The following is an 88,243-nucleotide window of genomic DNA, read 5'->3' as shown; positions in this document are numbered from 1 at the left end:
GGTGTCATCACCCGGCCGGCCGGTCCGGGCCCCCGCGGACCCGGACGGCACGTCGCGACGCGCTCAGTTCACGTTGAGCGTGAACGTGCTCGTCGTGTTGCGGATATCGGTCGCGTTGTCGCTCAGCCGCAGATCGCCGAACGTGGCCGAGCCGACCGCCGGGCCCTGTCCCGGCTCGGGCAGCTCGTTGACCCAGATGCCGAAGCCCGACTTGGCGTCGAAGGCGTCCCCGCTGCGGTGCGCCCCCGAGATCGACACGTTCGTGAACACGGTGTCGGTGACCGGGTTCAGCGGCGTGCTCGGGCCGGAGTAGCCGGTCTGGAACATGATCCCGCTGTAGGTCGGGTCCACGATGTCCACGTCGGTGACCCGGATCGCGGTGAACTTCTTGGAGGCGGAGAAGATCCACATCGCCGGGAACGTCTGCTGCCCCCAGAAGTGCCCGCCGGAGCGGACGAGCGAGATGTTCTCGAATCTCGTCTGGCCCGGCCCGAAGTCCCGCATCGGGATGCCGAAGTCCAGCGAGCTGATCGTGATGCCCGAGTAGACCAGGGTGTCGGCGATGTAGGCGTTGCGCACGACGTTGTTCTGGCCGCCGTACACCGCGACGCCCGCGGCCCGCCAGGTCAGCAGCGAGGTGATGTTCTCGAAGACGTTGCCCGACTGGTCGGCGTTGACGTTGTCGATCGCCGCGAACAGCGCGAAGCTGTCGTCGCCGGTGGCCCGGGTCTCGACGTTGGTGATCAGGTTGTTCGTGCTGCCGTTGGTGAAGTTCGCGCCGTCGGCGAAGGTGTTCCTGATGCGCGAGTTCCTGATCGTGACGTGGTCGACGTTCGTGCCCCAGAACATGCAGATCTGGTGCTCGACCCAGATGTCGTCGATCGTCATGTTCGAGACCTTCGACAGGTCGAAGATCTTGCCGGGGCCGTCGATGCGCGAGGTGTAGTTGCCGAAGTGGGCGAACCCGGCGAACGTCGAGCCGTTCGACGACGCCTCGGTGCGCCAGCCGACGTCGGTGCCGTCCTGGCCCGAGGGCGAGACGAACCTGGTGTACCAGGGGCCCGCGCCGACCACCTTGACGGCCTTGCCGTACACCTGGAACTTGCCCGTCGTCTGGTACGTGCCCGCGGGCAGGTAGACGCCGGTCAGGTTGGTGTCCTGGCGCGCCTTGTCCAGGGCGTTCTGCACGTCCTGCTGGGAGAACCCGGCCGGTACGGCGTAGTGCGCGGGGTCGGGGTTGCCGGCCGGCGAGACCTGCTCCAGGCTGACGAAGTCGATGGCGTAGGTCGTGCTGTTGGCCGGGTCCTTCTGCAGCCTGATCCTGCTGCCCTTGGGGACCGTGGCGTTCAGCATGACGTTGGCCTCGTCGTAGATGTGGCGGGCCGGGCCGGCGCCGGGCGAGTTGCCGGGGCTCGCCTCCGCGCCGTACAGCCAGGCGTACTTCGAGGTCAGGTCGATGGCCTTGTGGAAGGCGCCGTTGACGTAGATGTTCAGGGTCGAGCTCGTCCCGCCGCCGCCCGGGGCGTCCGGGATGGAGAAGCGGGTGACCAGGGTGTTGGTGTCGGCCTTGGTGGTCCACTCGACGTAGGAGCCGTTCTGGTTCAGCGTCACCGCGCGGCGGCCCGACGCCTCGCCGGCCACCGTGCCGACGTCCCTGCTCGGGCCGACGATCTGCGCGCCGCCGCCGGTCACGCCGTCCTCGGCCTCGTAGGTGTCGTACGGCATGTTCGCGCCGCGGCCGACGAAGAGCTGCTGGACGCTGGTGTTGTTGGCCTGCTTGACCGGCAGCTCGTTGGCGTCGTTCGCGATGACGGTCTTCACGGTGTACCTGCCGTTGGTGGCCGTCCAGGTGCCCAGGGAGACGGGGGCGGTGGTGGCGCCGGCGGCGATCGCGCCGCTGTGGGCGCCGGTCAGGGTTCTGACGACCGTGCCCGCCTCGTTCGCGACGGTCAGCGTGACGCCGTGCGCGCCGGCGGCGGAGGCCACCGTGCCCTGGTTCCTGATCGCGACCGAGAAGGCGACCGTGCTGCCGGTGGCCGGGTTGCCCGGCGTCCAGGAGACCGGCGCGGCGACGAGGTCGGAGGTGTCCACCGGCTTGACGACCAGCGGGGACGGGCCGGTGAGGGAGTTGTTGGACTCGTTCTGCTCGATGACGGCCCCGGCGTCGTCGGCCTTGGCGGTGACCGGGTAGCTGCCGGCGTCCCGGGCGCCGATGTTCGCGGTCACGGTCGCCGAGGCGCCGGCGGCCAGCGCGCCCACGTTCGCGGTGGCGACCTTGCCGGCGCCGAGGGAGAAGGCGACGTCGGTCGCGGCCGACGCCGCGTTGCCGGCGTTCCTGACGACGGCCGACAGCGTGACCGCGTCGGTCTCCACCGGCGCCTGCGGCGACCAGGACAGCGAGGTCACGGTCAGGTCGGGGTTCGGCGCGGGCACGCCCATGACCTGCAGCTCGGCCACCTGCCCCGCCGGGGCCCCGGTGTTGGCCGTGAACGAGAGCCGCACGTCGGCCACCCGCGCGCCGACCGGGATCGTCACCGTGTTGCCCGAGGCCGGGTCGAACGTGTACGCCGCCGAGGAGACCAGGTTCGTGAACCCCGAGGCGCCCTGCTCCCTGCCGAGCACCTGGAACGTCTGGGTGCGGGTGCTCCACACGGCGGCCGGGTCCAGCCTGACCACGACCGAGGAGACGTCGGCGTTCGCGCCGAGCTGCACGGTCAGCGTGTTCGGATAGCTGCCGCCCGCGCCCTCCCAGTACGTCGTCACGCTGTTGTCATCGGCGTTGGCGGCGACGTAGGTGTGCACGTAGGAGGAGGCGGTGATCGGCTTGCCGGCGGCCAGGTTGGAACCGCCGCCGCCGCTGCCGGTGCGGGTGACGGTGTTGCTCGCCGGTGACTGGTTGCCCGCCGCGTCCCTGGCCTTGACCTGGTAGGAGACCGTCAGCGTGCCGGGCTGGGTGTCGGTGTAGGTCAGCACGTTCCCGGCGACGCTGCCGCGCAGCGCGTTGTTGGCGTAGACGTCGTAGCCCGTCACGCCCACGTTGTCGGTGGCGGCGGTCCAGGTCAGCCTGATCTGCCCGGCGACCGGCTCGGTGTAGGCCAGGCCGCCGGGCGCGGACGGGGCCTGGGTGTCGCCGGAGCCGGGGCCGCGCACCTCGAACTCCGAGACCTGGGCGGCGGGCCAGCCGGTGTTGGCGGTGACGGTCACCCGGACGTACCGGACGGTCGCCGCGGTGAAGGTGATCGTCGCCGCCGGGGCGAACGTGCGCACTGCCGAGGCCGACAGCGTCGTGAGCGGCGAGCCTTCGGTGCCGCCCTGGACCGTCAGCGTCTGCGTCCTGGACTCCCACGTGGAGGGCAGCTTCAGGACCACCTCGTGCACGCTGACGGCCGAGCCGAGGTCCACCTGGATCCACTGGGGGAAGGCGTTGTTGGCGCTCTCCCAGTAGGTGGCCTGGTTGCCGTCGGTGGCGTTGCCGCCGCCGTAGACGTCGGTGGTGCTGCTCACCGTGACCGGTTTCCCGGCCGCCAGGTTAGGGCCCGCGGCCGCGGCCGGCGGGGCCGTCCAGCCGATCAGGGCCAGGGCGACGGCCACGGCCGCCGCGAGCGGTCGTAAGAGGGAGGGCTTGCGTCTCATGGGGGGTGTCACCTCTCGTCAGGCTGGGAGGGTTGCCCGCACCTTAAGTTGACCCATAGAAATCCGCAATGTTTCTACTTCATTTCGCAAATAATTGACTACAGCGTGATTTTCGGGCTCCGACGAAGGAAGCAGGTCGCGACCCCTGCGGGAGCGGTGGAATCCGCGCACATCGCCTGCAAGGTCCGGCGCAAGCTGTTGCAAGTCTTTGCGGGATTGGTCGTATAGTTTGCGCATGACCCGACGACTCGGAGACGTGGCCAAGAAGGTCGGCATGAGCGAGGCGACCGTGAGCCGGGTGCTCAACGGCAAGCCCGGCGTGTCGGAGGCCACCAGGGAGGCCGTGCTCACGGCCCTCGACGTGCTCGGGTACGAGCGCCCGACCCGGCTCCGCGGCGACCGCGCCCGGCTGGTCGGCCTGGTGCTGCCCGAGCTGCAGAACCCGATCTTCCCGGCGTTCGCCGAGGTCGTCGGCGGCGCCCTGGCCCAGCAGGGTTTCACCTCCGTGCTCTGCACCCGCACGGTCGGCGGCGTGAGCGAGGCCGACTACGTCAGCCTCCTGCTCTCCCAGCAGGTCAGCGGCGTCGTCTTCGCCGGCGGCCACTACGCCCAGGCCGACGCCTCCCACGACCACTACGAGCTGCTCTACGAGCGCAAACTGCCGACCGTCCTGGTCAACGCCGCCGTCGAGCACCTGGGGTTCCCGCAGGTGTCGGCCGACGACGTCGTGGCCGCCGAGATCGCGCTCGGCCACCTGCGCAGCCTCGGCCACGAGCGGGTGGGCCTGGTGCTCGGGCCGCGCGACCACGTGCCGTCCCGGCGCAAGCTCGCCGCCGTGGCGGGGCAGGTCGATCCCGCGCTGGTCGAGCACAGCATGTACTCGCTGGAGGGCGGGCACGCGGCGGCCGCCAGGCTGGTCGCCAGGGGCGTGACCGGCATCGTGTGCGCCAGCGACATGCTCGCGCTCGGCGCGGTGCGGGCCGTGCGCCGGGCCGGACTGTCGGTGCCGGACGACGTCTCGGTCGTCGGGTTCGACGACTCGGCCCTGATGAACTGCACCGACCCGCCGCTGACCACCGTGCGCCAGCCGATCGACGCCATGGGCCGGGCCGCCGTCGACCTGCTCATCGCGCAGATCGACAAGCACGTGGTGCCCGCCGACGAGCTGCTCTTCGATCCGGAGCTGGTGGTCAGGGCCTCGACGGGACGGGTTCGCGGCTCGTCCTGAGAGCGTCTTCCGGTGACCTAGTCGTTATCTTGCAACCCTATGTCGAAACATTGCGGACATCTGTGGGATCTGCCATTGTGAGCGCACAGCGGGGCGCCTCACCGTCCCCCGGCTTCGTCAAGCTTCGGAAGGGTCAGATCGATGAAGAGATCGGACTATCGCAGGACTGTGGGGCTGCTCGTGGCGGCCGGCCTGAGCATGAGCGCGGCGGCCTGCGGCAGTGGCGACGACACCGAGCCCGAGGCGCGGGGCAGCGCCTCGGGCGCCGCGCAGGTGAGCATCACCGTCGCCTGCCAGCCCGCGAAGTCCGCCCCCAAGGAGCGGCAGGCCTGGGACGACGACGTGGCCGCGTTCATGAAGGCCAACCCCGGCGTGACGGTCAAGAGCACCGACCAGCAGCCCTGCTTCGACCCCAAGACCTTCGGCCCGAAGCTGGCCGGCGGCCAGATGGAGACCGTGTTCGTGGTGCCGGTCACCAACTACGGCGACGTGATCGCCAAGGGACAGGGCCTGGACATCACGCCCTATACCGGTGAGATCAAGAACTGGAACGACCTGCGCCAGGACGTCCGCGACCTGGTCACCAAGGACGGCAAGGTCTACGGCGTCCCCAACGTCCACTACAGCGTCGGCCTGGTCTACAACCGGGCGCTGTTCACCAAGGCCGGGCTCGACCCCAACACCCCGCCCAAGACCTGGGCCGAGGTCCGCGAGGCGGCCAAGAAGATCGCCGCGCTCGGCGGCGGCGTCATCGGCTACGGCGAGTACTCCGGCGGCAACACCGGCGGCTGGCACTTCAACCAGGCCCTGTACGGCCGCGGCGGCGACATGGTCTCGGCCGACGGCAGGACCGCCGCGTTCAACTCGCCCGAGGGCAAGGCCGTGCTCCAGTTCCTCAAGGACCTGCGCTGGGTGGACAAGAGCACCGGCGCCAGGCTGTTCAACGCCTGGGAGCCCCTCATGCAGGCCATGGGCTCGGGCAAGGTCGGCATGATGCTCGGCGCCCCCGACGTCGTCACCGACGTGGTCAACAAGTTCAAGGGCGCCGCCACCGACTACGGCATCACCGGCTTCCCCGAGGCCAAGGCGTCGCTGAGCGGCGGCGAGGCGTTCTTCGTCAACCCCAAGGCCACGCCCGAGCAGGCCAAGGCCGGCCTGGCCTGGGTGAACTTCCGCTTCAACACCGTCGACAAGGGCCGCTTCGACTTCGCCCGCGGCAAGTCGCTCGGCAACCCGGTCGGCGTGCCCGACAACGACGTCTACGGCGCCTCGCCCACCGGCAAGGCCCTCCAGGACGCCCGCAAGGCCAACGCCACCCTGCCGGTGGAGAACTACCAGCCGTACGTGGACGCCTCGGCCACCATCCCGCCCAAGATGGAGCCGCCGCACGCCCAGGAGCTCTACGCCATCCTCGACGTCGCCATGTCGGCCGTGCTGAGCCGCGAGGACGCCAGTGTCGACCAGCTCCTCGCGGACGCCGAGACCAAGGCGAACGCCATGCTCGGCAAGGGCTGAGCGGAACGTGAGACCGGGGCGCCGCACCCGCCGGCGCCCCGGTACGTCGAGTCGGTGATCGGAGACACCCCATGAGCATTGCGACCGCCGGAGCCGCGCGACGGCCGAGGCCGCCCTCGCCGTTGCGCCGGGCGTTGCGGAGGAACCTGACGGCCTACGGGTTCATGGTCGGGGCGCTGTTCTGCTTCGTCCTGTTCTCCTGGTATCCCATCGTCCAGGAGTTCATCCTCAGCTTCCAGAAGACCGACCTGGTCAACGAGCCGGAGTGGGTCGGGCTGGACAACTTCAGGGCCGCCTTAGCCGACCCCGCCTTCGGGCCCGCCTGGCTGAACACGCTCATGTTCACCGTCCTCGCGTTGGTGCTCGGCTACGGGCTGCCGTTCGCGGTGGCGATCCTGCTCAACGAGCTCCGCCACTGCCGGGCCTACCTGCGGTTCGTGGTGTACCTGCCGGTCATGCTGCCCCCGGCCGTCGCGGTGCTGCTCTTCCGCTGGTTCTACGACCCCGACGTCGGCCTGTTCAACCAGATCCTCGGCTTCTTCTCGCTGCCCGGACTCAACTGGATCTACTCGACCGACACCGCGCTGCTCTGCCTGGTGCTCGTCTCGACCTGGATGAACATGGGCTCGGCGACCCTGATCTACCTCGCCGCGCTGCAGAACATCCCGCCCGACCTCTACGAGGCCGCCGAGCTCGACGGCGCCGGCGTGTGGAAGCGGATCAGGCACATCACGATCCCGCAGACCCGGCTGATCCTGCTGCTCATGCTGATGTTGCAGATCGTCGCGACGATGCAGGTCTTCATCGAGCCGTACCTGCTCACCGGCGGCGGCCCCGAGAACGCCACCGCCACCGTCGTCTTCCTGATGTTCCAGCAGGCGTTCACCTACAGCGACTACGGCGCGGGCGGCGCGCTGGGGATGATGCTCATGGTCGTCCTGCTCGCCTTCGCCGCCGTGCAGCTCCGGCTGACCCGCGAGGAGAAGGGCTGACCATGTCGAACGCCACCCTGCGGCGCCCCGCCGCGCCGCCCTCGCCAGGACGCCGGGCGAGGAGACGGCCGCCCAGGCGCATCGAGGTGCAGTTCCGCACGATCATCTCCCCGCACCAGCTCAACAGCCGGTGGGGACGGCGGGTCTACTGGACGGTCCTGGTCGCGACCGTCGTCACGTTCACGGTCGTGTTCCTCCTGCCGATGTACTGGATGATCACCGGCGCGCTGAAGTCGGCCGAGGAGTTCGCCCAGGTGCCGCCCACGCTCTTCCCGAAGGAGCTGAACTTCGGGAAGTTCCTGGAGTCGTGGGAGCTGTTCGACATCGGCACCCTGCTGAAGAACACCGTCCTGTACGCCGCCGGCGGCTGGCTGATCACCATGTCGATCGACGTCGCCGCCGCGTACGCGCTGTCCAAGCTGCGCCCGGCGTTCGGCAACGTGATCCTCGGCGCCATGCTGGCCACGCTGATGATCCCGCCGATGGTCGTGCTCATCCCCACCTATCTCGCCATCCACGACGTGCCGATCCTCGGCTGGGACCTGCTGAACGACCCGTGGGGCCTGTGGCTGCCCGCCGCGGCCAACGGCTTCAACATCTTCCTGCTCAAGAGGTTCTTCGACTCCATCCCCCGCGAGCTGCTCGAAGCCGCCCAGATCGACGGCGGCGGCCCGTTCCGCATCCTGTGGTCGGTGGTGCTGCCGGTCTCCCGCCCGATCCTCGGCGTGACGTCGATCTTCACGATCGTCACCTCGTTCAAGGACTTCATCTGGCCGCTGCTCGTCATGAGCGACAGCGAGAAGATGACGCTCAGCGTGGGCCTGGCCCAGACCGCCGGGGCCGTGTCGCAGGACCAGGTCATGGGCGGCCTGGTGATCGCCAGCATCCCGACCGTCATCGTCTTCTTCATCTTCCAGCGGCACATCATGGCGGGACTCACCGCCGGCAGCCTCAAGGGCTGAGTGCCTTCACCCATGGCAAGGAGTTGTCTTCAGCATGTCCGAAACGTGGTGGCGGGGAGCCGCGATCTATCAGGTCTACCTGCGCAGCTTCGCCGACGGCAACGGTGACGGCGTGGGCGACCTGGCGGGGCTGCGGGCACGTTTGCCGTACCTGTCGGCGCTCGGGGTGAACGCGATCTGGCTCAACCCCTGGTACCCCTCGCCGCTGGCCGACGGCGGGTACGACGTGGCCGACTACCGGGACATCGATCCCGTGTTCGGCACCCTGGCCGAGGCGGAGGAGTTCATCGCCGAGGCGCACGGGCTGAACATCAGGATCATCATCGACGTGGTGCCGAACCACAGCTCGACCGCGAGCGCGTGGTTCCAGGAGGCGTTGCGCGATCCGTCCGTGCGCGACCGGTTCTGGTTCCGGGACGAGCCCGGCGAGTGGCAGTCGATCTTCGGCGGCCCCGCCTGGACCCAGCTGCCCGACGGCCAGTGGTACCTGCACCTGTTCGACCCCGGCCAGCCCGACCTCAACTGGACCAACCCGGACGTCCACCGCGAGTTCCACGACGTGCTGCGCTTCTGGTACGACCGCGGCGTGGACGGCATCCGCATCGACTCGGCCGCCCTGCTCGCCAAGCCCGGCGGCCTGACCGGCTCGTACGAGGACCTGGACGAGGTCCACGACGTCTACCGCAGCTGGCGCCTGATCAACGACGAGTACGCCGACCGCGTCCTGGTCGGCGAGGTCTGGCTGCCCGACCAGGAGCGCCTGGCCCGCTACCTGCGCTCCGACGAGCTGCACACCGTCTTCAACTTCCCGTTCCTGGCCTGCCCCTGGGAGCCCGCCGGGCTGCGCCAGGTGATCGAGCAGACCCTCGCCACCCACGCCCCGCTCGGCGCCCCGCCCACCTGGGTGCTGTCCAACCACGACGTCGCCCGCGTCGTCACCCGGTACGGCCGCGCCGACACCTCCTGGGACCACGGCGACCGCAGGGACGGCGCCCCCTCCGACCTGGAGCTCGGCTACCGCCGGGCGCGCGCGGCGGCGCTGCTGGCCATGGCGCTGCCCGGCGGCATCTACGTCTACCAGGGCGAGGAGCTGGGCCTGCCGGAGGTGGACGACATCCCCGACGAGCTGCGCCAGGACCCGATGTGGCGGCGCTCGAACCACACGGTGAAGGGCCGCGACGGGTGCCGGGTGCCGCTGCCGTGGTCGGGCGACGAGCCGCCGTTCGGCTTCGGCACGGCCACGCCGTGGCTGCCGCAGCCGGACGGCTGGAACAAGCTCACCGTCGAGGCCCAGACCGCCGACCTGGGGTCGATGCTCAACCTCTACCGGGACGGGCTGCGCATCCGTGCCGAGCGGCTCGGCGACGGCACGCTCACCTGGCTCGACCTCGGGCCCGACGTGCTCGCCTTCACCCGGGAGTCCGGCCTGACCTGCGTGGTCAACCTGGGCGCCGACCCGGTGCCGCTGCCCGCCCACGGCACGGTCCTGCTGGCCAGCGGCACCCTGGACGGCGACCGCCTGCCCACCGACACGGCGGCCTGGCTCGCCTGACCGCGTCAGCCCTGGACGCGGAGGTCGGCGAAGAGGGCGCGGTGGTCGGAGCCGGGCAGGTCGAGGATCCGCACGTCCACCGCCCGCGCCCGCCCGTCCGTGAGCACGTGGTCGATCGCCACCAGCGGCGGGAACCGGCGCATCGGCCACGTGGGGACCAGCCCCTTGCCGGTGGCCGCCGCCGCGTCGGTGTAGCCGGTGCCCAGCAGCCGCCGGAACACGGCGTGGTCCAGCGTGGCGTTGAAGTCCCCGGCCAGGACGCGCGGCGCGCCCGTGGACGGCGCGGGTGGCAGCGTCCCGACCCCCGCCGCCCACTCCGGCACCGTCGAGGGCACCGGCGCCACCGGATGCACGACCACCACCTCCACCGCGCCGCCGGGCAGCGCCGCCTCCACGACCGGCATGTGGTGCCCGACCGGCTGAAACACGCCCGTACGCTCGCGCAGCGGGTGGCGCGCGTACACGCCGCTGCCCACCGGCCCCCACGTCTCCGGCTTGGTGACCTGGTACGGCAGCAGCGTCTCCAGCCCGGCCGCCGCCAGCCGGTCGCGTTCGGACCAGGTCAGCTCCTGGAGGCTGAGCACGTCCACGTTCAGGGTGCGGACCAGGTCGACGATCGTGCGGGCGTCGCCGCGGCCGCCGTTGAGGTTGGCGGTCAGCACGCGCAACGGGCGGCCGGTCGCGGCGTCCGTACCGCCGGCCAGGACGCGCGGGAGCACCAGCCAGGCCAGGCACACGCACACCGCCAGCATGACCGCGACCGCCGCCCTGCTGCGGACCAGCGCCGCCACCCCCAGCATCAGCAGCGCCGCCACCCCGAAGTACGGCGTGAAGGACACCAGCGGGACCAGCAGGACGCCCGACTCCAGGCCGCCGAGCCGGACCGCCGTCCCCGCCGCGAACAGCACCGCGACCGCCGTCGCCAGCCGCCGCCGCCAGACCCGGCGCGGACGCGTCCGCACGGGCTCCTTCACCACTTCGTCCATGAGCACAGCCCGAACCATAGGCCGCGATTCTTAAACCTGGATGAGCGTCAGGCGGGACCGAGGCTCCACGCGCTCAGCAGAGCGTCGCCGCCGGTGCCCACGACCACGGGACGGCCCGCCAGCTCGGCCAGCGCCAGGGCCCGGACCTCGGCGCCCGGCCCCGGGCCCAGCTCCCCGACGACCTTGCCGTCGGTCAGGCTCCAGACGCGGACGACCGTCTCGCCGCCGCCCGGCGTGTGCGCGACGACCGCGACGGGCCTGCCGCCGAGCGCGCCCACGACCAGCGCGGACGCCCCCCGGTCGTCGGGGCTGCGGCGGCTGAACGTCCACTTCTTCCGGCGCCTGCCGGTCGCCAGGTCGTAGACGCGCAGGGTGGCGTCGAGGTGGGTGGAGACCAGGACGGGACGGCCGTCCAGCTCGCCGCAGGCGAGCAGCTCGATGCCGCCGATCTCGCCGGTCTTGTACGAGTGTGTCACCTTTCCGTCTGACAGGCGGCGGACCCGGACGCGGTTGTCGCCGTCGCCGGTGACCAGCACGTCGTCGTCGCCGAGGCGGCCGAAGGCCAGGCCGTTGATGCCCTGGAAGTGATCGGTGACGGCCGGGCCGATCTGGCGGCCGGTGGCGATGTCCCACAGGCGGACGACGCTGTGCAGGTCCTTCAGGCTGTCGTACTTCTGGGTGACGGCGACCGCGCGTCCGGCGGTGGTGACGGCGATGACCGGGTCGGCCGCCTTCTTCCTGCCGAGGGCGCCGCCCGCGGGGTTCCACAGCCGCATCGTGCCGTCGCCGTGCCCGGCGGCGGCCCTGCCGTCGCCGTAGGCCACGGCGGTCACGGCGGCGCCGCCGTCGCCCAGCCTGCGCACGGCCGCGGACGCCGGGCCGAGGTCCCAGACGAGCACCGTGCCCCTGGACGTGCCGCAGACGACGGTGGAGCCGGCGGCGGCCAGGGCGGCCGGCGTGCCGCTGCCCGCCGGCAGCGCCACGGGCTCCCTGACGGGCGCGCCGAACGGCTCGGCCGCGGGGGACGGGGTGGTGGACGCCGTGGGCGATCCTGTGGGGGACGTGCTGGGCGCGGGGCTCGTCGCGGCCGTCGTCGGCGTGGTCGGCGTGGTCGGCGCCGTCGGCGTGCCTGTCGCCGGGGGGCCGGTCGGGTCGCCGGTGGGGCGGGGGGACGGGTCGTCGGCGAGGCCGTTCGCGGGGCGCAGGAGCAGGAAGGCGGACGCCGCCGCGGCCGCAGCGGCCGCCGCACCGCCGACCATCACGGCCCGCCGGCTCACCCGCGGGCCCGAGCCCGGCCTGGTCGCCTCACCATGAAACGCCGGCCCCGTCGCCCCGCCCGGAGGAACCGTCGCCCCGGCCCCCGCCCCGACCGACGGGGTCGTCGCTCCAGGCCCGCGTGGGGGGACCGTCGCCTCAGCTCCGGACGGAGGGATTGTCGCTCCAGGCCCGCGTGGGGGGACCGTCGCTCCGGGGGCGGGCGGGGGGATCGTCGCACCGGCTCCGGGTCCGGCTCCGGCTCCGGGCGGAGGGGGCGTCGCCGGGCTTCCCCCGTGCCCGTCCGGCCCCCCACCGGCCCCCGGATGCGCCGGGTGCTGGGGCGCGGGCCCCTCGGAACGGAGGTGTGCCGAGCCCGGGACGCCCGGCGGGTACGTCCCGGCCGAGCCCGCGGCGGCGGGTGGGTACGGCGTCGGCGAGCCCGACGCGGAGTTCGGCGCTGACGGCGAGTTCGGCGCTGACGCCGAGTGCGGGGCGCTCGGGAAGGAGGTCGGGTGGGCGGAGCCGGGGGCGCTGATGAGGTGGCGGAGGAGGCCGGCGGGGGTGGGACGGGCGGCGGGGTCCTTGGCGAGGCAGGACCGGATCGGGTCCACCAGGCGGGCCGGCACGTCCGTGAGGTCGGGCACCCCGCTCATGACCTTGTGCAGGATGGCGGCGACCGTCTCACCGGCGTACGGCGGATGGCCGGTGGCCGCGAACACCATCGTCCCCGCCCAGCTGAACACGTCGGACGCCGGCCCGACCCGTTCGCCCCCGAACTGCTCGGGCGACATGTACGCCGGCGTCCCCATCGGCGCCGAGGCCTGCGTCGTCGCCCCCAAGGTCTTGGCGATGCCGAAGTCGATGACGATCGGCCCCTCGGGCCCCATCAGCACGTTGCCCGGCTTGAAGTCGCGGTGCACGATCCCGGCCTCGTGGATGGCGGCCAGCGCGGTCAGCGTGGAGATCGCCAGCCGGTCCAGCGCGCCCCCCGTACGCGGTCCCGACTCCCGGACGAGCCTCTGCAGGGTGTCGCCCGCGACGTACTCGCTCACGATGTACGCCCGCCCGTCGGCCACCCCCACGTCCAGCACGGCGGCGGTGCAGAACGCGGCCACCCGGCGCGCCGCCTCGGCCTCGCGCAGCAGGCCCCGGGTGACGTCGTCGTCCTGGGTCAGGTGGCTGTGCAGCAGCTTGATCGCGACCACGCGGCCCGTGCCGTCGACGCCCTTGTAGACGATCCCCTGCCCGCCCGAGCCGAGCACGCCGAGCAGCCGGTGGTCGCCGATCCTCTCGGGATCGCCCGGCCGGAGCGGACGGACTTCCGGCATTCCGCTCCTCCCCTCGGGCACGTACCGGCATATGTCGGCGAACCACACCATAGGGCCGCCTGGGCGAGCCCCGGAAGCCGGGGCCGCGCCGGATGGCAGGATCGAAGCCGGCACCGCGCAGGAAAGGCGTCCCGCATGGCTCCCAGGATCGCGACCGCCCGCCGCCATCAGGAGCGCGCCCCCAGCAGCGCGCCATCAGGAGCGCGCCATCAGCAGCGCGTCGCCGGGAGCTCGTCGCCAGGGGCCCGGCGCCTCAGCGGGCCAGCACCTCGCGCAGCACGTCGGCGAACTCCTTCGGCCGGTCGACGAAGCCGCCGTGCTCGCCGGGGAACACCACCGGCGGCGCGCCGAGCAGGTCGGCCAGCGCCTGCGACGTGCGGTACGTGAGCAGGCCGCCCGAATCGGCCCCGACGCCCACGACGACGCGGGCCGGCCCGGCCTTCAGCGCCGCGACGTCGGGCACGTAGCGGGTGGTGCCGCGCAGCTCGTGCAGGAAGAAGTGGGCGGCGTCGGCCAGGTCCTGCTCGGGCGACTCGCTCGGCGGCGGGGGCGGGGCGTCCTCGCCGGTCTCGAAGCCCGCGGCGGCCATGAACTTCCCGAACGCCGCCCCCGGGCCCTCCCGGCGGAACGTCTCGATCATGTCGTCCACCTCGGCGCGGCGCCGGGCCACGTCGGGCAGCAGCTCCAGCACGGGCGGCTCGTGCGCGACCAGGGTGCGCACGCGGGTGGGGTGGCGGGTGACCAGGGCGAGGCCGGTCACCGCGCCGCCGCTGCTGCCGAGCACGTCGGCCGACCCGGCGCCGAGCGCGTCGATGATCGCGACCGCGTCCTCGGCCCGCAGGTCGGGGGTGGAGTCCTGGTCGGGGTCGTCGAGCGTGCTGCCGGCCACGCCGCGCGGGTCGTGGGTGACGACGGTGTGCTCGCCGGCCAGCTCCTCGGCCAGCGGGGCGAAGGGGGCGGCGTCCATCGGCGCGCCCACGAGCAGCAGCAGCGGGCCGCTGCCGCGGACGTGGTAGCGCAGGCGGCCGCCCGGGATGTCGAGAGTGTGCGTGGTGCTCATCGGCGTGGGTCCTTCCGCGGAGTCGGGGTGACACCAGGTTGGACTCCCGAGGGCACGCGAACTCATCGGTCGACGGGCTCCCTGTGGCAATGTGCCGGTCAGGGCTCCTTGACCTCGTCGAACAGGTCCTCGACGGCCGCGACGATCCGCCGGGTGGCCAGGGAGGCGGCGTCCGGGCCGTCGAACGGGTGCGCCACGCCCTCGGCGACGCCCTCGACGGTGGCGAGGTGGGCCCCTGGATGGCAGACGACGTCCGGCTCGGGCAGGTTGGCCAGCAGGAACTCGCCCTGGCTCGCCCGCGCCTGCGACGGGTGCGCCCCCCGCCGCACCCACCGCAGGTTCCCCGACCGGTCCAGACGGTAGACGCCGGGGCCGTGGGCGGCCGACACGCGTACGGGGGTGTCGCGGGCCAGGCGCACCCTGACGTGGAACGGCCCGCCCGGCCGGGCCGAGCGCAGCAGCGTGCGCTGGTTGAACTCCTGCGCGTCCCCCAGCCAGGTCACCGGCCCGCCGAGCATCACCGACAGGTGGGCCAGCACGAACGGGGGCAGCCCGGCGGCCTGCTGGTTGACCGACGACACCTCGGTGCCCTCCTGGTGCCGCCACTTGATCGCCGTCAGGTAGACGCGTTCGCCCGGGGTGAGGATGGCCTCCACGCTGAACAGGCCGGCCGCGCCGTACCTGCGCCAGGCCCAGAACGCGATGCGCTCGGCGCACTCGATGAGCAGCGCGGCGGCGGGCGTCGGCCAGGGGCGCGACCAGTCGTCGCCGGTGCTGCGCATCGGCCCGGCGCCCAGCTCGGCGATCCCGGCCGAGGTGTGGGCGGGGCGGTCGGCGTACACCCGGACGGCGCCGTCGCGGTCCGGCACGCTGAGCACCGCGATCGTGCACGGCCAGCCCGGCACGTACGCCGCCACCCGGTACGGCCCGAGCAGCCGGGCCGCGCGCGGCATGTCGCCCTCGCCCGCGACGACCACGGTGCCGTGCCGGTCCGCCCGCCGGCCCGCCTGCACCACGACCCGCTCGGTGCCGACCGCGCGCCGCAGCTCGGCCAGTCCGGGCAGCCGCTCGACGTGCACGCAGGGGACGCGGGCCACCGCCGGCACGCCGGCCGCCCGCAGCAGGTCGTCCAGCAGGTGCTTGGCCTCGATCGCGGCCCGCACGTCGGCGTCGATGGCCGCGACGACCCCGCCGGGCCCGGCCAGCTCGCGCAGGCGGGCGTTGTCGTACCAGGTGAAGACGACCGGCGGGCGGTCCAGCTTGAGCAGGTGCCGGGCGGCCTCGTGCCGGACGCGGGGCAGCCAGGCGTGCCGCTCGGCGACCGACCGGGTCCTGGTGCGCTCCTCGGCGGCGACGACCATGCCGGGCAGCGCCGGGTCCCACGCCGTGTAGCAGCCGATGCTCAGCGCCGGGCGCAGCACCTCGACCGGGGCCGGGCCGGTGTAGCCGGTGCGCAGCGCGGTGCTGAACCGTTCGACGCAGACCAGCGGGCGGCCCGCCAGCGCGGCCGTCAGCTCCTCCTGCGCCGCCTCCTCCAGGCCGGTCTCGCGCCGGCCCGCGCCGTGCAGCCCCTCCATCAGCCCCTCCCTCGCCGTCCTCCGCTCGGCGCCGTCCCCGAGGGGACACGGCCCGCACTCTTGACGGTGCGCCACGTCCGGCGGACCGTCGAGGCCACAGTGATGTGAAGCGATGTGAAGATGAGATGCCGCCCCGGCGTACCCACCCAGTCGTCAACCGGGCGCTGGCGGCGTTGATCGAGCAGGCGGGCTGGACGCACGCGGCCACCGCGCGGCACGTCAACGCCGTCGCCGCCGAGAGTGGCGAGCGCGTGCACTACGACCGCTCGGCGGTCGGCCACTGGCTGACCGGCACGATCCCGCGCCCCGAGGCGGTGCGCGCGGCGGTCGAGGCGTTCCGCCGCCGCCTGGGCAGGCCCGGCCTGCGCCCGGCGCATCTGGGCTGGCCGGAGCCGGGCGGGTCGCCGTCCGCCGACGATCCCTGGCGCGGCGACCCGGTCGCCCGGCTCGCCGTGCTGGGCGAGGACGACCTGCTCAACCGGCGCACGTTCACCCTGGCCGCGTTATCCGGCTTGTCCGGCTTATCGGTCCTGTCCGCGCGGCGGGCGGGCGGCCGCGCGGCGGGCCGCCGGGCCGGCGCGGGCGACGTCGAACGGATCCGCGCCACCACCCGCGCCTTCGCCGACCTGGACGACCGCTACGGCGGCGGCCACGCCCGCGCCGCGGTCGCCGCCTACCTGTCCCGCGAGGTCACGCCCCTGCTGCACGGCACGACCGGCCGCCGCAGGCCCGACCTGTTCGCCGCCGCCGCCGAGCTGAGCTACCTGGCCGCCTACATGGCCATGGACGCCGGCGCCCACGCCCTGGCCCAGCGCTACTACATCAGCAGCGTCCGGCTCGCCGACGAGGCCGCCGACCTGCTGCTGCGCGCCACCGCCCTGCGCAGCATGGCCGTCCAGGCGGCCGAGCTGGGCCACGACGGCGAGGCGTTGGCCCTGGCCGAGGCGGCCGCGTCCGCGCTGGCCGGGCACGGCCCCGCCCGCACCCAGGCGTGGATCACCGGCATGCGCGCCGAGACCCACGCCGCCGCCGGCACCCGCTGGGACGCGCTCAGGCTGCTCAGCCGTACCGAGACCCAGCTCGAACGCGCCGACTCCGTCCCCGAGTCGGAGTGGACGGGCAACTACCGGCGCGAGTCCCTGGAACACCAGATCGGCCTGACCCTCACCCAGCTCGGCGACCACGCCACCGCCGCCCGCCACTTCGCCGCGTCGATGCGGGCCAGACGGCCGGTCGAGCTGCGTACCCGTGCCCTGATCGGGCTGCGGGCCGCCCACTCCCTCCTCCGCGCGGGGGAGGTGGACCAGGCGGCGGCCACCGTCCTCGACCTGAGCGACGACATCCGGCTGATCTCCTCGGCCCGGGTCCGGGAGGAGCTGCGCGGCCTGCGCGCCGCCTGGCAACCCCACCGCGGCAACCCCCTGGTCAGCCGCGCGGACCGCTCGGTCGCGGGCTGACCCCGCACCAGCGCCGTCCAGGCGGGCCGGGCGCGGGGCGGGGCGGGGGGCCGTGTGTACGTCGGGCCCGGCTCTAGGATCGCGGCGTGATCAGGAACGCGTACTGCTCCTTCTGCGGCGCCGCCTTCGCCCCCGGCCAGCCCTGGCCGCGCACCTGCGCGGCCTGCGGGAACACCAGCTACCTCAACCCGCTGCCGGTCGCGGTGACGCTGCTGCCCGTCGACGACGGCCTGCTCGTCGTCCGCCGGGACGTCGAGCCGCGCCGCGGCGAGCTCGCGCTGCCCGGCGGGTTCATCGACCTGGGGGAGTCCTGGCAGCAGGCGGCCGTGCGCGAGCTGCGCGAGGAGACGGGGGTGGTGGCCGAGGCCGCCGACGTCACGCTCTTCGACGTGGTCAGCGCCCCGGACGGAACCGTGCTGATCTTCGGACTCGGCCCGCGTGTCACCGCCTCCGCGCTGCCGCCGATGGAGGCCACGGACGAGACGAGCGAGTGGGTGGTCATCGACGGGCCCGCCGAGCTGGCCTTCCCCGCCCACACCCGGATGGCGTCCGCCTACTTCACGGGACGGGACCGTCGCGGGCCGGAGTGAGCGGGTTGGGCGGCCGGCGGGTCAGCTCAGGTCGAGGCCCGGGTAGAGCGGGTGGGCGGCCAGCAGCTCGGCCGCCGCGGCGCGGGTCTTCTCGGCGGTGCTCTGCGACAGGTCGTACCTGGCCTTGGAGGTGGCCGACGGCGTGGTGTCGGCCAGCACGCCGACGATCAGCTCGGCGACCCGGTCGAACTCCTGCGTCCCGAACCCGCGCGAGGTGAGCGCCGGGGTGCCGATCCGGATGCCCGAGGTGTACCAGGCGCCGTTGGGGTCGCGCGGGATCGCGTTGCGGTTGGTGACGATCCCGGCGTCGAGCAGCGCCGACTCCGCCTGCCGGCCGGTCAGCCCGTACGTGGACACGTCGAGCAGCACCAGGTGGTTGTCGGTGCCGCCGGTGACCAGCCGTACGCCGCGGCGCGCCAGGCCCTCGGCCAGGGCGACCGCGTTGGCGGCCACCGCCCGCGCGTAGTCGGCGAACGCGGACTGCCGGGCCTCGGCCAGGGCGACGGCCTTGGCCGCCATCACGTTGCCGAGCGGGCCGCCCAGCACCATCGGGCAGCCCCGGTCGATGGAGTCGGCGTACTCCCGCCGGCACAGCACCAGGCCGCCGCGCGGCCCGCGCAGCGACTTGTGCGTGGTGGTCGTCGTGACGTGCGCGTACGGCACCGGGTCGTGCACGCCGGTGAACACCTTGCCCGCGACCAGCCCGGCGAAGTGCGCCATGTCCACCATCAGGACCGCGCCCACCTCGTCGGCGATCTCCCGCATGCGGGCGAAGTCGATGCGCCGCGGGTAGGCCGAGTACCCGGCGATCAGGATCAGCGGGCGGAACTCGCGGGCGGTCGCGCGCAGCGCGTCGTAGTCGAGCAGGCCGCTCTCCGGGTCGGTGCCGTAGGAGCGCTGGTGGAACATCTTGCCCGAGATGTTGGGACGGAAGCCGTGGGTCAGGTGACCGCCCGCGTCCAGCGACATGCCGAGGGCCCGCTGGTCGCCCAGGGCCTTGCGCAGGGTCTCCCAGTCGTCCTCCGACAGGTCGTTGACGTGCCGCGCGCCGGCGGCGGCCAGGGCCGGGGCCTCGACCCGGTGGGCCAGGATGCCCCAGAACGCCACCAGGTTGGCGTCGATGCCCGAGTGGGGCTGGACGTAGGCGTGCTCGGCGCCGAACAGGGCCTTGGCGTGGTCGGCCGCCAGCTGCTCGACGGTGTCGATGTTCTGGCAGCCGGCGTAGAAGCGGTGGCCGATCGTGCCTTCCGCGTACTTGTCGGACAGCCACGTGCCCATCGTCAGCAGGACGGCCGGGGAGGCGTAGTTCTCGCTCGCGATGAGCTTCAGCGAGGCGCGCTGGTCGGCCAGCTCGGCGCGGATCGCGCCGGCCACGCCGGGCTCCACGGCGGCGATCACGTCGAGCGCGTTGCGGTAGGCGGCCGACACGGTGGCCGCGTCGTGGGCGCCGTAGGAATGGGGGTGCTCTTCAGCCATGACTTCTCCCGAGCCGTCGAAGTGAGGGCACCCAGGCGCGCGGCGACGTCCAGGACCGCTCCCCGGTGGTCAGTCCCACCTTACGATCACGCCAGTCACGATCCGAGGCTGACACTACGGTCATCGGCCGGAGCCGTGCAACGAGGGAGGCGCTTGAGCCTCCACCAAGGGGAGACGCCAAGGTGGAGCCATGGACGGCGGCACCCTCTACACGATCGGCGACCTGGCGCGGCGGACCGGGCTCCCGGTCAAGACCATCAGGTTCTACTCCGACCGCGGGATCGTGCCGCCGGTGGAACGCAGCCCGGCCGGCTACCGCCTCTACGACGCCGCCGCCGCGGCCCGTCTCGACCTCGTGCGCACGCTGCGCGACCTGGGTGTGGACCTGGTCACGGTCCGCAAGGTCGTGGACCGCGAGCTGACGCTCGCGCAGGTCGCGGCGGCGCACGCCGAGGCGCTGGCGGTGCGCATCCGTACGCTGCGGATGCGGCGCGCGGTGCTGACGGCGGTGGCCCGGCGCGGCTCGGGGCCCGAGGAGATGGAGCTCATGCACAGACTCGCAGGACTGTCGGAGGACGAACGCCGCAGCCTGGTCGGCGACTTCCTGGACGCCGCCGTCCCGGACGCCGGGCCGGGGCTCGCGGGGGTCAGGGTCTCGCTGACCCCCGAACTGCCGGACGACGCCGAGCCGGAGCAGGTGGAGGCGTGGCTGGAACTGGCCGAACTGATGGCGGACCCGTCCTTCCGCGCGAGGCTGCACGACCTGACCACCGACCACGCCACCGACCACGCCACCGACCATGCCGCGGGCCATGGGGAAGGGGTGCTGCGGGACGCCGTGTCGCTGGGCGTGTGGGCGGCGGGGAAAGCGCTGGCGGCGGGCGTGGATCCCGCCGCGCCCGAGTCCGCGCCGGTCGTGGCGACGGTCGCCGGCGGGTACGCACGCCTCCTGGGCCGTCCCGACGACGCCGGCCTCCGGCGGCGGCTGCTGGCCAGGCTGACAGCGGCGAACGACCCCCGCAAGGAGCGCTACCTCCGCCTGCTCGCCGTGATCAACTCCTGGCTGCCCCCGGCCCCGTCGGCCCCGGCCCTCGACTGGCTCGTCACCGCCCTGCGCGCCCACCCGGCCCCCTGAACCCAGGCCCCGAAGACACCACCGGACGGGGCTCAGCCGCGGGCGGGGGCCTCGGCGGTGGCGGGGCCGGTCTCGGGGAGGCCCCGGGTCAGCAGGCGGGCGCCGATGCCGAGCAGCGCGCTGACGACCAGCGTGACGCCCATCGGCAGCCCGGTGTCCTCGCCGCCCAGGCCGACCAGCGGCGAGACCAGCGCCCCGAGCGCGAACTGCAACGCGCCCATCACGGCCGCCGCCGTGCCGGTCGCGTACGGCGCCCGCCCCACCGTCAGCGCCGCCGCGTTCCCCATGATCAGCGTGACCGAGCTGACCAGCACGAACAACACCGGCAGCACCGCCACCGCGGCCACCCCCGCCCCCAGCAGCACCAGCAGGACGGCCGACAACCCCAGCACGGCCCCCTGCCCGGTCCGCAGCAGCCCCTCAGGGCTGAACCGGCGCACCAGGCGCGCCGCGACCAGGCCGGTCAGCGTCATGCCCAGCGCGTTGGCCGCGAACGTCACGGTGTAGGCGGGGGTCGACAGGCCCAGGACGTTCTGCACCACGAAGGGCGAGGCCGAGATGTACCCCATCAGCCCCGCGAAGCCGAACGCGAAGGAGAAGGCGTAACCGAGATAGCCCCGGTCGGCGAACAGCCGCCGCACGGTCCGCCCGGTGGCGGCCAGGCCGCCCGCGTGCCGGCGTCCGGGCGGCAGCGTCTCGGGCACGACGAGCGCCGAACCGAGCAGCATCACGGCCGAGATCCCGGCCATCACCCAGAACTCCGCGCGCCACCCGGCGGGCGACAGCGCGCCGCCGATCAGCGGGGCCACGACGGGCGCGACGCCGACCACCGAGGCCAGCAGCGAGAAGATCCGCGCCGCCGCCCGGCCGGAGGTCAGGTCGGCCGCCACCGCGCGGCCGATGACGATGCCCGCCGACCCGGCGAACCCGTGCACGAAACGCAGGGCGACGAGCGTCCGGATGTCCGGCGCCAGCGCGCACAGGACGCAGGCGGCCAGGGCCGCGGCGGTGGCCAGCAGGATCGGCCGGCGGCGGCCGAACCGGTCCGACAGCGGCCCGATGACGAGCTGCCCCAGCGCCAGCCCGGTGAGGAACGCGGTCAGCGTGAGCTGCACGCCGGCCGCGCCCGTCCCCAGGTCGGCCGCCAGGTCGGTGAACACGGGCAGGTACATGTCGGTGGCCAGCGGCGCCACCGCCGACAGCAGGCCGAGCACGACCAGCAGCGGCCCGGACACCCCGGTCCTGGTCACGAGGCCCGCCCCGGCGGGCAGTGGCGCTGATGGCAGTGGTGGGGAGTGGCGAACTCCATGGTGTCTCCAAGACGGCCGCGCGGCTAGAGACCTAGGATGTTCCGTGATCCGGCCACGGCTAACCGCGCCACCGGCAGCCGAGGGCGAGACGTTACCGCAGGTCCACCCGCCACCGGAGCCCGGGTGGGTCGCGTCGCCGCCGAGACAGGAGCATCGCATGACCGCCCGGCTGCCCGCCCTTCCCCCGGAGGACCTGGACGACGCCCAGGCCGAGGTCTACCGCGCCGTCACGGGCGGCCCCCGGGCGGCGGGTCCCCAGGTCTTCCCCCTCGCCGACGAGCGGGGACGGTTGCGCGGCCCGTTCAACGCCATGCTGCTGAGCCCGCCGGTCGGCGGCGCGCTCCAGGCGCTGGGCGCGGCGGTGCGCTACGGCTCGGTGCTGCCCGACCGGGCCAGGGAGCTGGCGATCCTCGTGGTCGCCGCCCACTGGGGCAGCGACTTCGAACGCGACGCGCACGAGGCGGTGGGCCGGTCCTGCGGCCTGACCGAGGCCGAGCTGACCGCGGTGCGCGAGGGACGTCCGCCCGACCTGGCCGACCCGGCCGAACGCGCCGCCGTGCGCGCCGCCCGCGAGCTGACCCGGGCCGGGACGCTGGACGGGGAGGACTACCGGGCGGTCACGGCGGCGCTCGGCGAGCGCGGCCTGTTCGAGCTGACCACCCTGGTCGGCTACTACGCCACGCTGGCCCTCCAGCTACGCGTCTTCGCGGGCGAGCTCCCCCCGGAGCGCCGCGAGGGCTGACCGGCGGCGGTTCACTCGTCTCACGTCGTGCGGTGTCCGGTGGGTCTGGTGGCCAGGGCGATCAGGGCCGTTCTCGGGACCTCCGCCACGTACTGGCCGTCGCGCCGGTAGACGACCGGGCGGGACGGTGCGGCCGGCTCCGGCGGGCGGCGCGTCCCGTGGTCGAAGTGCCGTTCCAGGACCCGCCAGGCCGCCTCGGCGTCCTCCAGGGCGGCGAAGTACCCGCCCAGGCCGTACATGTCGGCGACGTAGCGGCACATCCGCTCCTTGGCGGCCCGCTCGCTCCCGGCCCGGACGATCAGCGGGTCGTACAGGTCGAGCACCCGTACGGGCAGGCCCGCGTCGGCGAACAGGGCGGACAGGCCGGGCCGGGTGAAGTGCCGGTAGGCGTGCCCGCCCGCCGCGTGCGGATGCACGACCTGCGCGAAGAAGCCCGCCATGGGGCCGGAGTCGTCGAAGTCGTGCAGCACGATCCGGCCGCCCGGCCGCGCCACCCGCGCGGCCTCGGCCACCGCGCCCGGCCGGTCCGCCGGGGGGATGTGATGGGTCCCGTACGCCAGCAGCACCCCGCCGACCGACCCCTCCCGCAGGAACAGGAACTGGGCGGCCTGGCGCACCGCGGGCAGCCCCTGGGCGAGGGCCCGGTCGACCATCTGGCCGGACAGGTCGCCGGTGATGATCGCCGGTTTGGCGTCCAGGCTGCCGAGCCGCCCGGCGGCCGCCCGCGCGACCGTCCCGTCCCCGCCGAGGACGTCCAGCAGCAGCGGCGGCCCGGCCGCCGGATCGGGGGCGAGCAGCCCGAGCAGCGCCCGGATGCCGGTCCAGCGCACCAGCGCGTCCTGCTGCGCCCGGCGGTAGGAGTCCCCCCGCCCGTCGCGGTCGGAGTCGAACTCGCTGCTGGTCGCGGCGAGCACGCCGAGTGCGCGCGCCGCGCCCGGCCGGTCGAAGTCCAGCACGGCGTGCAACTGCGGATGGACGGTCGCGACCAGGCGCAGGTACTCGTCCAGGGTCAGCGAAGGGAGATAGGAGGCGCGCACCGGCCCTCGTCCTTTCCTGGTCACGTGCTGGATGGCGGGGACGGGAGCTGCGGCGGGTCGAGGCGGTGGCCCAGCCCGCCGACGAGCCGGGTGACCAGCTCGCTGCGGGCGGCGAACAACCGGCTGCGCGGCTCCAGCCGCACCCCGAACTGCTTCTTCGTCTCGTACGCCGCGCCGCCGAGCCGCAGCCTGCGCGCGCCCGAGCCGACGGCGGCCCGTACGCACGCCGTGAGCAGCGCGTGGTAGACGGCGGTGCCCCCGGTGAGGGCGTAGTCGCGCCCGATCCACCGGGCGACCAGCTCGTCGCCGTCGCGCAGCAGGGCGACGCAGCCGGCCGGCACGCCGTGCCGGCGGGCGGCCAGGACGGTCAGGTCCGCGCCCAGGGCGCCGGCCGCCTCGGTGAACAGGCGCGGCCGGTAGAAGACGTGCGGCCCGTGGCGGAGGTCCACCGCGGCCACCATCGGGCCCAGCCGGTCCAGCAGCCGGTCCGGCTCCCCGCCGGGCCCGCCCGTCAGCGGCCGGACCTCGACGCCCTCCCGCGCGGCCCGGCGCTGCGTGCGCCGGATCTCGGCCCGCCTCTTGCGCGGCAGGTGGTCCAGGTACGCCTCGTACGACGGCCACGTCAGGTCCAGCAGCGTCTCCGGCAACCAGCCCAGGCGGCTGTACCCCGGCTGCCCGGCGGTGTACGGCAGGTGGTCGACGACGCAGAACAGCAGCCGCTCGCGCCTGACCAGCGACCGCACCGCCCGCAGCAGGACCCGCCGCTGCGGCCCCTCACCGCCCAGCAGCCCGGACGTCGCCGTCATCGGCGCCTGGACCTGGAGGAACGGCCACCTCCTGGTCAGCCGCCCGAACCGGGACTCCAGCACCGGGTTGTGCAGCCGGTGCTCCAGCGCGCACACCGCCGCGGCCACGAGCCCGCCGTCCTTGCGGACCAGCAGGTAGCGCGGCCGGTGCCCGGACAGGACGCGTTCGGCCAGGGCCAGCCAGTGATGCCGCACGAAGGGCACGCCGTCGGCGAGCGCGTCCCACTCCCCGGCCCCGACCTCGCCGATCGAGGCCGCCACCTCAACGCTGTACATCGCCCACCTCGCCGGCCGGGCGGGCCACGTCAGCGCCGTCCATCGCCGCGCACCTCGAAGCGCAGCGCCCGGGTCACGGCGGCGGCGGCCGCGTCCAGCTCCGCCGGGCCGGACGCGTGCACCACGAACCAGCCGAGCCGGTCGGAGACGTCGCGGTAGGGCCGCACCCGCTGGCCGGGGCGGGCCAGCAGGACCAGCTCGGCCACCTCCGGCAGCGCCCTGGCCGCCTCCACGCCGGACACCGACACCAGCTCGCCCGCCCGCCCGGCGGTCAGCACCCGCCACAGGACCGGCCGGGGCGGGTGCGGGCGCAGCTCGATCGGCAGGCCGACCGCGGCCTGCACGGCGGTCCGCACCGGATCGACGCCGTAGCAGGACCGCACCATGTCGTCGGTGCCGTTGCCGCCCGTGCGCAGCCCGAGCTCGATGACGTACGGCCGGCCGTCCGGGGTGACGATCAGGTCGAGGTTGAGCGGGCCGCGCCGGTAGTCCAGGCGCTCGCAGACCTTGTCCATGATCGAGCGCGTGGTGTCCAGGACGCCGCCGGGCAGCCCGGCCGGCATCCGGCGGCTCATGGTCAGCACCAGCGGCGGCGGGCTCACCGTCTGCAGGCTGGTCGCGACGAACGCCACGCGCCCGTCGTCCACGACGCACTCGCAGTTGCACAGGATCCCGCGGATCTCCTCCTCGACCATCACCAGCCCGCCGTACGAGCTGCGCCTGGCCTCCTCGGCGGCGGCCAGCACGTCGCCGGGGGAGGCGCACCTGCTCACCCCGCGCCCGCTCTGGGCGTCGGCGGGCTTGACGACCACGGGGAAGCGCAGCCCGCGCGCCCGGACCGCCAGGTCGGCCGGGTCGTCGCCGATGATCCACGGGTAGGAGGACACGCCCAGGTCGTCGAGGATGCCGCGCAGCACCCATTTGTCCACCGAGGCCCGCGCCGCCGTCTCCGACAGCCGGGCCGGCAGCCCGTACGCGTCGGCCACCGCGCGCAGCGCGGGCACCGCGACGTCGCTGGAGGGGGCCACCACGCCCGCCAGGTCGGCACGTCCGGCGAGCGCGGCCGTGACGGCGGCCGGGTCGTGCGTGCTGACCGGCAGGTACTCGTCGGCGAGGGCGACGCCGGGCGCGTCGGCCGAACGGTCGACGGCGATCGTCCGCAGGCCCATGCCGGCCGCCGCCCGGTAGGTGGACAGCGAGCCGTCGGCGGCCCCGAGCACCACCAGGGACCTCGCGCCGCTCACCGGCCCGCCTCCTGGCCGCCCCGGTCGTCCGTCCGCCGCTTGCGGGCCCAGAACGGGCCGAGGGCCAGGGCGTCCGCGCCCGTCCTGAGGTAGCAGGCGACGGCGTCCTCGGGGGTGCACACGATCGGCTCGTCGTCGTCGCGGAAGGAGGCGCCGGCCAGCATCGGCACGCCGGTCAGCGCCTCGAAGCGGGTGATCAGGGAGTGGAAGAGCGGGTTGGCGGCGCGGCTCACCGTCTGCACGCGGGCGCTGCCGTCCACGTGCGTGATCGCGGGCACCTCGCCGCGGCGGTGGTCCAGCACGTCGAAGCCGAGCAGCATGACCGGCGAGGGATGTGCGCCGGTGAAGTAGTCCCGCGACCGCTCGGCCAGGCACGACGGCGCCAGCGGCAGGAACGGCTCCCGGCGCCTGACCCGTTCGTTCATGCGCGCGGCGGACGTGGGGTCGCGCGGGTCGGCCAGCAGCGAGCGGTTGCCCAGGCCGCGCGGCCCGCACTCCGTCCGGCCCTGGAACCAGCCCACGATCAGGCCGTCGGCGATGCGGGCGGCGGCGTGCCCGGCGATGTCGTCCGGACGCAGGTAGTCCACGCCCGCGTCGCGCAGCGCCTTCTCCATGCGTTCCGCGGTGAAGCCGGGCCCGGCGAAGACGTGACCGCCCGCCGGGCGGGGCCGGCCGTACAGGCCGACGCTCACCTCCAGCGCCGCGCCGAGCGAGGCGGCGGCGGGCTGGGCGAACAGCTCCTCGAAGCCGGACTCGGCCAGCAGGCGGCCGTTCAGCATCGGGTTCATCGCCGTCTCGCCGGCCACCGCGAGCCGGGTCGTCCCGGTCGTCTCGCGCAGCCATCGGGCCAGGTGCAGCCCGGCCCGCTCAAGGGTGGCCTGGAGGGCGAAGGCGATGTCCACGGCGTGCTGGGTGAGGGCCTCACCGGCGGGTGGGCCCGGCGGCCCGAAGGCGTCGAGGAACTTCGCCGAGACCGTGTGCCGCCCGCCGCCCGGGTGCGGCTCGAACCAGCTCAGGTCCAGCTCGTGGCCGCCGTACGGGGTCAGGCGCAGCAGGTCGGCGAAGGGCTGGACGTAGGTGTCGCCGCCGTACGCCGCCAGCGCCATCACCTTGTCCTCGTCCAGGCCGGGACGGAAGCCGAGGTAGCCGGTGACCGCCGCGTACAGGGCGCCCAGCGCGTGGCGGTGCCCGACGTGCCGCAGGTGCCTGATCCGGTCCCCGTCGGCCACGGCCAGGCCGGTGCCGGTGCCGTCCATCGTGAGCACGGCGGCGGAGTCGAACGGGCTCACATGGAAGGCGCCGGCCGCGTACGCGCGGTGGTGTTCCACCAGATGCACCCCGAACCCGGCCGGCCCGGTGTGCCCGGCGGCCTCCTTGACCTCCCAGCCGGGCGGGGAGCCCGTCCGCTGCCCGTGGAAGGCCACGTGGTCCACCTCGTCCAGCCCGATCCCCGCCTGTTCCAGGCAGTACGCGACCGCCCGGCGGGGGAACCGGCCGTCGTGCCGGACGCGGGTGAGCCGCTCCTCCTCGGCGAACGCCACGATCTCGCCGTCGCGCACCAGCGCCGCCGCAGAGTCGTGCGCCAGGGAGATGCCCAGTACGTACATGTCGTCACTCCGAGTCTCGCGAGATCAGCATCCGGCGCATCACATGGGCCTTCACGGGCACCCCGAGGGCGAGCGCCACCAGGCCCCCGGCCGCCCCCGACCACGGCACGACGACGACCGCCAGCGAGGCGGTGGCCACCAGCCCGGCGAACGCGCCCGCCGACGTCACGGCGAGCACGTCGTTGTTCGTGTTCTCCACCAGGTAGGCCGCGTACATCACGGTCAGGAAGAGCGCCAGGACGACGACGACCAGCCCCGCCAGCACCGGTGGCGACGTCGCGAGCCCCCACCGGAGCAGGACGGCGCAGGCGACGGCGACGGCGGCCCCCGCCCACCCGGCCCGGCCCAGCAGCCGTGCCGCACGAGCCCGCCCGGCCCGCCCGGCGAGCCCGCGCAGCCGTCGCGAGGTCGCGGGCTGCGCGACCCGCAGCAGGTAGATCACGAGCTGGCAGACCGCGACCGCCGGAAGCAGCGCGAGATACAGCACGCCGCTCTGCCCCGCCCGCCCCGAGGCGCCCAGCACCAGGTACACGACCGCGAAACAGAGCGCGTCACACAGGTCGGCCGCCCCCAGCAACCAGGTGGCCCGCGACAGGGGACGCAGCAGCGACCGCCGCCCACGGCCGGGAGGAGGGCGCAGCCAGTCGCGGGGCAGCGCCGCGAGCGCCACGCAGGTCACCGCGACCGTCCCGGCCAGGACCAGCAGCAGGTGCGTCTGCGGCGGCCAGCCGATCCACAGGGTGGCGGCGGTGACGGCGAGCACCACGCCGCCGCTCGCCGCGAACGCCGCCGTGTCCAGCACGGGCCGGCCCCGTACGCGGTGCAGCCCGGAGACCGTCATCAGCAGGCCCGTGCAGGCCGACCACGCCCCGGCCGCGAGACAGAGGGCCGCCATCGACGACGGCGCGGTCACCGCCACGGGAACGAGCACCGCCAGCAGCACCGCGACCGGCGCGGCGGACATGGCCACCGTCAGCCTGGCCACCGCCGGGCCGGTCCGCCTGACCCGCGCCAGCGTCTTCAGCGCGGCCTTCTCCGGCGCGTCCGCGACCAGGAGCAGCCATCCGCACAGCCCGAGCGCGGTGGCGTAGTGGCCGAACGCGGACCCGTCCCACACGGCCGCCGGCGCCGCCGCGGCGACCTGCGTACCGGCCCTGAACGCGCCCCGCCCCGCCAGCAGCCGCAGCACCGCCACCGGCCGGAGGCGGGACGCGGCGTGCGCGTCGGGATGGGTCTGGGTCAACGTGGTCCCCCGTCGGTCGCCTGACGGCGTGGTGGCGTTCGTGCGCCGGGTCAGAGCGTCCGCCGTGCGGCCGGAATACCGGCCGGGGGGCCCAAAACAGATCAGTCGGCGGACGCCGGCGGTGGTCAGGCGGCGCCGGAGCGTTGTGCGGCCTGGTAGACGGCCATGGCCTCGTTCCCGAAGAAGGGGCCGAACATGAAGTCGGGGGCGAAGTCGTACTTGAAGCTGTTGACGGAGTTCAGCCAGCCGAGGCCGCTGGAGGTGTCGAACCCCTCGAACCACGGCCCGCCGCTCGACCCGCCGGTCATCGCGCAGCGCAGCCCCTGGTCGCGGGTCCTGACCGGGTCCTTGAACACCCGCCCGCTGCAGAACACCAGGTCGGAGCCGTCGAAGGGGGCGGCGGCCGGGTAGCCGAAGGAGAACATCTGCCGTCCGGTGGGCTGGTTGAAGGCCACCCCCTGGCCGCCGACGACGTCGGTGAGCGTGCGCCCCTGTAAGGGCGCGACCACGGCGGCGGCGACGTCGAAGTTGATGTCCTCGTTGGCGTTCCACTGCTGGGTGGTCAGCAGCCGGGTGGCCACCCACGTGCCGAACGGGCGGCGGCCGTCGTCGAAGCCCGGGACGAACACCCAGTTGCGGTGGGCGGTGCCGTTCATCTTGACGCAGTGGCCCGCGGTCATCACGACGCTCTCGTTGGCACTGGTCACCGCGGTGCCCGAGCAGGAGGCCGTCCGCCCCTCGGCGGTGGTGAAGAAGACCCGGCCGACCGTGCGGGCGACGCCGCCCCCGTCGGCCCAGGCCTGGCCAGGACTGTCCTGCGCGGGCGCCGCCCGGCGGGCCGCCGCCGTGCTTCCGGCGAGCGAGGAGGCCGCCGCGCCGGTCCAGGAGGAGGTCGTGATCCGGCGGCCGCCCGTGACGCCGCGGGTCGCCCAGGGCGTGCCCTGCGTCGGCCCGTCGGAGGACGTCCCGCGGCGCGGCGCGGGCGCGGAGAGCGGCCTGGCCGCCCGCATGCGCTCCGGCGTCCAGTAGTCCATGACGGTCCTGCGCTGGGACGACGAACCGGCCCCCGACCAGCCCACGGGGCCGCGGTCCAGGGTGGTCCCGGCCTGCGCGGGGACCGGCGCGCCCGCAACGGCGAGCGCGACGACGGCGAGCAGGGCGACTCTGCGGTGCATGACGTACCTCCGAAACCGGGACCGGGATCTGCCGTCAGGAGGTACGCGCGCGGCCCCCGCGCAGGCTCAAGCCATGCGCAATCGGGTATGGGCGCGGCCGGATTACACACCCGGCTACACACTCTGGACCATGCCGCCCGGCCGTCCCCCTTCCTAGCCTGGGGGCCATGACTGGTTGGACGGAGACGGTCCTGCTGCGGGCGGCCGCTCTCGGCCCGCGCGTGGCGGTCGCCGAGGCCGCGAGCGGCGCCACGCTCACGTACGGCACGCTCGCCGTCCGCGCCCGCCAGGCCGCCCAGGGCCTGCGGCGGCGCGGCCTGCGCCCCGGCGACCCGGTGGTCGTGCTGCTGCGCGGCGGCTGCCACCTCCCCGTCGCCGGGTACGCCGTGCTCGCCGCGGGCGGCGTGGTCGTGTCCATCCCCGGCGGACCGGCCGCCGCCGGCGCCCGCATCATGATCACCGACCGGGACGACGCCGACGCCATCGCCCAGGAGGCCGACATCCGGCAGGTCTACTCCTTCACCGGCATCCCCGGCACCGCCGGCTTCGACAGCCTGCTCGGCGCCGACGGCCCGATCGAGCCCACCGCCCGGCTCACCACCGCCCGCAAGGTGGGCGCCGCCGACGTCGTCCTGGTCGCCGGGGCCGACCTGCGGGCGTACGACATGGTGCTCGGCGCGGGCGCGCGGCTGGTCGCGGCGCACGAGCCCGACCCCGCCGAGTGCCGCAGGATCATCACCGAGCACGACGTCACCCTGCTGATCGACGCGCGGCTGCGGATCGTCCCGGTCCGCGCCCCCGATCCCGCGCTTGGGGCAAACCTCTGACAGCTCGTGAGGGCGGTGTCACACTGGGTGCCAATCCTGGGGTCCAGACACATGAGGATCATGGTGACGTTGCTCAGACACAACCTTCCCGCCGAGCCCGACAGGTTCATCGGCCGGGAACGGGATCTGGAGGAGCTGTGCGGGCTGGTCGGTGAGGTCAGGCTGCTGACGCTCAGCGGCGTCGGAGGCACCGGCAAGACCCGATGCGCGCTGCAGATCGCCTCCCGGCTGGTGCCGTCCTTCCCCGACGGGGTCTGGCTGGCCGAGCTGTCCAGGCTGACCCGGGCCGACCTGCTGGTCCACGAGATCACCAAGATGCTGGGCGTGCACGAGGAGGGCGTGCGGCCGCTGCTCGACACGCTGGTCGACTTCCTGCGCGGCAAGAAGCCGCTGCTCGTCCTGGACAACTGCGAGCACCTGGTCGAGGCCTGCGCCGAGCTGGCCGAGCGGCTGCTGACCTCGTGCGAGGACCTGCGGCTGCTGGTGACCAGCCGGGAGCCGCTGAAGATCCCCGGCGAGCTGGTGTGGCGGGTGCCGCCGCTGGCGCTGCCCGGCCCGGCGGAGGCGGCCGAGGAGGTCGAGCGGGTCGAGTCCGTGCAGCTCTTCCTCGACCGGGCGCGCTCGGCCGGGTCGGGGCTCGCGGTCACCGGCGCCAACGCCGGCGACATCGCCCGGCTCTGCCACGCCCTCGACGGCCTGCCGCTGGCCCTGGAGCTGGCCGCGGCCAGGACCGCCGCGATGTCGCCCGGCCAGATCTCGGCCCGGGTCAACGACCGGTTCCGGCTGCTGACGGCGAGCGGCCGTACCGCGCCGGCCCGGCAGCGCACCCTGCTGGCCACCCTCGAATGGAGCCACGACCTGCTCTCGCCGCGGGAACAGGTGCTCTTCCGGCGGCTCGCGGTGTTCAGCGGGCCGTTCACCCTCGACCTGGCCGAGTCCGTCTGCGCGGGGCCGAGCCTGGCCGCCGCCCAGGTCCTCGACGTGCTCAGCGGCCTGGTCGACAAGTCGCTCGTGCTGTTCGACCAGAGCAGCTCGTGCTACCGGCTGCTGGAGTCGGCCCGCCAGTTCGCCGCCGGGAAGCTGGAGTCGGCCGGCGAGGCCCGGCACCTGCGCGACCGGCTGCTCCACGGCCTGGCCGACCTCGCCCACCACCACGGCCGCGACGTGTGGGCCACGCCCGGCCTGACCTGGCCCGAGCGCTACGCCCGGCTGCTCGCGCTCCAGGACCTGCTGGGCAACGCCCGCGAGGCCCTGTCCTGGGCCGTCGAGTCCGGCCTGGCCGAGCCCGGCCTGCGGCTCGCGTGCGGCTACATGCCGCTGTGGGCCGGGTTCGGCGAGCTGACCGAGGGCCGCCGCTGGTACGAGAGCCTGCTCGCGCTGCCCGCCGCCCGCGCCCTCGGCGACCTGTCCGCCGAGGCCCTGCTCCACCACGCCAACCTGGCCTACGAGCAGCAGGACGCCGCCGCCTGCGGCGAGTCGGCCGCCCGCGCCCTTGAGCTGCGCCGCGCGACCGGTGACGACTTCATGCTGGCCTTCACCCTCGTGATCGCCGGCATGTACGAAGGCACCAAAGGCGACATCGCGCTGGCCGCCGAGCGCGGCGAGGAGGCCCTGGAACTGGCCCTGCGCGTCGGCAACGGCCTGATCGAGGCGTCGGCGCGGCTGCTGCTGTCCGGGGTGGCCGCCTTCCACGGCCTCCGGCGCGAGTCGCTGATCAGGGGCGAGGAGGCCATCGAGGTCTACTCCCGCTTCGGCCACCTGTGGGGGGTCACCAGGGCCCACCTGGAGCTGGGCCGCTTCGCCGACTTCCTCGGCGACCTCGACAGCGCCCGCCGCCACCTGGAGGAGTGCGCCGAGCTGGCCGAGGAGATGGCGGCCAAGCCGGTCCTCGCGACCAGTCTCGGCCTGCTCGGCGCGGTCCTGGCCCGCCAGGGCGAGGCGGAGCGGGCCAGGGCGCGGCTGGCCCGGTGCGTGACGCTGAGCCGGTCCATGGGGCAGCACCTGCCGATCATCTCCGCGCTGGTCGCGCTGGCCGTCCTGGCCGAGAAGCAGCACGACCTGGAGACCGCCGTACGCCTCTGGGCCGCGGCCAAGGCCATGGAGGAGCGGCTCGGGCTGCCCGTCTGGACGTCCGCCACGCCCGAGCCGCTGCTCGCCCGCGCCCGCGCGGAGGCCGGTGAGGGGCAGGTCCAGCTCTGGTGGACGATGGGCGGCGGCATGACGGAGGAGGAGGCCCTGCGCTACGGCCTCCAGGGCGAGCGCCCGGCCCAGGGCGCGCCGCGGCCGCCGGCGGGACCGGCGTCGGTGCTCACGCCGCGCGAGCGGGAGATCGTCGTGCTGATCAGCCGGGGGCTGTCCAACCGGGCCATCGGCGAGGAGCTGTTCATCAGCCCCGCCACCGCCGCCCGGCACGTCGCCAACATCCTGCTCAAGCTCAACTTCGGCTCGCGCACGCAGGTCGCCGCCTGGGCCGCGGAGCACGGCGTCCTCCACTGATCCCGCCGGGTCCTCGGCGGGGCCGGTCATCGGCCCGCGGCCAGCTCGGCGGGCCGGGCCGATGGCGGGTCGAGGACCGCCGTGAACAGGTTGCCGGCCCGTTCCCGGAAACGTTCGGCGGCCGGCTCGTCGCCGGTGCGGCGGTGGGCCCGTCCCAGCGTCACCAGGGCCCGCGCCTCGCCCAGCTTGTAGCCGCTGCCGGCGTGCACGCGGGCCGCGCGGGCGGCGTAGGAGATGGCCAGGCCCGGATCGCCGGCCGCCAGCGCCGCCTCCGCGCCCGCCGCCAGCGCCGCGCCCTGCACCAGCACCGCGCCCGCCTTCCTGGCCAGCGCCAGCCCCGCCAGCGTGTCGCGCATGGCGGTCACGTGCTCGTCCAGGCGGGTACGCGCCACGGCCAGCCCCACGAGCGCGTCCGCCTGGCCCACGGCGGCGCCGATGCCGCGGGCCCGCTCCAGCGCGGCGCTCAGATGCCCGACGGCGGCGCCGGGGTCGGTCTGGCAGCCGATCCGGCCGAGCCCGAGCAGGGCGTCCAGCTCCAGCTTGGGATCGCCGACCGCCAGCGCCCGCCGCAGCGCCTCCTCGGCGTAGCCGAGCGCGTCGGCCCGCCGGCCCGCGTCCAGGTGCACGTCGGCCAGCTCCCTGCACAGGTCGGCCTGGTACCGTTCGCCGATCGCGGCGCCGAGCCCGCGCGCCGCCGTCAGGCACCGGACGGCCTCGCCCAGCCGGCCGGTCAGCCGGAGCACGTTGCCGAGGCTGGCCAGCGCGGCGGCCTCGGTCGCCGGCAGTCCGCGGTCGCGGCAGAGCGACACCGCCTCGCTCAGGCGTTCCTCGGCGGCGTCGAGCCGGCCCATCTGGGTCAGCGCCAGCCCGAGGTCGACGAGCGGCGCGGCCCCCACCCGCGAGGAGCGCCGCGAGCCGTCCACGGCCAGGGTCAGCAGCCGCCGGGCCGCGCCGAGCCTGCCCTGCTGGAGGTGGACCACGCCGAGCGCGGCCAGCGCCGCGAGCTTCCCCTCCGGCCAGCCCGCCAGCTCGGCGGCCGTGAACGCCCCCCGCAGCTCCACGACCGCCTCGGTCAGCTCGGCCGCCCGCCACCGGGTGGCGGCCAGGCAGTGCCCGACGGCCGCCTGGCCCAGGTGGTCGCCGGCCGCGCGGGCGGCCCGCCGCGCGTCCCGCAGCACGTCCGTCCAGCCGGGCTGGCCGCCGGTCAGGTCGAGGTAGCCGTTCATGGCGTCGATGAGCCGCCAGGCGTACGGGTGGTCCGGGGCGTTCCGGACGGCGGCGACGAGGTTGGCGCGTTCGGCGTCCAGCCAGGCCAGCGCGGCGGCGGCGCCGGTGAAGGCGGGCGGGCGGCCGGAGCCGTCGGCGGGGGCGCGCAGCAGGTGGGGGTAGGCGACGTCGCCGGCCTCCCGGACCATCCGCAGGTACCAGGCCATCAGCGCGTCCAGGGCGCGGGCCCGTCCCGGCGCTGCCTCCTCGGCCAGCACGCGTTCGCGGGCGTACTCCCGCATCAGGTCGTGGAAGGTGTAGCGGCCCGGCTCCGGCTCCTCGACCAGGTGCGCGGCGGCGAGCCCGGACAGCAGCCGGTCGGCCTCGGCGGGCGCGGCCCCGGCCAGCGCGCCGGCCGCCCCCGCGGTGAACGTGGGCCCGGGGACGAGCGCGAGCAGCCGGAACAGCCGCCGCGCCGCCGGATCCAGGCGGTGATAGGACAGGTCGAACGCGCCGCGCACGGCCGCGTGCGGATCTCCGGTGACCGCCAGGGCCGATAATCGGGTGCCGGTGAGCCGGCGCACCTGACCGGCGATGTCGCCGACGGCTTTCCCGCCCGGCCGGCCGAGGATGCCCGCGGCGGCGATGCGCAGCGCCAGCGGCAGCCGGCCGCACGCCCTGGCCAGGTCGAGCGCCGCGTCCCGCTCGGCGGCCAGCCGCTCGCCGCCGAGGATCCCGCCGAACAGCGTGACCGCCTCGCCGGTGGACAACACGCCGAGCGGGACGGGGATCGCGCCGTCCCGGGCGACCAGGCCGTCCAGGCGGCCCCTGCTGGTGATCACGGTGGCGCAGCGCCGTCCGCCCGGCAGCAGCGGGCGGACCTGCTCCTCGCTGCCGGCGTTGTCCAGCACCACCAGCACCCGCCGGTCGGCCAGCAGGCTGCGGTAGGCCGCGCTGGCCTCCTCCACCGTGCCGGGCACGCGCTCGGCGGGCAGGCCCAGCCCGCGCAGGAACCGGCCGAGCGCCTCGATCGGCAGCAGCGGCCGCTCGGCCGAGTGCCCGCGCAGGTCCACGTAGAGCTGGCCGTCGGGGAAGCGGTGGCGGTTGCGGTGGGCCCAGTGCAGGGCCAGGGCCGTCTTGCCCGATCCGCCCGCGCCGGTCAGCACCGAGATCGCCGTCCCGCCGCCGGCCGGGTCGCCGCCGCCCGCGAACGCCTCGCCGCCGGGCGCGAGCGGGTCGCCGCCGGGCGCGAACGCGTCGCCGCCGGGCGCGAGCGGGTCGAGCAGCCGGAGCTCGGCCGTCCGGCCGGTGAACTGGCCGGGACCGGGCGGTAGTTGCGCGGGCGTCACCGTTTCCCGGGAATCGGCCCGCCTGATCGGCGGAACGTTCCCGCGCAGGATGCGCTGGTGCAGTCGCCGTAGCTCGGGGCCGGGGTCGAGGCCCAGTTCCTCGGTGAGGCGGCGGCGGGTGCGCTCGTACCGCTCCAGCGCGTCCACGCGGCGGCCGGCCCGGCACAGCGCCAGCATGAGCAGGCCGACCAGCCCCTCGCGGAACGGGTGCTCGGCGACCAGCGCGATCAGCTCGGGGACCAGCACGGCCGCGCGGCCCGCCCGGACCTCGGCGTCCAGGCACTCCTCGACGGCTCCGAGACGTTCCTCGGCGAGCGCGTCGCGCAGCCGGTCCAGCAGCTCGCCGCCGGAGACGCCGGTCAGCGGCTCGCCGCGCCACAAGGTCAGGGCGCGGCGCAGCCCGGTGGCCTGCCGCTCGGCCGTCTCCCCGGCGCGCGCCCGGGTGACCGCCGCGCGGAACTCGTGCACGTCCACCTGCCCGGGGTCCAGGCCGAGCTGGTAGCCGCGCGGGCGGTAGGCGATGGTGACGCCGGCCGCGGCCAGGAGGGGACGCAGCCGGGAGACGTACCCCTGCACCAGGTTGCGCGCCCCGGCCGGAGGACGCTCGCCCCACAGGCCCTCGATCAGCCGGTTCACCGAGACGAGCCGGCCCGCGTCCAGCGCGAGCAGGGCCAGCGCCGCGCGCTGCCGGGGCGGCCCGAGCGGGATCTCCTGGCGCCCCCGCCATGCCCGCACCGCCCCCAGGAGCCCGATCTTCAGTACGTCCGCCAGACCCGCCCGTGCTGTTTCGTCTGACATATCGCATTTCCCCTTTGCCACGTCGCAGGCCGCCATACAGGAGACATGACAGGCAGTACAGCCGAAATCCTGACGCCATCAAGCCCCCGTGCAGCGCCCTGCTGCACTCTGAACGCGATCTCGCTTGGGTTCGCTCCACATTCGCTTGACACGGGCTGACAGACGCGCGGACGCGCGGCCGGCCCCGTCGCGTCACCCCGGGGAAGAGGCAGCGTTGTCCGAACCGCACCACGACGTTCTCCAGGAGTTCGCCCGGACGGCCGGGCGCCATCCCGGCCGTCCGGCCCTGGTCCACGACGGTCGCACCGTCACCTACGCCGAGCTGGCCGCGTGGGTCCGCGCGACGGCCCGGCGGCTCGGGCCCGATCCCGGGGCGGTGGGCGTGCCGGCGTCCCGCACGCCGGGGACCGTGGCCGCGCTGCTCGGCACGCTGGCGGCGGGCGGCGCGTACGTGCCCGTCGACCCGGCGCACCCGCGGGCCCGCCGGCAGGCGATGCTGGCGGCGGCCGGCTGCCGCACGCTGGTCGCGTCCGGGCCGGACGCCTGGGCCCCGGACAGCGTGCGGGTGATCGAACCGCCCGATCACGGCGACCCCGACGGCGACCCCGACGGCGACCCCGACGGCGACCCCGACGGCGACTTCGACGGCGGCCCGGCGGGTGAGTTCCCGGGGGACGCGCCCGCGTACGTCCTGTTCACCTCCGGTTCGACCGGCGCGCCCAAGCCCGTGGTGACGCCCAGGCGGGCGATCTCCGTCGTGACGGGGGCGCTGCGCGAGCTGTTCGGCATCACCCCGGCCGACCGGGTGCTCCAGTTCGCCTCGCTGAACTGGGACACCTGCCTGGAGGAGATCCTGCCCGCCCTGACCGGCGGGGCGGCGCTGGTCTTCCATGACGGCGCGCACTCGGGCTCGTTCCGCCGGATGTTGCGCGCGGTCGCCGACGAGCGGATCAGCGTGCTGGACCTGCCCACGGCGTTCTGGCACGAGCTGGTACGGCACCTGGCCGACGAGGGGGCCGCACTGCCCCCGTGCGTCCGGCTGGTGATCATCGGCGGCGAGGCCGTCAGCCCGTCGCGCCTGGCGGACTGGCGGGCCCTGGACACCGGCGGCGTCCGCCTGCTCAACACCTACGGGTGCACGGAGACCACCCTCATCACGCACGCGATCGACCTGCACGGCCCGATGGCCGGCGGGGTCGCGGGGGAGCGGGATTCGGTGGCGGGGGAGCGGGTGCCGATCGGGTGGGCGCTCGCGCACGTCGAGCAGCGGGTGAGCGCGGAGGGCGAGTTGCTGGTCGGCGGGCCGGCCCTGGCGCTGGGCTACCTGGGCCTGCCGGAGGCGACCGCCGCCCGCTTCGTCACCCCCGAGCCGGGCGCCGGGCGGTTCTTCCGCACCGGGGACCGGGTCGCCGTGACCGGCGGCGGGGCGCTCGTCCACGAGGGACGGCTCGACCACGAGCTCAAGATCCGGGGCATCCGGGTGGACCCGGCCGAGGTCGAGGCGCACATCGCCGGCCATCCGGGCGTGGGCGCGGTGGCGGTGGCGGGCGTCACGGTCGCCGATCACACCACGCTCGCCGCGTACGTCGTGCCCCGCCCGCAGCCCGGCCGGGACGCCGAGCACGGGCTGGCCGCCGAGGTCCGGGACTACCTGCGGGACCGGGTGCCGGGCCACCTGGTGCCCAGCCGGATCACCGTCGTGCCCGAACTGGCCTACACCACCAGCGGAAAGGTCGACCGCGCCGGTTCGCACCGGCGCTACACCACCAACTGAAGGAGATCATGCACGTGGACGTCACCGCCGTCTCTGACATCTTCCGGCGGGTACTGGAAAACCCCGAAATAACGGATGATTCCGACTTTTTCGTCTTGGGTGGGGATTCGCTGCTCGCCACCCGCGTCCTCAGCGCGATCGCCCGCGACGGCGGCGCCGAGCTGGACTTCGACGACTTCCTCGACGCGCCCACCCCGGCCGCGCTGGCCAAGAAGATCGCGAGCCTGGCATGAGGGTCGTCGTCGTGGGAGCGGGCCTCGCGGGGCTCACCGCCGCCGCCGACCTGGCCGCGACCGGCGCCGAGGTCACCGTGATCGAGGCCAGGGACCGCGTCGGCGGGCGTACGCACGGCATCGAGGTCGCCCCCGGCGGCTGGGCCGACGCGGGCGCGGCGTACCTGGGGGAGCGGCACACCGCGCTGACGGCCCTGCTGGCCGAGCTGGACCTGAAGACCACCCCGGCCACGGTGGGCGGCGCGGCCAGGTTCGCGCTCGGCGGCGAGCCCGGGACCGGCCGGTTCCCGCCCCTGTCGGCGGTCGCGCTGGGCGGCCTGTTCGACGCGCTGGAGGAGCTGGCCGCCGCCGTCCGCCCGGAGGCTCCCTGGCTGTCGCCGGACGCCGCCCGCCTGGACGCCACCACGGCGGCGGACTGGGCCGCCGAGCACCTGACGCATCCGGACGCGCGGCTGTTCTTCCCGCTGTTCGCCGGCGAGATGATGGCCGCGGACCCGGCGGACGTGTCCGTCCTGCACCTGGCCTTCTACCTGCGCTCGGGCGGCGGCCTGCGCTACCTGAACGCCTTCGCGGGCGGCGCGCAGGAGGACCGGATCGACGGCGGCGCCCACCAGGTGTGCCTGCGCCTGGCCGCCCGGCTCGGTGACCGGGTGCGCCTGGGCGAGCCGGTGCGCGCGGTCCACCAGGACGCGACCGGCGTGGACGTCGTCACCGCGACCGGCCTCACCAGGGCGGACGTGGTGGTGGTCGCCGTGCCGCCGGTGCTGGCCGACGCCGTGGAGTTCCGGCCGGGCCTGCCCGCGCCGCGGTCGGGCCCCGGCACGGCGCCCGGCTGCGCGGTGAAGGTGCACCTGGTCTACCCCGCGCCGCTCTGGCGCGAGCAGGGCCTCTCGGGATGGTCGGTCAGCGCGGACGGCCCCCTGCTGTCCACCGTGGACGACTCGCCCGCGGGCGGCTCGGCGGGCGTGCTGACCGGGTTCGTGACCGGCGCGCAGGCCAAGGCGTTCGCCGCGCTGCCCCCGCACGAGCAGGCCGGGCAGGCGCGGGCCCAGGTCGCGCGGCTGTTCCCCGGGCTGCCCGCCCCGGACGCCTGCCACGTGACCGACTGGCTCGGCGAGCGGCACAGCCGGGGCTGCTACGCGGCGCTGTTCGGACCGGGCGACTGGCTGCGGCTCGGCCCGCGGCTGACGACCCCCCACCAGCGGGTGCACTGGGCCGGCACCGAGACGAGCACCGAGTTCTTCGGCCTGATGGAAGGCGCCATCCGCTCAGGACACCGGGTGGCCACGGAGATCGACGCGACCTGGAGGCACAGCCATGACTGACCGGACCCCGATCGCCCCCCTGGCCGTACGGCAGGGCTTCATGACCGAGCCCGGCCTGGGCGCCGGCAACTTCCTCGACCACGCGCTCGTGGCCAACCCCAACCGGTCGGTGCCGTTCGTCCACAGCCACCACACCGACCACCGCGGCCGGGTCGTGTTACGCGGCCACAGCCTGACCGACCTCGCGGCCCTGCGCGACCGGTACGCCACCTGGTACCACGCCAACGGCGTGCGGCCCGGCGAGCCCGTGGGCATCGTCGTCGCCGAGGGCCTGGAGCCGCTGCTGCACTTCCTGGCGCTCACCGCGCTCGGCGCCATCCCGGCGATGGTCAACGACGCCATGCGGGCCGACGTCATGGCCGGCTACCTGGAGCACGTCGGCGTGGTGGGCGTGGTCGCCGACGACACGACCCGGCTGCAGCTCGCCTACCGCAACACGCCGCGGGCCCGGCCCCGGTTCGTCGCCCTGGCGTCCGAGGTGCGGGCCCACGACGCGGCGTCGGGCGGGCTGCCGGAGCAGTACCCGTACCGGCACGAGCCGGACGACGTGGTGGCGCTCATCCACTCCTCCGGCACCACCGGCACCCCCAAGTCCACCATCCTCGGACATCGCAGCTTCTGGGACGGCAAACAGCTCCGGATGGTGCGTTTCCCGGCGGAACCGTACGACCGGCTGATGTCGCTCATGCCGCACACGCACGCGGGCGGGCTCAGCTACTTCCTCACCGCGGTGCTGCTCGGGCTGCCGACCGTGATCATGTCGGACTGGCGGCGGGCCGGGGTGGAACCGGTCATGGAGGCGTTCCAGCCGACCATGGTGGCCTCGTTCCCGCGCACGTTCGTCGAGCTGGCCACCGGCGAGCTGCCGGTCAGGGGCGCGGCCAGGGTGCACTCCTGGTTCAACACCGGCGACAGCGCCCACTACGGCCACATCCGGCGGCTCGTCCAGCTCGGCGAGCGGCCCGCGGGGCTGATCAGGTCATGGCTGCTGCCGCGCGGCGAGGCCGCCGGCGAGCCGCTGCCCGGCTCCCAGTTCGTGGACGGGCTCGGCTCCTCGGAGATGGGCATGGCGCTGTTCGGCCAGGTCACCTCCCCCGAGACGGCGCGCGCCGACCGCTGCGTGGGCAAGCCCCAGGACGCGGTGATCAAGGCCGCCGTGCTCGACGAGAACGGCCGGGAGCTGCCCGACGGCGAGGTCGGCCTGCTGGGCGTGATCACCCCGTCGCGCACCCCCGGCTACTGGAACGACGCCAGGCTGACCAGCAGCTTCGAGCTCAACGGCTACTGGCTGACCGGCGACGTCGCCCGCCGGGACGCCGAGGGCGACTTCTACCACCTCGACCGCACCGTGGACGTGATCGACACCGCGGCCGGGCCGGTCTACAGCCTGCCCGTCGAGGAGGTCCTCATCGCCGACTGCGCGGACCTCGTCCAGGACTGCTCGGTCGTCGGCGTGCCGGGGCCCGAGGGGCAGGTGCCGATCGCCGTCGTACGGGCGCAGGCCGAGGCCGCCGCGGTCACCGCCGAGGAGATCAGGGAGAAGGCCAACAAGGCGCTGGCCGACGCGGGCCTGGCCACGCTGGCCGCCGTGATCCTGGCGCGCACCGAGCAGGACTACCCGCTCGGCCCCACAGGCAAGGTGCTCAAGCGCGAGCTGCGCACCCGGCACGCGGCGCTGTTCGCCGGATGAGCCCGAACGACGACAGGTCCCGCCGCCCCGCCGCCGACGTCGAGACGGCCGCGGGGTCCGGGACCCCCGCCGACCGCCCCTACGTGTACGCGCGGCGGGCGCTCGCCGAGCCCGACTGGCGGCGGCTGCCGGGGTGGCGCGGGGTCACCGAGGCGCAGTGGCGCGACGCCCAGTGGCAGCGCGCCCACTGCGTGCGCAACGCGGCGCAGCTCCGCGCCGTGACCGGCGACCTGCTCCAGGACGCCTTCCTCGCCGACCTGGCCGCCGACGTGGCCCGGTTCGCCACCATGTCCATACTGGTCACGCCCCAGCTCCTCAACGTCATGGCGCCGGACGAGGCGGGCGATCCGGCCGCGTTCACGGCGGCGTTCCTGGCCAACCCGGTCCGCCGCTACCTGCTGCCGGTCGCCTCCGACCGGCACCCGGTCTGGCCGAGCCATCCGCGGGCCCAGCGGGACTCGCTGCACGAGGCCGAGATGTGGGCGGTGGAGGGCCTGACCCACCGCTACCCGACGAAGGTGCTGGCCGAGCTGCTGGCCACGTGCCCGCAGTACTGCGGCCACTGCACCCGGATGGACCTGGTCGGGACGTCCACCCCGCAGGTCGTCAAGGCCAGGCTCACGCTCAGGCCGGTGGACCGGCAGGAGCTGATGCTGGACTACCTCAAGCGCACGCCCGCCGTCCGGGACGTGGTGGTCTCCGGCGGCGACCTGGCGAACATGCCGTGGCCGCGGCTGGAGGCGTTCCTGCTGCGGCTGCTGGAGCTGGAGTCCGTACGCGACATCCGGCTGGCCACCAAGGCGCTGGTCGGGCTGCCGCAGCACTGGCTCCAGCCGGCCGTGGTCGAGGGCGTGGGCCGGGTGGCCGCCGTCGCGCGGGCCCGAGGGGTGAACCTGGCCGTGCACACCCACGCCAACCACGCCCGCTCGGTGACGCCGCTGGTCGCCGAGGCGGCCGGCGCCCTGCTCGCGGCCGGCGTGCGGGACGTGCGCAACCAGGGCGTGCTCATGCGCGGCGTGAACGCCACCCCGCACGACCTGCTCGACCTGTGCTTCGCCCTGCACGGCGAGGCCGGCATCCTGCCCTACTACTTCTACGTCTGCGACCTGATCCCCAACGCCGAGCACTGGCGCACCCCGCTGCACCAGGCGCGGCACCTCCAGGAGGCCATCATGGGCCACCTGCCCGGCTACGCCACGCCCCGGATCGTGTGCGACGTGCCCTACGTCGGCAAACGCTGGGTGCACCAGGCCGCCGCCTACGACCGGGAACGCGGCGTCTCGTACTGGACCAGGAGCCACGGGATCGGGCTGGAGCCGCCCGGCCCGGAGCGCCGCTTCCCCTTCTACGACCCGATCGACACCCTGCCCGAGCCCGGCCGCCGCTGGTGGGCGAGCCAGAAGGGAGAGTCATGACCCCGTTGCGCCGTTTGTGCTGGATCTTCCCCGACCGGGAGTCCACCCGGGCCACCGCGATGTGGCACCCGTTCTTCTGGGACCTGTACGAGGACGTCGCCGCCGAGCTCGGCCTGCGCTGGACCAGGAACTCCCCGGACTCGGTCACCGTGGACGCGCTGGAGCCCGGCAGGCCCCGCGTCTTCGTGGACGACGAGCCCGTCACCCCCGAGGACACGCTCTTCATCACCGCCCTGTACTCCCTGCCCTACCAGTCCATGGACGTCTTCAACCAGTACGCCCTGTACGCCGTGCTGGAGGAGGCCGGCTTCTACCTGCCGTTCCCGCCGTCCCTGTCGCCCGTGGCCAACGACAAGCTGGCCACCGTCCTGCGGCTGAGCGACTCGCCGGTGCCGCCGATCCCGACCCTGCGCATCGGCACCGGCCGGGACACCAGCAAGCACCTGTACGAGGCCGCCATCGCCGGCCTCACCTACCCGGCCCTGGTCAAGCCCGCCGGCTGGTGCGGCGGCGGCGGGGTGAACCTGGCCCGCGACTCCGAGGAGCTGCGCGGCCTGGCCAGCCTCGCCCAGGGCGGCGACACCACGCTCGTCGTCCAGCCCTACCTGGGCGACGGCACCGTGGACTACCGCGTCTACGTCGTGGACGGCGAGCCGTACGCGGTCATGAAACGCATCCCGGAGCCGGGCTCGCCGGTCGCCAACGCCAGCAGGGGCGGCACGATGGAGTTCCCGCCCGTGCCGCCCGAGCTGGCGGCGGCCACGGCGTACTTCTACGAGCGGCTGCCCATCCCGTTCTTCTGCGTCGACTTCCTGCACGACGGCGAGCGCTACTGGTTCTCCGAGCTGGAGCCCGACGGCGTGATCGCGCCCGACCTCGGCGACCCCGCCCGCACCCTCCAGCGCGACGTCACCCGCGCCCGCTGGACGGCCTACCGCGACGGCCACGCCCGCTTCCTCAAAGAACGTCCTCCGCACGGACGCCTTCCGCACGGACGCCTTCCGCACGAACCCGAGAGCTGGTGACCCCCATGACCGAATCGTTCTCGCTGACGTCCGCGGCGGCCGAGCCGCTGCTGCGCGTCCCGAGGCGCTCGCTGGAGCGGCTGAGGAGCGTGCCCGCGCTCGCGCCGCGCTACGAGGGCCACGAGAAGGTGCTCACGCTGGATGACCTGGCCGCCCTGCCGCCGCTGGTCAAGGACGACCTCAACGTCGCGCTCGCGCACCTGGAGCCCAAGGCCGGGCAGGGCGCGACCTGGCTCTTCCAGAGCGGCGGCAGCACCGGCGCGCCCAAGGTCGGCTACGCCCCCACCGGCTTCTACATGGAGGGCGTGCACCGCCATTGGCAGCCCCTGGAACCGGACGACGTCTTCGTCAACGCCTGGGGCGCCGGCCGCATGTGGGGCGCCCACTTCCTGGCCGCCGCCCTCGCCGACCTGTCCGGCTGCCGGGTCATCGCCCTGGGCTCGGTCGGCAAGGAGGAGTACGGCGACTGGCTGGGCTTCTTCGCCGACCGGAAGGTGACCGCGTTCGGCGGCACGCCCAGCGTGCTGCGGCTGTGGTTCGCCCACGCGCGGGCGGCCGGCCTGCGCCTGCCCGCGCTGCGCAAGGTGCTCTGGCTGGGCGAGGCGTGGCATCCCCAGCTCGACGAGGACCTGGCCGAGGTCGCCCCGGACGCCCGCCGCTGGGGCATGTTCGGCAGCACCGAGACCTGGGTCGCCGCCACCAACACCCCGGACTGCCCGGCCGACGTCTTCCACCCGCTGCCCGACCAGCTCGTGCACAGCGACGCCGACGAGCTGCTGGACTTCACCACCCTCAACCCCGACATGCTCAACCCGGTGCTGCGCTACCGCACCGGCGACGCCGGCCGCCTCGTCTCCTGCCCGTGCGGCCGGGACGGCAGGGCGCTGCGCATCCTGGGCCGCCGCGACTCGGTCGTCCAGGTGCGCGGCCTCGGCCTGCACGTGGACGACGTCGTCGCCCAGGCCGAGCGCCAGCCCGGCGTGCTGCGCGCCCAGGTCCTGGTCACCGAGCGGCAGGGCCGGGTCTCCGGCGTGGACGTGCTGCTGCTGACCGGCTCCGCGACCCCGCCCGACCTGCCCGAACGGCTGCGCCGCGACCTCCTGGCCGGCACCTTCACCCTCAGCACGGCCTTCCAGCACGACCCCGGCTCCTTCCGGGTGCGGACGGTGGACGCGCTGATCGGCAACGACCGCACCGGCAAGACCTCCTCCTTCGTCGTACGGGAGGAGCAGTGAGGATGCCGGGGTCGCTCGGCAGGGAGTTCGGCCTCTACTGGAGCGGCCAGACGGTGAGCCTGCTCGGCGACCGGATCACCGTGTTCGTCGTCCCGACGTTGATGATCTTCGTGTTGCACGCCTCCGCGCTGGAGGTCGGCATCGTGGCCATGGCCCAGTACCTCGGCATCCCGCTGCTGGGGCCGATCGCCGGGGTGCTGGTGGACCGGTGGGACAAGCGGCTGACCATGGTCGTGTGCGACCTCGTCCGGCTGGTGGCGGTGGGGGTCATCCCGGTCGCGTACTGGTGCGGGGTGCTCTCGACGCCGGTGTTGTTCGTGTGCGTGGCGCTGATCAGCGGCGCGACCATCTTCTTCAACATCGGCTACCTCGTCGCCGTGCCCACGACCGTGCCGCAGGACCGGCTGGTGCGGGCGTACTCGCGGCTGGAGGGCAGCAGCACGGTGTCGGAGGTGGCCGGGCCGTCGATCGCGGCGGGCCTGTACCACCTGCTCGGCGTCGCCTCGCTGCTCGTGGACGCGGCCACCTACCTGGTCTCGGCGGCGTGCCTGCGGGCCATGAAGCCGTGGGGCGTCACGACCGGGGAGCGGGTGCCGGTGCGCTCGCGGCTGATGCTCGGCTTCCGGCTGAACTGGGCCGACCCGGTGCTGCGCCGGGTGGTGCTGGCCGCGGTGGTGCTCAACTCGGGCGGGCCGGTCTTCGTCACGGTCCTGCCGGTGCTGGCCTACCAGGGGCTCGGCGTCTCGGTGGGCGTGTTCGGCGCGGCGATGTCGGCGGCGGCCGTGGGTGCGGTGCTCGGCGCGCTGGCCGCCCCGAGGATCAGCGACCGGCTCGGCCTCGGCCGGACCATGGCCTGGGCGCTGCTGCTGCACTGCCTGGTCGGCCTCGGCGTGCTGGCCGCGCCCGCGCTGCCCGCCGCGCTGGTGATCGGCGTGACGTTCGGCTGCTACGGCTTCTTCATGTCGTGCATCAACGTGTGCAGCGCGCCGATCCGGCAGTCGCGGATGGCCGCCGAGAACCAGGGCGTCATGCACGCCGCGTTCCGCACGGCGACCTGGGGGGTGATCCCGCTGGCCGCACTCGCGGGCGGGTCGGCGGTCACCCTGCTGACGCCCGCGCTGGGCGTGCTCGGCGCGGCGCAGGCCGTCATGGCCGGCGGCACGCTGCTGGCCGCGTTCTCGTTCCTGCCCGCCTCGGGGATCCAGGGCCTCATGGACCGGGCCGAGCCACGGGCGCACCTGGCGGGGAGCGCGTCATGACGACCGTGCTGATCACCGGGACCTCGTCGGGGATCGGGCTGGCCACCGCGGTGACCGCCGCGCGGGCCGGGATGACGGTGGTGGCCACCATGCGCGACCCCGGCCGGGACGGCGACCTGCGCGCGGCGGCCGACCGGGCCGGCGTCACCCTGGACGTCCGCCACCTCGACGTCACCGACCCCGCCTCGGCGCGGGCGTGCGTGAAGGGCGTGCGGGAGACGTACGGAGGGCTGGACGCGCTGGTCAACAACGCGGGCGTGGCGAACTTCGACCCCACGATGGAGATGTCCACACCGGAGGCGCTGCGCGCGAACTTCGAGGTCAACTTCTTCGGGGTGATCGAGGTCAGCCGGGTGGCGATGCCGCTGCTGCGGGCCGCCGGAGGCCGTCTGGTGACGGTCGGCAGCGTGCACGGCGTCGTGGGCCAGCCGTTCAACGAGGCGTACGCGGCGGCGAAGGCGGCGGTCGAGGGGTTCATGGAGAGCCTGGCGCCGGTCGCGGCCGCGCACGGCGTACGGGTGAGCGTGGTCGTGCCCGGCTTCGTCTCCGACACCCGGTTCGGCATTTTCCCGGACATCAACCGGAAGACGATCCGGGCCGCCTCCGGCCCGTACGCCCCCACCTTCGACGCCTACCTCGACTGGGTGTGCGGCCCCGGCTGGGAGGGCGCCGGCCAGACCTCCTGGCAGGTGGCCGACGTGATCGTGGACGCGCTGACCGCGGCCGACCCGCCCTTCCGCATCCCGACCGGCCCCTGGGTGTCGCGGTACGTGGCCGGCAAGCTCGCCGACCCCGACGGCTCGGCCGTCCAGGAGATGGCCGGATCCTGGCTCGGAGGCGCCCCATGACCGGCCCCGCGACCGACCCCGCGATCGAGCCTGTGACCGGCCCCGCGACCGACCCCGCGATCGAGCCTGTGACCGGCCCCGCGACCGGACCCGCGACCGGACCCGACCCGGCCTGCCGGGCGCTCGGCATCGCCCTGGAGGAGGCCGCCGCCGGCCGGGCCCGGCTGCGCATGCGCGTCACCGAGGACATGGTGAACGGGCACGGCGTCGCCCACGGCGGCTACCTGTTCCTGCTCGCCGACGCCGCCTTCGACCACGCCTGCAACAGCCGCGGCCCGGTCATGCTGGCCCACAGCGCCCAGGTGACGTTCCTGCGCCCGGCCGCGGCGGGCGACGTGCTGGTGGCCGAGGCCACCGAACGGGCCAGGCACGGCAGGTACGGCGTCTACGACGTCACCGTACGCCGCCCGGCCGGCGAGATCGTCGCCGAGTTCCGCGGCCACGGCGTCGTGGTCGCCGGCCGTCCCACCAGAGAAGGGAAGACCCCATGAGCGGGCATAACCGGCGGACCGGACGCTGGATCGAGCACTGGGAACCCGAGGACCCGGGGTTCTGGGCGGCCGTCGGACGCCGCGTCGCCACCAGGAACCTGATCTTCTCCATCTTCGTCGAGCATCTCGGCTTCGCGGTGTGGCTGCTGTGGAGCGCCGTCGTCGTCCTGCTGCCGAAGGCGGGCTTCCCGTTCACCGTCGACCAGCTCTTCTGGCTGGTCGCGGTGCCGAACCTGGTCGGCAGCACGCTGCGACTGCCCTACACCTTCGCCGTCTCGGCCTTCGGCGGGCGCAACTGGAACGTGGCCAGCGCCCTGCTGCTCCTGGCGCCGACGGGGCTGCTGGCCTGGCTGGTCACCGATCCGGCCAGGCCCTACTGGATGTTCCTGGCCGCCGCGGCCACGGCCGGGCTCGGCGGCGGCAACTTCGCCTCCTCCATGGCCAACGTCTCCTACTTCTACCCGGAGCGGCGCAAGGGGTTCGCGCTGGGCGTGAACGCGGCCGGCGGGAACCTGGGCGTGGCGGTCGTGCAACTGCTGATCCCGCTGGTGGCGGCGGGCGGCCTGGCGTACGCCGGGCTGGTGTGGATGCCGCTCGTCGTGGCCGCCGCGCTGTGCGCGTACCTGTTCATGGACAACCTGGCCGTCGCCAGGACCGGCTTCGGCACCCAGGGCAGGGCGTTCCTGCGTCCGCACACCTGGGTCATGTCCTTCCTGTACATCGGCACCTTCGGCTCGTTCATCGGTTACTCGGCGGCGTTCCCGCTGGTCGCCCGGTCGGCGTTCGCCGAGTCCGCCTCGCCGTACCTGGCCTTCCTCGGGCCGCTGGCCGGGTCGCTGGCGCGGCCGGTCGGCGGCTGGCTGGCCGACCGGCACGGCGGGGCCAGGGTCACCTCGTGGTCGTTCGTCGCCATGGCCGCCGGGGTCGTGGCCGCCCTGGCCGGGCTCGGACGGCACAGCTTCCCGCTCTTCCTGGGCGCGTTCCTGCTGCTGTTCGTCGCCTCGGGGGCGGGGAACGGGTCCACGTACCGGATGATCCCGGCCATCTTCACCGCGCAGGCCCGGCACGGGTCGGCGGACGTGCGGCTGCGGGCCAGGCGCGAGGCCGCGGCGGCCATCGGCATCGCCTCCGCGGTCGGCGCGTTCGGCGGGTTCCTCATCCCCCGGGGCTTCGCCGTCTCGCTGGCCGGGTCGGGTTCCGTCGCGCCCGCCCTCCAGGTGTTCATCGGCGCCTACGCCGTCTTCCTGGCCACCAACTGGTGGTTCTACCGCCGCCGGGTGCTGGCGCGGGTCCCGAGCCTCGCCCACAGCCGGATCTGAGCATCGACGACCAAGGAGTGACCCATGCCCGCCAAGTCCCTGCGTGACCTGATCGGCTTCGCCCGCCGGCACTCGCCGTTCTACGCCGAGATCTACCGCGACCTGCCCGACGGCGTGGACGACCTCACCGCGCTGCCGATCATCGACCAGAACGCCTTCTGGGCCGCCAACACCTATCCGGACAACAGGCTGCTGACCGGCCCCCTGACCGACGCCGGCGTCTACGCCTCCGGCGGCACCACCGGAGCGCCCAAGTTCTCCCCCTGGACGCGCGCCGAGCACGCCGACTCGGTGACCGCGTTCGGCGCCGGCATGGTGCGGGCGGGCCTGCGGCCCGGCCACCGGGTGGCGAACCTGTTCTCCGCCGGCGAGATGTACGGCGGCTTCCTCTACATCGAGCACGCCCTGCACAACGCCCCCGTGGAGAACGTGCGCCTGCCCATCGCCTGCCACGCCGAGGACGGCTACATCGCCGACCTGATCGGGCTGTTCGGCGTGCACGTGCTGGCGGGGCCGCCGATGAAGCTCGGCAAGGTGGCCGAGGCGGTGATCGCGCGCGGGCGCAGCGCGGACACCGTGGAGCTGCTGCTGTTCGCCGGCGACCTGCTCTTCGACGACCTGCGTCCGCAGCTGGCCAAGGCCTTCCCGGGCGCGGCGATCGCCTCGCTCGGCTACGCCTCCGTGGACGCCGGGCTGATCGGCGGCCCCGTGGCGGGCGCGGACGTGCGGGTGCACGAGGCGTTCCCCGACCGCACCCTGGTGGAGCTGATCGACGAGGTGACCGGCGACCCGGTCACCACGCCCGGCGTGCGCGGGCGGGTGGTCGTCACCAACCTGTTCAGGACGCTGATGCCGGTCATCCGCTACCCGGTCGGCGACCTCGGTGAGTGGACCGACGCGGAATGCCGGGCCTTCCGGCTGGTCGGCAGGACGTCCGAGGGGGCCAGGGTGGAGACGGTGGCGATGTCCAGCGAGGCCGTCCGGGCCGTGCTGGTCGCCGCCGACCCGGACCGGGCGATGTCGGCGATGCAGATGGTCCAGCGCCGCTGGGACGGCAAGGACGGCCTGCTGCTCCGGCTGGCCTGCGCGCAGGAGCCGCCGCCCGGCCTGACCCGGCGGCTCGTGGACGCCGTGTACGCGGCCAAGCCGCTCTACCCGAAGTCCGTCGCCGAGGGCCTGGTGCACCCGCTGACCGTCGAATGGGTGCGGCCGTCGGAGCTGGTGACGCACCCGCGTACCGGGAAGGTGCTGCAGGTGGTGGACGAGCGCCCGCACCCCTGACCCGGGCCGGAGCCTCCGGCCAAGGCCGGAGGCTCCGGATTCATCGGGATTCTTCCGCGTCGTCCGATGTTTCGTTTCTATGATGGAAACGAGCGTCCGCGGGGCGATGCTCACTCGGGCACGCACCAGCTGACGACGACCCGGCAGGTTGCTGCGATGGCGGATTCGTTCAACGACGCTCACCTTCGCCTGGTGACGAAGGAGTGCCTCCCGCTCGGGAGCGGCGACCGGCTCCCGGTCATCGTGCTGCTCGGCCCCGACGGCACCGACCGCGAGGTGTGCCTCACCCGCGTCTGGAGGAGCGTCACCAGGCCCGAGTCGCCCCGGGTGCGGGTGGACTTCCGGCTGCCGGGGCTGCGTGACGCGCCGGTGGTCAAGACCGTCGAGCGCATCGCCCACGACCTGATGGAGACCTCCAGCGTCCGGCTGCCCCGGGTGGTCTTCGCGCTGCACGTGCTGGCCCTTGACCCGCGGGACCGCTCCGACAACGAGCTGGCCGGCGAACTGGACGACCTCGTGGACGGCGGCGACCCCGAGCGGCTGTCCGACGCCCTGTCCCTGCTGCGCGACCTGCTCGGCCGCATCCCGGGGGCCGAGCCGCTGGCCGCGCTCACCTCGGTGCTCCAGTACGCCGCGCGGGGCCAGCGCCGCCGCGTGGTCAGGCTGCTCAACGACAAGGGCAGGACCTGGCTGGCCGCCCAGATGGCCAACGGCAACGTGATCGACCTGGCCAGGCGGCGGGACGGCCACGGCGGCGACCCGTCCGGGTCCGCCGGGGCGATCCTGTGCCGGGCCCTCGTGGCCGACCTCACCGACTCCTGGTCCAAGAGCCACCGCCACGCCCGCAGCTGCCTGCTGCTGCTGGAGGGGGCCGAGACCGCGGCGGGCCGCGCGCTGCTCAGGGCGCTCGGCCCGGCCAAGGGCGCCGATCCGCTGCTGGTGGTGGCGGAGTCGAAGGAATGGCTGCCGATGGGCGGCTCGTGGGCGCGTCCCGGCACGGTCGTGCCCGGCGCGGCGCACCCGCCCACGCTGGCGGAGGCGAGCTACCGCGACTGGCGGGCCGGCTACGACGCCCGGGAGCAGCCGTGGTGGTACCCCGTGCTGATGCCGCCGCTGGAGGCCGACCGGTCGCGCGCCTACGCCTCGGCCGTCCGGGAGCTGACCGGCGGCCATCCGGCCGTGACCCGGCGCCTGGGCAGGCTCGCCGCCGCCGCCCAGGACGACGACGCCTTCCGCGCCGTCGTGTGCCGCGAGGACCTGCTGCGCTGGCCCGACCGGCTGCACCTGGCCCACCTGGACGAGCTGACCGACTGGGCGGCGGCCAGGAACGTGGACGACGCGGAGAGCGCCCTGCTCAAACGGGCCGGCCGGACGCCGAACCTGCGCAACGAGCTGGCCGACCAGCTCTGGCTCGACCGCCGTCCGGAGGAACGGGACCCGCACGGCCGCTACGAGGGGGCGCGCGGCCACCAGGTCACCGTGATCCATCCGTGGCTGCGGCGGCTGCTGCTGCACCGGCTCGCCGTCACCGGCCGCTGGGACGACGTGCACCGGGACCTGGAACGATTCCACCTCGGCCCCGGAGGCGAGGAGACCCCGCGCAGCCTGCACCACCGCCTGGCCCGCGTCGGCCGGGACGACCCCGAGGGCCGTCTGGCCCACGTGGCCGAGCACCTGCACCGGCTCTTCGACCGGCTCGACGTGCGCGAGGACGGCCGCAGCCGGCTGCCGGAATGGCTGGCCGGCTTCAACGAGGTGACCACCGCCCCCAACCGGCTGCCGCTGGTCACGCCCCTGGACGAGCTGTACGACTCCCTGGTGGCGACCGCCGCCCCGCACGAGCGCGGGGACTGGCTGGTCGTGGTCAGGGCCCTGGTCGTGGACCGCTGGTTCTGGCTCGACCCGCTGCTCGACCCGTCCGGGAGCCGGGCCGAGCAGGTCGCGCGCGGGCTGCGGGACCTGGCCAGGCGGTCCACCACCAGTCCGGCGATCTTGTTACGGGAGGCCGACAGGTATGAGCGAAGACGCTGACGACCTCGGCGCGGCCGGGGCGGGCGATCCGGCGCCGGCGGAGGTCGGTGCGAACTGGGCGGCGGGCCGCCGCAACCGCGCCCTGCTCCGCAGAGCGCTGGCGGGGGTGCTCGTCGTGGCGGCCGTCGTCGTCCTCGGGCTCTATGTCAGGACGTCGCGGCTCACCGACGACGGCGACGCCTTCGGGCCCGACCTGGCCCCGGTCATGAGCCGCATCGCCGCCGAGAACGCCGCGGTGGAGAAGGAGCATCCGGACGACTACGTGACCGTCGTCGCGATGTTCCCGATGACCGGCTCGCTCACCGACATCGGCCTGAACCGGGAGAGCATCAGGCACGGCCTGGAGGGTGTCCATCTGGCGCAGGTGTGGCGCAACCGGCAGCCGTCCTCGCCGCCGTACGTGCGGGTGCTGGTCGCCAGCGACGGGCCGCAGGACTGGGAGCCGACGGTCGAGGCCGTCCGGGACCGGACCGCGGAGGAGCACATCGTGGCCGTGACCGGGCTGGGCGCCAGCACCGGCGCGACCCGCGGGACGGTCGCGAGCCTGAGCGCGAGCCGGTACGCGATGGTCTCGGCGGTCATCACCTCCGACGAGCTCACCGGCTTCCCCGGGCTGGCCCGCGTCGCGGCCCTGAACAGCGAGCAGGCCCAGGCCGGGGTGGTGCACGCCAGGAAGGTGAACCCCGGGCTCAAGGCGGTCGTGATCAAGGACCTCAACCCGGCCGACAGCTACGTCAAGACCCTCGCCCGGTTCTACACCGGCTCGCTGGCCGGCCGGGAACGCGTGATGGAGCTGTCGTTCGACTCCTCGACCAGGTTCTCCGGCACCGTGCTCGACGTCATCGCCGAGCGCGTCTGCAACTCCGGCGCGAACACCGTCCTGTACGCCGGGCGCAGCGAGCAGCTGCCCGCGCTGATGCAGGCGCTCAGCCAGCGCGAGCGGTGCGTCCGGCCGGGCGTCACCGTGATCACCGGCGACGACGCCAGCGAGATGAACCGCAAGGTCGACCTCGGCATGTGGGGGGACACCCGGATCCGGCTCTTCTACACGGCCCTGGCCCACCCGGCGAGCCTCGCGCTGCCCGGCGGCGGGGTGCTCACGGCGATCCGGGCCAGGTTCGAGGGCGACGACCCCGACAGCTTCCGGCGCATGTTCCCGCACGAGAGCCTCGACGACGGCATGGCCATCATGCACCACGACGCCATGTTCGTGGCCCTGGAGACGGTCAAGGCGTTCGCCCGGGAGCCGGACGTGCCCTCGCCGCAGGACATGGCGAACATGCTGACCAGCGGCACGGTGACGGTCGAGGGCGCCAGCGGCCCGATCAGGATCGTCGAGGGCGGCGCCCGCCAGACCAAGGAGATCCCGATCCTCCAGCTCAACCCGGACGGCACCTCGGCGTACTCGGGCCGGGTCACGGTGACGGACGGCGGTCCCGGCAGGAGCTGACCGGCTTTCATGTATTACCTATTGCTTTTGTGGGAAATATCGCGCAGGATCAGAGGCGTGAAGAGCCTTCTGGTGGCCCGCCTCCACGTCGACCTCCGGCGGCAGGCGAGCGCGCTCTGTGCCGTGCGGTGACCTCCGGGTCCCCGCTCTCCTCGGACGCCCGAGCGTCCTTCCCCCAGATCTTCCCCGAAGCTCAGAGGAGTGGCCGAACCATGTCGACCCCCACCAGCGTGCTCACCGTCCGGCGCGTCGCCGGGCACATCGGCGCCGAGATCACCGGCGTCGATCTGGCCCACCCGCTCGATCCGTCCGTGGTCGAGGAGATCCGCCAGGCGCTGCTCGCGTACAAAGTCGTGTTCTTCCGCGGGCAGGAGCTCGACCACGCCGCGCAGATCGACTTCGCCCGCCAGTTCGGCGAGCTGACCCACGCCCACCCGCACGAGGACGCGCCGCCCGAGGAGTTCCCGCAGATCCTGACCATCGACCCCCGCCGGTACGAGAAGCGTTACGGCGTCAACTACCGCGAGCTCTACCAGAGGAGGCGCTACTCCTACTTCTCCGGCTGGCACACCGACGTCACCGCCGCCGTCAACCCGCCCGCCGCCTCGATCCTGCGGGCCGAGACCGTGCCGGAGTTCGGCGGCGACACCCAGTGGACGAACCTGGTGGCCGCCTACGAGGGCCTGTCCGCGCCGCTGCGCGACCTGGTGGACGGCCTGCGCGCCGAGCACCGCTTCCTGGCCGGCTACCAGGCCGCCGACGAGGACGGCAAGCTGGTCAAGCGCATCAACGACAACCTGCTGATCTCCGTGCACCCGGTGGTGCGGGTGCATCCGGAGACCGGTGAGCGGGCGTTGTTCGTCAACCCCGGCTTCACCGACCACATCGTGGGCCTGTCGGCCGTGGAGAGCCGCCGCATCCTCGACCTGCTGTACGAGCAGCTCACCCGGCCCGAGTACACCGTGCGGTTCCGCTGGCAGCCCGGCAGCGTCGCCTTCTGGGACAACCGCGCCACCGCCCACCTCGCCCCGTCCGACCTCGACCACCTCGACGTGCCGCGCAGGCTGCACCGGGTCACGCTGATCGGCGACCGTCCCGTCGGACCCGACGGGTTCGTCTCCGAGATCGTGGCCGGAAGGGAGTTCAGGGCGCAGTCGCTCGTGGTCGCCTGACGACGGCGGCCACCTCCGCGAGCGGGACCCGCTCGCGGCACCGGACGCGCGGGCGGGGGCTGGGGGGTGCCCGCCCGCGGCGCCGGTCCCTACTGCTGGACGGGGGCGCGCGACCCGCTCAGCCGGCGGCCGAGCCGCTGGGCCGGGGCCTCGATGACGTGGTACGTCACCAGGCACAGCGGGATCAGGACCAGGTAGTACAGCACCAGGTTCGGCAGCAGGCGCAGCAGCAGGGGATGCAGCAGGTAGACGGAGAAGCTGATCACGCCGAGCCGGGTCAGCACGCGCGGGAACGCCCTGTGGCGCACCGCCAGCCCCACCCCGAACACGGCGAACGCGAGCACGAGCGCGGGCGCCCATCCCGGGTCGTCCTTGGCGGGGACGCCGCAGGCCACCACCGCCAGGCAGGCGAGCCCGGCGGTCCGCCAGGAGATCGTGCCCCGCTCGGCGCGGTACACCGCGGTCCCGGCGAACATGGCGGCCAGGATGATCACGCCCTGCCAGGTGCCGGCCCGGCTGCCCAGGACCACCAGCGCCGGCCCGAGCAGCCCGCCCGCCGCGGCGGCCGCCGTACGGGCCCGGCCGTCCCCGAGGACGGTGACCGCGATCGCCGCCACGACCGCGAGGGCGAGCAGCGCGGCGGTCAGGTCGGCCCCGCCGTTGATCGACGCGCCCGGCAGCAGCAGCCCCGCCGGCACGGCCAGCGCCGCCAGGGCGACGGCGATCCCCGCCGACCTGCGGGACTGGCCGGTCGCGAACAGCGCCACGCTGATCAGGTAGAACGCCATCTCGTACGACAGCGTCCAGGTCACGCCGATGACGGGTGGCAGGTTGAGCAGCTCCTGCAACATCGTCAGGTTGCCGAGCGCGACCAGGGGCGCGGGACGTTCGCCGAGGCCCGGATCCAGCGGGAACAGGCCCGCGAGGGCGAGCAGGAACGCCAGGCCGAGGGCGGCGAGCAGCAGCGGCAGCAGGCGGAAGGCCCGCCCGGTCCAGAAGGCGCGCAGGTCGCCCCGCCGTTCCAGGGAGGCCGGGATGATGTAGCCGCTGACCAGGAAGAACACGAAGACGCCCCACGTGCCGAGGTCGATCCTGCGATCCACGACCGCCCACGCGGCGGGGACGAAGGACCAGCCCGCGTGGTGCGCGGTGACGGCCAGCGCGGCGGGCCCCCGCAGGGCGTCCAGCCAGGCCAGCCGGGCGGAGGCGGGGGACATCTGTCGGATTCTAGGCCATTTGCGACAGAACCCTCCGTGATCGCCGCCGCGCTCAGCGGGACGGCGAACGCCGCAGGCGCAGGCCGATCACCACGACGGCGACGCCCACCAGCAGGACCACCGGGCCGATGACCGCCCAGGTGGTGTCGCCGGTCATCACGCTGCCGCCCACCACGCCCAGTCCCTGGAGCGCCCAGAGCCCGCCGACCAGGGCCAGCAGCACGCCGACGACGATGAGGATCCAAGAGGTCATCGTTCTTCCCGTCTCTCGTCCCGCCGCTCTCGTTCCGCCGCGGGGGCTCCGTGTGCGTGTTGATCGCGTGGCTCCCGCAGAGTAGCCGAGCCTTTGTCACGATATGCGGATTTTTCTGGTCACCTCTTGGCGGCGGCTTCCCACTGTCCTAGTGTTCAGTGCAATGCCACACATTACTGAGCCCTATGGAAGGAGTGATCATCGGTGCGTGACGGCAGGCCCCCGAGGCTGTCCGAGATCCCCGCTTTCACCGCGTACATGAACACCGGCTGGGGCGCCGCCGACCGCACGCCGCGCGTCGTGCCCGGCGCTGCCGAGGCCGCCGCCGCCCACCGGGCCCGGCTGGCCGAGGCGCTGCCCGGCCGGACCGTCGTGCTGGCCGCGGGGCAGGCCCCGATCCGCAGCAACGACATGGCCTACGACTTCCGCGCCGGCAGCGACTTCGTCTGGCTGACCGGCTGCCAGATCGAGAACGCCGTCGTCGTGCTGGAGGGCGCCGAGGCCACCCTCTACGTGCCGCCGCCCGCCGGCCCCGGCGACCCGGCGTTCTTCACCGACTCCAGGTACGGCGAGCTGTGGGTGGGCGCCGCGCCCGGCCTGGACGACTGGGCGAAGGCGCTGGGCGTGCGGGTCCGGCCGCTGGCCGAGCTGACCACGGAGGTGACCGAGGACCAGGAGGCCGCCCGGGTCCTGGCCGAGCTGCGCATGTACAAGGACGACTGGGAGGTCGGGCAGCTGCGCGAGGCGGTGGACCGCACCGTCGAGGGGTTCGCCGCCGTCGTCCGCGAGATCCCCGCCGCCGTGGCCGGGCGCGGCGAGCGGTGGCTCCAGGGCACCTTCGACCGGTACGCCCGCGCCTACGGCAACGGCCCCGGCTACCCCTCCATCGTCGGCGGCGGCCCGCACGCGCCCACCCTGCACTGGGTGCGCTGCGACGGCCCGGTGACCCCCGGCGAGCTGCTCCTGCTCGACCTCGGCGTCGAGGCGGAGAGCTGCTACACCGCCGACGTCACCCGCACCTTCCCCGTCTCCGGCCGCTTCACCCCGGCGCAGCGGCGGGTGCACGACCTGGTCGAACGGGCCCACCGGGCCGCGCTCGCCGCGGTCGCCCCCGGCCGCCGCTTCAGCGACTTCCACCACGCCGCCATGGAGGTCGTCGCGCACGGCCTGGCCGACTGGGGCCTGCTGCCGGTCTCGGTGGACGAGGCGCTGTCCGACGCCGGCCAGCACCACCGCCGCTACCTGGTCTGCGGCGTCGGCCACCACCTCGGCCTGGACGTGCACGACTGCGGCCGGGCGAGCCAGGAGTCCTACCAGGACGCCGTCATGGCCCCCGGCATGGCGCTCACGGTGGAGCCCGGACTGTACTTCCACCCGCACGACCTCACCGTCCCGCCGGAGCTGCGCGGGGTCGGCGTCCGGATCGAGGACGACCTGGTGGTCACCGAGCAGGGCGCCGACGTGTTGTCGGCCGCGCTGCCTCTCGACGCCGACGGGCTGGAGAAGTGGATGGCCGCCGGGTAGGTAGTGGCTGTGACATTGCACCGCATAATCTCTCGAATATCCCCATGTGAGGAGACCTCAGCATGACCACCTCCGCCACGCCGTGGCGCGGCATCCACGTCGCGACGGCCCTGCCCTTCGCCGACGACCTCTCCGTGGACTACGACGGGTTCGCCGAGCACGTGCGATTCCTGGCCGACGGCGGCTGTGACGGTGTGACGCCCAACGGCTCGCTGGGCGAGTACCAGACGCTCACGCCGGAGGAGCGGGCCCGCGTCGTCGAGACGGCCGTCCAGGCCGCGCCGGCCGGGTTCGGCGTCATGCCGGGCGTGGCCGCGTACGGCGCCATGGAGGCCCGCCGCTGGGCCGAGCAGGCGGCCGAGGCGGGGGCCACGTCCGTGCTGCTGCTGCCGCCGAACGCCTACCGGGCCCCGCGCGAGGCCGTCGTCGCCCACTACCGGGAGGTGGCCAAGGCCGGGCTGCCGGTCGTGGCCTACAACAACCCGTTCGACACCAAGGTCGACCTGACCCCCGCCCTGCTGGCCGAGCTGTACCACGAGGGCCTGATCGTCGGCGTCAAGGAGTTCACCGGCGACGTGCGCAGGGCGTACGAGATCGCCGAGCTGGCGCCGGAGCTGGACCTGCTCATCGGGGCCGACGACGTGCTGCTGGAGCTGGGCCTGGCCGGGGCCGTCGGCTGGATCGCCGGGTACCCGAACATGATCCCGGAGTCCACGACCCGCCTGTACCGGCTGGCCACCTCGGGCGACCCGGCCGACCTGCCCGAGGCGCTGCGCGTCTACCGCGACCTGCATCCGCTGCTGCGCTGGGACTCCAAGCCCGAGTTCGTGCAGTCGATCAAGCTGTCCATGGACCTGGCCGGGCGCAGGGGCGGCGCCTGTCGTCCGCCGCGCCTGCCGCTCGCGCCCGAGCTGGTCGCCCGCATCACCGCCGACACCGAGGCCGTCCTGGAGAAGGGCTACAAGTGAGATCACGCCGCACGTTCCACGCCGTCGACTCCCACACCGAGGGCATGCCCACCCGCGTGATCGTCGGCGGCGTCGGCACCATCCCGGGGGCGACCATGGCCGAGCGCCGGCTGTGGTTCATGGAGAACAGCGACGACGTGCGCACGCTGCTCATGTACGAGCCGCGCGGCCACGCCGCGATGAGCGGGGCGATCCTCCAGCCGCCCACCCGGCCCGACGCCGACTACGGCGTGCTGTTCATCGAGGTCTCCGGGCTGCTGCCGATGTGCGGCCACGGCACGATCGGCGTGGCGACCGTCCTGGTGGAGACCGGGATGGTGCCCGTGGTCGAGCCGGTCACCACGATCCGGCTCGACACGCCGGCCGGGCTCGTGGTGGCGTCCGTGGCGGTCGAGGACGGCGCGGCGACCTCGGTGACCATCCAGAACGTGCCCTCCTTCGCGTACGCGCTGGACCGCAAGGTCGAGGTGCCCGGTTTCGGGGAGATCGGCTACGACCTGGCCTTCGGCGGCAACTTCTACGCCTTCGTCGAGCTGGCCGAGCTGGGGCTGCCCTTCGACCGGGCCCGCGCCGGCGACCTGCTGTCGGCCGGGCTGGCGATCATGGACGCCGTCAACGAGCACGACCGCCCGGTCCACCCCGAGCGGCCCGACATCAACGGCTGCCACCACGTCTACCTGGCCGCCCCCGGCTCGACGGCGCAACTGTCCAGGCACGCCATGGCCATCCACCCCGGCTGGTTCGACCGCTCGCCGTGCGGGACCGGCACCAGCGCCCGCATGGCCCAGTTCCACGCCAGGGGCGAGCTGGCCCTCGGCGACGACTTCGTCAACGAGTCGTTCATCGGGACCCGCTTCACCGGACGGCTGCTCGGCGAGACGACGGTCGGCCCGCTGCCCGCCGTGCTGCCCTCGATCACCGGCCGCGCCTGGGTCACCGGCACCTCGCAGTTCCACCTCGACCCGACCGACCCCTTCCCGGCGGGGTTCCTGCTGTGAGCCGTCCCGCCCAGGCACCCGGCCCGCGGGCGGGCGGCGCGAAGGGCACGCCGTGAGCGCCGACCTCGTCGTGGTCGGCGCCGGCGTGGTGGGCGCGGCCGGTGCGTACTTCGCCGCGCTGGCCGGGCTGCGGGTGGTGGTCGTCGAGCGCGGAGCCATCGCCGGGGGCACCTCCAGCGCGGGCGAGGGCAACCTGCTCGTGTCCGACAAGGAGGCCGGGCCCGAGCTCGACCTCGCGCTCTACTCCCAGCGGGTGTGGCGCGAGGACCTGGCCGAGCACGCCGGGCTGTGGGAGTTCGAGGCGAAGGGCGGGCTGGTCGTCGCGGCGTCCGAGCCCGGCCTGGCCTCGCTGCGCGGGCTGGGCGAGCACCAGCGCCGCCACGGCGTCGAGGTGCGCGACGTGGCGGAGGAGGAGCTGCGCGACTACGAGCCGCACCTCGCGCCCGGACTCGCCGGAGCCGCCTTCTACCCCCAGGACGCGCAGGTCCAGCCCATGCTGGTGGTCGCCCACCTGCTGCGCCTGGCCCGCGCGCACGGCGCCGAGGTGCGCACCCGCACCGGCGTCATCGGCTTCCTGCGCGACGGGAGCCGCGTGACCGGCGTGCGCACCACGGCCGGCGACCTGCCCGCGGGGGCGGTGCTCAACGCGACCGGCACGTGGGCCGGCGACGTCGCCGCCCTGGCCGGGGTGCACGTGCCCGTCCTGCCCCGGCGCGGGTTCGTGCTGGTCACCCAGCCCATGCCGCCCCGGACGATCCGCCACAAGGTCTACGCCGCCGAGTACGTCGGGGACGTGGCCAGCTCCGACGCCGCCCTGCAGACCTCGCCCGTCGTGGAGGGCACCGGCAGCGGCACGATCCTCATCGGCGCCTCCCGGGAGCGCGTCGGCTTCGACCGCACGTTCTCCCCGCGGGCGGCCGGCGCGCTGGCGGCCAAGGCGATCGCGCTGTTCCCGATGTTGCGGGACGTCCGGGCCATGCGCACGTACCTGGGCTTCCGGCCGTACTGCCCGGACCATCTGCCGGTGATCGGGCCCGACCCGCGCGCGCCCGGCTTGTGGCACGCCTGCGGGCACGAGGGCGCCGGCATCGGACTGTCCGTGGGCACCGGCAAGCTCGTCGCCCAGGCGCTCACCGGCCGCACCCCGGACCTCGACCTCAAGCCGTTCGCCCCCGACCGCTTCCCCGCCCCCGACCGCTTCCCCGGCACCGAGTTTCCCGGCACCGAGTTTCCCGGCACCGAGTCCGCCGCGACCGAGGAGGGGCCCCGATGACCCACCAGATGACCTTCCGCGGCGCGAGCGTCCCCGCCGAGCCCGGCCAGAGTGTCGGGGCCGCCCTGGTCGCGGCCGGCATCCTCGACTGGCGCACCACCCGCACGGCCGGCCGCCCACGCGGCCTGTTCTGCGGCATCGGCATCTGCTTCGACTGCCTCATCACCGTCGACGGCGTCCCCGACCTGCGCGCCTGCCTGGTCCCGGCGCGCGACGGCATGCGCCTCGGCGACGAGACCCCCGCAGACGGCGGGCCGGGAGGTCCACATGCGTGAGACGCACGACGTCGCCGTGGTCGGCGCGGGCCCGGCGGGGCTGGCCGCCGCCGTCGAGGCCGCCGAGGCCGGGCTGGACGTGGCCCTCGTGGACGGCGCCCGCCAGCCGGGCGGCCAGTTCTGGCGGCACTACGACGAACGCCACGCCCGCCCCGAGGACGCCGCCGGGCACCACGGCTGGCCGGTCTTCACCCGGCTGCGCGACCGGCTGCGCGCCCTGACCGCCGCCGGACGGGTCCGCTACCTGCCCGGCCACCAGGTCTGGCTGGCGACCCGCGACGGCGCGGGCACGTTCACGCTGCGCACCACGCCCACAGTCCCCGAGGAGGGGGCCGCCGGCACGACGGTGACCGCCCGCGCGCTGATCCTGTGCCCCGGCGGCTACGACAGGCAACTGCCCGTCCCCGGCTGGGACCTGCCCGGCGTGATGGCCGCCGGGGGAGTGCAGGCCCTGCTCAAGGGGCAGCGCACGCTCGCGGGCCGCCGCGCGGTCGTCGCCGGGACCGGGCCGTTCCTGCTGCCGGTCGCCACCGGCCTGGCCGCGGCCGGGGCGCGGGTGGCGGCGGTCGCCGAGGCCAACGCCACGCTCGGCTGGCTGCGCGACCTGCGCGGCGCCGCGTCCGTGCCCGCCAAGGGGCTGGAGGCGCTGCAGTACGCCGCGCTGATGGCCCGTCACCGCGTCCCGTACCGCACCGGGACCGTGGTCACCGAGATCCTGGGGGAGAACCGGGTCGAGGCCGTCCGGCTCGCCCGGCTCGGCCGCGACGGCCGCCCGGCCGGGCCGGTCGGCGAGCTCCCCGCCGACCTCGTCGCGCTCGGCTGGGGCTTCACGCCGTCCCTCGAACTGCCGCTCATGCTCGGCGCGGACACCAGGAAGGACGCCGACGGCTCGCTCGTCGTGACCGTGGACGCCTTCCAGCGCACCGGTGTCCCCGGCCTGTACGTCGCGGGCGAGGCGACCGGCGTCGGCGGCGCCGTGCTGGCCCGGCAGGAGGGCCGGCTGAGTGCCCTGGCCCTGGCCCGTACGCTGGGCCGCCGGGCCGACCCGGCGCTCATGGGCCGGTTGCGCCGGTCGATCGCCCGCGGGCGGCGCTTCGCCGCGGCCATGCACCGGACCTACCCCGTGCCGCGCGCCTGGACGTCCTGGCTGCGCGACGAGACGCTGGTCTGCCGCTGCGAGGAGGTCTCCTACGGCGACCTGCGCCGCGCCCACGACGACCTGGGCGCCGACGACCCGCGCACGCTGAAGATGCTGGCCAGGCCGGGCATGGGCTGGTGCCAGGGACGGGTGTGCGGGTTCGCCACCGCCGGCGTCGCGGCCTGCCTGAGCCGCCGCGAGAGCACGGCCGGCGACCTGCGCCCGCTGTCCACCCGGAGCCTGGCGGCCCCGGTGTCCCTGGGCGAGCTGGCCGCGCTCGCCGACGAAACCCCTGACGAGAACGACGAAAGAGGACGAGACCGTGAGTGACGTGCTGAGCGTCGACCCGCGTACCGGACAGGCCCGCGAGCGCGTCGCGGCGGAGTCGACGCCGCGGGACGTGGACCGCGCCGTGCGCGCCGCTGCCGCCGCCGCCCCCGCGCTGGCCGACCGGTCCGTACGCGCCGACCTGCTGCGTACCGCCGCCGCGCTGCTGGAGGAGGGCGGCGAGGAGATCATCGCGACCGCCGACGCGGAGACCGCGCTCGGCCGGGTCCGCCTCACCGGCGAGCTGGCCCGCACCTGCTACCAGCTGCGGGCCTTCGCCGACGTGACCGAGTCGGGCGCCTTCCTGGACGTGATCATCGACCACGCCGACCCGGCCGCCCGCCCGGCCCCCCGCCCCGACCTGCGGCGCTACAAGGTGCCGCTGGGCGTGGTCGCGGTGTTCGCGGCGAGCAACTTCCCGCTGGCCTTCAGCGTGCCGGGCGGCGACACCGCCAGCGCGCTGGCCGCCGGCTGCCCGGTCGTGGTCAAGGCGCATCCGGACCATCCGGCGACCAGCGTCCTGACCGCCCGCGCGCTGCGCGCCGCCGCCGCGAAGGCCGGTCTGCCGGACGACGTCGTGGGCCTGGTCCACGGCTTCGCGGCGGGCCCGGAGCTGGTCCGGCACCCGCTGACCGCCGCCGTCGGCTTCACCGGCTCGGTACGCGGCGGGCGGGCGCTGCACGACCTGGCCGCCGCGCGTCCGCGGCCGATCCCGTTCCACGGCGAGCTGGGCAGCCTCAACCCGGTCGTGGTGACCGAGCGGGCCGCCGCGACCAGGGCGGCCGAGATCGGCGCGGGCCTGGCCGCCTCCTACACCCAGGGCCTCGGCCAGTTCTGCGTCAAGCCGGGCCTGGTCCTGCTGCCCGCCGGCCCGGCGGGCGACGCGGTGCTCGACGCCGTGGTCACGGCCACCGTGCCCGCCGGGCCGCTGCTCGACCCGCGCATGCGGGCGGCCTTCCTGGACGGCGTGCGCTCCCGCGCCCAGTTGCCCGGGGTCACGCAGCCGCTGGCCGCGGGCGAGGACGACGCCGCGCCGCTGGCCGTCCGGCCGGGCGTGCTGACCGTGGCGGCCGAGCGGCTCGCGGACGGGGACGTCCACGCCGAGCTGCTTGAGGAGTGCTTCGGACCGGTCACCGTGGTGGCCCGGTACGGCTCGGAGTCCGAGCGGGACGCCGTGCTCGACGCGCTGCCCGGCAACCTCACCGCGACCGCGCACGTGGGGGCCGACGAGCGCGAGGGCGCGGCGGCCGGCCTGGTGGCCAGGCTCGCCGGGCTGGCCGGGCGGGTCGTCGTGGACGGCTGGCCGACGGGCGTGTCGGTCGCGCCCGCGATGCAGCACGGCGGGCCGTACCCGGCCTCGACCAGCACCTCGACCTCGGTCGGCGGCACCGCGATCGAGCGCTGGTTGCGCCCGGTGTGCTTCCAGGACACCCCCGACCCCCTCCTGCCGCCGGAGCTGCGCGAGGCCAACCCGCTCGGCGTCCCCCGGACGGTGGACGGAGTCGCCTGACCTTTTATCTACACTTGTAGACGTTCTGGGGCTATATTGCTCGTGTGTCCACCGATGCCACGGTCGTGGCCGTCACCGGCGAGGTCCCAGCGGCCTCGCTGGGCGCGGTCCTGCCGCACGAGCACCTGCTGAGCGACTTCGCCCCGCCCGACGACACGCCCGAGTCCTGGGCGCGCACCGGCCGTACCCGTCCCACGGCGGCCGGCGCCCTGTGGCTCTACCGCGCGCCGCTGACGATGGACCTGCTCGGCGAGGTCGGCATGGGCGCCGTCAACCGGGACGACCTGCTGCTCGGCGACGCGGGCCTGGCCGCCGCCGAGCTGGCCGCGTTCCGTGAGGCCGGTGGCGGCGCGGTGGTGGACCTCACGGCCGACGGGCTCGGCCGCGACCCGGCCGGGCTGCGCAGGCTCGCCGAGGAGACCGGCGTGACCGTCGTCATGGGCTGCGGCCGGCACCACCCCGCACGGACCGCCGCCCCCGCCGGACGGGCCGCCACCGCTCCGCCCTCCGCCCGGGAGGCCGCCGCGCCGGCCGGGGAGCTGACCGAGGAACTGGTCCGCGACCTCACCGAGGGCGTGTGCGGCGTGCGGGCCGGCATCATCGGCGAGCTGGCCGCGCTCGACCCCGGCGTGCCCGCCGAGCGCGCGCTCCTGGTCGCCGCGGCCCGCGCGGCGGCGGCCACCGGCGCCGCCGTCTCGCTGGCCCGCAACGAGGACGCGGCCGTCCAGCAGCGCGTGCTCGACCTGCTCGCCGAGGAGGGCGCGGACCTCACGCGGGTGGCCGTCGGGCACTGCGACGCGCTCTCCCCGCGGCCCGACGACCTCGAACCGCTGCTCGAACGCGGCGTCTTCGTGCAGTTCGACCGGCTCGGCAGGCTGCCCACCGCGCTCAGCGTCTCCGACGACCAGGACGTCGCCGCGGCCGTGCTCGAACTCGCCCGCCGCGGCCACGCCGGACGCCTCCTGCTGTCGCAGGGCGTCCGGGCCAAGTCGCAGCTCCTCGCCTACGGCGGCGGCGGTTACGCCTTCGTCCTGCGGCAGTTCGTGCCGTACCTGAGGATGCTCGGGGCCGACGACGAGCTGATCGAGACCGTCACCGTGCGCAACCCGAGGCGGCTGCTCACGCTCCGGACCGAGGAGGCGGGCTCGTGAGCCGCTACCCCTTCCCCATCCCCGACCTGGCCGGGCGGGCGCTCACCGTCGCCGGCCCGGTGGACCCGGCGCTGCTCGGGCAGACGTCCATGCACGAGCACATCTTCATCGACCTGCGCAGGCCCGTCCGGTCCCGCCGGCCCGGCGAGGACGCCCCGGCGGCGGCCGAGCCGCTCACCCTGGCCAACCTCGCCCGCACCCGCCACGGCGGGCCGAACGCCGACAACGACCTGCTGGGCGACTTCGACGAGATGCTCGCCGAGACCCTCGCCTTCGCCCACGGCGGCGGGCGCACCATGGTCGAGGTCTCGCCCATCGGCCTCGGCCGCGACCCCGAGGCGCTGCTGCGGCTGTCCCGGGCCAGCGGGATGCACATCGTCATGGGCGGCGGCTGGTACACCCCGGCCTTCCATCCGGCCGACATGGACGAGCGCACCGTCGACGAGCTGGCCGACGTCATCGTGCGCGACGTCGTGCTCGGGGCCGACGGCACCGGCGTGCGCACGGGCATCATCGGCGAGGTCGGCGCGGAGTCGGTGCCGCTGACCGGTGGCGAGCTCAAGAGCGTACGGGCCGCCGGGCGGGCCGCCCGCGTCACCGGCGCGCCGGTCACCTTCCACGTCGGCGGCGTCGGCGAGGAGAAGTTCCGGGTGCTCGGCATCCTCCAGGAGGAGGGCGTCGCCCCGGGCAACGTCGTCCTGGGCCACTGCGTGGACGTCCTGTCCGGGCCCGAGTTCGCCGAGCGGCTGCTGGCCCGTGGCGTCTTCGTCGAGTTCGACTTCCTGGCGGCGCCGGGCAGCCCGTGGGGGCACCTCGTCCTGGGCAGCGACCACAAGGTCCTGCGCGGCATCGCCGACCTGGTCGAACGGGGCTACGCGGGCCAGATCGTGCTCGGCCACGACGTGTGCCAGAAGATCCAGCTCAAGAGGTACGGCGGCAAGGGCTACGACTACATCCCGCGGCACTTCCTGCCCGCCCTGCGCCGCCTCGGCGTCAGCCCCGAGGCCATTCACATGATCATGGTCGAGAACCCGGCACGGGCGCTCGCCTTCGCGGAACCGCAGTGACCAGGAGAACCATGCCCCCCACCCCCGTGCCCCCCACCCCCGTGCCCTTCGATCCGGCGCTGGCCATGGTCCTGGACGGCATGCCCCGGCCGGACGGCCCCGCCCCCACCCTGGAGACCATCCCCCTGATGCGCGCCGCCGGCGCGGCCATGCCCGTGCCGCCGGTCGCCGAGGTGATCGGCGACCGCGAGATCGACGCCGAGGAACTGCTCGTCCCCGGCCCGTCCGGCGCGCCGGACCTGGAGGTCACGGTGCTGCGCCCGCGCCGCCTGCGGGCCCCGGTCCCCGGGCTCTACAACATCCACGGCGGCGGCATGATCAGCGGCCACCGGGCCATGGACACGCCGCGCCTGGTCGCGCTCGTCGAGGAGCTGGGCGTCGTCGCCGTCAACGTCGAGTACCGCCTGGCCCCCGAGCACCCCCACCCGGCGCCGGTCGAGGACTGCTACGCCGGGCTGGCCTGGATGTCGCGGCACGCCGCCGAGCTCGGCGTGGACCCCGGGCGCGTGGTGGTCATGGGCGGCAGCGCCGGCGGCGGGCTGGCGGCCGGGGTCGCCCTGCTGGCCCGCGACCGCGGCGGCCCGCGCCTGGCCGGGCAGCTCCTGCTGTGCCCGATGCTGGACGACCTCAACACCACCGTCTCCAGCCACCAGTACGACGGCCTCGGCACCTGGCCGCGCGCCCTGAACCTGCTGGGCTGGCGGGCCCTGCTCGGCGAGCGGGCCGGCGACCCGGACGCCGACGTGCCCGGTCACGCGGCCCCGGCGCGGGCGGCCGACCTGTCGGGGCTGCCGCCCGCGTTCGTCGAGGCGGGGGCCGCCGAGCTGTTCCGCGACGAGGACGTCGCGTACGCCACGCGGATCTGGGCGGCCGGCGGGCAGGCCGAGCTGCACATCTGGAACGGCGCCTTCCACGGGTTCGACATCTTCGCGCCGGACCACGAGATCACCCGCGCCGCCCTCGCCACCCGCCTCTCCTGGCTCCACCGCACCCTCACCCCCTGACCCCACCACCCGCGCCCCCGGTGTCCGCACCCACCGCCCCCGCGTCGTGCGGAGGGCGGTATCCGGGGTGGGAGGTCAGATGCCCACGCACCCCGACCCGCCGTCCCCCGCGTCGTGCGGGGGAGACGGTCAGATGGCCAGGATGCGTTGTAGCCAGGAGTGTTTGGTTTCCAGGGCGGCGCGGGAGACGCGGGCGCCGGGGGTGCCCGCGAAGCCGTGATGGCCCCCGGCCCACACGTGCAGTTCCGCCTGCCCGCCGGTCGCCCAGATGCGGCCGGCGAACTCGACCGCCTCGTCCCGGAACACCTCGGCCGCCCCGACCTCGATGAAGACCGGCGGCAGCCCCGACAGGTCGGCCGCCCGCGCCGGGACCTCGTGCGGCAGCACGTCCGGGCCGCCCCGACGGTCGCAGAGCAGGGCGGTCCAGGCGGTGTCGTTGTTGTTGCGGTCCCAGGCACCGATGCCGTCGTACTGGAGGCTCGACACGGTCGAGTTCCGGTCGTCGATCATGGGTGCGCCGACGTAGAGCCCGGCGGCGGCCGGGCCGTTCCGGTCGCGGGCCATGATGCCGACGGACGCGGTGAGCCCGCCGCCCGCGCTGAAGCCGGACACGAGCAGCCGTCCCGGATCGAACCCCAGCTCCTCGGCGTGCCCGGCGGTCCAGACGAAGCCCGCGTAGCAGTCCTCGGCCGCCGCCGGGGCCGGGTTCTCCGGGGCGAGCCGGTACTCGACCGTCACCCCGACCATGCCGTGCTCCAGGGCCGCCTGGATCAGTCCCTCGATGCCGAAGAAGCGGGTGCCGAGGATCATCCCGCCGCCGTGGATCTCGTACACGGCGGCCGCGCCGGGCGCGGGCCCGCCCTTGGGACGGACGACCGTGAGGGTGACGTCGGGGGCGCCCTCGGGGCCGGGCACGTCCACGTCCCACCACTCGACGGGACGGCCGGCGACGATCGCCTCCATGGGCGGGATGAGATCGGCGAAGATCTCGCGGTTGCGCTGGATGGTGTCCGCGCGCAGCGGAACGCCCTCGACCGCCGCCAGGAACGCCGCGAGACCTTCCGCCAGCTCAGGGTCGTAGGGAACGGGGACGTAGCTCATCGTGCCGCCTCTCGGAGCCGAACGGACGCCTTAAAGTCTACGAGCGTAGAAGCGGTCTGTCCTGATATACACGGGTACGCGATCAGTCTGACCATGTCCCCCAAGGAGAAGACCACGGTGAAGAGACTTCTCGAAGCGACCCCGTTACGCGCGGGGGTCGTCGCGGCCGTCGCACTGACCGGCACGCTGCTGAGCTCCGCCCCGGCCGGCGCCGCCACGGCGGGTCTCCAGGCCGCCGCCGCCCAGACCTCCTCGGTCGTCCAGGAGGCCGCCTCTCGCCCGGCCAACGGCCGGATCGTCTACGACCGTCTCAGCGGCGGCCGCGGCGTACTCAAGATCAAGAACGGGACGTCGAAGGACGGCGTCGTCACCATCGTCAAGGGCCGGACCAAGGCGGTCAGCGTCTACGTCCGCGCGCGGTCCACGGCCCGCATCCGGGACGTCAGGGACGGCACGTACCGCATCTTCTTCACCACCGGCTACCGGTTCAGCACGTCGAAGGGCCGCTTCACCAGGGGTGCGACGTACCAGAAGTTCAACGACCGGCTGCGCTTCCGCACGACCTCGACGCAGTACACCATCTGGACCCTGACCCTGAACCCGATCAGGGGCGGCAACGCCCGCACCAGCCCCGTGAACCCGAAGGACTTCCCCTGATCGGGGCCTGAGCGGGCGCGCCTCCCGGTCAGTCCTTGCCGGAGCCGCCGAACCCACCGAACCCGCTGAGGACGCGGTCGACCCGGGCGTACACCCGGGGCGGCAGGTACGGCAGCACCCGGGAGTGCCGCTGGCCGAGCAGCGCGATGAACTCGACCGGCGAGAGGTCGATGTAGCGCGTCAGGTTCTCGTACCACTGGGCGCTGAGCCGGGCCGACTTCTGGTGCGGGCGGATCGCCTTGCGGCGTTCGCGGTCGTAGCGGGCCAGGGCGGCCGGGAGCTCCGGCTCCTGGTTCAGCGCGTTGACCAGGAATGCGGCGTCCCCGAAGGCCAGGGCGGTGCCCGCGCCGATGGAGTAGTGGGTGGTGTGCGCGGCGTCCCCGAGCAGGACGAGGTCGTCGTGGTACCACGTGCGGTTGGTCAGCGTGCGGAAGTTCAGCCAGTACGCGCTGCCGTCGGTGTGCGCCCGTCCGATCAGCGGATGGCCGTCCAGGACGTCGGCGAAGATCTTCTCCAGCAGCGCCAGGCCGTCGGCCTCGGCGGCCTGGTCGAGGCCGAGCCCCTTCCAGGTCTCGGGGGAGCACTCGACGACGCACGTGCTGTGGTCCCCGCTGTAGACGTAGCAGTAGCACCAGATCCAGCCGTGCGGGGTCTCGGTGAAGGCGAAGGTGAAGGCGTCGAAGACCTTCGTGGTGCCGAGCCAGATGTAGTGGTTGCGGCCGACCGCGATCTCGGTGCCGAAATGGTCGGCGTGCGGCTCGCGCAGCCTGCTGTTGATGCCGTCGCCGGCCACGACCAGGTCGGCGTCGAGTTCTTCGCGGGAGGCGATCTCGCGGCCGTGCTCGACGCGCACGCCCAGGGAGCGGGCGCGGTCGGCGAGGATGTCGAGCAGGCGGTGGCGGCAGATGCCGAAGCCTTCGTCCGACTCCGTGAGCGTCACCGTCGCGCGGTCCTGGATGTGGGTGACCCAGCTGTCCCAGCGGATCGAGTTCTCCCGGATGACGTCCGCCGACTCCGGGTCGGCGGCGCGCAGGTTCTTGAGCAGGTCGTCCCAGTAGGTCACACCCCAGCCGTAGGTGGTGCCGGCCGGGTTGCGCTCGTAGACGGTGACCTCGTGGGACGGGTCGACCCGCTTCATCAGGATCGAGAAGTACAGATTGGCGGGCCCACCGCCAACGCAGGCGACCTTCACACTAGCTCCCCTAGCTGACAGAAAGTAATCAATTCAGCACAGAGAGTATCAGAGGGTCTCTGTCAGGGGAGAAGGCGCGCCCGCCGGACGGTCAGGCCGCCGCCCGCGCCGTACCGCGCAGGCCGAGGGTGAGGCTGCCGGCCAGCAGCACGACGCCGGACAGCACCCCGCTGACGACCGGCACCCACGCCACCGCGGGCGTGGTGGCCAGGACGAGCCCGCCGGCGCCGAGCAGCGTGAGCGCGACGCCCGGCACGGCGATGCTCCAGTCCTTCCACACGGGCGCCAGTGCGACGAAGTGCACGCCCACCACGAACGCCACCCACGCCACGTTCCCCTCCTCGGGACGCCCGAGCGCGGCCAGCACCCGCAGCCCGCCGAACAGCAGGACCGCCTCGACCACGACCACGGCCAGGTAGCCGGGCCCGAACATGCCCCGCCGGCCGGCCGGGGCGGGACGTTCCGCACGCACGGCGCGGAACCACATCACCAGCACGGCCGCCGCCGCCAGGCACGCGACGGCCCGCAGCAGGTTGGCGGTCACGGGGCCGAGGGGGCCGTGCGCGTTGACGACGACGAACACCGCGCCGAACACCGCGCCGACCAGCAATCCAGTCATTTTCTGCATGACGTCCATCGAAGCGCCCGCCGCGGCCCGCCCGCACGGGTGCTGGGACGAGGACGGGGTAGCCCTGGCCCTACCTCACCACGCCGCGCAGGTAGGCCAGCACCGCCAGCACCCGCCGGTTGTCGTCGTCGGTCGCGGGCAGGTCGAGCTTGGCGAACACGGAGGCCACGTGCTTGCCGACGGCCGCCTCCGTGATCGACAGGGCACGGGCCACGGCGCTGTTGGAACGGCCCTCGGCGATCAGCGCCAGCACCTCCCGCTCCCGGGGCGAGAGCCGGTAGGCCGGCTCGGTGACCTCCCTGGCCCGCGCCCACGACAGCTCGAACAGGTCGATGAGGGTGGCGATCAGCCCCTGCTGCCTGATCATCAACGCGCCCGGCGTGTAGGCGATCGGGGTGATCCGGATGAACGCCACGGAGCGGTCGAAGATGAGGAGCTGCTGGATGGGCTCGTCGATGACCCGGTGCAGGTCGCCGGCGGCGTGCAACTCTTTGATGCGGGCCGCCTTGCGCGGGTCGTCCAGCACGCTCGAATGGACGATCGTGCGCATCGCCAGGCCCTCGCGCAGGGCGTCCAGCACGGTACGCCTGCTGCGCTGCTCCTCCCGGCCCTGCTCGCGCGAGCCCACCGGGTGCATGGCCCGCAGCTCGGCCGACGAGCGGGTGGCGCGCAGGATCTGCCGGCGGACGAGCTCGGGGTCCTCCAACCGCTCGACGTCGACGGGAATGCCGCGCAGCTCGCCGACCACCTCTTCCAGGCGGCGGGCGAGGTGGTCAAGCGACTGGCTCTCGGTCACGCTCCTCCTCCACACGCGCAGCCCATTCTCCCCGCCCTGCGAAGGGATGCCCAAATCGGCGAAGGATGCCTTGATCGGCGAAGGATGCCCGGGTCGGCGAAGGATGCCCGGGTCGGCGACGGGCGTGCCCTGGAACGGCGAAGGGGCGCCGTCCGGCTGGACGGCGCCCCGGTTCGCGGGACCGCTGGGCGGCGCTGATCAGTCGCGCGGGTCCCAGCCGTCGGTGTCCACGTCCAGGTCCAGCTCGTCGGCGATGTCGCCCCAGTCGGCGAACTTGAAGTTGGTGTTCTCCCGGTCCGCCGTGGCCGGCGTGTTCACGCCGTCGTGGGCGATGAACATGCCCTCGTCGAACTCGCCCAGCGGCACGTTGAGCACGGTCGAGCCGTCGCTCACCTCCGAGCCGTCGATGCCGTTCGCCTCGCCGATGCGGAACTGGCCGAGGTAGGCGTTGGAGCCCTCCCTGCGGTAGGCGGCGAAGGTGTTGTCGCCCTGGCTGGAGGCCAGCAGGTAGCCCTTGCCGTCCTCGCGGTAGTAGATGGTCAGGCCCTCGGCGTCCGCGGTGAGGTGCGTGCCGCCGTAGCCGGGGTCGGCGCCGGGGGTGCACTCCTCGGTCGCGGGGTCGTAGGTGCCCGGGACGCCGTACTCGCGCACCTTGTCCACCAGGACGGGCGTGCCGGTGAGGTCGGCGCGCATCCGCCAGATGCCGACGTCCTCCTGGGCGGCGTAGAGCACGTCCCGCTGCTGGTCCACGACCATGCCCTCGACCTGCGCCTGCTCGTCCGGCTCAAGGCAGGGGGACCAGGTCTGGCCGTTCGGCAGGGTGAAGGAGCCCGGCAGGGTCAGCGTCCGCACGAGCTGGTAGCCGATCTTGCCGCCCGGCTTGGCGAGCAGCTTGACCAGGCCGACCGAGGTCTTGTGCCGACGGCTGACCAGCGCGTACGTGCCGGTGGAGTCCTTCCAGGCGGCCAGCCCGTAGGCCGTCTCGGCGTCGTTGACCTGCTGCTGCGTCGTGCTGAACACGAACGGCGCGGCCGGGTCGGTCACGTCGGTGAGGTGGCCGTGCGAGATGGCGTAGACGCGCAGCGTGTCCCGGCCGCGGTCGGAGACGATCGCCAGGTCCCTGCCGCCGAAGCCGTAGGTGACGTCGACGTTGTTGAAGCGGCCCACCTCGTCGTCCGGCCCGGGGGCGGCGGGCGCCGGCAGGTGCTGGAGCTGCTGCCCGTCGAGGTCGTAGACGTACAGGCCGCCCTTCTTGGCGGTGGCGATCACCACGCTGTCCTCGGAGTCGGACGGGTCGACCCAGATCGCGGGGTCGTCGCCGTTGGCGTCGCCGCCGGCCTCGTCGTCGTAGAGGGAGGGGGTCTCGACTTCGGGGTACACGGTCGCCACGCCGGCACCGGCCGCGGGGGCGGCGATCCCGCCCAACACGGTCAACATCAGGGCTGCCAGGGAGAGCCTGGACAGGGGACGCATTGCGCCTCCTCGTTCGGGGTGTTGATGTTGTCCCAAAAGGTAACGACCAGTTTACAAGAAATCAATAGGTCGTCCTTATGTCAGGACATTAGGTGTTGCACGGGTGCCAGGGCGTGCCGAAGCGCCCGGCCGGGGATCCTCCCGGCCGGGCTGTGCGACGGCCCGCGCTAGCTGCGGTTGACGCGCCAGAAGTCCGACATGGCCTGGCGGTTCTGCAGGTCGCCGAGCAGGCCCTTGGGGTCGGTGTGGAAGAGCTGGCCCTGCCAGTCCGACAGGCCGGGCGGGGTGACCATCGGCTTGACCGTGCTGTTGCCCGAGACGCCGCCCTCGCCGATCTCGTGCTTGACGCCCTCCTCGGTCATGATGAAGTGCACGAACAGCTTGGCCGCGTTGGGGTGCTTGCTCTTGGTGGCGATCGCCGCGTACTTGGGGTAGCTGAAGCCGGTGAAGGGGGTCATCCCCTCGCAGGCGGCCTGGTGGTAGCCCTTGTCCTCGTTGTTGCGGAACTTCGAGATCGACATGAAGCCGATCTTCTTGTCCGTGGCGGCCGGCGCGCCCACCGCGGCGGAGATGTCCTCGTCGGAGCCGGTCAGCACCGGCTTGTTGAGCGACAGGCGCTTGATCCACTCCTGCGCGGCGCTCTTCTCCTCGGTCTTCAGTGGCTTGCCGTACTTGGCCTGGTAGGCCTGTTCGAGCGCCTGGTTGCCGTACGCGTCGAGCTGGGTGAAGAACGACAGCACGGTCGGCTTGCCCAGCGGGTCCTGCATCACCAGCTTGCCGGACCACTCCGGATCGGTCAGGTCCCAGACGTTCTTCACCGGGCAGCCGCCGGGGGAGAGCTTGGTGTTGTAGCCGAAGACCGTCGCCTTGGAGAGGGCGAGCAGCGGGTTCTGGTTCTCGGCGGGGATCTGGTCCTTCAGGTCGCCGGGGATCCACGTCTGGGTGACGCCCTGCGGCGCGAGCTGGCCGACCAGGACGCCGCCGTCCTCGTACATGGCCGCGTCGATGGTGACGTTGTCGGCGGCGTGCTCCCTGGTCATCTTCTCGGCCGTCTGCGGGGTGTCCGACTTGACCCCCTCCATGGCGATGCCGTACTTCGCGGTGAACGCCTTGGCCACTTCCTCGATGTCGCCGCTGGAGTCGTAGACCAGGACGCTGCCTTCCTTCTTCGCCGCGGCGACCAGCGCCTCCAGGTCGAAGTTCGCATCGAGCGACGGGCCGGGCAGCGCCTTGGCCGTCGCCGCCGCCGACGGCCCTCCGCCTGCGGTGGAGGGCGCGCACGCCACGGCGGCGGACGCCAGCAACGCCATGGAGATGATCTTCCCGGTACGCCTCATGGTGGCGTCACTCCTCTTGCCTCTCGGGTACGCAAGGCGCCGCGCCAGCCCCGACCGGCGCCATTGTGTGCTCACGATGAACGTCATGTGAATAATTTGTCAAGACATTCTTACGTGGAGACTGAGTCACTGCCTCGCCGCCCAGCTACGACAGTTCATCCTTATGTCAGGACAAAGTCTTGACTGTTCATCTCATGTTCATCTAGAACTGGAGGCCCCCCTTGATGAGGAGCGATCATGCGTGTGGGTCTGCTGGGCCTTGGACGTATAGGCATGTTCCATGCCACCACCCTGTCCACCTTGGTTGACGAGCTCGTCGTGTCCGACGTGGACACGGCGAGGGCGGAGGAGGTGGCCCGGCGGCTCGGCGCCCGGACCGGCGATCCCTTCGACGCGGAAGCGGTGGTGCTCGCGACGCCGACCTCCGCCCACGCCGCGGGCCTGCTGAGGGCGTGCGAGCGGGGAGTGCCGGCGTTCTGCGAGAAGCCGGCCGCGCCGACCGTCAAGGAGACGTTACGGGTGGCCGAGGCCGTCGAACGGGCCGGCATCGGCGTGCACATCGGCTTCCAGCGCCGCTTCGACGCCGGCTACCAAGCCGCCCGCGAGGCGCTGCTGGCGGGCGAGCTCGGCGAACTGCACCGCGTGCACATGCTGACCGGCGACCCCGCGCCGCCGCCCGCCGAGTACGTCGCCCAGTCCGGCGGCATCTTCCGCGACTGCCACATCCACGACTTCGACATCCTGCGCTGGGTCACCGGCCGCGAGGCGGACACCGTGCAGGCGGTCGGCGCCAACCGCGGCGAGCCGTACTTCGCCGCCGCCGGGGACGTCGACACCAGCGCCGCCCTGATCGTCATGGACGACGGCACGCTGGTCACCCTGCAGGGCTCCCGCTACAACGGCGCCGGCTACGACGTGCGCATGGAGCTGGCCGGCACCCTGGGCACCCGCGCCGTCGGGCTCGGCGACCGCACCCCGCTGCGCTCGGCCGAGGGCCTGAGCCCGGACGGGCCGCCGTGGCCGGACTTCCAGACCAGGTTCGAGGCCGCCTACGTCGCCGAGATGGGCGCGTTCCTGTCGATGGCCAGGGGCGAGAGCGAGAGCCCCTGCACCGTCCGCGACGCCCTGGCCGCCCTCTACCTGGCCGAGGCCGCCGACCTGGCGCGCCGCGAGGGCCGTCCGGTGCGCGTGCTGGAGGTGGCCAAGTGAGGATCGCCGCCGCACCCATCTCCTGGGGCGTGTGCGAGGTGCCCGGATGGGGACACCAGCTCACCGCCGACCGGGTGCTCGCCGAGATGGCCGGGCTCGGCCTGACCGCCACCGAGCTGGGCCCCGAGGGCTTCCTGCCCGCCGACCGCGACCTGCTCGGCCGGTACGGGCTGCGCGCCGTGGGCGGATTCGTCCCCGCGGTCCTGCACGACCCCGCCCACGACCCGCTGCCCGCCCTCCGCGCCACCTGGGACGCCTTCGACCCGGACGTGGTCGTCGTGCTGGCCGCCGCCACCGGCGCCGACGGCTACGACGCCCGTCCCGAGCTGGACGACACCGGCTGGGCCACCCTGCTCGGCAACCTCGACCGCGCCTTCCACCAGGCCAAGGGCGACGGCCGCGCGCTCACCCTGCACCCCCACGTCGGCACCATGGTCGAGACCGGCCAGGAGGTGGACCGGGTGCTCGGCGGCAGCGCCGTCCCGCTCTGCCTGGACACCGGCCACCTGCTCATCGGCGGCGGCGACCCGCTCGACCTGGTCACCCGCGTCCCCGAGCGGATCGCCCACGTGCACCTGAAGGACGTCGACGCCGCGCTCGCCGCCCGCGTCCGGGCCGGCGAGCTGACCTACACCGACGCCGTCCGCGCCGGGATCTACCGCCGGCTCGGCCGCGGCGACGTGGACGTCCGGGGCATCGTCGAACGCCTGACCGCCGCCGGCTACGACGGCTGGTACGTCATGGAGCAGGACGTCGTCCTCGACGCCGAGCCCCCGGCGGGCGCCGGCCCGGCCGACGACGTGCGGGCGGGCGTGGCGTTCCTGCGGGGCCTGGCGTGAGCGCCCTCGACGTGCTGACGATGGGCCGGGCAGGCGTGGACGTCTACCCGCTCCAGAGCGGCGTGTCGCTGCGGCACGTGGAGACGTTCGGCAAGTACCTGGGCGGCAGCCCCACCAACGTGGCCGTGGCCGCCGCCCGCCTGGGCCGCTCCAGCGCGGTGATCACGCGGACCGGCGACGACCCGTTCGGCGCGTTCGTCCGCGACGCGCTGCGCTCCTACGGCGTGGACGACCGCCTGGTCGGCGCCGTGCCCGGCCGGCCGACGCCGGTCACGTTCTGCGAGATCAGGCCGCCGGACGACTTCCCGCTCTACTTCTACCGCCAGGACGCGCCCGACCTGGAGATCGCACCCGGCGACCTCGACCTGGCGGCCGTCACCGGGGCGCGGCTGTTCTGGGCCACCGTGACCGGTCTGTCGGCCGAGCCGTCCCGCGCCGCCCACCTGGCCGCCTGGCAGGCCCGCGGGCGCGCCCGGCACACCGTGCTCGACCTGGACTACCGGCCCATGTTCTGGGCCGACGCGGCCACCGCCGGCGAGCGGGTGCGGGAGGCGCTCGCGCACGTCACCGTCGCGGCCGGCAACCTCGACGAGGTCGAGGTGGCCACCGGCACCCGCGACCCGCGCGCGGCCGGTGAGACCCTGCTGGCGGCGGGCGTCGAGCTGGCCATCGTCAAGCAGGGCCCCGACGGCGTGCTCGGCATGACCGCCACGGAGACCGTACGGGTGCCGCCCGTCCCGGTCGAGGTGGTCAACGGGCTCGGCGCCGGCGACGCCTTCGGCGGCGCGCTCTGCCACGGCCTGCTCGAAGGCTGGCCGCTGGAACGCACCCTGCGCTTCGCCAACGCCGCGGGCGCGATCGTCGCCGGCCGCCTGGCCTGCGCGCCCGCGATGCCCACGGCGGACGAGGTCGAGGCCGTCCTGTCCGCCACCCTCTCGGAAGGAGCCGCCACGCATGCGTGAGCAGGACTACCGCCGGCTGCTCGACCAGCGCGCCTGGCAGCCGGAGCGCATCGCCGAGGCGGCGGCCGCCCGCCGGCGCCGGCCCCTCAGGAACGGCAGGGAGCAACTGCTCATCATCGCGGCCGACCATCCGGCCCGCGGCTCCCTCGGCGTGGCCGGCCACCCGATGGCCATGCGCAGCCGCGCCGACCTGCTCGACCGGCTCATGACCGCCCTGGCCAGGCCCGGCGTGGACGGCCTGCTGGCCACCCCCGACGTCGTCGAGGACCTGCTGCTGCTCGGCGCGCTCGACGACAAGATCGTCATCGGCTCGATGAACCGCGGCGGCGTGCACGGCTCGGTGTTCGAGTTCGACGACCGCTTCACCGCCTACGACGCCCCCACCATCGCCGCGATGGGCCTGGACGGCGGCAAGATGTTGTGCCGGATCGCGCTGGAGGACAGCGCCACCGCCGCCACCCTGGCCAGCTGCGGCCAGGCCGTCACCGACCTGGCCAGGCACGGCCTGATGGCGATGGTCGAGCCGTTCTGGTCCAGGCGGCAGGAGGGCGTGGTGCGGCACGACCTGTCGCCCGAGGCCATGATCCACGCGATCAGCGTCGGCCAGGGGCTCGGCGCGACCTCCGCCCGCACCTGGCTGAAGATCCCGGTCGTGCCGGAGATGGAACGGGTCGTGGAGTCCACCACCCTGCCCGTGCTGCTGCTGGGCGGCGACTCCGGCCAGGACGCCGGCGAGATGTACGACTCCTGGCGCAAGGCGCTGCGCCTGCCCGGCGTGCGCGGCCTGGTGGTCGGCCGGGCGCTGCTCTACCCGCCCGACGGGGACGTGGGCGCCGCCGTGGACACCGCGCTCGGCCTGCTGGAGGGCGGCGTGCCCGATCTCGTGCAAGGAGGTGCCTCTTGAGGCTGACCACGGCTCAGGCGCTGACCCGCTTCCTGGCCGCCCAGTGGTCGGAGCGCGACGGCGTCGAGCAGCGGCTGATCGCCGGCGTGCTCGGGATCTTCGGCCACGGCAACGTCGCGGGCGTCGGCCAGGCGCTGGCCGAGCAGGGCGCGGGCACGGGCGACGCGCTGCCGTACTATCTGGCCCGCAACGAGCAGGCCATGGTGCACACGGCCGTCGGCTACGCCCGTACCCGCGCGCGGCTGTCCACCTTCGCCTGCACGACGTCCGTCGGGCCCGGCGCCACCAACCTGGTCACCGGCGCGGCGCTGGCCACGATCAACCGGGTGCCGGTGCTGCTGCTGCCCGGCGACGTCTTCGCCACCCGCGCCCCCGGCACGGTGCTGCAGGAGCTGGAGGATCCCCGCTCCTACGACGTGTCGGTCAACGACTCGCTGCGCCCGGTGTCGCGCTTCTTCGACCGGATCAACCGGCCCGAGCAGCTCCCGGCCGCGCTGCTGGCGGCGATGCGGGTGCTCACCGACCCCGCCGAGACGGGCGCGGTCACGCTCGCGCTGCCCCAGGACGTGCAGGCCGAGGCCTACGACTGGCCGGAGGAGCTGTTCGCCCGGCGGGTCTGGCACGTCCCCCGCCCGGTGCCCGAGCCGGCCGCGCTGGCCAGGGCGAAGGAACTGCTGCGCGGCTCCCGCAGGCCGCTGATCGTGGCCGGCGGCGGGGTCCGGTACAGCGAGGCCTGGGCGGAGCTGACCCGCTTCGCCGAGCGCCACGGCGTGCCGGTGGGCGAGACGCAGGCGGGCAAGGGCACGCTGCCCTACGACCACCCCCGCGCGGCCGGCGCGATCGGCCACACCGGCACCGACGCGGCCAACACCCTGGCCCGCGAGGCCGACCTGGTCATCGGCGTCGGCACCCGCTACACCGACTTCACCACCGCCTCCAGGACGCTGTTCGGGCAGGCCGCCTTCCTCAACGTCAACGTCACCGCCTTCGACGCGGCCAAGAACGCGGGCGCCACGCTCGTCGCCGACGCCCGCGAGGCCCTGCGCGCCCTCGACGAGGTGGACTGGCGGGCCGACCCCGAATGGACCCACCGGGCCGCCGCCCTGGCCGCCGCCTGGCAGTCGGAGATCGGCCACACCTACGCGGGCCCCGAGCTCACCCAGCCCGTCATGCTCGGGATCCTCAACGAGGTCGCCGGAGGCGGCGTGGTGGTCAACGCGGCCGGCTCGATGCCGGGCGACCTGCACCGCCTCTGGCGGGCCGCCGACCCCGAGCAGTACCACGTCGAGTACGGCTACTCGTGCATGGGCTACGAGATCGCCGGCGGCCTCGGGGTGAAGCTGGCCGCGCCGGACCGCGAGGTGTTCGTGCTGGTCGGCGACGGGTCGTACCTGATGATGGCGCAGGAGATCGCGACCGCCGTGCAGGAGCGGATCAAGCTGGTGATCGTCCTGGTGGACAACCGGGGCTTCGCCTCCATCGGCAACCTCAGCGAGTCGGTGGGCGCCCGGCGGCTCGGCACCGCGTACCGCACCCGCGGGCCCGGCGGCGAGCTGGACGGCGAGCCCCTGCCGGTGGACCTGGCCGCCAACGCCGCCAGCCTGGGCGCCGACGTGCTGCGCGCCGACGGCCCCGAGTCGTTGCGGGCCGCCCTGGTCAAGGCCAAGGAGTCGGCCAGGACCACCGTCGTGCACGTCGAACCCGTCCCCGGCGGCGGCCCGGGCGCGCAGGCGTGGTGGGACGTGCCGGTCGCGCAGGTGTCCGGCCTGCCCGAGGTCAGGGCCGCGCGCGAGCGCTACGACGAGGCCAAGCGCGACCAGCGGCTCTACCTCTGATGGGCTGGACGCTGGCCTTCGCCGCGGTGGCCGTCCTGTTCGTGCTGATCAGCGGGGCCAACGACGGCGCCACGCTGATCGGCCTCGGCCTGCGTTTCCCGCGCACGCCCGGCTGGCTGGCCGCCGCGCTGCTGGTGGCGGTCCTGTTCGCCGGGCCGTACGTGCTGGGCGTCGCGGTCGCGCGGACCTTCACCGAAGGGCTTGCGGGGCTCGACTCAGGGAGCGGCGCGGCCGTGTTCCTGGCCGGCGTGGTGATCGCCGTCGTGGTGGTGGCGGCGCTGACCGGCAGAGGGCTGCCCACCAGCCTGACGCTGGCGGTGATCGGCGGCATCGCGGGCGCCGGGCTCGGCGCCGGGCTGCCGGTGGCCTGGCCGAGCCTGATCACCGTCCTGGCGATCGGGGCGTGCGCGCCGCTGGTCGGGCTGGTGCTCGGCTACCTGCTGGGCACCGCGTCCCGGCGGGTGCCGTCCTCGCGCCGGATGCCGGGGCTGGTGCTGGGCGCCCACCTGGTGGCGTACGCGGCCCAGTGCCTGGCCTACGCCGTCAACGACGGGCAGAAGATGATCGCCGTGGTGAGCGTCGCCGTGGACGTGGGCCGCAACGGGCTCGGCCGGGTCGGGCCGGTCCACCTCGCGCCCGGGTGGATGGCCGTGCTGGTGGCGCTGTTCCTGGCCGGGGCGCTGACCACGCTGCCCCGGGTGGGCGGGCGGGTCGGCCGCGGCCTGGTCATCACCCGGCCGCTGCACGTGCTGTCGGCCGAGACGGCGGCCACCGGCGCCGTCCTCGGCAGCTCGGCCCTGGGCAGCCCGGTGAGCATGACCCAGTCCGTGACCGCCGGGGTCGTCGGCGTGGTGGCAAGCGAAGGAAGCAGGAGGGTGCGATGGCAAGGAGTGCTGAACATGGGTACGGCGTGGCTGGTCACGCTGCCGTCGTCCATGGCGCTGGGCGCTCTGGCCGGGCTCGGCCTGAGGCTGCTGTGAGCGGCGGACGGCCCCGCCGGCTCGCCCGCGCCTGGGACGAGCTGCGCGGCCGGTCCGGACGCCGGGTGATCGACCTCGTCCGCGGCCAGGTCGCCGTGGCCAGGGAGGGCGCCGTGCTGGCCCGCTCGGCCGCCTCGGGCACGACCGGCCAGGCCGCCGCCCGCGCCCGCATGGCCGAGGTCGAGCACGAGGGCGACGAAGCCCGCGCCGAGCTCGTCCGGGCGCTGAAACGGGTGCTGGCCACCCCCATCGACAGGGAGGACCTGTTCCGGCTCTCCCGCTCGATCGACGACGTGCTGGACCAGTTGCGCGACTTCGTCCGCGAGGCCGACCTGTTCGGGCCCGCCGACCTCACCTTCGCCGCCGAGCCGCTGCGCGCCGTCATCGAGGGCCTGGACCAGCTCGAACAGGCCCTGCTGAAGATCACCGGCGATCCCGGCTCGGTCACCATGGCCGTGCTCGCCACCCGCAAGTCCCGCAGCCGCGTCCGCCAGCTCTACCAGGCCCGGCTCACCGAGCTGTTCGCCGGCCCGCTGGACATGGACACCCTGCGCGAACGCGAGCTGCTCTCCCGCCTGGACGCCGTGGGCCGCCGGCTCGGCGAGGCCGCCGACGCCCTCGCCGACGCCATGCTCAAACGAAGCCACTGAAAACCCCCCGAAGGAAGACCCATGGCTGTTCTGACCAAGACGGAGCCGCCGCCTCGCCCGCCGAGACGGCGCCGCATCCGCTACCGCCTCCAGGTCCTGCGGCACGACCCGACCGCCGCGCTCGGCCTGATCCTCGTCGTCCTGCTCGCCTACCTCGTCGTCGCCCCCCTGATCGCGGTCCTGTCGGACGCCTTCCGCCTCCAGTTCGGCGACGAGCTGCACGCCGGCCAGCAGCCGGGCGAGTGGACCGGCTACTACCTGTGGCGGGTCTTCCGCTCCCAGATCAGCGGCCTGCTGTTCTGGGGCCCGCTGGTCAACACGCTGGTCGTCGCGGTCGGCACCGTCCTGTTCGCGCTGCTGCTCGGCGGCGGGATGGCCTGGCTGGTGACCCGGACCAACGTGCCCGGCCGCAAGTGGCTGGCCGGGGCGCTGGTGGTGCCGTACATGCTGCCGTCGTGGACGTTCTCGCTGGCCTGGCTGACGCTGTTCAAGAACGAGCGGGCCGGCGGTCAGGTGGGCTTCCTGGAGTCGGCCGGCGTGCGCACCCCCGACTGGCTGGCCTACGGCCCGCTGCCGATCATCGTCACGCTCGGGCTGCACTACTACCCCTTCGTGCTGCTGCTGGTCGGCAACGCGCTGCGCAGGATCGACGTCCAGCTGGAGGACTCGGCCCGGATCCTCGGGGCGCCGCGGCGCGTCGTCGTGCGGCGGATCGTGGTGCCGCTGATGTTGCCCGCGCTCTCCTCGGCCGTGCTGCTCGTGGTCGGGCGGGTGCTCGGCACGTTCGGCACCCCTTACGTGCTCGGCCTGCCCGCCGACTACCAGGTGCTGTCCACCGGGCTGTTCCAGTCGATCAGGGACCGCAGCACCGGCGTGGCGTCCGTGCTCGCCACCGTCATCGTGATCATCGGCGTGCTGATCGTCTTCACCGACATGCGGCTGATGCGCGAGCAGCGCAGGTTCGTCACCGTCGGCGGCAAGGGCGCGATGGACCGGCTGGGCGACCTGCGCGGCTGGCGCTGGCCCGCCTTCGCGCTGGGCGCGGTGGTCTTCGTGGTCAGCGTGCTGATCCCGGTGCTCACGCTGCTGCTGTCCACGCTCACCCGCACGCCGCTGGACCTGTCGACCCTGACGCTCGACTACTGGATCGCCGACCGGCTGCCCGGCGCGGTCGGGTTCCCGCACGGCATCCTGCGCGGCTCCGAGCTGTGGCAGGCCGCCTGGAACTCGCTGCGCATCGTCGGCCTGGCCTCGCTGATCTGCGCGGTCGCCGGCCTGCTCATCGGGTACGTCGTGGTCCGCGGCACCGCGCCGCGCATCGCCGGGTTCCTGCGCCAGGTGTCGTTCCTGCCGTACCTCATCCCCGGCATCGCCTTCGCCGCCGCCTCGCTGTCGCTGTTCGCCGTCGCCCGCGGGCCCGTCCCGGCGCTGTACGGGACGACGTTCCTGCTGATCCTGGTCATGGCCGTGACGCACCTGCCGTACAGCTCGCGCTCGGGCATCGCGGCGATGATGCAGCTCGGCCGGGAGCCGGAGGAGGCCGCGCAGATCGCCGGGGCCTCCTGGTGGCACCGGATGCGGCGGATCATCTTCCCGATCCAGAAGGGCGCCCTGGTCACCGGCATCGTGTTGCCGTTCATCTCGGGGCTGAAGGAGCTCAGCATCGTTGTGATGCTGACCACCACCGGCACCCAGCTTCTCACGACGCTCTCCATCGGCCTGGTCGACTACGGATACACGCAGCTCGCCAACGGCGTCGTCCTCATGATCGCTTTGCTCTCCTTCACCATGACTTCCCTGACCCAGCGGCTGACCAAGAGCAGCCTGGCGTCCGGCCTAGGAGGATAGATGCCGAACATCACCTTGAGCGCAGTCTCCAAGAGCTACGGCGGCGGCGACTACGCGGTGAAGAACCTCGACCTCGTGGTCCCCGACGGCGCCTTCATGTGCCTGCTCGGCCCCTCCGGCTGCGGCAAGACCACCACGTTGCGCATGATCGCCGGCCTCGAACAGCCCACCGCGGGCAGCATCGCCGTCGGCGAGCGCGTCCTGGACTCCGTCGAGCAGGGCGTCTACGTCCCGCCCGAGAAGCGGGCGATGGGGCTGGTCTTCCAGAACTACGCGCTCTGGCCGCACCTGTCCGTGCGCGACAACGTGGAGTTCGGGCTGCGCATGCGCAAGGTGCCGGCCCCCGAGCGGCGCTCGCGGGCCGAGGCGGCGCTGCGGATGGTGCATGTCGACGCCGCCATGGACCGTTACCCGTCCCAGCTGTCCGGCGGCCAGCAGCAGCGCGTCGCCCTGGCCAGGATGCTCGCGGTCAACCCGTCCGTGCTGCTGCTGGACGAGCCGCTGTCCAACCTCGACGCCCGGCTGCGCCTGGAGATGCGGGCCGAGCTCAAGCGCATCCACGAGGAGTCCGGCGCGACGATCGTCTTCGTCACCCACGACCAGCTCGAAGCCCTCACCATGGCCACCGACGTCGCCGTCATGAACGAGGGCGAGCTGCAGCAGCTCGCCGCGCCCATGGAGATGTACGAGCGGCCCGCCAACCGCTTCGTCGCCGAGTTCGTCGGCAGCCCGCCGATGGCCATCGTGGACACCGGGCCCGCACCCGGCGGGCTGGCCGGATCCCTGCTGCGGTTCGTCGAGGCGCGCGGCCCGGGGGTCACCCCGTCCGCCGTCGGCATCCGGCCCGAGGCGCTGCGGCTCGGCGCGCCGCCCGCCGCCGCCTGGAGCGAGGAGGCGCTGGTCGAGGCCGTGCTGCCGGCCGGCTCCTCCTGGACGGTACGGCTGCGCGTCCTGGACACCGAGCTGTTCGCCCTGTCGTACACGCCGGTGCGGGCCGCGCCCGGCGACGTGCTGCCCTGCTGGACCGAGCAGCTCCACCTGTTCGGCGCGGACGGCGCCCGCATCTCCTCCTGGGACCGGGCGGAGGTGACCGCGTGATCCGCCCCAAGGCGCTGCTCCTGGACTTCGGCGGCGTGATCGTCGAGACCGCCAAACGGCCGTCCTGGGCGGCCGAGCTGGCCGCCGAGGTGCACACCATGCTGGCCAGGACCGGGTTCGACGGCCTGACGGCCGAGGACGTCGAGAGCGACATCCGGGCCGGGGCGCGGGCCGACAAGTACTGGAAGGACTCCACCTCCCGGCAGTTCGCGCCCGAGGAGATGACCCACCGCCGGTTCTGGGCCGAGTTCGTCGCCACCGACTGGCCCGAGCAGGCCCGCACGCTGGTCACCGTCGAGGCGACGCCCCTGTGCAAGCGCATGGGCGAGCTGCGCAGCGACAGGAAGCTGCGCACCGGCATGGCGGAGCTGCTGAACGCCTGCCCGCGCAACGGCGTCGTCCCCGCCGTCGTCAGCAACGCGCTGTGCGGGGCCGTGCACCGCGACTACCTCGCCGGGAGCGGGCTGGACCACCTGCTCGCCGCGCAGGTCTACAGCGACGAGGTCGGCGTGCGCAAGCCGAACCCCGAGATGATCCTGCTCGCCTGCCGCGCCCTCGGCGTGGACCCCGCCGACGCCTGGTACGTCGGCGACAACTACGACCGGGACGTGATCTGCGGCGCCCGGGCCGGGGCGGGGGCGACCGTCCTGATGGTCTCCGCGAGCACCGACAAGATCCCGTACCGGGTGCGGCAGAGCCCTCAGGCCACGGTCGAGGACCCCCGCGCCCTGCTGACCCTCCTGGAGGAGACATGGACGTGAACACCTCTCGCGAGCTGGCCGCCATCGCGGCCGAGGCGGCCAGGGCGGTCGGCGACCGGCTGCGCGGCGCCTTCCGCTCCCGTCCCGAGATCCAGACCAAGCGCGACTTCCACGACCCGGTGACCGAGCACGACAAGGCGGCCGAGGAGGGCATCCGCGAGGTGCTCGACCGGCTCTGCCCCGACAGCGTCGTGGTGGGCGAGGAGGGCGGCACCAGGGGACAGGGCGCCATCAGCTGGTACGTCGACCCCATCGACGGCACCGCCAACTTCGCCGTCGGCCTGCCGTTCTTCTGCACCTCGATCGCCGCCGCCGTGGACGGCGAGGTGGTGGCCGGGGTGATCTACGACCCGGTGCGCGACGACGAGTTCACCGCCTGGCTCGGCGGGGCCGTCTGCAACGGCGAGCCGCTGCGCAGCGCGGGCGCCCGCGCCGACCGCGAGGCGGTGCTGCTGTCCAGCTATCCGACGCCGCGCGACCTGGCCGAGGACGAGGAGGGCGCGCTGCGCCGCTTCTCCAGGATGACCCAGTCGTTCGCGACCATCCGCCGTCCGGGCAGCGCCGCGCTCAAGCTCGCCCACGTCGCCGCCGGCTGGTCCGACGTCGCGTACGGCACCCGCGTCAACGCCTGGGACGTCGCGGCCGGATCCCTGCTGGTCAGGCAGGCCGGCGGCGTCTACATCCCGCTGTCGGGCAGCGTCTTCGAGCCGGGCGGCTACCTGGCCTGCGTCGGCGGGTTCGACCTGGCCTCCTCGGTGCTGGCCGACGTGGCCGACGCCGCCGCCGGGGCCGACGCCGCCGGGGCGAGGAGCGCGAGGTGATCCGCTGGATCGTGACCGACCTCGACGGCACGCTCGTCGGGCGCGACCTGGCCATGGTGCCCGCCGCCCGGGACGCGCTGCGCCGCTACCGGGCCGCGGGCGGCGAGGTCGTCATCGCCACCGGCCGCATGGAACGCTCGGCCCGGCCCTACTACGACGAGCTGGGCCTGGACGGCCCGGCCATCCTCTACAACGGCGCCCGCACCGTGAACCTGGCGACCGGCGAGGTGCTGCGCTCCCGCCACCTGCCCGCCACCGCCTGGAAGACGCTGCTCGGCCTGTTCGGCGAGCTGCCCGCGGGCGTGTACCCGGTGGCCTTCTCCGGCGGGGCGGCGCTGGCCGTGGACGACGTTCCGGAGCTGCGGGACTACGCCCGGCGGGACGGCATCACGCTGCGCGACCCCGGCGACTGGGCGGCGCTGCCCCCCGACGGGATCACCAAGTGCATGCTGATCGGCGACCGCCTGCCGGACCTGGACATCGCGGGCACGGTCACCGTCCGGTCCGAGGCGACGTACCTGGAGGTGCTGCCGGAGGGGGCGACCAAGGGCAGCGCCCTGCGCGAGCTGGCGAAGGCCCGGGGGGTGCCGCTGGACCAGGTCGCCGCCATCGGCGACAACCCCAACGACATCGACATGATCCAGGCCGCCGGCCTGGGCATCGCGGTCGGCGACGGCCACCCGGACGTCCTGTCGGCCGCGGACGTGGTCGCGCGTCCCTGCGCCGACGGCGCGCTCGTGGACGCGGTGGAACTGGCACTGGGAGAGGGAGAACGGTGAAGTCGGTCAAGCACTGGATCAACGGCGCCCTGACGGACGGCGGCGACCGGACGGCGGAGATCTTCAACCCGGCCACGGGTGAGGTCAGCGGTCACGTGGCGCTGGCGTCGGTGGCCGAGGTGGACGCGGCCGTGGCCGCCGCGGTGGCGGCCTTCCCGGCGTGGCGGGCCGCCTCGCTGGTCAAGCGCGCCCGGGTGTTGTTCCGGTTCAGGGAGTTGATGGACGCCCACCGTGACGAGCTGGCCGCGCTGATCTC

Annotated in this window: 73 protein-coding genes and 1 riboswitch; of the genes, 51 read left to right on the top strand and 22 right to left on the bottom strand. The window is 74.1% G+C overall.

What is annotated here, in order from left to right:
• Positions 1 to 63: 63 nt before the first annotated feature.
• Complete coding sequence (locus ABZ444_RS35200) at positions 64 to 3,633, bottom strand: discoidin domain-containing protein (RefSeq protein WP_358006653.1); 3,570 nt, start codon at positions 3,631 to 3,633, stop codon at positions 64 to 66.
• A gap of 235 nt (positions 3,634 to 3,868) precedes the next feature.
• On the opposite strand from ABZ444_RS35200, the gene ABZ444_RS35195 reads away from it, so the two are divergent.
• From ABZ444_RS35195 to ABZ444_RS35175, 5 genes are all read left to right on the top strand, one after another.
• A complete protein-coding gene (locus tag ABZ444_RS35195; protein ID WP_358006649.1) occupies positions 3,869 to 4,861 on the top strand; it encodes a LacI family DNA-binding transcriptional regulator in 993 nt (330 codons plus the stop codon).
• Positions 4,862 to 5,002: 141 nt separating this feature from the next.
• On the top strand, positions 5,003 to 6,376 hold the full coding sequence (locus tag ABZ444_RS35190) for an extracellular solute-binding protein (RefSeq protein WP_358006646.1): 1,374 nt from the start codon (positions 5,003 to 5,005) through the stop codon (positions 6,374 to 6,376).
• A gap of 71 nt (positions 6,377 to 6,447) precedes the next feature.
• Complete coding sequence (locus ABZ444_RS35185) at positions 6,448 to 7,368, top strand: sugar ABC transporter permease (protein WP_358006643.1); 921 nt, start codon at positions 6,448 to 6,450, stop codon at positions 7,366 to 7,368.
• 2 nt (positions 7,369 to 7,370) lie between these two features.
• Positions 7,371 to 8,330: a carbohydrate ABC transporter permease gene (locus ABZ444_RS35180; protein ID WP_358006640.1), complete on the top strand. Its 960-nt coding sequence runs from the start codon at positions 7,371 to 7,373 to the stop codon at positions 8,328 to 8,330.
• A gap of 34 nt (positions 8,331 to 8,364) precedes the next feature.
• A complete protein-coding gene (locus tag ABZ444_RS35175) occupies positions 8,365 to 9,882 on the top strand; it encodes a glycoside hydrolase family 13 protein (protein WP_358006637.1) in 1,518 nt (505 codons plus the stop codon).
• Positions 9,883 to 9,887: 5 nt separating this feature from the next.
• Here ABZ444_RS35175 and ABZ444_RS35170 read toward each other — a convergent pair whose 3' ends face one another.
• The 4 genes from ABZ444_RS35170 to ABZ444_RS35155 form a co-directional block, all read right to left on the bottom strand.
• On the bottom strand, positions 9,888 to 10,868 hold the full coding sequence (locus ABZ444_RS35170; RefSeq protein WP_358006656.1) for an endonuclease/exonuclease/phosphatase family protein: 981 nt from the start codon (positions 10,866 to 10,868) through the stop codon (positions 9,888 to 9,890).
• Positions 10,869 to 10,915: 47 nt separating this feature from the next.
• Positions 10,916 to 13,453 carry a protein kinase gene (locus tag ABZ444_RS35165; protein ID WP_358006634.1) on the bottom strand — a complete coding sequence of 846 codons (2,538 nt, stop codon included), beginning with the start codon at positions 13,451 to 13,453 and terminating at the stop codon, positions 10,916 to 10,918.
• A gap of 253 nt (positions 13,454 to 13,706) precedes the next feature.
• Positions 13,707 to 14,513, bottom strand: a complete 807-nt coding sequence (locus tag ABZ444_RS35160) for an alpha/beta hydrolase (RefSeq protein ID WP_358006631.1) — start codon at positions 14,511 to 14,513, stop codon at positions 13,707 to 13,709.
• 98 nt (positions 14,514 to 14,611) lie between these two features.
• Positions 14,612 to 16,090 (bottom strand): hypothetical protein, encoded by a 1,479-nt coding sequence (locus ABZ444_RS35155; protein WP_358006628.1) that lies wholly within the window; start codon positions 16,088 to 16,090, stop codon positions 14,612 to 14,614.
• A gap of 125 nt (positions 16,091 to 16,215) precedes the next feature.
• On the opposite strand from ABZ444_RS35155, the gene ABZ444_RS35150 reads away from it, so the two are divergent.
• Positions 16,216 to 17,547 carry a hypothetical protein gene (locus tag ABZ444_RS35150; protein ID WP_358006625.1) on the top strand — a complete coding sequence of 444 codons (1,332 nt, stop codon included), beginning with the start codon at positions 16,216 to 16,218 and terminating at the stop codon, positions 17,545 to 17,547.
• Between the two features lie 86 nt (positions 17,548 to 17,633).
• Positions 17,634 to 18,137 (top strand): NUDIX domain-containing protein, encoded by a 504-nt coding sequence (locus ABZ444_RS35145; RefSeq protein ID WP_358006622.1) that lies wholly within the window; start codon positions 17,634 to 17,636, stop codon positions 18,135 to 18,137.
• Positions 18,138 to 18,158: 21 nt separating this feature from the next.
• Here the strand turns inward: ABZ444_RS35145 and ABZ444_RS35140 are convergent, their stop codons facing one another.
• Positions 18,159 to 19,613, bottom strand: coding sequence for a glycine hydroxymethyltransferase (locus ABZ444_RS35140; RefSeq protein WP_358006619.1), 1,455 nt, complete (start codon positions 19,611 to 19,613; stop codon positions 18,159 to 18,161).
• Between the two features lie 22 nt (positions 19,614 to 19,635).
• A riboswitch (ZMP/ZTP riboswitch) is annotated at positions 19,636 to 19,722 on the bottom strand.
• 81 nt (positions 19,723 to 19,803) lie between these two features.
• Between ABZ444_RS35140 and ABZ444_RS35135 the strand changes: the two genes are divergently transcribed.
• A complete protein-coding gene (locus ABZ444_RS35135; RefSeq protein ID WP_358006617.1) occupies positions 19,804 to 20,748 on the top strand; it encodes a MerR family transcriptional regulator in 945 nt (314 codons plus the stop codon).
• A gap of 32 nt (positions 20,749 to 20,780) precedes the next feature.
• Here ABZ444_RS35135 and ABZ444_RS35130 read toward each other — a convergent pair whose 3' ends face one another.
• Positions 20,781 to 21,998: a multidrug effflux MFS transporter gene (locus tag ABZ444_RS35130; RefSeq protein WP_358006614.1), complete on the bottom strand. Its 1,218-nt coding sequence runs from the start codon at positions 21,996 to 21,998 to the stop codon at positions 20,781 to 20,783.
• Between the two features lie 217 nt (positions 21,999 to 22,215).
• Between ABZ444_RS35130 and ABZ444_RS35125 the strand changes: the two genes are divergently transcribed.
• A complete protein-coding gene (locus ABZ444_RS35125; protein WP_358006611.1) occupies positions 22,216 to 22,800 on the top strand; it encodes a carboxymuconolactone decarboxylase family protein in 585 nt (194 codons plus the stop codon).
• A gap of 20 nt (positions 22,801 to 22,820) precedes the next feature.
• Here the strand turns inward: ABZ444_RS35125 and ABZ444_RS35120 are convergent, their stop codons facing one another.
• The 6 genes from ABZ444_RS35120 to ABZ444_RS35095 all read right to left on the bottom strand — a co-directional run bounded on the left by ABZ444_RS35120 (position 22,821) and on the right by ABZ444_RS35095 (position 30,188).
• A complete protein-coding gene (locus ABZ444_RS35120) occupies positions 22,821 to 23,837 on the bottom strand; it encodes a methyltransferase domain-containing protein (RefSeq protein ID WP_358006608.1) in 1,017 nt (338 codons plus the stop codon).
• A gap of 20 nt (positions 23,838 to 23,857) precedes the next feature.
• Positions 23,858 to 24,919, bottom strand: a complete 1,062-nt coding sequence (locus ABZ444_RS35115; RefSeq protein WP_358006605.1) for a GNAT family N-acetyltransferase — start codon at positions 24,917 to 24,919, stop codon at positions 23,858 to 23,860.
• A gap of 29 nt (positions 24,920 to 24,948) precedes the next feature.
• A complete protein-coding gene (locus ABZ444_RS35110) occupies positions 24,949 to 26,163 on the bottom strand; it encodes a hypothetical protein (RefSeq protein ID WP_358006602.1) in 1,215 nt (404 codons plus the stop codon).
• Positions 26,160 to 27,770, bottom strand: a complete 1,611-nt coding sequence (locus ABZ444_RS35105) for a carbamoyltransferase C-terminal domain-containing protein (RefSeq protein WP_358006599.1) — start codon at positions 27,768 to 27,770, stop codon at positions 26,160 to 26,162. The genes ABZ444_RS35110 and ABZ444_RS35105 overlap by 4 nt, the downstream gene beginning before the upstream one ends.
• A gap of 4 nt (positions 27,771 to 27,774) precedes the next feature.
• Positions 27,775 to 29,013: a hypothetical protein gene (locus ABZ444_RS35100; protein ID WP_358006596.1), complete on the bottom strand. Its 1,239-nt coding sequence runs from the start codon at positions 29,011 to 29,013 to the stop codon at positions 27,775 to 27,777.
• A gap of 125 nt (positions 29,014 to 29,138) precedes the next feature.
• Complete coding sequence (locus tag ABZ444_RS35095; protein WP_358006593.1) at positions 29,139 to 30,188, bottom strand: trypsin-like peptidase domain-containing protein; 1,050 nt, start codon at positions 30,186 to 30,188, stop codon at positions 29,139 to 29,141.
• A 167-nt stretch (positions 30,189 to 30,355) separates the two neighbouring features.
• Between ABZ444_RS35095 and ABZ444_RS35090 the strand changes: the two genes are divergently transcribed.
• Both ABZ444_RS35090 and ABZ444_RS35085 read left to right on the top strand, forming a co-directional pair.
• Positions 30,356 to 31,015 (top strand): AMP-binding protein, encoded by a 660-nt coding sequence (locus tag ABZ444_RS35090; RefSeq protein WP_357979816.1) that lies wholly within the window; start codon positions 30,356 to 30,358, stop codon positions 31,013 to 31,015.
• 69 nt (positions 31,016 to 31,084) lie between these two features.
• Positions 31,085 to 33,511, top strand: a complete 2,427-nt coding sequence (locus tag ABZ444_RS35085; RefSeq protein ID WP_358006590.1) for a LuxR C-terminal-related transcriptional regulator — start codon at positions 31,085 to 31,087, stop codon at positions 33,509 to 33,511.
• Between the two features lie 26 nt (positions 33,512 to 33,537).
• On the opposite strand, the gene ABZ444_RS35080 is transcribed toward ABZ444_RS35085, so the two are convergent.
• Positions 33,538 to 36,864, bottom strand: a complete 3,327-nt coding sequence (locus ABZ444_RS35080) for a BTAD domain-containing putative transcriptional regulator (RefSeq protein WP_358006587.1) — start codon at positions 36,862 to 36,864, stop codon at positions 33,538 to 33,540.
• 214 nt (positions 36,865 to 37,078) lie between these two features.
• Between ABZ444_RS35080 and ABZ444_RS35075 the strand changes: the two genes are divergently transcribed.
• From ABZ444_RS35075 to ABZ444_RS35000, 16 genes are all read left to right on the top strand, one after another.
• Positions 37,079 to 38,638 carry an amino acid adenylation domain-containing protein gene (locus ABZ444_RS35075; RefSeq protein ID WP_358006584.1) on the top strand — a complete coding sequence of 520 codons (1,560 nt, stop codon included), beginning with the start codon at positions 37,079 to 37,081 and terminating at the stop codon, positions 38,636 to 38,638.
• A gap of 14 nt (positions 38,639 to 38,652) precedes the next feature.
• Positions 38,653 to 38,871 (top strand): acyl carrier protein, encoded by a 219-nt coding sequence (locus tag ABZ444_RS35070; RefSeq protein WP_358006581.1) that lies wholly within the window; start codon positions 38,653 to 38,655, stop codon positions 38,869 to 38,871.
• Positions 38,868 to 40,196 carry an FAD-dependent oxidoreductase gene (locus ABZ444_RS35065; RefSeq protein ID WP_358006578.1) on the top strand — a complete coding sequence of 443 codons (1,329 nt, stop codon included), beginning with the start codon at positions 38,868 to 38,870 and terminating at the stop codon, positions 40,194 to 40,196. The genes ABZ444_RS35070 and ABZ444_RS35065 overlap by 4 nt, the downstream gene beginning before the upstream one ends.
• Positions 40,189 to 41,886 carry a class I adenylate-forming enzyme family protein gene (locus ABZ444_RS35060; protein ID WP_358006575.1) on the top strand — a complete coding sequence of 566 codons (1,698 nt, stop codon included), beginning with the start codon at positions 40,189 to 40,191 and terminating at the stop codon, positions 41,884 to 41,886. Before ABZ444_RS35065 ends, ABZ444_RS35060 begins: the two co-directional genes overlap by 8 nt.
• Entirely contained in the window at positions 41,883 to 43,301 is a 1,419-nt protein-coding gene (locus tag ABZ444_RS35055) for a lysine 2,3-aminomutase (RefSeq protein ID WP_358006572.1), read from the top strand. The genes ABZ444_RS35060 and ABZ444_RS35055 overlap by 4 nt, the downstream gene beginning before the upstream one ends.
• Positions 43,298 to 44,326 carry a hypothetical protein gene (locus tag ABZ444_RS35050; protein ID WP_358006569.1) on the top strand — a complete coding sequence of 343 codons (1,029 nt, stop codon included), beginning with the start codon at positions 43,298 to 43,300 and terminating at the stop codon, positions 44,324 to 44,326. The genes ABZ444_RS35055 and ABZ444_RS35050 overlap by 4 nt, the downstream gene beginning before the upstream one ends.
• Positions 44,327 to 44,331: 5 nt before the next feature.
• Positions 44,332 to 45,561, top strand: coding sequence for an AMP-binding protein (locus ABZ444_RS35045; RefSeq protein ID WP_358006566.1), 1,230 nt, complete (start codon positions 44,332 to 44,334; stop codon positions 45,559 to 45,561).
• A 2-nt stretch (positions 45,562 to 45,563) separates the two neighbouring features.
• Positions 45,564 to 46,820: an MFS transporter gene (locus ABZ444_RS35040; protein WP_358006563.1), complete on the top strand. Its 1,257-nt coding sequence runs from the start codon at positions 45,564 to 45,566 to the stop codon at positions 46,818 to 46,820.
• Complete coding sequence (locus tag ABZ444_RS35035; protein ID WP_358006560.1) at positions 46,817 to 47,668, top strand: SDR family NAD(P)-dependent oxidoreductase; 852 nt, start codon at positions 46,817 to 46,819, stop codon at positions 47,666 to 47,668. The genes ABZ444_RS35040 and ABZ444_RS35035 overlap by 4 nt, the downstream gene beginning before the upstream one ends.
• Positions 47,665 to 48,159: a hydroxyphenylacetyl-CoA thioesterase PaaI gene (gene paaI, locus ABZ444_RS35030; RefSeq protein WP_358006557.1), complete on the top strand. Its 495-nt coding sequence runs from the start codon at positions 47,665 to 47,667 to the stop codon at positions 48,157 to 48,159. The genes ABZ444_RS35035 and paaI overlap by 4 nt, the downstream gene beginning before the upstream one ends.
• A complete protein-coding gene (locus ABZ444_RS35025) occupies positions 48,156 to 49,478 on the top strand; it encodes an MFS transporter (protein WP_358006554.1) in 1,323 nt (440 codons plus the stop codon). The genes paaI and ABZ444_RS35025 overlap by 4 nt, the downstream gene beginning before the upstream one ends.
• 24 nt (positions 49,479 to 49,502) lie before the next feature.
• Positions 49,503 to 50,759, top strand: coding sequence for a hypothetical protein (locus ABZ444_RS35020; protein WP_358006551.1), 1,257 nt, complete (start codon positions 49,503 to 49,505; stop codon positions 50,757 to 50,759).
• 156 nt (positions 50,760 to 50,915) lie between these two features.
• A complete protein-coding gene (locus ABZ444_RS35015) occupies positions 50,916 to 52,790 on the top strand; it encodes a hypothetical protein (RefSeq protein WP_358006548.1) in 1,875 nt (624 codons plus the stop codon).
• Positions 52,774 to 54,240, top strand: coding sequence for a hypothetical protein (locus tag ABZ444_RS35010; protein ID WP_358006545.1), 1,467 nt, complete (start codon positions 52,774 to 52,776; stop codon positions 54,238 to 54,240). The genes ABZ444_RS35015 and ABZ444_RS35010 overlap by 17 nt, the downstream gene beginning before the upstream one ends.
• A 9-nt stretch (positions 54,241 to 54,249) precedes the next feature.
• Positions 54,250 to 54,372 carry a putative leader peptide gene (locus ABZ444_RS35005; RefSeq protein ID WP_352324370.1) on the top strand — a complete coding sequence of 41 codons (123 nt, stop codon included), beginning with the start codon at positions 54,250 to 54,252 and terminating at the stop codon, positions 54,370 to 54,372.
• Between the two features lie 80 nt (positions 54,373 to 54,452).
• On the top strand, positions 54,453 to 55,412 hold the full coding sequence (locus ABZ444_RS35000; RefSeq protein ID WP_358006542.1) for a TauD/TfdA family dioxygenase: 960 nt from the start codon (positions 54,453 to 54,455) through the stop codon (positions 55,410 to 55,412).
• 89 nt (positions 55,413 to 55,501) lie between these two features.
• Here ABZ444_RS35000 and ABZ444_RS34995 read toward each other — a convergent pair whose 3' ends face one another.
• Positions 55,502 to 56,629, bottom strand: coding sequence for an acyltransferase family protein (locus ABZ444_RS34995; protein WP_358006539.1), 1,128 nt, complete (start codon positions 56,627 to 56,629; stop codon positions 55,502 to 55,504).
• Positions 56,630 to 56,681: 52 nt separating this feature from the next.
• The gene (locus tag ABZ444_RS34990; protein WP_358006536.1) at positions 56,682 to 56,882 is read right to left on the bottom strand and encodes a hypothetical protein; all 201 of its coding nucleotides are present in this window, start codon (positions 56,880 to 56,882) and stop codon (positions 56,682 to 56,684) included.
• Between the two features lie 204 nt (positions 56,883 to 57,086).
• On the opposite strand from ABZ444_RS34990, the gene ABZ444_RS34985 reads away from it, so the two are divergent.
• The 10 genes from ABZ444_RS34985 to ABZ444_RS34940 all read left to right on the top strand — a co-directional run bounded on the left by ABZ444_RS34985 (position 57,087) and on the right by ABZ444_RS34940 (position 68,117).
• Complete coding sequence (locus ABZ444_RS34985) at positions 57,087 to 58,406, top strand: aminopeptidase P family protein (RefSeq protein ID WP_358006533.1); 1,320 nt, start codon at positions 57,087 to 57,089, stop codon at positions 58,404 to 58,406.
• 62 nt (positions 58,407 to 58,468) lie between these two features.
• Positions 58,469 to 59,374 carry a dihydrodipicolinate synthase family protein gene (locus ABZ444_RS34980; RefSeq protein ID WP_358006531.1) on the top strand — a complete coding sequence of 302 codons (906 nt, stop codon included), beginning with the start codon at positions 58,469 to 58,471 and terminating at the stop codon, positions 59,372 to 59,374.
• On the top strand, positions 59,371 to 60,372 hold the full coding sequence (locus tag ABZ444_RS34975; RefSeq protein WP_358006529.1) for a proline racemase family protein: 1,002 nt from the start codon (positions 59,371 to 59,373) through the stop codon (positions 60,370 to 60,372). The genes ABZ444_RS34980 and ABZ444_RS34975 overlap by 4 nt, the downstream gene beginning before the upstream one ends.
• A gap of 52 nt (positions 60,373 to 60,424) precedes the next feature.
• Positions 60,425 to 61,645 carry an FAD-binding oxidoreductase gene (locus ABZ444_RS34970; protein ID WP_358006527.1) on the top strand — a complete coding sequence of 407 codons (1,221 nt, stop codon included), beginning with the start codon at positions 60,425 to 60,427 and terminating at the stop codon, positions 61,643 to 61,645.
• On the top strand, positions 61,642 to 61,920 hold the full coding sequence (locus ABZ444_RS34965) for a (2Fe-2S)-binding protein (RefSeq protein WP_358006525.1): 279 nt from the start codon (positions 61,642 to 61,644) through the stop codon (positions 61,918 to 61,920). The genes ABZ444_RS34970 and ABZ444_RS34965 overlap by 4 nt, the downstream gene beginning before the upstream one ends.
• Positions 61,913 to 63,388 carry an FAD-dependent oxidoreductase gene (locus tag ABZ444_RS34960; protein ID WP_358006522.1) on the top strand — a complete coding sequence of 492 codons (1,476 nt, stop codon included), beginning with the start codon at positions 61,913 to 61,915 and terminating at the stop codon, positions 63,386 to 63,388. The genes ABZ444_RS34965 and ABZ444_RS34960 overlap by 8 nt, the downstream gene beginning before the upstream one ends.
• Positions 63,381 to 64,895, top strand: a complete 1,515-nt coding sequence (locus ABZ444_RS34955) for an aldehyde dehydrogenase (NADP(+)) (protein WP_358006519.1) — start codon at positions 63,381 to 63,383, stop codon at positions 64,893 to 64,895. The genes ABZ444_RS34960 and ABZ444_RS34955 overlap by 8 nt, the downstream gene beginning before the upstream one ends.
• Before the next feature lie 44 nt (positions 64,896 to 64,939).
• Positions 64,940 to 66,046 carry a phosphotriesterase gene (locus ABZ444_RS34950; RefSeq protein WP_358006516.1) on the top strand — a complete coding sequence of 369 codons (1,107 nt, stop codon included), beginning with the start codon at positions 64,940 to 64,942 and terminating at the stop codon, positions 66,044 to 66,046.
• Positions 66,043 to 67,113 (top strand): aryldialkylphosphatase, encoded by a 1,071-nt coding sequence (locus ABZ444_RS34945; protein ID WP_358006513.1) that lies wholly within the window; start codon positions 66,043 to 66,045, stop codon positions 67,111 to 67,113. The genes ABZ444_RS34950 and ABZ444_RS34945 overlap by 4 nt, the downstream gene beginning before the upstream one ends.
• Positions 67,114 to 67,124: 11 nt before the next feature.
• On the top strand, positions 67,125 to 68,117 hold the full coding sequence (locus tag ABZ444_RS34940; protein ID WP_358006510.1) for an alpha/beta hydrolase: 993 nt from the start codon (positions 67,125 to 67,127) through the stop codon (positions 68,115 to 68,117).
• Between the two features lie 129 nt (positions 68,118 to 68,246).
• Here the strand turns inward: ABZ444_RS34940 and ABZ444_RS34935 are convergent, their stop codons facing one another.
• Positions 68,247 to 69,218, bottom strand: coding sequence for an alpha/beta hydrolase (locus ABZ444_RS34935; RefSeq protein ID WP_358006507.1), 972 nt, complete (start codon positions 69,216 to 69,218; stop codon positions 68,247 to 68,249).
• A gap of 117 nt (positions 69,219 to 69,335) precedes the next feature.
• Between ABZ444_RS34935 and ABZ444_RS34930 the strand changes: the two genes are divergently transcribed.
• A complete protein-coding gene (locus ABZ444_RS34930) occupies positions 69,336 to 69,875 on the top strand; it encodes a hypothetical protein (RefSeq protein WP_358006504.1) in 540 nt (179 codons plus the stop codon).
• A gap of 28 nt (positions 69,876 to 69,903) precedes the next feature.
• On the opposite strand, the gene ABZ444_RS34925 is transcribed toward ABZ444_RS34930, so the two are convergent.
• The 5 genes from ABZ444_RS34925 to ABZ444_RS34905 form a co-directional block, all read right to left on the bottom strand.
• Entirely contained in the window at positions 69,904 to 71,067 is a 1,164-nt protein-coding gene (locus ABZ444_RS34925; RefSeq protein WP_358006501.1) for an FAD-dependent monooxygenase, read from the bottom strand.
• 91 nt (positions 71,068 to 71,158) lie between these two features.
• Positions 71,159 to 71,686, bottom strand: coding sequence for a hypothetical protein (locus ABZ444_RS34920; protein WP_358006498.1), 528 nt, complete (start codon positions 71,684 to 71,686; stop codon positions 71,159 to 71,161).
• Positions 71,687 to 71,765: 79 nt separating this feature from the next.
• Positions 71,766 to 72,491 (bottom strand): helix-turn-helix transcriptional regulator, encoded by a 726-nt coding sequence (locus ABZ444_RS34915; protein WP_358006495.1) that lies wholly within the window; start codon positions 72,489 to 72,491, stop codon positions 71,766 to 71,768.
• 198 nt (positions 72,492 to 72,689) lie between these two features.
• On the bottom strand, positions 72,690 to 73,964 hold the full coding sequence (locus ABZ444_RS34910; RefSeq protein WP_358006492.1) for a phytase: 1,275 nt from the start codon (positions 73,962 to 73,964) through the stop codon (positions 72,690 to 72,692).
• A 167-nt stretch (positions 73,965 to 74,131) separates the two neighbouring features.
• Positions 74,132 to 75,301, bottom strand: a complete 1,170-nt coding sequence (locus tag ABZ444_RS34905) for an ABC transporter substrate-binding protein (RefSeq protein ID WP_358006489.1) — start codon at positions 75,299 to 75,301, stop codon at positions 74,132 to 74,134.
• Between the two features lie 237 nt (positions 75,302 to 75,538).
• Between ABZ444_RS34905 and ABZ444_RS34900 the strand changes: the two genes are divergently transcribed.
• From ABZ444_RS34900 to ABZ444_RS34840, 13 genes are all read left to right on the top strand, one after another.
• Positions 75,539 to 76,510 (top strand): Gfo/Idh/MocA family oxidoreductase, encoded by a 972-nt coding sequence (locus tag ABZ444_RS34900; protein ID WP_358006486.1) that lies wholly within the window; start codon positions 75,539 to 75,541, stop codon positions 76,508 to 76,510.
• Positions 76,507 to 77,349: a TIM barrel protein gene (locus ABZ444_RS34895; protein ID WP_358006483.1), complete on the top strand. Its 843-nt coding sequence runs from the start codon at positions 76,507 to 76,509 to the stop codon at positions 77,347 to 77,349. Before ABZ444_RS34900 ends, ABZ444_RS34895 begins: the two co-directional genes overlap by 4 nt.
• Positions 77,346 to 78,311: a 5-dehydro-2-deoxygluconokinase gene (iolC, locus tag ABZ444_RS34890; protein WP_358006480.1), complete on the top strand. Its 966-nt coding sequence runs from the start codon at positions 77,346 to 77,348 to the stop codon at positions 78,309 to 78,311. The genes ABZ444_RS34895 and iolC overlap by 4 nt, the downstream gene beginning before the upstream one ends.
• Positions 78,304 to 79,215: a deoxyribose-phosphate aldolase gene (locus ABZ444_RS34885; protein ID WP_358006478.1), complete on the top strand. Its 912-nt coding sequence runs from the start codon at positions 78,304 to 78,306 to the stop codon at positions 79,213 to 79,215. The genes iolC and ABZ444_RS34885 overlap by 8 nt, the downstream gene beginning before the upstream one ends.
• Positions 79,212 to 81,050, top strand: coding sequence for a 3D-(3,5/4)-trihydroxycyclohexane-1,2-dione acylhydrolase (decyclizing) (gene iolD, locus ABZ444_RS34880; protein WP_358006475.1), 1,839 nt, complete (start codon positions 79,212 to 79,214; stop codon positions 81,048 to 81,050). Before ABZ444_RS34885 ends, iolD begins: the two co-directional genes overlap by 4 nt.
• Positions 81,050 to 82,030 (top strand): inorganic phosphate transporter, encoded by a 981-nt coding sequence (locus ABZ444_RS34875; protein ID WP_358006472.1) that lies wholly within the window; start codon positions 81,050 to 81,052, stop codon positions 82,028 to 82,030. The genes iolD and ABZ444_RS34875 overlap by 1 nt, the downstream gene beginning before the upstream one ends.
• Positions 82,027 to 82,680, top strand: coding sequence for a DUF47 family protein (locus ABZ444_RS34870; RefSeq protein WP_358006469.1), 654 nt, complete (start codon positions 82,027 to 82,029; stop codon positions 82,678 to 82,680). The genes ABZ444_RS34875 and ABZ444_RS34870 overlap by 4 nt, the downstream gene beginning before the upstream one ends.
• 21 nt (positions 82,681 to 82,701) lie before the next feature.
• Positions 82,702 to 84,528: an iron ABC transporter permease gene (locus ABZ444_RS34865; RefSeq protein ID WP_358006466.1), complete on the top strand. Its 1,827-nt coding sequence runs from the start codon at positions 82,702 to 82,704 to the stop codon at positions 84,526 to 84,528.
• Positions 84,529 to 85,626 carry an ABC transporter ATP-binding protein gene (locus tag ABZ444_RS34860; protein WP_358006463.1) on the top strand — a complete coding sequence of 366 codons (1,098 nt, stop codon included), beginning with the start codon at positions 84,529 to 84,531 and terminating at the stop codon, positions 85,624 to 85,626.
• Positions 85,623 to 86,387 carry an HAD-IA family hydrolase gene (locus tag ABZ444_RS34855; protein WP_358006460.1) on the top strand — a complete coding sequence of 255 codons (765 nt, stop codon included), beginning with the start codon at positions 85,623 to 85,625 and terminating at the stop codon, positions 86,385 to 86,387. The genes ABZ444_RS34860 and ABZ444_RS34855 overlap by 4 nt, the downstream gene beginning before the upstream one ends.
• The gene (locus ABZ444_RS34850; protein WP_358006457.1) at positions 86,378 to 87,208 is read left to right on the top strand and encodes an inositol monophosphatase family protein; all 831 of its coding nucleotides are present in this window, start codon (positions 86,378 to 86,380) and stop codon (positions 87,206 to 87,208) included. The genes ABZ444_RS34855 and ABZ444_RS34850 overlap by 10 nt, the downstream gene beginning before the upstream one ends.
• Complete coding sequence (locus ABZ444_RS34845; protein ID WP_357979928.1) at positions 87,205 to 87,987, top strand: Cof-type HAD-IIB family hydrolase; 783 nt, start codon at positions 87,205 to 87,207, stop codon at positions 87,985 to 87,987. The genes ABZ444_RS34850 and ABZ444_RS34845 overlap by 4 nt, the downstream gene beginning before the upstream one ends.
• Positions 87,984 to 88,243, top strand: a 260-nt coding sequence (locus ABZ444_RS34840; RefSeq protein ID WP_358006454.1) for an aldehyde dehydrogenase family protein, incomplete at its 3' end; no start/stop codon positions are given. The genes ABZ444_RS34845 and ABZ444_RS34840, both read left to right, overlap by 4 nt.

This window comes from Nonomuraea sp. NPDC005730 (genome assembly GCF_040630865.1).
Taxonomy (GTDB): domain Bacteria; phylum Actinomycetota; class Actinomycetes; order Streptosporangiales; family Streptosporangiaceae; genus Nonomuraea.
Note: the sequence above shows the minus strand (reverse complement) of the source record. Positions and strands in the feature narration are given on the sequence as shown.

Bases quoted from the DNA above. Each gene is read 5' to 3' on its own strand.
- ABZ444_RS35040 (WP_358006563.1), top strand. From the start codon at position 45,564: ATGCCGGGGTCGCTCGGCAGGGAGTTCGGCCTCTACTGGAGCGGCCAG.
- ABZ444_RS34920 (WP_358006498.1), bottom strand. From the start codon at position 71,686: ATGACTGGATTGCTGGTCGGCGCGGTGTTCGGCGCGGTGTTCGTCGTC.
- ABZ444_RS35135 (WP_358006617.1), top strand. From the start codon at position 19,804: ATGGACGGCGGCACCCTCTACACGATCGGCGACCTGGCGCGGCGGACC.
- ABZ444_RS34990 (WP_358006536.1), bottom strand. From the start codon at position 56,882: ATGACCTCTTGGATCCTCATCGTCGTCGGCGTGCTGCTGGCCCTGGTC.
- ABZ444_RS35065 (WP_358006578.1), top strand. From the start codon at position 38,868: ATGAGGGTCGTCGTCGTGGGAGCGGGCCTCGCGGGGCTCACCGCCGCC.
- ABZ444_RS34995 (WP_358006539.1), bottom strand. From the start codon at position 56,629: ATGTCCCCCGCCTCCGCCCGGCTGGCCTGGCTGGACGCCCTGCGGGGG.
- ABZ444_RS34935 (WP_358006507.1), bottom strand. From the start codon at position 69,218: ATGAGCTACGTCCCCGTTCCCTACGACCCTGAGCTGGCGGAAGGTCTC.
- ABZ444_RS35200 (WP_358006653.1), bottom strand. From the start codon at position 3,633: ATGAGACGCAAGCCCTCCCTCTTACGACCGCTCGCGGCGGCCGTGGCC.
- ABZ444_RS35080 (WP_358006587.1), bottom strand. From the start codon at position 36,864: ATGTCAGACGAAACAGCACGGGCGGGTCTGGCGGACGTACTGAAGATC.
- ABZ444_RS35175 (WP_358006637.1), top strand. From the start codon at position 8,365: ATGTCCGAAACGTGGTGGCGGGGAGCCGCGATCTATCAGGTCTACCTG.
- ABZ444_RS35115 (WP_358006605.1), bottom strand. From the start codon at position 24,919: ATGTACAGCGTTGAGGTGGCGGCCTCGATCGGCGAGGTCGGGGCCGGG.
- ABZ444_RS34965 (WP_358006525.1), top strand. From the start codon at position 61,642: ATGACCCACCAGATGACCTTCCGCGGCGCGAGCGTCCCCGCCGAGCCC.
- ABZ444_RS34885 (WP_358006478.1), top strand. From the start codon at position 78,304: ATGCGTGAGCAGGACTACCGCCGGCTGCTCGACCAGCGCGCCTGGCAG.
- ABZ444_RS34905 (WP_358006489.1), bottom strand. From the start codon at position 75,301: ATGAGGCGTACCGGGAAGATCATCTCCATGGCGTTGCTGGCGTCCGCC.
- ABZ444_RS35025 (WP_358006554.1), top strand. From the start codon at position 48,156: ATGAGCGGGCATAACCGGCGGACCGGACGCTGGATCGAGCACTGGGAA.
- ABZ444_RS34980 (WP_358006531.1), top strand. From the start codon at position 58,469: ATGACCACCTCCGCCACGCCGTGGCGCGGCATCCACGTCGCGACGGCC.
- ABZ444_RS35105 (WP_358006599.1), bottom strand. From the start codon at position 27,770: ATGTACGTACTGGGCATCTCCCTGGCGCACGACTCTGCGGCGGCGCTG.
- paaI (WP_358006557.1), top strand. From the start codon at position 47,665: ATGACCGGCCCCGCGACCGACCCCGCGATCGAGCCTGTGACCGGCCCC.
- ABZ444_RS35165 (WP_358006634.1), bottom strand. From the start codon at position 13,453: ATGCCGGAAGTCCGTCCGCTCCGGCCGGGCGATCCCGAGAGGATCGGC.
- ABZ444_RS35050 (WP_358006569.1), top strand. From the start codon at position 43,298: ATGACCCCGTTGCGCCGTTTGTGCTGGATCTTCCCCGACCGGGAGTCC.
- ABZ444_RS34860 (WP_358006463.1), top strand. From the start codon at position 84,529: ATGCCGAACATCACCTTGAGCGCAGTCTCCAAGAGCTACGGCGGCGGC.
- ABZ444_RS34960 (WP_358006522.1), top strand. From the start codon at position 61,913: ATGCGTGAGACGCACGACGTCGCCGTGGTCGGCGCGGGCCCGGCGGGG.
- ABZ444_RS34850 (WP_358006457.1), top strand. From the start codon at position 86,378: ATGGACGTGAACACCTCTCGCGAGCTGGCCGCCATCGCGGCCGAGGCG.
- ABZ444_RS35015 (WP_358006548.1), top strand. From the start codon at position 50,916: ATGGCGGATTCGTTCAACGACGCTCACCTTCGCCTGGTGACGAAGGAG.
- ABZ444_RS34910 (WP_358006492.1), bottom strand. From the start codon at position 73,964: ATGCGTCCCCTGTCCAGGCTCTCCCTGGCAGCCCTGATGTTGACCGTG.
- ABZ444_RS35045 (WP_358006566.1), top strand. From the start codon at position 44,332: ATGACCGAATCGTTCTCGCTGACGTCCGCGGCGGCCGAGCCGCTGCTG.
- ABZ444_RS35190 (WP_358006646.1), top strand. From the start codon at position 5,003: ATGAAGAGATCGGACTATCGCAGGACTGTGGGGCTGCTCGTGGCGGCC.
- ABZ444_RS34900 (WP_358006486.1), top strand. From the start codon at position 75,539: ATGCGTGTGGGTCTGCTGGGCCTTGGACGTATAGGCATGTTCCATGCC.
- ABZ444_RS35090 (WP_357979816.1), top strand. From the start codon at position 30,356: ATGACTGGTTGGACGGAGACGGTCCTGCTGCGGGCGGCCGCTCTCGGC.
- ABZ444_RS35125 (WP_358006611.1), top strand. From the start codon at position 22,216: ATGACCGCCCGGCTGCCCGCCCTTCCCCCGGAGGACCTGGACGACGCC.
- ABZ444_RS35095 (WP_358006593.1), bottom strand. From the start codon at position 30,188: ATGCACCGCAGAGTCGCCCTGCTCGCCGTCGTCGCGCTCGCCGTTGCG.
- ABZ444_RS35185 (WP_358006643.1), top strand. From the start codon at position 6,448: ATGAGCATTGCGACCGCCGGAGCCGCGCGACGGCCGAGGCCGCCCTCG.
- ABZ444_RS35060 (WP_358006575.1), top strand. From the start codon at position 40,189: ATGACTGACCGGACCCCGATCGCCCCCCTGGCCGTACGGCAGGGCTTC.
- ABZ444_RS35005 (WP_352324370.1), top strand. From the start codon at position 54,250: ATGTATTACCTATTGCTTTTGTGGGAAATATCGCGCAGGATCAGAGGC.
- ABZ444_RS35000 (WP_358006542.1), top strand. From the start codon at position 54,453: ATGTCGACCCCCACCAGCGTGCTCACCGTCCGGCGCGTCGCCGGGCAC.
- ABZ444_RS35180 (WP_358006640.1), top strand. From the start codon at position 7,371: ATGTCGAACGCCACCCTGCGGCGCCCCGCCGCGCCGCCCTCGCCAGGA.
- ABZ444_RS35160 (WP_358006631.1), bottom strand. From the start codon at position 14,513: ATGAGCACCACGCACACTCTCGACATCCCGGGCGGCCGCCTGCGCTAC.
- ABZ444_RS35010 (WP_358006545.1), top strand. From the start codon at position 52,774: ATGAGCGAAGACGCTGACGACCTCGGCGCGGCCGGGGCGGGCGATCCG.
- ABZ444_RS35020 (WP_358006551.1), top strand. From the start codon at position 49,503: ATGCCCGCCAAGTCCCTGCGTGACCTGATCGGCTTCGCCCGCCGGCAC.
- ABZ444_RS34865 (WP_358006466.1), top strand. From the start codon at position 82,702: ATGGCTGTTCTGACCAAGACGGAGCCGCCGCCTCGCCCGCCGAGACGG.
- ABZ444_RS35195 (WP_358006649.1), top strand. From the start codon at position 3,869: ATGACCCGACGACTCGGAGACGTGGCCAAGAAGGTCGGCATGAGCGAG.
- ABZ444_RS35150 (WP_358006625.1), top strand. From the start codon at position 16,216: ATGCCGCCCCGGCGTACCCACCCAGTCGTCAACCGGGCGCTGGCGGCG.
- ABZ444_RS34940 (WP_358006510.1), top strand. From the start codon at position 67,125: ATGCCCCCCACCCCCGTGCCCCCCACCCCCGTGCCCTTCGATCCGGCG.
- ABZ444_RS35055 (WP_358006572.1), top strand. From the start codon at position 41,883: ATGAGCCCGAACGACGACAGGTCCCGCCGCCCCGCCGCCGACGTCGAG.
- ABZ444_RS35170 (WP_358006656.1), bottom strand. From the start codon at position 10,868: ATGGACGAAGTGGTGAAGGAGCCCGTGCGGACGCGTCCGCGCCGGGTC.
- ABZ444_RS34875 (WP_358006472.1), top strand. From the start codon at position 81,050: ATGGGCTGGACGCTGGCCTTCGCCGCGGTGGCCGTCCTGTTCGTGCTG.
- ABZ444_RS35155 (WP_358006628.1), bottom strand. From the start codon at position 16,090: ATGGAGGGGCTGCACGGCGCGGGCCGGCGCGAGACCGGCCTGGAGGAG.
- ABZ444_RS35035 (WP_358006560.1), top strand. From the start codon at position 46,817: ATGACGACCGTGCTGATCACCGGGACCTCGTCGGGGATCGGGCTGGCC.
- ABZ444_RS35140 (WP_358006619.1), bottom strand. From the start codon at position 19,613: ATGGCTGAAGAGCACCCCCATTCCTACGGCGCCCACGACGCGGCCACC.